Below are 115,343 nucleotides of genomic sequence, written 5' to 3' on the forward strand. Positions count from 1 at the left end.
ATACCGCTGGTGTTTTTGCAGGACGTCACCGGTTTTATGGTCGGGAGCCGTTCGGAGCAGGGCGGTATTATCAAAGACGGTGCCAAGATGGTCAACGCAATGGCGAACTCGGTGGTGCCGAAGTTTACCGTAATTGTGGGCAATTCTTACGGCGCGGGCAACTATGCTATGTGCGGCAAAGCGTACGACCCGCGGCTGATTGTGGCCTGGCCCACGGCGCAGATGGCGGTGATGAGCGGGGCGTCGGCGGCCAAAACGCTGTTGCAGATTCAGGTGGCATCGCTCAAAGCCAAAGGCGAAACCATCACGCCGGAGAAGGAACAGGAATTGCTGCAAAAAATCATGAACCAATACAACGAACAGCTTTCGCCCTATTTCGCGGCTTCGCGGCTCTGGGTCGATGCCGTGATCGATCCGCTCGACACCCGCACCTGGCTTTCGATGGGCATCGAAGCCGCCAATCACGCGCCGATCACGAAGGCGTTTAATGTGGGCGTTATTCAGACGTAGGCCTACTAACCATGGGATTTCGTTGTTCTATTCAATCCTTTTTTCTGCGGCTTCAATGCCCCTAATTAGCCGTTGATGACAAAACCGTCTGGAGAAACGCGCTCCTGAGGCTAGTTTGCAGCGATTTATCAGCCACTCCGCCGGTCAATAAGCGGAGCACGCTGTCATCGTAACGCTCCACCACCAGCCATGATCACTTCCGCCTTGCAGAAAAACCGCCCGTGGTTTTTGCTATTGAGTTTCCTCGTTTTGATGAACCTGAGCGCCTGTTCGCCTGATTCTACGCTTTCGCAGGAACCGGAACCGACCGCCCTTCGACTGCAAAAAATCACGGCGGGCGAAAAGAACTTTCAGCAATATCACTACAACTCTGCCGGTCTTTTAGCCAAATTTCAATCGAACTGGGCGTATACTGACAGCACAGTAGCGATCCTGAATGCAGACCTGGAATACGACGCTGAAAACCGCCTGAGTCGCATCATCAGCAATGGAAGCCTGTCGGTGAAGTTTTATTACGAAGGGAAATTGCTCGACAAAACCGAAGAATACGATCATCGAAACCGGCTGGTGGTCTCGCATTTTTACCTTTTTGGCGCGGAAGGCCGGCTGGTCGAACTGCTCGATCAGATTCACGATACCGACAACGATACTTTTGAAACCGCTACGTTTATCAAATACCGGTATGAATATGACAGCCGGGGAAACGTGACGCAGACCCAATCGTTCATCCGAAAACCGGGCAGTGCGTCTTTTAAAGCCTGGGAAACGGTTTTGTATGAAGGCTATGACGAAAAGAAAAATCCGCATCGTCCGCTTGTTCAGTATCCCTATCTATCGCAGGAGCGGACGATGGTCAACAATCCGGGAAAAATTACCGTTAAACGGGCAGAAGATCAGTCGGTTATCTCGGTGCTGACCCTGACGTATCAGTATAACCAACAAGGCTATCCGACGCATAAAACCCAGCAGATGACGACAACGAAGCCGTTTCCGGTCAGTACGGTTTATTATTACTACGAGTAGAGAGTGCGTCAATTAAGCGACTGCAGGGAATCGGTCTGGACAAAGTGGTGAAGCATTTTGATCACTTTCGGAATGGTGAAATAAAACGTCGTTCCCTGGCCTACGGTGCTGTCAATCCAGATTTGCCCCCCGTAAATGTCGATCACTTTTTTGCAGGTAGCGAGCCCGATGCCGGTACCGGAATACTGATTGCGCCCGTGAAGCCGCTGGAAAATCTGGAACACCCGCTCGAAATACTGGCGTTCGATGCCAATGCCGTTGTCACGAATGGCAAAGCGATACTGGTGGCCCTCATCCGTCACCTGGATGCTGACCCGGGGAGCCACGTCGGGTCGGCGGTATTTGAGGGCGTTGGAAATCAGGTTTTGAAACAACTGTTTCAGGTCGGTGCGATGCCCCATAATTGTGGGCAGCGTGCCCAGATCCACCACGGCCCCCGTGGCCTGAATTTCGGCTTGCTGTTCCTCCAGAATTTCATTGACCAGTTCCTGCAGATCGACCTGCCGTAGCGCAACTTCACTGCCAACGCGCGAGAAATCCAGCAGATCGTTGATCAGGTTGCGCATGCGCTCGGCCGCAGCCGTCGACACCCCAATGAGTCGCCGGGCATCCGGATCAAGCTGATCGCCGTGTTTGTTTTCGAGCAGCGACAGGTAGTTGGCGATCGTTTTTAGGGGCGATTGCAGATCGTGCGACGCGATGTAGGCAAACTGTTGCAGTTCCTGATTGGAGCGCGTCAGTTCCTGCATGGCCAGTTGGCGGTAAGACAGTTCGCGGTCGTATTCTTTCGATGTGCGCAGCCCGACTGCTTCGTTGAAATACCGGATCAGGGCAACGACCGTTGCCACCGACACCACCGCCGTCAGAAAACGGATCAGGGCGTTGATGCGGTAGGCCGGAATCCAGAACATGGCGGCATCAATCAGGTGTGTAAGGCCACAAAACAGAATGAAGGCACCAAAAAGCCAGAAAACACCGGCCAGGGGTACCCCTTTTTTGATAAAAATGAAGCGAACCAGAATGAGCGGAATCGCCATGTAGGCCAGCCAGATGGTCAGGTCGGAAAGAATATACAGCCAGCCATGAAAATCGGTCCAGGTACCGCAATACCAGCGGGGCGGCCAGTCGCTGGTATCGGCGAGCCGTTGGAAAAAATCAAATACTTGCTGCATCGTGCAAAACGGGTCAACAGCGCAGGCTCGGAGTCTGCCAGTCACCTGGTAGAGCGTACTGAATCAAACACACTGCCCGGCTATAGAACCACTACTGAAAATAGGGGATTTTGTTGTTAAACTTACTGGAAAGTGCGCTTAATTTATTACAGAAGACTATTTTTTTTCGCTGATGAATCGCGTTGCGGTTTGGGTAAATGGTTAATTACCAACCAACTGCTCGTTCCCGATTTGCTGACGGATCTCGTCCGGGTGCCGCGTTCCGACCAGTAAGGTGCGTTTTTTCCCTTTCAGTTTGATGTCGATCCCCCAATTGCCGGAAACCGTATGGGCGGTTCCGTTCCAGGAAAAACGAATGCCCCACCCGCCGAATTCGCCGAGAGCCGAATAGCTGCGGACAGTAACTTGTTCTATCTGACTCCATTTGATCACCCGGTAGGTTGACTGAAACGGAAACCATCGGTAGGCAATTCCTTCCGGATCGATCCGGGTTTCCAGCCGCAGGAACCAGAACAACCCCATAATCCCCGCCATGATGCCCACATGAATGGGTTGCCAGCGATAAATGACCAGGGCCAGGCTGCCGAGCAGCAGCAGCCAGAGCCAGGGTTGACGAAAGTGTTGTGTTTCTTTGTACATGACAGACGTTGGTTTCGAGCATTCACACCTGGATTTTACAGCCGTGGGTGCTGTTTTTTAATTGATTTTCCAGCGAGTTTCCGTCGAGTAAGGCCCAATGTTCCCGGATTTTTCCGTCGGTTACTTTAAAACACCGATAGCCCACCACGGAGGCTTCCGCCCCCATGGGTTCGATGCCGCGCCAGACGCCAATCTGCCGCACCTGCATGGTGAATTTGATCATGACGGTATTGCCTTCGGCTACCTGCGCTTCAATGCCGGTTTGGTGTTCAAATGCCGCGCTGGTGGCCAGAATCCATTGTTTCAATCCCTGCTGGTTGGCCGGGAACGACGCCGGCAGCGAGTGATCGATAAATTCCGGATGAAGATAATCATCAAGCGTTTCAAAGCGGTTTTTATTCCAAATGTTTTCGATAAAATGAGCAACAATCGTGCGGGTATTGGCTGGAGTATCCATGTGGTTTTGGTCGTTAAAGCGTGAAACGGCAGCAAAATTCGCCCAATCTTCTTGAATCAACCTGTGACGAAAATCACAAAATGAAACGCCTTACCGGTTTTTGCGGATTCGGCTGACCGTTTCTCTAGCCATGCCCAAATAGGAGGAAAGCTGCGACAGCGAAACCCGTTGCAGCAACTGCGGGAAATGACGAACCACGTAGGCGTACCGTTCGGTGGGAGAGTGGATTCGGAACAGGTTGGCGTGGTCTTCCTGATTGACCAGCATCTGCTCCAGCAAATTCCGTCCGAATGATTCGATCTCGGCCGACTGGCGGTATAAATCCAGCAGGGTTTCTTTCGAAAACTCCCAAACAATGGCTGCTTCGCCAGCCTGAATCCTGTAGGCCGAAGGAACTCCCGAACGCAGGCTCTTCAAATCCGTCACAAATTCGTTTTCGAACGAAAACCGGGTGTTGATTTCTTTGCCGTCTTTGTCGTAGAACGTTCGCAGATACCCTTTTTCAACGTACCAGATCGTTTTGCAAATCTGGCCTTCCGGCAACAGAACCTGACCTTTTTCCAGCGGTTTTTGCCGGGTAGAGTGGATCAACAAATCGGACGCGTCCCGCGAAAGTTCCGCAATCGAGTGAATACCCGCTTCGAGGCTACTGGTCATGGGTTTCTGGTTGAACGGAATCACTCAAACTCCCATTTACTCACCCACAAATCCTTCGTCTGCTGCTGAAACCGTTTAAGCTTTTCCTGCATCCGTTTCAAAGTCGCCCGGTGTTTGGGGTCATTGGCCAGATTACGGACTTCGTCAGGATCGGTTTGGAGATCATACAACTCGAAACGCGGGCGATTCAGATACGCGGTGACGGTCCGTTTGCCATATAGAGTACGACCGGTTTTGCGCACATCCTGCCACGTAAACGAATGATACAGATCGAGCGCCATCGGAAAAGGCAGCGCATGGGCGAGGTTGAAAATCAGCTTGTAGCGTCGTTCACGCAAGACGCGCATCGGATAATACATCGTCACCTCGTGCAGTGAATGTGACGCGTAAACTTCATCCCAGCCCGTCACCTTTTCCTGTTCCACGATCGCTTTGAAACTCCGGCCCTGGCTGTAAACCGTGTCTGACAACGCGCCCGCAAAATCCAGCAGGGTGGGCGTTAGATCGACCCACGAAACCATCGCATCCTGCACAAATCCGGGTTTTTGCGGTTTCGGCAGTTTGACAATGAGCGGCAGTTTCATCCCCGGTTCGTATAAAGTCGTTTTTGATCCGGGGAACGGTGCGCCATTGTCCGATAAGTACACGATCAGCGTGTTGTCATACTGCCCGGTTTCTTTCAACAGCGCCACCAAGCGTTCTACGCCCTGATCCAGTCGGCTGATCGACTCGTAGTATTGCGCCAACTCCATCCGGGACGCCCGCGTATCCGGCAGGTAAGGCGGTACCTGAACCTGAAAAGGCTGGTAAAAAACGTCGTGAACCTGGGGATAACCGCCCGGCCGATTGCCAAACCGATTGGCTTGATCACTTTTAAAAACCGGTGAACCACCTACTGACACGGCGTTGCTCCGGTGCGGATCGTCGGTGGCAAAGTAGAGAAAAAACGGTTTTTCGTTGGATTCGGAGAAGAGCGAATAACACAAATCGGCCATCGACACCGGACTGCGGCCAATCGAAACCGGGTCGTTGACGCCACCGCCCTTCAGCACCTGCTGAAAATGATAGGTTCGCTCGGGAGCCACGTGAAATTTGCCGATTCGGGCCGTTCGATATCCGGCTTTTTCGAGCAGAACCGGCAGCGTTCGGACCGTGTCGAAGGAACTGAAATGGTGTTCCCGGTGCTCCAGACCGTACATGCCGTTGGCGTGGTTGTGAAGCCCCGTCAGCAACACCGACCGGCTCGGGCTGCAACTGGCCGTGGTGCAGAAGGCGTTTGTAAACCGGGTGCCTTCGGCAGCTAGCCGATCGATGTGGGGCGTTTTGATGACCGGATTGCCGTAACAACCCACGGCTTCACGTCCGTGATCGTCGGCCACAATCACAACGATGTTGGGCCGGGAATCTTTCCGGTGGGTAGTGGGCCGAAAAGCGGTGATCGCTACCAGCAAAAGTAGCGTCAGGGCGAACAGGAGTCGTACCATCGTTCACTTTTTACCGTAAAAATAGGGGATTTAAGGGGCAAATTTCAGGAAAGATTCAACCGCTTTTCATAACAGTAAAACCGCAAACCAGGCCGGAACCCCAGCCCGATTTCACCGGCAAATTGATAACCGACCTTCGGAAAAAGCCGCTGCGTGGCTTCATTTTGGGTGTTCGTATCGATTCGGAGTATGTCGATGCCGCGTTGGCGGGCCACTTCGTCAGCCTGCGCCAGCAGCAGAGCGGCAATGCCCCGGCCCCGAACGTCGGGATCGACCGCCAGGCGATGTACGACAATGGCCGTTTCGCTCAAATCCCAGCCGACCTTCGCATATTCCGGCTCCTGATCCGTGGTGATGGCGGCTACACCGACCGGTTTTCCGTCCAGTTCCGCGACCCAAAGCTGGTTCAGCGCAATGTCTTTTTCGAAAACCGCAGCGTTTGGATACTGGTCGTCCCACTGAAAATTACCGGTAGCCTGCATCAGTGGAACTACGCGCCGGACCAGGTGAAGTAAAGCCGGAATGTCGTTTAAAGTCGCCGGGCGTACGGTCATTGGGTATTGATTCTGATCGTTTAAAAACCGGGGTAAAATACGGAAGTTTTTGGCTATTAACCGCCGTTACGGCGATTTTATCCAATTTCGTGCAGGACTTTCTCCGGCCGGGTTCTGGTTTTGACGATTTCCGGCTCTACCGGATTTGGAGGCAGTTTCATCCCGGTCAGGAAAAATAGAGACGTAAAGAAGGAGTAAAACACCACCCCGTGTTGTTGCGACCAGACATTCTCGGTGAAGAAGGTAATGGCGACAATCATCAGCAGAATGGTGTAGAGATGATCGCGCCGTCGGAATGCATTGGCAAACTGAACCCCCAGAATGACCAGCAGCAAGCCAATGCCAATCAAGCCAAACGAAAGCCATTGATTGATGTATTCATTGTGAGTATCATAGGCCACCAGCGGAATGTGCAACAGTTTTGAATACACTTCATATTGAGCCCGCAACGCCTGATCGACGTAGCCAGGACCTAACCCCGCCACCCAATGTTCTTTCAAAACGTCCAGATCGACCGATAAGATTACCTGCCGCATCTGCACCGAATTGGCATTGGGATTGTCGGTTGGCTTGGCGTTGATCAAAGCCGAAAATTCCCCGATCCGCTGGCTGCTGAACGGAATGGAAATGCAGGCAACCGACACCGAGAGAACCAGTACGGCCAGAATGGGAACAAGCCGGTATTTTTGAGTCCGGTTGATCCAGGCGTAATAGAGCAGCATAACGAACAGCGCAATGACGGGGGCTTTGGGCATCAGGGCCATCAAAAACAGGAACAACGGAAAGAGCACCGCGCCCAGTTTCCAGCCTTTCAGTTGCTGCCGGTGCTTTGGCGAAATCAACAAAATGGCGGAGGCAAAACACAGGTTGATGCCCATGTAGGTGGGGTGGAAGCTCGTGATTTTCTCAAAATAAAGCCGGTATTGAATATGGGCTTCCGGGCCGCTGATTTGCCAGCCGTATTCGAGCAGATAAAACAGATTGCCCGCCAAACAGGAAATAAAACAGGCGTATACGAAATAAATCAGTTCACCGGAAAGGATTTTGCGCGTTTGGGGCTGTAAAAAAAGAAGGGCAAACGGCGCGACAAACAGGCTGGCTTTCTGTTCAAGGTCAAAAAGGACGCCGGAGCGGTTGGCGGGGTCGGTAAACGGGACATGGAAAGCGTAGAGCAAGTAGACACTTCCCAGTAAAAAAACTCCGCCGTAGGGTCGGAAAGATCGGCTTTTATTGAAAAAAATGTCTCTGACGACCCAGAATAGAAAAATTCCCATCAGAACAAAAATCTGCAACCGGTTGGGCAGTAAAAACGCAAACATCACAATCCGGGCCAAATGCTTATCGTACGCAGTCAAGCTATTCATTCACGTTGTTTTTATTGGGGACTGCGTCATGCGGACAGTCTGGGCGACGATAACGTCACACGACCAGGCTGCTAATCAATTGTTTAGAGGGAGATTTGTCTTTGAAAAACCGGATATCCACCCCCACATGCGATCCCACTGTTTGCTATAAGACCCTGTAGACCGGGAAGTAGTTGTAATTGTTTCGCTAATCTTATCGTATAGCCCCGAAGGTTCCAGCGAAAACCGGGGTAAAAGCTTGGTCGTCAGGGCTTCTTTTCTGGTAAATTTTTCAGGACTTTTTGCCGACTGTAGCGGTTATCGCTGGCCTTTGGTCAGCGCAGGGGTTTTTCCTACTGGTTGATATCGGCCACGTTATTCTGCGAATTTTCGTCCAGTGCATAGCCATACGGGTCGATTGCGACGGTTTTGGGCTTTTTGCCGACGGTCAGCCGAACGATGGTGCGCGGTTTTGTGAAGCGGTATTGCCGGCTGTAAACCGGCTTTGTAACCGCAGTCCATTCGTCCGAAGGCTGATCAAAAACCGCGATTTCCCACGCGTCGTTAGGTGGCAGGCTTACCGGTTTTCCATCGTTTCGATGCTTAGTTTTCGCACTATTGACTTCCATCGTGAGTGCAAACTGACCGTTAGCAAGTGGTTTACAGGAAAGCACCCGAATGGACAAGGCGTTGGTGACGACGTTCCTCAAAACCTCATCGATTAGTCGGCGCCGTTCTTCCGTCGCTTCCCGTTTCAGGGCCTGCACCAGATCGTCGGGTTTTGGCTTTTTCCGGGGATAGGTGTGGTCGGTGAGGAGTTGGCGCAACGCCCGGTTGAAATGCTCTTCACCCATCTGTTCCTGAATCCGGCACAGCACCAGACCGCCTTTTTGATACCCGGCAAACGGCTGATTCTCCGTGACAACCAACGGCAATTCCGCTTCTGACTGATGGCGGCTGGCAAAATAAAAATTCTTATCACCCTGAAAATAAGGTCGTAAAATCATTTTGCCGTACCGTTTTCGGAGAACGGTCGCTTCCGTGTATTTCGCCAGCGACTCCGTCAGCAACTGATCGCCCGGCCCGGAAACCGGCCGAAGCTGGTGCGCCCACCACTGATGAGCGACTTCGTGTACGACGGTGGCGTAAGCATAATTCACCTTTCGAGGCTCCCGAAAATCCGTCAGGAAATTGAGTTTTTCCCGGCTGAAAACTGTTCCCGGATAGGCCGTTGCCGAACCGCCATACTGCGGGATTTCCGCCAGCGTCAGGTGCCGGAACGGATACGGGCCAAAATGATGAATGCCGTACGCCAGCGCATCCTTCAAGCCCTGCATCATGGCCGGGATATTGGCGGTTTGCCCCGGTTGATACAGAATGCGCAAGGCCACGCCTTGATACACGTCGGTTTTTTCCGCATACCGGGCCGAACTCAGCGCAAACATGAACGGCACCGGGTGGCTTGATTGATAGGAGAAATACCGTCGGTCGCCCTGAGTCCACGCTTTTTGCAGCGTTCCTACCGTGGCAATCTGTTGGTCGGCAGCCGTTGAAATCGTGGTTTCCAGATCGATCAGGTGGTAGTGGTCCGAAGGATTCCGGACGGTTTGCCGGCCCAGGCCCGCTGCCCGGCGAACGGTTTCATCGTCGGATTCCAGCCGGGCGTTGTAGCCCAAAAACGGCACGTATTTCTCCAGTTCGATATAGGAACCGTTTTCGACCACCGAGTTTTCACTGTTGAACGGCATAAAACCGGTCCGCAAAACCGCCATCGAGAAGTGCAGCGAAGTGGTTTCGCCCGGCCGCAACGGTTTGGCCAGTTCGAACTGGTATTGATGAAAAACCGGGTCGTAGGTTTTCTCCCGACCGCCGGGGAGCGTTAGTCGAACGGCCGAAACCTCCGGGTCGACACCCAACCAGATCCGGTTCAGGGGTGTTTTGGATTGATTTTGAAGCTGATAATGTCCCTTTACGCGGTATTGGCGACTTTCCGGGTACACATCCACCTGCATTTTCAGGGCGGTAATCACCGGCCGGGGGAGGTTTGCAAACCGTTTGTAGGTCTGTTCGTAGCGGATTTGCCAGTTCTGCCGGGTGGTTTTGCTTTGGTACTTCCCAATCACGTTAGTCTGGTAATAAATCAATCCGCCCACCAGCAATCCGAGCAGAAACGCTCCGCAAAAAAGGATTCTTCCGGTTTTCCCGACCTGTTTTCCGACGGTTTTCAGGCGGTGCCGCGCCCGGAGGTGCAGCGTAGTGGGCCAGAAGCCGACGGACAGAATCGTGAGCAAAACCGCGCAGCAGCCCCAGTAGGCCATATACCAATCAAAAGCGGGGGCATAATGACCAAAACCGTTCATCGATGAATAATTGAATTCGGGAACGACGGCGTACCGGAGCAGGTAATGTTCGATGCCGAGTCGGCGGCTGAAAACCAGCAGGGCCGCCACTACCAGGCTGAGCAGCAGGCCGAGGTATTTGTTCGGGCTGAGGGTTTGGATAAAAACAACCAGAACCGCAAACCACAGCAGAGGCAAACCGCTGTAATAGTAAAGCGACCCGTAAAGCAGGACAGCAGGTTCGAAATAGCCCGCCATTCCCTGAATTGTCAGCCCGATCCCGATGTTGATGCTGATGATCAGCCCAATGAGTAAGGCTAAAGCCATCAGTTTGGCTCCGACAAAAACCAGCGGGTGCGCCGGGGTGCTGGCGATTAACGCCTGCCGCTGACCCAATCGCTCCCGTCCGACCAGTTCGGCTCCCCAGAAAATGATCAGCAACAGGGCGGGCCGGATCGAGCAGAGGTATTCGACGATTACGCCCGTATCCGGATACGTCACGATGCCGAACCAGCCGTTCCGCAGGTGATCTTTCAGGTCGATTCCGGTCAGGAAAACCCAGAGAATCAGCATCACCCAAACCGGGAAATTTCCAAAAACCGCCCTGGCTTCCGCTTTTAGTTGCGCTCTGAACGCCATTGCCGTGTGCCGCAATGTGCCGGGCGTCAGTCGGTACCGGCGATACGGTATTCGCGGCCCAACGGATGACTCCGGTTTTGTTTTTCGGGAACGAACCGGTTTGGTTTCGCCGAACGAAAACCCGCGATAACTGATCGCCAGCACCAGCAGGGCCAGTCCGCTCCACACCAGCCGGTTGATCCCGAACAAACCGTTGACGGGAAAAAGCTGATGATTTCGCTGCTCGACGGTCCAGAAACGGGTTTCCTGAAAAAATGGCGCCAGTCCGAATGGGTCCATCAGAAACGGCAGCAAACTACTTGAATCCGCGCGGGGTGCCGAACCCGCCATCAGGGGCGAATTGCCCAGAACCGAGCCCAGCAGATACAGCACGTAAATCAACACGCCGGTGGTATAAACCGCCCGTGGGCTCCGGCTCAGCATGGCCGTGCTAAAAATGAGGCTGACCGAAAAGAAGAGATTCGGCACCCCGAACACCAGCATTGGCCAGGCGTAAAAAGCCAGATGAACCGGTCCGCGCCGGGCTGGATCGCTCAGAAAAGAACCGACGAAGAGGCCCAGAACCGCCAGCCCCAGCAGGCTGAAAACCGCCAGAAACAAACCCGAAAACCGGGACGTAAAGTAAGAAAACCGCCGGACGGAACTCGTGGCAACCAGCGCGTCCATCCGATAGGTGGTATCGCGCAACACCACGTTGGCGCACAGCAATGTGCTGACCAGGATCGAAAAAAGCGAAAGCAACGCCACCAGGGTATTGACGACGTAGGGGGCGTTGGTATAGACCGCGTCGCCCCCGAAACCGCCCCGCACGGCGATGAGTCCAAACAGAAAGAACAACCCGGCTGCGGCCCGGAACGAGAGCTGGCGGCTGTGATACCAACCTTCGAAGCGAAGTAAGCGGTTTAGCATACGGTTTCCTGTTTGGTTTCCGGTAGAACCGAAAAATATACTTCTTCCAGACTGGGCAAAACCGGTTCGAAACCAGCCTCAGGGCATTCGTCGGCCAGCACCAGCACCTGGCGTTTTCCCGAAAATCGGCGGGTCGACAAAACCGTGTAGGCCGCCTGATATTGCGGCAGCGTGTCGTTCGGGATGGTTTTGCCCCAGACCCGGCCTTGTAGCGTGCTGGTGAGGTGGGCCGGACTGCCCTGCGCAATGATTTTTCCCGATGCCAGGATCGCCAGTTGCGGACACAGTTCGTAGACGTCTTCCACGATGTGCGTCGACAGAATCACCACCACCTCTTCGCCGATTTCGCTCAGCAGATCGTGAAAATGGTTCCGCTCTTTGGGATCGAGACCCGCCGTTGGTTCGTCCACGATGATGAGTTGCGGGTTTCCCAGCAGTGCCTGCGCAATGCCGAACCGTTGCAGCATCCCGCCCGAAAACGTGCTGACGGCCTGTTTCCGAACGGGATAGAGATTGGTTTGCTGCAAGAGCGCATCGACCTGTTCACGCCGGTCGCGCTGGTTCTGCAGTCCTTTCAAAATGGCCAGGTGATGCAGGAGTTCGCTCGCCGACACGTTGGGATACACGCCGAAATCCTGCGGGAGGTAGCCCAACTGACTCCGCAAGCGCTGCGGATGCTGGTGAATGTCGACGCCATCGAAGAAAACCGTACCGCTGTCGGGTTGCTGGAGGGTTGCGAGCGTTCGCATGAGGGACGATTTGCCCGCGCCGTTCGGGCCCAGCAGGCCAAACAAACCGTTCGGAATGGTGAGCGAAACCGCGTCCAGTGCTTTCACGCCGTTGGCGTATTGTTTGCTGAGTTGGTTGATTTGTAAGCGACTCATACGAAGTTGGTTCGTAACGAAAGAGAGTCGAAAAGTAGCGGAGATCGCCATCAATGACCGGTTTAAATGAGCAACGCAGCCGGTTTCGTGACGAACGATGCATTCGGTCTGATTTTAGCCTTCCGGCGACGTTCGTCATCGGCTTCGGTCCGTTTGTCATTTTGATTTGTGGATTCCATCGTAACCCGCTTTCTTGATCTTCCCATGACCACGAATACCGTAGTTTACCAACCCGAACGACTGCTTCGATACCTGGAGACCGGGCTTTTTCTAGGGATGGCCAGTGCTTTGAGCATCGCCAATACCCTGACCAACCGACCGACCACCTGGCTGACCTATTGCCAATCCGTGTTGACAGTCAGTGTATTACTTCTGCCGGTTCTGGTATTTTCCGGGTACAAACCACACTGGAAACGGCAACTGCCCCGCCGACGGTATCTGCAACGGTGGCTGGCCTGTTTCGCATTTTACCTCCCGCTCAGCACGGCGGTTTTTGTCTATTTCGCCCCGTTTGGCTTGCCCGATTCGTTGTTCATTCTGGCCGCTTTTTACGCGCTTCTGCTCGAGTTGCTGCTGGAAAGTGCGGCCTACCTGCAAAAGCAGCTCCGGCGGGTTCAGTGGCTGCAAAAATTCGGTCTGGAAGAAGCTCTCATCATCAGCGTCACGCTAATTTCCGTCACGCTGGCGGCCATGGCCGTTTCGAGCCTGGGCAACCCGTTGTATGACACGAAGGAGCAATTGCTGATTGCGTTTACGCTGGATTTGGGTAAGCTATTCCACCATTTCGGTACCTTTCTGAGTTATGCGCTACAGTTTTTGCTGATGTATTTGAGCGGTTATCTGTTTTTTTACCTCAACAGCCATTTTCTGGTTTCCCACGTTCTGAAACAGAAGGGACTGGTGTTTTACGGCCTGAGTGTGCTGGCCACCATCGCGTTGCTGTATCCGCTGATCGCCCAGGCTTTGCTGCTGTTGCCCATCAACGAGCGGTTAGGCGGTTTTTTTTCGAGTAACCCGTTTCAATTGGAAAATGCGTTTGCCGCTCTGGCGGTTATGCTGGTAAGCCTGCCCGTGGTGCTGGCGTTGCAGTGGTTCAACCAGAACGCCCGGATCGTGTCGCTGGAGAAGGAAAAAACCGAAGCCGAACTCGATTTACTGAAACAACAGCTTAACCCGCATTTCTTTTTCAATACGCTCAATAACCTCTACGCCCTGAGCCTTCAGAAATCGGAGCGGGCACCGGAAAGCATCCTGAAACTGGCCGAACTGATGCGGTATGTCATCTACAAAGGTCGGGAACGGCAGGTAACCATCCGGCAGGAAATCGACTACATCGAAGGCTACCTGTATTTGCAGCAACTCCGGCTTCAACGGCGGGCCGACGTCCGGTTTGAACAGGAAATCACCGACGATCAGTTGCCCGTAGCCCCCCTGCTGCTCATTGTGCTGGTTGAAAATGCCTTCAAACATGGGATTGAACCGGCACAGGACGCGGCCTTTTTGCACCTGCTGGTTCGATCCGATGCCCGGCAGCTTTATATTCGCTGTGAAAACTCGTTTGAGCCGCCGGAAAAAAGCCAGACCGGGATTGGGTTGCAAAACCTCCAAAGGCGGTTGGCGTTGCTGTATCCGGGAAAGCATACGCTGATCATTACTGCTACGGACCAGCGGTTTACGGCCGAATTAACGCTGCTATGCTCATGAAGATGCGTTGTCTGATTATTGACGATGAACCCCTGGCGCATGACGTCATTCGGACGTATGCGGAGGATGTGCCTTTTCTGGAGATTTGCGGGCAGTGTTACCTGGCCACGGAAGCACTCGACTTTCTGAGCCGGCATCCGGTCGATCTGATTTTTCTGGACATCCGGATGCCCCGGCTCACGGGCCTGGATCTGTTAAAAACCCTGACCCGAAAACCGCTGGTAATCATTACGTCGGCCTACGAAGAATATGCCCTGGAAAGCTTCGATCTGGATGTTTCCGATTACCTGCTGAAACCCTTCCGGTTCGACCGGTTTTTGAAAGCCGTCAACCGGGCGCTGGTTGATTTCTCTCGCCAGGAACCGGTGCTTATTCCATCTTCTCTGGTTTCTCCGGCTCTCGCACAGATCTACATTAAGTCCGATAAAAAACAGGTGTTGGTCAATCTGGACGAGATTTACTACCTGGAAAGCCTGGGCAATTACGTGAAAGTCTGGCGGGAAACCGGTTTTTTACTGACGCCCCGAACCCTGAGCAGTTTTGAAAGCCAGCTTCCGGCGGACGCGTTTATTCGCATTCATAAATCTTACCTGCTCAACAAACCGTATGTGCAGTTTATCGAAGGCAATACGATTGTGCTTAGGAACGGGAAGCGGTTGCCGGTTGGGAAAAATTACAAACAGGCGGTGCAGGATTGGATTGCGCCGGGTTGATTTTTTTGTTACAAGGGAATGATAAATGTAAAATGATGAATATTAAATGTAAAAGGAGTTGTCAATCCGGCACTTTTACATTTAATATTCATCATTTTACATTTATTATTCCTTTTTATAAAAAAACACAAAAAACAGCCCGGCACAAGCAGTACCGGGCTGTCTGAATTATCCCTAAACCCTTAATCTCAAATTCTTACAATTTATTTTTCAAGCAGAACATTGTCCTGCGCATTGGCCTTGAAGGTGTTGACGGTCGAGGCATCTGCGTTGAGTTTTGAGCTGTAACTGACGAAGATTCCGTAGCCGCCACCGTTGGCGATCGTGGTATTTTTGACCGATAAATTACCGCCGTACAAAGCCACATTAGCCTTTTTGCCTGAAACGATGGCCAGACTACCACCGTGGCTGATCTCCGCGTTTTCGATCACATTCCGGGAGTTGTTCGAGTAAATCATCAGGCCTTTCCAGGAAGCGGAGGTGCGGTCGGCACCCGTGAAGGTCACTTTTTCGGTGGCCGTTCCTTTGGCAATCAGATAGCCCTTGCTATTGATCATCATGACCACATCGCGGGCTGCTTCGATCGTCACACCGGGGCTCAGCGTCAAGCCGGATTCGACCGCAAAATCGCCAGCCAGACGATACGGCGTTTTGTCTTTGAAACCGCCCCAGGTAATGTCGCTGCCTTCCCGCAGGTAATACCCCTTGATTTCAACCACATTCCGGCCGTTTTCACCCGTGAAAGCCGAGGCCGCATCCAGTTTGTCGACGTTGGCCGGATCGAGAACAATCCCGGCTTCGCTATTTTTCGTAAAGCTATTGGTGGCAAATTCGCGCAGAATACCGCCTTCCTGCACCAGCAGGCCATAGCCATCGTTTTGCGAGAAAAGGCTGTTTTTCAGGGCGATCTGGGCTTTTCCACCGCCAAACAGGGCCATCCCGGCTTTGGTTGCGCTGATGAGGGCGCGGCTTCCGGCGTGCATCACTTCAATGTTTTCAAACACGTTGGCGTTGCTGCCCGAGTAGATCATAATACCAACCCAGTAGCCTTTGGTTTTCTCGGCACCGATGAAGCGGATTTTCTTCTCGGTAGTTCCTTTCGCGATGATCAAGCCACCGCCGTCGTTGATGTCCATGCGGGTATCCCGTTCAAAGGCGATCACGACACCGGGGTTGATGGTCAGTTCGTGCGAAACGGCGATGCTTTTCGTGACGATATAATCCGGATAATCGGGGTTGGCAATGCGGTCGGTTAGCACGGTTTTAACGGTGATGCTCTTGTCGATGGCAACGGGCTGGGCGACGGAAGCGGCCAGTTTTACTTTATCCTTGCTGGTTCCGTTGGCGTTCGAAACCGTTAGTTCGAGTTCGTAATCACCTACTTCATCGGCGACGAAAGTGGGTTTGGCCGTGGTGGCCGCCGAAATGGCTGCCGTACTTTTGGCGGGTTTGGAAGCAATCGTCCACTGAAAAGTCAACGGGGCTCCTTTGGTGTCGACGGAAGCGCTGCCGTCGAGTTTTACGGTTTCGCCCACCTGCACTTCCTGGTCGGCACCGGCATTGGCTGTCACGGTGTTGGAGGGAGTGGGGGTTGGATCGACGTCGTCTTTTTTACAACCGGTTACGAGGAAGGTGGCTGAAAGAAGGATGGCAAAGGCGCGCTGGGTGAATACGGTGGTGACCCACGCGGAGTTTTTCGCGAATGGCATCGCGGCAGGAATTCGTTTTTTCATGATTTGATGTTGTCTACTGTTTTGTGCGTAGCGTTCAACTACGAGTACAAAGGTGCGGCATTCATCGGATTGAGGCTGTCGCATTTTCCGACAAAAAAGAGACTTTATACGTCACCTCGTGACCATTCACTCAATCGACTGAAAAACGGCTTCGCCTATTCACTATACTTATAGCATATTCTGTTTTATCATACCTTTTGTTATGACCTTTCGCGAATTTGGCGACTACCTTTGCCAGGCGGAAGTCAGGAAAGCTGGTCGATAATTGCCATCCTGATGAGCAAACACAAACAAATACCATGATCACGACAGACATTTGCATCATTGGCGCGGGTCCCGTAGGACTTTTCGCTGTTTTTGAAGCCGGTTTACTGAAGATGCGCTGCCACCTCATCGACGCTCTGCCGCAGGTGGGCGGGCAGTTATCCGAGATTTATCCCCAGAAACCGATTTATGACATTCCCGGCTTCCCCGACGTCAAAGCACAGGAGCTGGTGGATAACCTGATGGAACAGATCAATCCGTTTCATCCGACATTCACGCTGGGCGAACGGGTGGAAAATCTGGAACGCCAGGCCGACGGATCGTTTTTCATTACCACCAACGAGCAAACCGTGGTGCATTGCCAGGTCGTGGTGATTGCGGGCGGTTTGGGTTGTTTCGAACCCCGCAAACCCGAAATCGAGGGGCTGGAAGCGTTTGAAGGGAAAGGCGTTTCGTACATGATCAAGAACCCGGAGCTGTTGCGCGACCGGCGGGTGGTGCTGGCGGGCGGGGGTGATTCGGCCCTCGACTGGACGGTTTTTCTGGCTAATATTGCCAAAGAAGTAACCCTGATTCACCGCAGCGACAGCTTTCGGGGCGCACCCGATTCGGCCGAAAAAGTGTTTGAACTCGCCAGCGAAGGCCGGATCAACCTGATTCTGCAATCCAACATTACCCGCGTTTCCGGGAACGGCCATTTGCAGGAGATCACCATCACGGGCAAGGACAAAACCGTAACGACACGCGCCACCGATCACCTGATTCCGCTCTTCGGCCTGACGCCCAAACTCGGCCCCATCGCCGACTGGGGACTCCAGATCGATAAATCAGCCATTCAGGTCGATACCACGGATTATTCCACCAACGTGGAACGGATTTATGCCATCGGCGACATCAATACGTACCCCGGCAAACTGAAACTGATTCTGTGCGGTTTTCATGAAGCTGCCCTGATGTGTCAGAGTGCGTTCAAATACGTGTACCCCAGTCAGAAATTGAGTTTTAAATACACCACCGTCAACGGAATACCAACCTTTTAAAAAGACAAGAGAGGATAGACAAAAGAGTAAAGACCTGTGACCACGACAGTTTTTGTCTCTATTCTCTTGTCTATCCTCTCACATCTACACCATGATCCACTTCACCATTGAAGACCAAAACAGCGCTCAGCAGCCAATCGAAATACCGGAAGGCATCAGCCTGAGCCTGATGGAAGTGCTGAAAGCCTCCGAATATCCTATTCTGGCTACTTGCGGGGGCATGGCCCTGTGCGCCACCTGCCACGTAGCCGTACTGGAAGGCGCCGACCGCTTGCCGCCGGTGAACGATGCGGAAGGCGACCTGCTCGATACCCTGCCCGACGCGGATTCAGACAGTCGGCTGGCGTGTCAGTTGCGCGTCGACGAGACGATGGACGGGGCGGTTTTCCGGTTGCGAACTGCGTAGCGTACCCGGTGGGGAAATAGGCTCAAATGATGCATTTTAGTATTATTTTTGCTTCATTTGAGAACCGGTACAACAAACCAGCTTTTTCGCCCACCGACCCCTTTCTTTTTCAATGATTACCCTACGACGCCCGGCGTTTCTAGTAACCTTCTGGTTGTTGTTTACGCAGGTCCTGGCCCAGTCACCCACGCTGTCGTTTCAACGCCTATCGCTGCGCCAGGGGTTGGCCACGAATTATGTCAGTGCCATAACTCAGGATGATCTCGGATTTATCTGGATCGGAACAGTCAAGGGCCTGACGCGGTTCGACGGGTTGCGCTGCACCAATTATGGCCCTCAATTCGGTAATCCGCAGTCACTTCCGCACCGTACCGTCCGTTGTGTGTTCAAGGCCCGGGATGGTATTCTCTGGGTAGGAACCCAGAAAGGACTGGCCCGGCTTGACCCCCAGACCCAGTCGTTCCGGCGGTATTCGTTCAAATCATTGGGCGAAGGCTGCAACCTGATTCGGACCGCCGTTCAAACGGCCAACGGCCTGCTGTGGTTTGGCACCAGCGGTGGGGTGGTGTCATTTGACCCGGCAACCGGAAAATCCCGGTTGCTGACTATGCCGTCCGACTCTACTGAACGACCAACCGCAAACTTTATCCGGCAGTTGGTACTCGATGGCCCAACGATTTGGATCGGCACGCAAGCCGGTCTTTATGCCTACAGCCCGGCTACGCAACAATTCCGCCGGTTCCGTCATGACGCATCCGTGCCCACCTCGCTGCCCGATGATCATATTGCTTCAATCACCCGGCACCCCCGTTCGGGCGCCTTGTATGTTGGAACCCGAAAGGGGCAGATTGCCATCCTGAATCCGGCTACGGGCCAGTTTCGATCCCTGCCAATCGCGGTCAACCAGAGCATAGCCTCGTTATTGATTACCCAGGAAGGCAATCTGTGGGCTGCGGTCGCCGGTGAAGGGTTATACCGGTACGATGCCTCCAAAAACCGCTTTCTGGGCTATAAGAATGACGAAAACAACCCCCGAAGCCTGGTTTCTAATTCCCTGCGCGCGTTGTTCGAAGACCGATCCGGGATTATCTGGGTGGGTTCCGATGATGCCGGGCTGAGCTGGTTCAACCCGAAAATTGATAAGTTCCGCTCGCTCTACGACGATGTAGGGTACAGTCCGGCATCGTCCCTGGGCCTGGACGCCACGTCGCTATCGTTCGACCGGAGTGACCGGCTTTGGGTTGCATCGCGCGATGGGCTGGTCATGATCGATCCGCAGAAACAGTCCTACCGGATTTACAAGCATGACCCGAAAAATCCGACCAGCATCGGAAATAACCTGACCTACAATGTGTTGGCCGATCGGGACGGGAAAATCTGGGTGGGTCATCTTACCGGTTTGAGTCGGCTGGATACGGCCACGCACCAGTTCGAGCAAATTCGTTGTTTGCCCACGGCCGACAACCTGGCCAATTACCCGCCTTTCGATCCGAACCGACGCGATTTTGTGGCCGGTAGTCAGGTGTTTTACAGCGCACAGGCTCCGGATGGCCGGATTTTTATCGGGACAAACGAAAAATTAACCATTTACGACCCCCGAACCCGCACGTTCCTCAACCGGTTCAACGACGAACGAATCCGGAAATTACCCGGCAAAAACTACAATACGCTCTATATCGACCGCTTTAACAATCTCTGGGTAGGAGGGTTTGGTCCGGTTTACAAAATCAGCCCGGATCTCCAACTGCTGGATGAATATGTGCATGATCAAAACGATCCGCACAGCTTACCCGACGATGGCGTAACGGACTTTGCCGAGGATGAAACCGGAAAGCTCTGGATGAGTACGGATAATGGCCTGGCTCGGCTCGACGAACAAACCAAACGCTTCGAGGTCTTCACGACCCGGCACGGACTGCCCAACAGCGACATTGCCGCTTTGCGACTGACCGGCGATACGCTCTGGATCAGCACGTCCAACGGGGTTGCCGTCACCGATATTCGCCAGCTTCGTTTTATTCCCTTCGATGAAGCCGACGGCTTGCCGATGACCGAATTTGAGTCGGGGTCGAGCGAGCGCGATTTGAAAGGACGGCTCTATTTCGGGGCCATGCGGGGACTGGTCTACATTCAGCCCGGCCGGGTTCGGATCAATCGCTTTGTTCCTCCCGTGTATCTGACTTCCTTCAAAGTTAACGGGCGGGAGTACTTGCGGAACATCTCGGCCAATCCGCCGGACATCGTTCTCGATTACGACCAGAATCAATTCAGCTTTGAAATTGCTGCGCTGAATTTCGACAATCCCGGTGCCAATCGGTATGCCTACCGGCTCGAAGACTTCGAAGAACGTTGGAACCAGACCGGAAACCGCCCGTTTGCCAGCTACACCAATGTGCCGTCCGGCGACTACGTGCTGCACGTCATTGCGGCCAACAACGACGGCATCTGGAACCGGGAAGGCTACCGGCTGCGGGTGACGATCCGGACGCCCTTCTGGGAAACCTGGTGGTTTCGGCTTTCGGCCATTGGGGCGCTCATTGCCCTTGTGGTTTTCATTGCCCAGTGGCGCAACCGCCGGGTGGCGAAGGAGCAACAGGAGAAAAGCGAGCTGCGGGAACGGATTGCCACCTCGGAAATGAAGGCCCTGCGGTCGCAGATGAATCCCCACTTCCTATACAATTCGCTGAATGCCGTCCGGCTTTTTGTGCTCCAAAACGACAGCGACAATGCGGATAAGTATCTGGTCAAATTCGCCCGGCTGATGCGGCTCATTCTCGGCAATTCGCGGCAGGAATGGGTGACGCTGGCCAGCGAAACCGAACAGCTTCAACTGTATCTGGAACTGGAACAACTGCGGTTTGGCCACAAGTTTGACTTTTCGATTGAAACCGATCCGTCGCTGGACCAGGAGCGGGTTTCCATTCCGCCGATGATTATTCAGCCCTACATCGAAAACGCGATTCTGCACGGTATGGCCCACAAAAAAAGCCGCGGTTCCATCCGGGTTTGCATCAAACCCGTCGGTGAACACCTGGAGTGTATGGTGGATGACGATGGCGTGGGGCGGCAAAAAGCCGCATCCCTCAAAAGTCAGGCTTCGTCGCACCAGAGCGTCGGGCTGAAAGTGACGGAAGAACGACTGCAACTGATTCAGCAACGCAGTGGAAAAGAAGCGGGAGCAAAAATCATCGACAAACGGAATGACGACGGCGAACCCGCCGGGACGCAGGTTGTGATTCGGCTTCCACTGACGCTTCAGGAACCCGTTTGAGCCGTTCGCTATGAATCTGGAAGGGGGAAATCCCTTTTTGTCTACCTTTGAATTTTGCCAACCACCGTACGTCTTTCATGAAACACCTTGTTGCCTTCCTGGTCTGTCTTACGCTATCGTTTTCCCTGATTGCCCAATCCGACAACGCTTACAACCTGCTTCCTTTTCCGGCCCAGTTTGCGGGCAGTGACGGCCACTTTACGGTTTCGGCCGCTACGCGCATCGTCATTGCCACCAAAGACGCCGGGCAGCGGGCGGCTGCCCAAACGCTGGCCGGCCAACTGAAAATCGCCAGCGGTTTTCCGATTGCGGTGGCGTCGGCAACACCCGCGCTGGCGAAAGGGAAACACATCGTTTTTCAGGCGCATAAAGCCGGTCGCTGTGGCCCGGAAGGCTATGTACTGAACGTGAAACCGGAACGGATTGTGGTGGAGGCCGAAACGCCCAAAGGCTATTTCTACGCCGTTCAAACTTTGCTTCAGCTCTTGCCGACGGCGGTTTTCAGCCCCACGAAAGTCGACAACGTGGCCTGGACCATTCCGGCCTGCCAGCTACTCGACCGGCCCCGCTACGGCTACCGGGGGCTGATGCTCGATGTCAGTCGCCATTTCATGCCGGTGTCGTTCGTCAAGCGGTTTATTGACCTGATGGCGATGCACAAACTCAACACCTTCCACTGGCATTTGACCGACGACCAGGGCTGGCGGATCGAGATCAAAAAATATCCCAAACTGACGCAAATTGGTTCCAAACGCAAGGAAACCGTAGTGGGTCACAATGCCGCCAACTACCCGTTTCAGTACGACGGAAAAGAATACGGCGGTTTTTATACGCAGGAACAGATCAAGGACGTGGTTCGGTATGCGGCCGCCCGGCACGTGACGATTGTTCCCGAAATTGAAATGCCGGGCCACGCGCTGGCGGCTCTGGCTTCGTATCCCGAATTTTCGTGCGATGCGGCCAAAAAATACGAGGTGGCGACACGCTGGGGCATATTCAAAGACGTTTATTGCCCCAACGAGCCAACGTTCGCGTTTTTGCAGCATGTGTTGACGGAAGTGATGGCGCTGTTTCCCGGAAAATACATCCACATCGGCGGGGACGAATGCCCGAAAGACGCCTGGAAAGCCAGTGCATTCTGTCAGGATCTGATTAAAAAACTGAAGCTCAAAGACGAACACGAGCTGCAGAGCTATTTCATTCAGCGCATCGAAAAGTTTGTGAACTCGAAAGGCCGGGCCATCATTGGCTGGGACGAAATTCTGGAAGGGGGTCTGGCTCCCAACGCAACGGTGATGAGCTGGCGCGGCACCGAAGGCGGGATTGAAGCCGCCAAACAGAAACACAATGTGGTGATGACACCCGGCGAATTCTGCTATCTGGATCAGTACCAGGGCAATCCGGCGCAGGAACCGTTGGCGGGTGGTGGCTATATGCCCATTGAAAAAGTGTACAGCTACGAGCCGACGCCCGCCGAACTGACGCCCGACCAGCAAAAATACATTCTGGGGGTGCAGGGCAATGTCTGGACCGAATACATTCCGACGACGCAGCACATCGAGTACATGGTTTTTCCGCGGGCGTCGGCGCTGGCCGAAATTGGCTGGATGCCAAAGGGTCCGCGCAATTTCGAGGATTTTGCGATGCGCCTGAAAGAACACCTCAAACGGCTTTCGTACCTGAATGTCAACTATTCCAAACAACTGCTCGATGTGCGGGCCGTGACGCAGTTTACCGACGCCGACCAGTTGCAGGTTCGGCTGGAAAAACTCGATTCCGACAGCAAGATGTATTACACGACCAACGGCAAACAGCCGTCCACGACGTCGACTGAATACACGATGCCGATTGCGCTGAAAAAAACAACGACGATCAAAGCCGTGACAACCGCCGGAGCCAAATTTGAGGAAACGTTTTACATTCACCGGGCGAAAGGAAAACCGTATACCTACGCCAATACCGCTGCCGAAAAAGCCGACCCGACGAAGAAAAAACTGACCGATGGCCAGGTCGCCCAAAGTCCCCGCAACAAGTCGGAATGGGTCAGCGTATCGGGCGAGGATCTGGAGGTGACCATCGATCTCGGCGAGGTGCGACCCGTCACCAAAGTGTCGGCCAACTTCCTGAAGCGCATTTCGTACAATGATTTTCCGCCGTCTGCCGTCGAAATCGGGTTGTCGCAGGACGGCACGACCTACAAGGATGCCATCAGCCAGCCGGTCAAGTATCCGCTCGAAGGATCGTGGGGCATGTTGCCGGTGGTAGCCGATTTCAAAACCGCCCGGGCGCGGTATGTGCGCATCAAAGCCAAAAATGCCGGGGTGGCTCCGGCGGGTTTACCGAGGGAAGGGTTGCCGACAGCGGTTAGCGTGGATGAGGTGGTGGTGGAATGACAAAATTGGTATCTTTACTTGAAAGAAACCGATGACAACATGACCACTCCATCCGAAAGACTGAAAACCCTCGACGCCGTCCTCGACGGTTTGATGAGCCGGTATCGGGAACGCGTTCCCGACGTGTTGAAAATCGTCGATGCGCTCATTGACGAGAACGTGATTCGGGCCGTTGATGAGATTGAAAATGACCACATTGCGTTCCGGACGATGGGCGTGCCGAGCCTCGGAATCCAGTCGTTCGAAAAGATCTTTCTGCACTACGGTTACGAAAAACGCGAACCGTATGACTTTAAGGAAAAGAAACTGAACGCCTATTGGTACAGCCCGCCGAAACCGCATTATCCGCGCATTTTTGTGAGCGAACTGCGGGTGCGGGATTTGTCGGACGAAGCCCAGCATGTCATTTACAAGTACACGGATACCGTCGTTTTCGATCCGGTCGATGCGCTGGATCTGGACGATGCTCAGGCCGTCGATCAGTTTCTGCACCAGCCGCTCTGGCAGATTCCCACCCTCGACGACTACCGGACGTTGCTGAACGAAAGCGAATATGCCGCCTGGGTGATTTATAACCGTTATTACCTCAACCACTTCACGATCAGTGTGCACAACCTGAAACCGGGTTACAACACCATTCAGGACTTTGTCGCTTTTCTGGAACGGCGCGGGATCAAACTCAACACGGCGGGTGGTACGATCAAAACCAGTCCGGACGAAGGGCTGTTGCAGGCGTCAACTGTTGCTCAGATGATTGACGCGGAATTTGCCGACGGCAAGACCCATCGCATTGCCGGTTCCTACGTCGAATTTGCCGAACGCCGGGTGTTGCCGGAATTTCGGCACCTGCCCGCCGACCAGATCCGGCGCGAACACCGGCGCGACGGTTTTGAAGCCGGCAATGCGGACAAGATTTTTGAGAGCACGTTTACGTCGCAAACCGGGAAGTGATCAGCTCCTTTTCTTCTGTTAACAAATGGTAAAGTTGATTCGGAAACGAATCAACTTTTTTACATTTACAGGAATTATCGCCCCAATCTTCCTCCATGAAAAAACTAGTTCTACTTGGCCTGCTGGTCTGGACGGGGTGCCGCACCCCGAAAACCGAAACGGCGGCTTCCGCCACTCAGCAACCCGTCACCCAAATTGCCTTCGGTTCGTGCAGCCATCAGAAACGGCCCCAACCGCTTTGGGATGACATTGTGGCTCAAAAACCGGACGTCTGGATCTGGCTGGGCGACAACATCTATGGGGATTCGGAAAACCTGGATACGCTGAAGGCCAAATACGCCCTGCAGAAATCCAACCCGGTTTACGGGCAGTTGCGGCAATCCACCAAAATCATTGGCATTTGGGACGACCACGATTACGGCGTCAACGACGGGGGCAAGGAATATCCGCGCCGGAAAGAAAGTCAGCAGTTGATGCTGGATTTTCTGGATGTACCCGCCAGCAGCCCTTTGCGCACGCAGGAAGGCGCTTATTCCTCGCACGTGTATGGGCCAAAAGGGCAACGGGTGAAGGTAATTCTGCTCGATGGCCGGTATTTCCGCGATCCGTTGAAAAAAGTCAACAAAGTCAATACGCCTGACCCCTCGGGTGATATTCTGGGCGAAGCGCAATGGCAGTGGCTGGAGCAACAATTGACCAACTCCGACGCCGATGTCCACATCATCGGGTGTGGGATTCAATTTCTGGCCAACGACCACACATCCGAAAAATGGGGCAACTTCCCCACCGCCCGGCAGCGGTTTTTCGATCTGTTAAGCAAAACAAAACCGAAAGGGGCCATGCTAATCAGTGGCGACCGGCATATCGCCGAAATATCCAAAATCAGCCTGCCTGGACTGGGCTACGATCTGTATGACATCACCAGCAGTGGTCTGACGCACACCTCCAAACCCTATGAACAACCGAATGCATACCGCGTTGGCAAAATGGCGTTCGACCTGAATTACGGTTTGTTTTCCATCGACTGGGCTAAAAAAACGGTAACCGTTCGGGTGAACGGCGACAACCAGGCGACGTATCTGACGCAGGAAATACCGTTTTGATCCAGCTTCCTGCATTGCTCAACGTTATGAAAACTGTTTTTTTACTCGGTCTGCTTGGCTGCACACTCTGGACGGGGTGCCGCACCCCGAAAACCGAAACGGCGGCTTCTTCCAGTCAGCAACCCATCACCACGATCGCCTTCGGTTCGTGCAGCGACCAGAAGCGGCCAACGCCCTTGTGGGATGACATTGTGGCTCAAAAACCGGACGTCTGGATCTGGCTGGGCGACAACATCTACGGGGATTCGGAAAACCTGGATACACTGAAGGCCAAATACGCCCTGCAGAAATCCAAACCGGTTTACGGGCAGTTACGGCAATCCACCAAAATCATTGGCGTTTGGGACGACCACGATTACGGCGTCAACGACGGGGGTAAGGAATATCCGCGCCGGAAAGAAAGTCAGCAGTTGATGCTGGATTTTCTGGACGTTCCCGCCAGCAGCCCCCTGCGGAAACAGGAAGGCGCTTATTCCTCGCACATCTACGGGCCAAAAGGACAACGGGTGAAGGTAATTCTGCTCGATGGCCGGTATTTCCGCGATCCGTTGAAGCAGGAGAACAAAGTCAACGTTCCCGACCCGTCCGGGGATATTCTGGGCGAAACGCAATGGCAGTGGCTGGAGCAGCAATTGACGAAATCCGACGCCGATATCCACATCATTGGATGCGGTATTCAGTTTCTGGCCAACGACCATATCTACGAAAAATGGGGCAATTATCCCACCGCCCGGCAGCGGTTTTTCGATCTGTTGAGCAAAACGAAGCCGAAAGGGGCGATGCTGATCAGTGGCGATCGGCATATTGCCGAAGTGTCCAAAATTACTGTTCCCGGACTCGGTTATAATCTGTATGACATCACCAGCAGTGGCCTGACGCATACGGCCAAACCCCGTGACGAACCGAATGCGCTGCGGGTGGGCAAGGTGGTTTTCGACCTGAACTACGGCTTGTTCACCATCGACTGGGTCAGAAAAACGGCGACGGTTCGGATCAACGGCGACAACCAGGCGACGTATCTGACGCAGGAAATACCCTTTTGACGGTTCTTCCCGTCGTAAAGATTACCGCGACTGATACGGGCCGTGAATGGCTTTCACCCGGAACGACTCGTCGGTATCTTCCAGAATGATGACGCGGTAGGTGTCTCCGCCCGGATCGACCCGCACCAGCACATGTCCGGAATCGCTTTTCAGACGGTTTAGCATCTCGCCAATCACCAGCTTGTTGGCTTCCAGCATATCGGTGGCAAATACGTCGCGGTCGCCGGCGTAGACCTGCTGCGAGTAAATCCGCGCCAGCACATCGTGTCCCGGATGGTCGGACGACCAGACCGGAATCACCAGCACGCGGGGGCGCAGGCTGCCGAGCAGAAAACCGTTCTGCGAATCGCGGTTGCCGTGGTGATCGAGCAGTTGCACCTCCACCGGCCCGACTGACCGTGCCACCGGCGTTTCGACATCGTGCCACATCGGCGCGCCGAATTGCAGGACACCGGGAATGTCGCCACCCGAAAAATAATCGAATTTGCCGTAGCTCAGCCGCAGGGCCATGCTGCACATGTTCTCGTTCGGATACTGATTTTGGGGCAGTGATTTCAGTTCCGGGAAATGCTGGCGCGTGACCGATCCAACGCCCGTCCAGATCTCACCGTTGACGGCCAGGTTCCGGATTTCAAACCGATCCTTGTATTTCGCGGGTTGTTTCAGCAACTGAATCTGGTCGTTGCGCCCGGCCTGCAACCGCTCGACTTTCAGGGCCTTGTTCTGCATTTGCCAGTTCAGAAACTTCCGGTAATTCGTCACCAGCGGGTCCTGCTCGAAGGAGCGGGGGTAGTTGTAATCCGGCCACCCCCGATCGATGATGGTTCGGATGGGAATGTGTTCACCCACTTCGGTAACCCCCGTGAGCAGATAACCCCCCGTCGATTTTTTGGAAGCCGAGGAGGGCGCCCCCATGTGGTCGTCGTGAAAATGGGTCATGATGGCGTAGTCGATGGCCGGATCAGGGCGAAAACTTTGGGCTTTGCGGGCATAACGCGCAATCCACTCCCCGGCATGGCGATCGGCGTTGGGGCGGGCGGGGGTGTTGCGCGGGCTCGTCGTTCGCGGGTCGGTCAGGTCCAGCTCCCCGGCGTCGATCAGGGCCGTGGTGCCATCGGGCAGGATCAAAAACGCCGAATTGCCGCGACCGGTATTGATCTGGTGAATGTCCAGATAGCCTTCCTGCCAGACCGGCAGCGGCTGGCCCACCGTCTGGCCGTAGCTGATCAGTACATTTCCGAAAACGAACAGGCAGGCGAGTACGTAAAACCGTTTCATAGGGGTAGAGGAGTTGTCTGCAAAGAGCCGACAAAATTAATCAATTGGATGTGTCCGGCGAACTGTTCGAACGAAAGGTAACGGTAAGGTAATGAAGATGGTTACACAGGGTTTATCAGAGAAAATCAGAGTACACAGAGTTTTTCTCTGGTTAACCCTGGTGTCCTCTGATAAACCCTGTGTAATAACCTCTCATTGTTGATAAACCCGCACATAATCCACTTCAAACCGCGCCGGGAATTTTGTTGCCGAGGGGTCACCACCGTTCTGACCGCCGATGGCGAGGTTCAGAAGCAGATAGTGCGGCTGGTGGAACGGGTTTTTGCCGCTGCCGTCGCCGTTGATCGTGGTTGACAGCGCCACCGAGTTGAGCAACTGATCATCCACGTAAAGTTTGATAAAATCTTTATCCCAGTCCATGCGCCAGGTGTGGAATTTCTCCGACCACTTTGGATCGGTGAAGTCGGTGATGGGTTTCTTCGTTGTCCGCCATTCCGCTTTCCACTTTTCATTCGTTCCCCAGGCGACATTGGCGAGCAGCATGTTCCGGTAATATTCCATGATGTCGATTTCGCCGTTGGCAGGCCATTCGCCCGATACACCCAGCGTCCAGAACGCGGGCCAGAGCCCCGGCCGGATGTCGATCCGTCCCCGCATTTCAAACCGGCCGTATTGCCACTGGTGCAGCCCTTTGGTCAGCAGGCTGGCGGCCGTATACCGGATGGAGTCGCGGCTGGTTTTCCAATTGGTACTGCCGGGCTGATGGGTGGGATTCGGGCGGTTTTCCCGACGGCCTTCGATGATGAGCAAACCGTTTTCGCAGCGAGCGTTGTCGGGCTGGTACCACTGGAGTTCGTTGTTGCGGACAAAACCGGTTTCGAACGCCCATTTCTTCGGATCGGGCGGACCGGGTGTGTTGAATTCATCAGCCCAGACCAGCCGCCATTCGGCGGCTGGTGGAGCGGGTGGTCTGGCAAAAAGCCAGAGGAGCAGACAGAAAGTGGGGGTCATAAACAATCCGGGTTGGAATAGAATGGTAAAAGTAAAAGTTCGCGGCAGATTTGGGAAATACGGTTCAGAAATGGTCGAAAAACCGGCAAAAAAGCCCGGATTCGGTACGGTCATCCCACGAATGCACTGATGTTTACGCAATTGCCATCAAAGTTTTTCCTTATTTTTAGTCCGGTTTTCTAAACCCAAACTAAGTTTTTTGAGTTTTATTTGCTCGGATACGACCTCCCTTTTTACCTTATACGTTTGCTTTCGAAACCTCAGATAAGACAGAATAGAGACCAGAGTGGTCGGTTAACCCTATAAAATGATTGTACCAACAGCCAACATAGCCCCTTCAGAAATCAATTTGACCAACTGTGAAACGGAGCCTATTCACATTCCCGGTTATATTCAGGGCCACGGTTTTTTAGTGGCCCTTTCGGCAAATGATTTTGTTATTCGCTATTGTAGCGAGAACTGCCGTACGTTTATAAACCGGTCGGCGACTGATTTGCTGGGAAAACCGCTCGACGCCCTGCTGACCGAAACCGACCTGCCGGCCGCCGAGCTGGTGTCGATTCTGAAAGTTGGAAAACGGGAGAACGCCTGGTCGCGGATGAACCCGCACCGGTTTCGCATCAACGGGAACGAATGGAATCTGATTGCCCATCAACACGATAAGCTGATCATTCTGGAGTGGGAATCGGCGGTGGCGGCTCATGCCAATTTTGAGCAACAATTGATTGCCGATGCGTTGACCGAAGTGCAATCCAACCGGTCGTTGATCGAGCTGATCCAGAACACCGCCCGGCGGGTAAAGCAGATCATCGGTTACGACCGCGTGATGGTTTACCGGTTTGCTGCCGACTGGCACGGCGAGGTGATTGCTGAAGAAAAAGAATCGCACCTGGAATCGTATCTGGGCCTGCATTATCCGGCTTCGGACATTCCGCGGCAGGCCAGGGAATTGTACAAAACCAATCTGGTACGGATCATTGCCGACGTGAAAAGTGCCCCTTCGCCCATCTATTCATTGCGTGATGGTGAACAGGGAGAAAGCCGGCCGCTGGATCTGACCCACTCGGTGCTGCGGGCAGTGTCGCCGATTCACATCGAGTATCTGAAAAATATGGGCGTACAGGCTTCCATGAGTATTTCGCTGCTGTACCGCGGTGAATTGTGGGGGCTGATTTCCTGCCACCATTCGACGCCCCGGTTTGTCGATTTTCCGGCCCGGCAGGCGGCTAAATTTGTGAGCCAGTTGCTGTCGTCGGCCCTCGAATTCCGGAAGGATGAAGAGGATCAGTCGCTTCTGTTTCAGATTCAGCAGAACGGGCAAACGCTGAACAGCCAGATTCTGAAAGACTGGGATGTTGTGGCGGGTTTGACCCAACATCCGTTGACGGCTTTACACATCACCAGTGCTACGGGGGCGGTGTTGGCGTTCGACAATACCTTTTATTCCATGGGCAAAACCCCTAACGAATCAGCGGTGGCCGGAGTCACAAACTGGTTGAAAACGCAGGAATTCGACACGGTTTTTGAAACCGATCGTCTGCCGGAGCTGTATTCACCGGCCGAAGCCTTTCGGGAGGTGGCTTCCGGGATGCTGGCCATCGCTTTGTCGAAGGAACTGGATGAATATTTGCTCTGGTTTAAACCGGAGCGGATTCGGCAGGTAACCTGGGCGGGCAATCCGGATAAACCCGTGACGGTTTCAGAAAATGGCCAAAAGCATTTGCACCCGCGCAAGAGTTTTGAAGCGTGGTCGCAAACCGTTCGCAATACGTCGGAGCCCTGGCGGGATGCCGAACGATCGGTCGCCATCAAGCTGCGGGAAGATGTGCTGCAGGTGGTGGCCCGCAAAGCCAACGAAGTCCGGCAATTGAACGAACGGCTGCGGGTTGCCTACGAAGAACTGGATGCGTTCAGTTATACGGTTTCGCACGATTTGCGGACGCCCCTGTCGTCGATCCGCTGTTATTCCGAAATCATTCTGGAAGAACAGGGTGCCACGATGGACGACGATACGCGGGTGATGTTCCAGAAAATTCTGGATTCGACGGAGCGGATGCGGTCCCTGATTCGGCATATTTTGTATTATTCCCGGATGGGGCGCACCGAGTTGAATTTTAAACAACTGGACATGCCAAAAATGCTGGACGTGATTCGGGACGAAATTCTGATCACCGAAAAAAATAAAAACCGGAATGTCCGAATCGAATTTGGCGAGATGCCATCGATTTACGGTGACCCCACGATGGTGAATCAGGTGTTTACGAATCTGATTTCCAATGCGACCAAATATACCCAGCGAGTCCCGGAAGCGGTGGTTCGGGTGGAAGGCCGGGAAACTGGCGACGAAGTAACGTATACCGTAAAAGACAATGGAATTGGCTTCGATATGAAGCATGCCGCTAAAATGTTTGACCTTTTCAAGCGTTTGGAAAATGCGGCCAGCTTTGACGGAACCGGGGTCGGACTGGCCATTGTCAAGCGGATCATCAACCGGCACCGGGGAAAAATCTGGTTTCACAGCGAACCCAATCGTGAAACCCGGTTTTCAGTTTCGTTTCCAAAGGAGCAATAGACTCCGTAAACTTGTACGACGATGTTAGATCTATTGTATGTTGAAGATAATCCGGACGATGCCGACGTTTTTGGTCGGGTGATGCGGAAAATGGAGAAAACGATCTCCTACAAAGTGATCAATGTGGGCTCCGAAGCCCTCGATTACCTGAGTGCCGAAGGAAAATACCAGACCGAGATGGCTCCCCTGCCCAAACTGCTGTTGCTTGACCTGGATTTGTCGGAATACAGCGGTTTTGATATTATCGAAAGAGCGCGTTCGCTGTCCCGGACACGGCTGTTACCGATTGTCGTATTCAGTACCTCCGACAATCCGCAGGACATTAGCCAGTCGTTTCAGCTCGGCGCAAATGCCTACGTCGTCAAACCCGGTACGTACCAATCGATCGGGCAGTTGCTGCGTCGGCTGTGCGACTTCTGGCTGATCGATAACAATGTGGTAAACCGATGATGACGATAGCGGAACGACTGCGGCACGAAACCCGTGCCTTACATGAACAAACGGAAGCCTTGCTCTACAATGATCCCTTGCGGACTGGTACGATGAATCCGGAGCAATACCGGCATTTATTGCGGGCTCATTGGACGTTTCACCAGGCGCTGGAAACCGCCATCGATCAAAATTTCGCTTTTTTTCAGTCATACGACCAGAATGATCGCCGGAAAACGCCCTGGCTGGAAGCAGACCTGGCCGAATTAAATATGCCGGTGCCAGACAGTAAGCCTGATCTGTTTAAGCAATGGTTACCCCTTGACCTGCTGGGAGCGGCTTACGTGGGCGAAGGTTCAATGTTGGGGGGGAAAGCCGTGATGCATTATTTGCAGAAAAGCCCGGAATTGCAGCCCCTGCTCACGAACGCCCGGTTTTACCGGGGATACGGCGCCGAAGCCCTGAACAAATGGAAGGCGTTTGGTGCAATTCTGGCCGCTCAGAACGAGGCCGATCACGATCGGATTATTGAAGCGGCTCAGCGGGCTTTCTTAACATACCACGACATTTTCAGACATACGCAACCGCAGCATCAGGCAGTAGCTTAGCCATTTTTGCCATACACCGGCAGAAACACCTTAAAGGTGGCGCCCTTGCCGACCTGGCTGGATACGTCGATGGCTCCGCCGTGAATTTCGGCTACTTTTTTACAGACCGCCAGCCCGATGCCCGTACCGCTGTAGGCCGACCGGCTTTCCAGACGCTGGAAGGGTTGAAAAATCCGCGACTTGTACTTCTCGTCAAAACCAATTCCATTATCCGCCACTTCGACCAGCAGAAAAAGCCGCTGGGACTGGTTCCGCAGTTCTTCCGGCAACTCTTCGGGTTCGGGATAGCGGGCATTGATCTGAATCTCCGGCTTCTGGTCGGCTTTCTGAAATTTGATGGCGTTGGCGACCAGATTCTGGAACAACTGCCGCAAGCGCAGCGGATTTCCGAGCAAATTAGGCAACGCGGATACCTTGACGGTAGCTTTTTTTTCCGAAATCGACATTTCCAGATCACCCAGCACTTCCTTGATCAGCCGCGCCAGCGAGATGTTTTCAAACGGTTCGGTTTGGGTCGACAAACGCGAATACGTCAGCAGGTCGCGCACCAGCACCTGCATGCGTTTGGCCGAATTCTGAATCCGGCGAACGAGGTCCACTTCGCCATCGGCCAGACTATCCGCAAACTGACTTTGCAGCACATCGCCGAAAGCCTGTAGTTTTCGCAGCGGCTCCTGCAAATCGTGGGACGCGATGTAGGCAAACTGCTCCAGATTTTCGTTGGAATTCCGGATCTGGTGGATGGTAGCTTCGAGTTGGTGTTGGATGCGTTTGTTTTCGGTGATATCCAGAAACGTAACCCGAAGGTCGTCGCCAAACCGGTCGGCCACCACCGTCAGCCAGCGGTCCATGCCGTCGCTGTTGTAGTGGTGTTCGAGCTTGATAGGTTCGTTCTGGGTCATAGCCCGGCAATAATGGTCGAAAATGCCGTTGGTTTTGTAGGTCGGAAACCACCGGCTATGGAGCTCGCCGAGAAGGGCGGAGGGCTCCTGATCGACGAAGGTCGCCAGTTTTTTATTGACAATGGTAAACCGGAAATCCGTTATTTCGTCCTGATCATTCCGAACCGGTTGCAGCAGGAATAAAGCCGACTGGGCGCTGTCCATCAACGCACGCAATCGGGAAATTTCGGTCACTAGGGGGTCTTGAGTTGAATCCAGAGGTGGTTTATCCATTTCAAATCAGCCCAATCAGGGGCTGGTATATGCGGTTTAATCAACTAAGATAAACGGTTAATTGTTGATTTTTTTGCCCGAAAAGTGAAAATCTATCGTTAGGGCCTTCCCGAAAACCGGGTCGGCCAGTGCCATATTCTGTGTATTCTTCCAATCAGGGCGGTTAGTATGGCGTATTCTGGTATTTTTGCCGGGAAAGTCTCACGTAAAACCAGTCTCGGATGTCAACGCTCGATCCTCTTTTTATCAACGATGAAAACCGGCCCTGGGAAGCCGTCGGCCCCGGTGTTCGGCGCAAAATCATGGCGTATGATGCCCATCTGATGCTGGTGAAAGTGGCCTTTGACGCGGGTGGCATCGGGGCCATTCACCACCATTACCACACGCAGATGAGCTATGTCGAAAGCGGGCGGTTTGCGATCACGATTGCCGGCGAAACCCGCGAACTGAAAGCCGGGGACGTCTACCACCTGCCACCGAATGTACCCCACGGTGCCGTGGCCCTGGAAGCCGGTGTACTGGTGGATGTATTTACGCCGATGCGGGAGGATTTTATATGATTGTTTGGTTAAATGCCGTGCAGAGGGGTACTTCTATTCATGTGTTGGATTGATTGAATTGATAAAATTCAGCCAATTTAGCTTCGAGCAGGTGCTTGTCGGGTAAAGTCAGCCACCAGCGTGGGCGACAGCGTCCGGCTGAGGGCGTATTCCACCACGGCCTGGTCGCTGCTGGCGCAAAGCAACACGCCAATACTGGGATTCTCGTGGGGCTTGCGTACATCGCGGTCCAGCGCTTCCAGATAGAAATTAAGTTTACCTATATACTCCGGTTCAAACGGTCCGGCTTTCAACTCAAAAGCCACCAGACACTGCAGATCACGGTGATAAAACAGCAGATCCAGCCGGAAATCGCGCATTCCCACCTGAACGGGATATTCTTCGCCCATAAACGTAAAATCACGGCCCAATTCGAGTAAAAAGCGTTTCATGTTCTGGATCAAAGCCCGTTGCAGGTCGCGTTCGGAGTGACGCTCGGGCAAATCAAGAAATTCAAATACGTATTGATCCCGGAAAATGCCCTCGCCAAACGAGTCGCGAGCTTGTTCCTGTAATTGGGTCCTCACTGTGGACACATTGGGTGAAAGCATGACCCGTTCATAGACACCCGCTGCAATCTGGCGTTCGAGTTCGCGCTTGCTGTATCGTTCCTGTACGGCAAGGCGTAAGTAAGATTCTCGCTCCTGCGAGGTTTTGCACTGGGCAAGAATGATGAGATTATTTGTCCAACTTAATTGTCTCACCAGTGGTGAGACAATTTCAGAAGCATCGTGATATGCTTCGTAAAACTGCCGCATTCGGTATAATCCCTGGCGACTAAATCCCTTTAAATCCGGGTGTTTTTCTTGCAAGTAAGTGGCTAACTGCTTAACGGTAGCATCGCCCTATTCGCTGGTCAGAGGGGTGGAAAGACCTATTGGCGGACCAAAAAGACTGCCAAAGTTATAAGTTTACGATCCGAAAAGTCCTAATCAACGGGTTATTAATCGTTTCCGATTTCACGAGTTTTCGAACAACCTTTATATTCACTACAATCCTGTCCAGTAATTCACTATTTTGAGACCGGATTTCACCACGGCTCTTCTCATGAATTACCGTTCCCGGGTACTCTCGTTTTTATTCGCGCTTTCCACCATTACCTACATCGACCGAACCTGCATCTCGCTGGTCGCATCGGACATCAAAAGTGACTTAAAAATTGGGAACGATCAGTGGGGCTGGATCCTGAGTGCCTTCGCGCTTTCCTACGCACTCTTTGAGCTGCCAACCGGTGCCCTCGGCGACCGGCTGGGACCCCGGCGGGTGTTGACGCGGGTGGTGGGCTGGTGGTCGGTTTTCACGGCGCTCACCGGCACCGCCACGAGCTGGCTTTATCTGGTCATCGTGCGGTTTCTGTTCGGTGCGGGCGAAGCCGGGGCTTATCCCAATGCCTCCATTGTGGTTTCCCGCTGGTTTCCGCGGCAGGAAACCGGTCGGGCGCAGGCCTATATCTGGGCCGCTGGTCGCGTGGGCGGAATGCTGGCCCCCTGGATCGTGGTGCCGGTGGCCACGCACTTCGGCTGGCGCGCTTCGTTCTACGCGATGGGCTTGCTGGGCGTGGTCTGGGCGGTTTGCTGGTACATCTGGTTTCGCGATTTCCCGAACGAAAAGCGGAACATCACCACCGACGAACTCACTCACATCGAAGAAAACCGCCGGTTTCGGGTTTCCAGTCATCACATTCCCTGGCGGGCGGTTTTGCGGAGCCAGAACATGTGGGCCATTATGCTCATGTTCCATTTTTACATGTATGGGGCCTATTTTTTCACCGGCTGGCTGCCGACCTACCTCAAGGAAGGGCGGCATTTCGATAAAGAACACATGCAGCTTTTTTCGACCCTGCCCTTTTTCCTGGGTGCCATCGGCTGCTTCACGGGCGGTTATTTGAGCGATTGGTTATCGAAACGCTACGGGTTAAAAGTCGGTCGGCGGGTGGTGGGCATCGTGGGACTGGGGCTTTCGGCGGTGATGATCCTGCTGTCGGCACTGACCAAAGACAATCAAACGGCCGCGATTTTTCTGTCGATGGGCATGGGTTTCAAGGACTTGACATTGCCGGTTTCGTTTGCGGTTTGCAACGATGTGGGCCGGAGTCAGTCGGGCATGGTGTCGGGTGCCATGAACACCGTCGGGCAGTTGGGGGCGGTTTTTCTGGGCGTGTTGTTCGGCTACATCGTCAACCTCACCGGCGATTTCAACCTACCGCTGTTCCTGATTGCGTTTCTGCTGCTGTGCAGTTGCCTGCTCTGGTTGCGGATCGACCCGACGGAGGAGGTGGTGTTAGCGTAACCCTGACAGCGGCTGCAAGCCCTGTCAGCGGTTGAGACTGGAGCAATTGTATAATTGAGAGAACAAAAGTCAAAAATCGCCCAAATCGAACAATTACCGCATAAAGCGATACGGAAAAGGCACTTGGCCGCGTCCGTAAACTCCTTCTCCAGCCGTTCCAGTACCTTCAGGCCAAGGTTGGGTAGCACTCCAGACAGAGTGCTACCCAACCTTGGCTCTTACTTTCCTTTCAAAATCTTTACGGTTTGTTGCTGGGTTGGCGTACTGACCCGCAGCAACAGCATTCCCGGTGCCTGATGGAAAACCGGGAGCCTGTGGTGTTCAACCCGACTTGCTTGTTTTACCTGCTGCTCACTGACCAGATGCCCATTGACGTCCGTCAACTGCACGTGCAGTGGTTTTCCTTCGGCTCCCCGGATTTCTACCTCGACCTGATTCGAAACCGGGTTGCCTAATACCGTCACCTGTAAGTCAGAAGTAGATTCGGCTGACAACCGGGTTGGGGCATTACACTGGTATTCCTTCGGTGACCCTTTCAAAACGAACGTAGAACCCAGCACCCGCGCCAGTACTTTTGTGCCGTTGGTGACGCTGCCCGGTGGCGTGAAATTATACGCATGAGCCCCATTGCCTTTTCCGGCCTCTTTCAGATCGACCCGGTAAATATTAGCCAGCGTACTGCCCAAAGGCGTGATGGTTCCCGGACTGGGTTCGAGGTAAAATTCGACCGTGACCGGGGTATTGGGTTTGTTGCGGTCCCAGACCCAACCGCGAATTCCTCCGCAATCGAGTTTGTCCAGATAGCCTTCGAAACTGCCCGTGACAACGGTTTCGGCCGGATTGACGGTCAGGTTGAAACTCACGCTGTTCATCGCTCCTTTCTCATCGGTCGCCGAGTAGGTCAGCGCAAAGCTTCCCGCGATCTCGGTTTTTCCGCTCATCTGCCGGGTACTGCTGGTAAAGGTAAGGCCAGCAGGCATGCCCGCCAGCGCGTAGCTCAGGGTACTGTTTTCCGGATCGGTGAAAACGGGTAAGGTCGTGGTAAAAGCCACCCCTTGCTGGATGGTCAATGGCGTCATCGTGGGGGCGACGGGCGGTTTGTTCGGTGGGGGCGGTGGGGTGCCGTTCTGGCAGCGGATGGTTTTCGGGCCGTCCTTGAGGGTAAAACCGCTACCGGCCACATTGGCGGAGAGCGTATGTACTTCGCCATCTTTCAGCTCATCCGGGATATTCCACCGAAAGGCATGAATCCCATTGCCCTTGCCGCCATCTTTCAAATCCTGCCGAAACTCGTTGGCCAGAATAGTCCCCTTGCTTTCGGAATCCACCAGAATCTCGACCAAAATGGCGGTATTGGGTTTGTTGCGATCCCAGGCCCAGCCCCGGAAGCTGGTGCAATCTCCTCCGTAGATGAACCCATCGAAAGAACCGGTGACGGTCGGCGCGGTGACCACCAAGGTGGCACTGGCGGGATCACTGACACAACCGTTGACGGTACAGGTCGCCTGGTAGACGAAGGTTCCGGGGTTCGTTGTCAGCACGGCAATATCCCCGGTTCCCGACGAGCCGCCCGGTCCGGTCCAGTTGAGGATTCCGGCACAATTGCTGGCGGCAAGAATGATCGTTGGTGCTCCCTGCGTGACCGTCGTGCTGGTCAGGTTAGGGGGCGCAGGAGCCGCATCGCCGGTTACGGTGACACTGCTGGTGGCGGTGCAGCCCGAGCTGAGATTGGTGACCGACACCGTAAATGCCTTGGGGCCACTGGTGAGGAGGGTAGCACTCACGGGGTTGGTCGTGGTACTGCTCAGGGTGGCTCCGGCCGGGGCAGCCCAGCCATAACTCAGACTACTGCCGCCCGTTACCGTTGCCGACAGACTGACCGCTTGCCCGATGGTAACGCTGGCGGAAGAAGCCAGGGTTGACACGGTGATGCGAGCCGCCGGTTCGTCCTGAAACTCGTAAGCCCCGATATCGACCCGGTTTCCGTAGATACGGGCATTCCCGGCCAGATCCGTCTGGGGCAGGGCGGTGACACTGTAGGGCCCGGCGACCGCCGTGGCACTGGCCGGATCACCGGCATTGATGGCCGCGGAACAGTTGGTGAGTTGGAGGTTATCCGGACTGACAAAGGGCGAGGTAGTGGTGGTGAGGTTGTTGGAGCCGGTGTAATCCGTTGCCTCAGGTTCGAACAGGCAATAACTGGCCGTTATTTTAGGACCAAAGATAGCACGTAGCGAACTTCCGCCATTGTTCCAGAAGATGCAATTGACAAGACTGAAATTACTGGAACTTCTACTCAGAATACCTCCTCCCAAATTGGTGGCGGTATTTAACGTAAAGCTACAATTGGTTAGCAGTGGATTACCCTCCCCGGAAGTATACATTCCCCCTCCCTCCTGTGCTGTATTTGACGTAAAACGACAATTGACCAGGACAGGACTGACCCCAAGATTATACACTCCCCCCCCATTAGCAACGGCAGAATTCGACGTGAAGCTACACTGGGTCAAACTGGGACTGCTGCGGGTAAGATTATACACTCCCCCTCCCCTATTGGCAGAATTTGACGTAAAGCTACAGTTGGTCAGGCTGGGACTGCTGGAGGCAAAATTATGCACTCCTCCTCCCTGATCGGCAGAATTTGACGTAAAGCTACAGTTGGTCAGAATGGGGCTGGAAATATAATTGTACATCCCCCCGCCATTAGTTTCTGTGGTATTTGAATTAAAACTACAGTTGGTCAGGACGGGACTGGCGTCGGTATTATTATACATCCCCCCCCCATAGAGATTAGCGGAATTTGACGTAAAGCTACAGTTAGTCAGGCTGGGACTGGAATTACTATTATACATCCCCCCAGCACTATTTGCGGAATTTGACGTAAAGTTACAGTTGATCAGACTGGGATTGGAATTAAACGCATTATACATTCCCCCCCCAATCCTATTTGCGGAATTTGACGTAAAGCTACAGTTGGTCAGACTGGGACTGGAATTGACATTATACATTCCCCCACCGTTATTCCTAGGATCGCTTGTATCACCATAGTTGGCATTTGCGCCCGTAATGACAAATCCGTCCAGAATGGCCGTACTGGTGAGGGATCCGTTAGCAATGACGTGGTAACTGTTGTCGACCGGGTCGCCCACCGTCCCAATGTCACCACTCAGGGTGGTGCTGGAAGGGGTGGTCAGGTTGAGGGCGGGCCGCTCGCTGCGATTGGCTTCGGTTCCTACAAAACCGCCGTAAATGGCCACGTTGTTCTTCATGCTGAAGCTAATGTCGCGGTCGGTTCCGGTGGTGGGTTTGTAGGTTCCCCCGGCTACCCACACCTCTCCGCCCGAAAATTGGATCGAATTTATCGCCCCCTGCAAATCAGACGTGGCGGTGGCCCAACTGGTGGCCGTCGCCGGATTACCGTTGGTGCCGGTCGTCGATACAAACCGGGTGGTCTGGGCGGAAACGACCAGTGAAAAACCGAGCAGGCATCCCAGCAATAAAAACCGGGTACGCAATGCTGCAACGGCATGGGTCGGGAATAGGGAAGTAAAACGTTTCTTCATCGTACACGAATAGATTAAGGAAGAAAAAATGAATACCGCCGGAGCATCGGCTGATGCATGGTAGCGGTTTTTGCAGGTTGTTAATCAGGCAACTTGTAGCCGAGCGTGCTGCCCACAAAGGCCAGAAACCGCAAGAGTCCGTGGGGTGGATTTGCCGACTTGATTTCTTTTTCGTGGTCGACGAAAAGCATCGAAATCCGAATCAGGGAACCGAAGTTCTTCGGCGGCAGTGTCAGTTTTCCACTGGTAATCATCGTGTGCATCCGTCGGAATAACCGCTCAAAACCGAGGGCGGGCTTGTGGATATTGACGAGCCGAACCTCTTCGGCGTGTGAATTTTTGAGCGTATGCGGCACACCCGCCGGAACGGTGGCGGTTTCGCCCGGTTTGACCAGCCGCCACTGTCCGTCGATCCACACATCCAGCGTGCCTTCCAGCACCTGATAGCTTTCCTCGGCCTGGGGGTGAATGTGCTGCGGAGGTCCCTCAAAACCGGGCACCAGCACATTGATGGTTTCAAAAAAAGCACCGTTGGTATCTTTGGTGTCTTTGGTAATCTGCCACCACATCCCGGCGGCTGCAAAATCCAGAATTCGGTTCGAATCGGTCTTGTTTAACTCATTCATGGTCACAGGTTTTTTACTTGTAAAAGCGCGTCAGGAACCCGTAATCGCCCAAAAACGGACGTCTTCAAGCGACCCGGTTTTTGGGCGCTGGTTATCGATACAAGGATACGGAAGGGAGGTGTGTAGGGAGGTGGACTATTGTCCGAAAAGGTGGACTATTGCTTAATTGGGGGCGGAAAGGCGAAAGTTGGCGGGCGAAATGCCGAATTCGTTGGAGAATACCCGGCTGAAGTACTTGGGGTCTTCAAACCCGACGGCGTAAGCGACTTCCGAAATATTCAGATCCGAAGCCGCCAGCAGTTCTTTGGCTTTGCCCAGCCGAAGCACCCGAATATACCGGGTCGTAGAACCATGCGTAGATTACCCACTGACGGAATCGAGGGACCATGACAAGCCGTTGGCTGGTCGACCGGCTTCATTCGTTTCAGTTAGGTAACGTTGATAAAAGTGTGTTTTCGGTACCGCAGTGTCCATGCCCAGCCAGCCAGCGTTGCGGCATAAAACGGATAAGCAAAGAAGGGCAAGGGTTGAGTCAATGCGGTAATCGCATGTCCGGTAAATATGAGGAAGGCAACGATCACAAATAGCAAGGCGGAGATTATACCGGTGCCTCGTACAAACCAGGGAAATACGCGTTGAGAACTGATCACCGCGATGGATAAAGCCCACAAGCAGGTCCCCGTTCCAAACGCAGGAATACTTTCAGTTAAAGCCCCGGCGCAACTGAAAAAGATAATACTTTCTGCAATGGCAAATATGAGAAACCCTGCAGCAACGATATCATTTCCTTTTCTAAAAAAGTAGAGCGTTAGTAAGGCGGCAGCCAAAATAAGCCCGGAACTATCAATCGCCCACAGCACATTTCGGACTACATCCGATGGCACGAAAGCTCCAATCATTCCTAATATACAACCCGTTAAAAGTCCCGTGGCTGCTATCGTGAGAATAGGTTCATGTTTCATAATTAGATTTGAGTTAGACGGTTGATCACCACCAGTGTTGAGGATCTGGTGAAGGTTTCACTATAAGAGCCAAATTTCTCATGTACTGTGAGAAGAAATAAAAGATTCAAAAAGGTATCAAATTTTGGTCGGGCAAGACCACTCACCGGAATTGCAAAAAAGCAATTTCATAAAACCACATTGCTTAGAAAGATTCGGTTTGGATGGGAAATGAAAACCGGTATCCTCTACCACTTTTTGAGGGGGTTAAAAGTTTCAATCAGGGCCTTTTAACCCCTCAAAAAGAAAATGGCAGTTCGACCAACGAAAGGCTTCGGAATACCTTTCGTACCTGCCTTACTTTCCTTTCAAAATCCGGGCGGTTTTCTGTTGTGTCGGCGTACTGACCCGCAACAGAAGCACGCCCGGTGCCTGATGGAAAACCAGGAGCCGGTGGTGTTCGACGGTAGCCGCCTGCGGTACCCGCTGCTCACTGACCAGATGCCCATTGATGTCTGTCAATTGCACGTGCAGCGGTTTTCCTTCGGCTCCCCGGATTTCTACCTCAACCTGATTCGAAACCGGGTTGCCCAATACCATTACCTCAAGCGCGGTCGTGGATTCGGCTGACAACCGGGTTGGGGCATTACACTGGTATTCCTTCGGTGACCCTTTCAAGATAAACGTAGAACCCAGCACCCGCGCCAGCACCCTGGTGCCGTTGGTGACGCTGCCCGGTGGCGTGAAATTATACGCATGAGCCCCATTGCCTTTTCCGGCCTCTTTCAGATCGACCCGGTAAATATTGGCCAGCGTACTGCCCAAAGGCGTGATGGTTCCCGGACTGGGTTCGAGGTAAAACTCGACGGTGATCGGCGTGTTGGGTTTGTTGCGGTCCCAGACCCAGCCGCGAATGCCTCCGCAATCGAGTTTGTCCAGATAGCCTTCGAAACTGCCCGTGACAACGGTTTCGGCCGGATTGACGGTCAGGTTGAAACTTACACTGTTGGTTGCTCCTTTATCATCGGTCGCCGAGTAAGTCAGCGCGAAGCTTCCTGCGATCTCGGTTTTTCCGCTCATCTGCCGGGTACCACTGGTGAAGGTCAGCCCACCGGGCAGGCCCGCCAGCGCATAGCTCAGGATACCATTTTCTGGATCGGTGAAAACGGGTAAGGTCGTGGTAAAATTCACCCCTTGCTGGATGGTCAATGGCGTCATTGCGGGGGCGACGGGCGGCTTGTTGGGTGGGGGCGGAGGGGTGCCGTTCTGGCAGCGGATGGTTTTCGGTCCGTCTTTGAGGGTGAAACCGCTACCCGCCACAACGGCTGAGAGCGTATGTACTTCACCATCTTTCAGATCATCCGGAATGACCCACCGAAAGGCATGAATCCCATTGCCTTTTCCGCCATCTTTCAAATCCTGCCGAAACTCGTTGGCCAGAATAGTCCCCTTGCTTTCGGAATCCACCAGAATCTCGACCAAAATGGCGGTATTGGATTTATTACGATCCCAGGCCCAGCCCCGGAAACTTGAGCAGTCGGCGCCGTAGATAAACCCGTCAAAAGAACCGGTGACGGTCGGAGCGGTGACCACCACGGTGGCACTGGCGGGATCACTGACACAACCACCGACGGTACAAGTGGCCTGATAGACGAATATGCCGGTGTTTGTGGTCAGCACGGCAATAGCTCCGGTTCCCGACGCACCGCCCGGGCCGTTCCAGGTGAGGGTTCCGGCACAATTGCTGGCGGTCAGGTTGACCGTTGGCGCTCCCTGGGTGACAGTCGTGCTGGTCAGGTTGGGGGGCGCAGGAGTACCGCTATCATTGCCCGAAACCGTTATACCGGCCACAGCCGAACAACTCCCGCCCGCCGTGACGGTGACCGAGTACGGTCCGGCAACACTGACAGTTCGGATGGCGTTGGTGGAGTTGTCGTCCCAGCGATACGAACTTCCCCCGCTGGCGGTTAGACTGACGGTCGGACTGGCACAGGTCAGCGTCGCGCTCGATGGCGTAATCACCGCTGTGGGAGCCACACTGCCGGTTACGGTGACACTGCTGGTGGCGGTGCAGCCCGAGCTGAGGTCGGTGACCGTCACCGTAAAGGCTTTGGGGCCGGTGGTGAGCAGGGTGGCACTCACGGGGTTGGTCGAAGTGCTGCTCAGGCTGGCGCCGGCCGGGGCGGCCCAGCCATAACTCAGATTACTGCCGCCCTCTACCGTTGCCGACAGACTAACCGATTGCCCGACACAAACGCTGGCGGAAGAAGCCAGGGTTGATATGCTCATCCCCCCCGGTTCTTGCTGAAGCTCGTAAGCGCCTATGTCGACCTGGTTTCCGAAGATGCGGGGATTGCCCGCCATATCCGTCTGGGGCAGGGCCGTGACACTGTAAGGCCCGGCGACCGCCGTGGCACTGGCCGGATCACCGGCATTGACGGCCACCGAACAGGTCGTGAGTTGCAGGTTATCCGAACTGACAAAGGGCGAAGTGGTGGTGGTCAGGATGTTGGAGCCGGTGTAATCCGTTACCGAAGGTTCGAACAGGCAATAATGGGCTGTTGTCGTCGCACCATAACTACTAATTAGCGTATTAGTTCCGCCATTGTTCCAGAAGATGCAATTGATGAGACTGGGATTGCCGGAGTTTTCACTATACATTCCCCCTCCCTGATTGGTGGCGGTATTTGATGCAAAAGTACAGTTGGTCAGGCTGGGACTGGAATTATTATTATTAATTCCCCCACCATACGTTGCGCTATTTGAATTAAAACGACAATTGGTCAGGATGGGACTGGAACTGTCATTATTTATCCCTCCCCCTGCCTCATTGGCGGTATTTGACGTAAAGCTACAGTTGGTCAGGATGGGGCTGGAGTCGGTATTATTATACATCCCCCCACCATAGGTAATAGCGATATTTGACGTAAAACTACAGCTGGTCAGGCTGGGGCTGGAAATATAATTATACATCCCCCCGCCATTATTTCCTGCGGTATTTGAATTAAAACTACAGTTGGCCAGGACGGGACTGGCGTCGATATTATTATACATCCCCCCTCCAAAGGAACTAGCGGAATTTGACGTAAAAAGACAGTTAGTCAGGCTGGGACTGGAAGCAACATTATACATCCCTCCGCCATAATCGGTGGCATTCGACGTAAAGCTGCAGTTGGTCAGGCTGGGATTGGAACTATCATTATACATTCCTCCCCCATTACTAATAGCGGTATTTGCTATAAAAAGACAGTTGATCAGGCTGGGACTGGAATTGGCATTCGCCATTCCCCCCCCAGAATTCCTGGGATCGTTCGTGTCGTCAAAGTTGGCATTGCCACCCGTAATCACAAACCCGTCCAGAATGGCCGTACTGGTGATGTCTGTGTTGGATATGACGTGGTAACTGTTGTCGCCCGGGTCGCCCGTTCCAATGTCGCCACTCAGGGTGGTGCTGGACGGGGTGGTCAGGTTGAGGGCGGGCCGCTCGCTGCGATTGGCTTCATTTCCCACAAAACCGCCGTAAATGGCCACGTTGTTCTTCAGGCTAAAGCTACTATTGCGGTCGGTTCCGGTGGTGGGCTTGTAGGTTCCCCCGGCTACCCACACCTCCCCGCCCGCGCTGAGCGAGTTGATGGCCCCCTGCAAATCAGATGTAGCGGTGGCCCAACTGGTGGCCGTCGCCGGATCGGAGTTGGTGCCGGTTGTCGACACAAACCGGGTGGTCGAGGGAACATCATTGCTGGTTACGGTGACGGTAACGCTGCTGGTGGCGGTGCAGCCCGAAGTAAGATTGGTGACCGTCACCATGAAGGCTTTGGGGCCGGTGGTGAGCAGGGTAGCGCTCACGGGGTTGGCCGTGGTGCTGCTCAGGGTGGCTCCGGCCGGGGCGGCCCAGTCATAACTCAGGGTACTGCCGCCAGCTACCGTTGCCGACAGACTGACCGCTTGTCCGATGGTGACGCTGGCGGAAGAAGCCAGGGTTGACACGATGATGCGAGCCGCCGGTTCTTGCTGAAGCTCGTAAGCACCCATATCGACCCGGTTTCCGTAGATGCGGGCATTTCCGGCCAGATCCGTCTGGGGTAGGGCCGTGACACTGTAGGGTCCGGAGACCGCCGTGGCACTGGCCGGATCACCGGCATTGATGGCCGGGGAACAGGTGGTGAGTTGGAAGTTATCCGAACTGACAAAGGGCGAAGTGGTGGTGGTCAGGCTGTTAGAGCTGGTATAGCCCGTTACCGAAGGCTCGAACAGGCAATAACTGGCCGTAACCGTAGCACTTGTACCATTATATAGCGTATTATTTCCGTCATTGTTCCAGAAGATGCAATTGATGAGACTGGAGTTGCCGGAATTATCACTAAACATTCCTGCTCCCTGACTGGAGGTATTTGATGCAAAAGTACAGTTGGTCAGGCTGGGATTGGAATTATTATTATCCATCCCCCCCCCAGTGAAATTAGCGGAATTTAACGTAAAACTACAGTTGGTCAGGCTGGGATTAGATGCACTATTAGCCATTCCCCCCCCAAACCTACCAGCGGTATTTGACGTAAAACTACAGTTGGTCAGACTGGGATTGGAATTATTATTAATCATCGCCCCGCCTACTCCATTAGCGGAATTTGACGTAAAGCTACAGTTGGTCAGAATGGGACTGGAACTGGCATTATACATTCCCCCCCCATCCGTGTTGGCTTTATTCGAGATAAAACGACAGTTGGTCAGAATGGGACTGGAAATGGCATTATACATTCCCCCCCCGATACTCCTGTAATCGTTTGTATTATCATAGTTGGCATTTCCGCCCGTAATGACCACCCCGTCCAGAATGGCCGTACTGGTGATGCCTAGGTTGTATATGACGTGGTAGCTGTTGTCGCCCGGGTCGCCCTCATTACCAATGTCGCCACTCAGGGTGGTGCTGGACGGGGTGGTCAGATTGATTGGGGGCCGGTCGCTGCGATTGGCTTCGTTTCCCACAAAACCGCCGTATATGGCCACGTTGTTCTTCATGTTAAACCAAATCTCGCGGTCGGTACCGGTGGTGGGTTTGTAGGTTCCCCCGGCGACCCACACCTCACCGCCCGCGCTGAGCGAGTTGATGGCCCCCTGCAAATCAGCCGTGGCCGTGGCCCAACTGGTGGCCGTCGCCGGATTGGAGTTGGTGCCGGTCGTCGACACAAACCGAGTGGTCGTCTGGGCGGAGGCTGCCACGGACCAAATGAACAGGCAACCCAGCCAAAAAAACCGGGAATGAAATGCCGCAACGGCATGGGTCGGGAATAGGGAAGTAAAACGTTTCTTCATCGTACACAAATAGATTAAGGACAAAAAAAGAAATCCGCCAGGGCATCGGTGCGCGGATGGGTGGGCGGATTTTGCGGGTTGTCAGTCCGGCAACTTGTAGCCGAGCGTACTGCCCACAAACGCCAGAAACCGCATGAGTCCGTGGGGTGGGGTGGCCGACCCTGTTTGGAAACACAAGGATACGGAAGCGAGGTGTGTAGGGAGGTGGACTATTGTTCGAAAAGGTGGACTATTGTTTAAATTTGGTCAGAATGGCGGTATTGACCGGGCGAAACGCCGAATTCTTCGGCGGCAGCGTTGCGATTGGAATTGGTCCCATCCACCCAATCCGGCTGCCCCGTAGCTGCTTTGTCTGGCTCCTTATCCATCGCCGAAACGGCCATCGAAAAGCCAAGGAAAACGACCAGCAGATAAAACTGGTTGCCAATGTATAGTAGAATGTAAAGTCATATCGAATGGAGAGGGGCCACTAGATCCGTCCGAACGAGGGGATGCTGATGTGGCCATGAATTGAATTGAAACGGCTGGCACGAATTGATGAGCGGTTATATCGAAAACCAACCGCATTTGGCGCGGACCGATCATCCTTGCTGACCAACCCGGTGGATACGCTGGGAACAGCCGGGTTTCGGTAGCCCAAAAAACCGCCTACTACAACCTCAAACCGGTTGGTCAGTTGGCCACGGGCACCAGGCCATGCTCCAGCATAATGGCCTTCAATCGGCCCATATCCGGCGGACCACCGGCCTTTAATACGCCAAGAATGTCTTTGAAGTAATTGGCTGTGAACACGCCGGGATTGGCGTAGGCCAGGATTTCCACCGTTTCGTCGGAGTCGTTCGTGAAGCTGTGAATCCGGCCTCTTTTAATAAAGTAATGATCACCGGGCCGGAGTTGCAGAGCCTGATCATCCACCGTCAAGGTAAGCGATCCTTTCAAGCTGTACAGGGTTTCATCGAAATGGTCATGATAGTGCGCAGCTGGCACTTTCGCATTGGGATGAATCACGACTTTGAAGAGCGTAAACTGGGCGTTGGTGTCGGCCGCATCTAAACAAAAATGGATTTCCAGGCCATTGCCCAGATTGATTACTTCACAAGGTTTCATAGCATTTTCTTTAGCGATAGGACAAAGCAACTTACCGGGAGCCGGTAAAAAATTGATTTGAATCAAGAAAGTTCATAAGTGCCGGTTTCTTTTTCGAATGCGGCTGAGCGTCTCGGGGGTTACGCCCAAATAACTGGCGATGTGGTATTGAGGAATACGGTTGATCCAGTGGGGGGATTCTTTCATGATTCGGCGGTATTTTTCGTCCGGCGTTTCCGTGGCCATGTTGCTGAGCATGTTTTTAAGCTTGGCCACGGTGTGCCCCCGGTTGATAATCTGGTAAAGCGCATAGTCCGGAATCGTTCGGGTGGCATATTCCCAGTTTTCCCGGTTGAGATAAATCAACTGGCAATCTTCCAGCGCCTGCATGCTCATGGTTGAGGGAGTGCGGTTGATAAAGCTATCCATTTCGCCACACCACCATCCTTCTTCGGCAAAAAATATGGTTCGTTCGGTTCCTTCCGGGGTGTTGTGGTATTGTCTGAGGCAGCCTTTCAAGACAAATGCCAGGTGTTTGACCACAGCATCCTGCTGAAAGAGCAATTCATTTTTAGGAACAAATCGCTCCTGAAAAAGCAGAATAAATTTCTGGAACTCTTCTTGGGGAAAATGATGTCTTTCCCGTAACGTTTTAAGCAGTAGGTGAGTGTCCATAGGGAAGGGATGAAACTTCGGCTAACGGGTTGGGATAGATCATTGACCGTTTTGGTAATTGTTACTGCTTTTGATGACAGATCAGGATATGAGTTCAGGTCATACAGACCCGATTCTCCAAGTTTGACTGGCCAGGATTTGAGATAAGATCGCCTTACCAAACTGGGGATTAAAAATCAATTTTGATTGTCCACCAGCGGCTAAGGGGCCGATTAGACCTACCACCGAGAGGATGCGTTTCCTAAATTAAGTGTGGATTTGTTGTGATTAACTGCGGGCAAAAACCGCTATTTACGCCGGCAACCTGACCACCATTTCGGTGCCATCACCCGTCTGCGTTTCCACTTCCAGGCTTCCACCGTGTCCTTTAGTGATGATGTCATAACTCATCGATAAACCAAGCCCGGTTCCCTGCCCGGTGGGCTTAGTAGTAAAGAAGGGTTGAAAGATTTTGGCTTTGACCGATTCCGGAATGCCGGTACCATTATCTTTTACCCGGATTTCCACCTTCCCGTTGCTGCGATGGGTACTCACCGTCACCGTCGGCCGATACCCTTTCGGTGTCGCCTTTTGCCGCTCCGCAACGGCATAAAAGGCATTATTGTACAGGTTTAGCAACACCCGGCCCATGTCCTGGGGAACCAGTTCGATGGGCGATAGATTGCCATCAAAGTTGGTCACCAGTTCGGCATTAAAGTCTTTATCTTTCGCCCGAAGCCCGTGATAGGCCAGTTTCAAGTATTCATTCGTCAACGCGTTAAGATCGGCGACTTGCCGCTCTCCGGTGCTACTGCGACTATGCTCCAGCATGCCTTTGACAATCGAATCCGCCCGTTTGCCATGGTGGTTGATCTTTTGAAGGTTCATGGTTAAATCGTCGGCGATCGCCAGCACATCTTCCAGTCGACCCGCTGAAGCTTCTTCTTTTAGTTCCTGCACCAACTCTCCGCTTACTTCCGAGAAGTTCGTGACAAAGTTCAGGGGGTTCTGAATTTCGTGAGCGATTCCGGCCGTGAGTTCACCCAGAGAGGCCATCTTTTCCTTTTGGATCAGTTGAGCCTGCGTCGTCTGGAGTTCCCCCAGTGCCTGCTCCGCTTTGCCCCGCTGCTGATCGAGTTCGGTTTTTTGACGAGTCAGCAACTGGTTGCTACGTCGTTGACGTTGATTGGTTCGCCAAAGCAACCCGGCCACCAGCATCACCACGGCGATCAGCCCCGATAGCCCATACAGACGGATGCGGTTTTGATAGGATGCCTCCAGAGCGGCCTGTTCCTGTTGACGCTGCTGTTCCTCAAAGCCAAGCGTGAGGAGTTGTTTGATTTTTTCCTGACTGAAGAGGCTGTCCTTAGCCGCTACGGCAACTTTGTAATAGCGCAGCGCCTGCGTATTGTTGCGCCCTTCGTAGAGCTTCGTCAGGAGTTCGCTGGCGGATAGAATGCCATCGAGGTAATTCGTTTGCTGTCCGGCTGCGAGTGCCCGGCTGGCGTTGACGATGCTGGAATCTATAGCGCCGGTTGCCTGGTATAAGGAGGCAATGCTCAAATAAATATCCGCCATAATAACCGTCGAATTACTTTGCCCGGCGGCCACCAGAGCCCGGCGGTAATACGAAAGTGCCGTGGTGGTGTCGTGACGCTTTAGGTGTAAATCGCCCAATACGTAGAGGTTATGGTCCAGAACGATTCGGCCTTGTTCCTGTTCAGTCAACAGTGTGGCCTTTTTCAAGTAATAGTCGGCCGAATCCAACTGATTGATCAGAAGGTAAGCTTCTCCCAGATTGCTATATAGAATAGCATAATTTAGGACGGCTCTTTGTGGATCGTTCCGGTGAACCTGGTCAAAGACTCGTTGCGATTCCTTAAGCAGACGGAGCGAGCGCTTGTGGTCTTTTTGCGCCTGATAGGGAGAAACCATGTTGTTGAGTACGGCGGAAATGGCAGGCAGATCGTGAATGGATCGGCTAATCTGAAGCGATTGCTGAAAAAAGCGAATAGCTTTCGGATAATCTCCCAGACTGGAAAGACTGCTGCCCATCATACTAAGTCCCTTGGCCTGACCGGGTTTATCGTCCAATTGCTGCGCAAGCCGATACGCCTGTTGCGCGAGTCGATAGGTGGTGTCGGGTTTGATGTCGAGATAAAGACGCCCCAGCCGGTTCAGCCGACGCACCCGATTGGTATCAGCGCGTTGCTGGATCAATTGTCGTTTCAAACTGTCTATCTCGGTTGACTGGGCGCAGGCCATCCAATTACTTCCCCAGAACAGGGAAACAAAAGCGAGTAGGGCGGGGTGTAGCGAACGTTTCATACGTAGTTTAATGGACCTGGTTAAGGGAGCAGGTGGTTACCAGCTCGATCAGGGTTCAACGAACCTAAGCTTTTCGTTCCTAATCACCGTGTACCACTAGATGGGTGCTATTGCAAGTGTGCCAACCGATTTGTTGAGATCGGGCTGCATCAGTCGCCTGGCGGTTTCGGTAATGGAATGACCTATGTCTTAATTCGTTGAATGATTGCTGAAAAAAGGTAACAGGCGGTTTGCTGCTGCGTTTAAACCATTAAAGTAGGAATTATAAGCAAACGCATAGGTACAAGCAAATACATTGGGCCTGTCTGAGTTTGATAAAGGTTGTCAGATTTTTATCCCAAATGACAACTGTATGTAGTCAAACCAAAGTGGACAACTTAGCGGGAAAAGAGAAGAGACAATGGGTCAGACTGGGACTGCTGCGGATAGTATTATAGACTCCCCCTCCCGAATCGGCGGAATTTGACGTAAAGCTACAGTTGGTCAGAATGGGATTGGAGCTAGTATTTAACATTCCCGCACCATTATTCCTGAAATCGATCGTATCATCATAGTTGGCATGACCACCCGTAATGACAAATCCATCCAGAATGGCCGTACTGCTGATGTCTGAGTTGGATATGACGTGGTAACTGTTGTTGCCCGGGTCGCCCGTTCCAATATCGCCACTCAGGGTGGTGCTGGTGGTAGGTTTGTAGGTTCCCCCGGTGACCCGCACCTCACCGCCTGCGCTGAGCGAGTTGATGGCGCCCTGCAAATCAGCGGTGGCGGTGGCCCAACTGGTGGCCGTCGCCGGATTACCGTTGGTGCCGGTCGTCGATACAAACCGGGTGGTCTGGGCGGAAACGACCAGTGAAAAACCGAGCAGGCATCCCAGCAATAAAAACCGGGTACGCAATGCTGCAACGGCATGGGTCGGGAATAGGGAAGTAAAATGTTTCTTCATCGTACACGAATAGATTAAGGAAGAAAAATGGAAACCGCCGGAGCATCGGCTGATGCATGGTAGCGGTTTTTGCAGGTTGTTAATCAGGCAACTTGTACCCGAGCGTACTGCCCACGAAGGCCAGAAACCGCATGAGCCCGTGGGGCGGGTTGGCCGACTTGATTTCTTTTTCGTGGTCGACGAAAAGCATCGAAATCCGGATCAGGGAACCGAAGTTCTTTGGCGGCAGCGTCATTTTTCCACTGGTAATCAGGGTGTGCATCCGCCGGAAAAACCGCTCAAAACCGAGGGCGGGTTTGTGGATATTGAGGAGCCGAACCGGTTCGGGATGTGAATTTTTGAGCGTATGCGGTACACCCGCCGGAACGGTTGCGGTTTCGCCCGGTTTGACCAATCGCCATTGGCCGTCGATCCACACATCCAGCGTACCTTCCAGCACCTGATAGCTTTCCTCGGCCTGGGGGTGAATGTGCTGCGGAGGCCCCTCAAAACCGGGCACCAACACATTGATGACTTCAAAAAAAGCACCGTTGGTGTCTTTCGTGTCTTTGGTAATTTGCCACCACATGCCGGCGGCTGGAAAATCCAGAATTCGATCCGAATCCGTCTTGTTTAACTCTTTCATGGTCGCTGTTTTAAATAAGGGCAGGAGCCACCTGCCGGTGGAAAATGCAGTTTCCAGTGACCGGTTTTTGGGCCCTGGTTAGCGACACAAGGATACGCAAGCGAGGTGTGTAGGGAGGTGGACTATTGTCCGAAAAGGTGGACTATTGTTCAATGCTGGCGCGAAAGGCGAAAATTGGCGGGCGAAATGCCGAATTCGTCGGAAAACACCCGGCTGAAATACTTGGGGTCTTCGAAACCGACGGCGTAGGCTACTTCCGAAATATTCAGGTCCGAAGCGGCCAGCAGTTCTTTGGCTTTGCCCAGCCGAAGCGCCCGAATATACCGGGTGGTGGACATGCCGGTGAGGGCAACCAGCTTGAGGTGAAGCGTGGAGCGACTCATGCGCATCCGTTGGCAAATGGCCTCAATCGAAAAATCGGGATTGTCCAGCTGCTCTTCCAGCGTCGTCCGCAGCTTCAGCAGGAAAAGGTTTTCCAGTGGATCGGTTCCTTCGGCAACTGTCGGATCGGGTGCGCCGGTTTTTAGCGCCAGTTGGCTGTAATGCGCCTGCAGGATTCGCCGGGACTGCAGCCGGTTTTCCAGCACCACCCGCAATTCTTCCCGCTGAAAGGGTTTGGTCAGGTAAGCATCCGCGCCCCGCCGGAGCCCGCTGATGCGGTCGCTGGCAGCGGCTTTGGCGGTCAGTAACACGATGGGAATGTGGCTGGTGCGCGGATCGTTCTTCAATTCATCACACACTTGAAAACCGTCTTTCTGCGGCATCATGACGTCACTCAAAAGCAGGTCCGGTATATGTTCAAACGCCAGATCGATACCCAATTGACCATTCTCAGCCCGCAGAATCCGGTACTCGTTCCGGAGGCAGGATTGGATGTACGTGGCGACATCGTCGTTATCTTCCACCAGCAGCAGCACCGGTTTTTCACCGGCTAACGAAACCACCGGTTCGGTTTCGGCACGGTTTTCCGGGCTGATCAGGACAAGGCCGGTGGTCGCAGCGTCGGTTGGCGATACGTCGACCAGCGCAACGTCGGCTAACGGGGCCTTTTGGGTGCGGGGGAAACTGACCACAAACTCGGCACCCTCACCGGGTGAACTCCGCACCGCCAGTCCGCCGTTCATCAGCAACACCAGTTCGCGCACCAGCGACAGCCCGATGCCGGTTCCGCCGGTTTCGGAAACCGGACGGGTTGAAACCTGAAAAAAACGGTCGAAAATGTGGTGCAAACTGTCGGGTTCGATGCCCGGCCCGGTGTCGCGCACCCAGATCGAAAACCAGGGTTCATCGCGGTGTTTGGTGGGAGAAATATCCTCGTAAAACCCCTCGCCCGGCGGATTCCAGTTGATGTGGGTGGACAGATGGAAATACACATCACCCCCAGCAGGAGTAAATTTCAGGGCATTCGTTAACAGGTTCGAAAGAATGTCCTGTAGTTTATCCTGATCGAAATCCGTTTCGCAGGTTTCTACAGCAGTGTAAAAATGGAGTTGAATGGCCTTCCGGTCCGCCATCGACTGAAACGATTCGGCGAGGTACCGGCTGAAGCGAACCAGATCCGACCGACCGAACTGGAGTTGCATTTCGCCCGCTTCGAGTTTCGACAGATCCAGAATCTGGTTGATCAGGCGCAGCAGGTTGCTCCCGTTGCGTTCGATCAGGTCGGATGCCTGTCGAATCCGGTTGGATGGATCATCCCGTTTCAGTTCCGACGACATGCCCAGAATAACCGTCAGCGGGGTGCGGAATTCGTGGGAAATATTGGCAAAAAACCGGGATTTGGTTTCGTTCAGCCGTTGCAGCACCTGCGCCTGTTGGGCAATGATTTCTTTGTCGTCCTGAATTTGGGCGGTGGCTTGTCGGATTTCGGTTTGCAGTTGTTTCTGTTCCTGCTGGTGGTTCCAGATGCGCCACCGCAGCCAGCCCCAGATCCCGCCAATCAGCAGCAAAATCGTCAGGACAATAAACCAGATTTGCAGGTAAAAAGGCCGGAGAACCTCGACCTGAATCGCCAGCGTGTTGGCCGACCACTGCCCGTTGGCGGCCTGTCCCTTGATCAATAATTGATGGGTACCGTAAGGTAGATTACTCAGCCGCAGGGAAGACTCGGTTTGAAACGTCCAGTCCTGATCCAGGCCTTTAAACTGATAGGCATAGACGTTTTTTTGGGCGTCGGTAAAATTCAGCAGTGCAAAATCAAGGGCACTCGTTCGGTCATCCGGTTGTAAAACAATTTCGTTGGTTTTTACTAATTCCCCGGTTTTGTCGATCAGTTTATCGGACGAACGATCAAACTGATGAAAAGAAATAATCCGCATCGGTAGCGGAACGGGTGGTTTTTCGGCTTCAAAATCCCGTGGATCAAAAGCGGTAATACCGTTGAGGCCGCCGAAATAAATTTGCCCGGTTTTATCCTGAAAATGCGAAATCCGGTTGAATTCGTTGTGGGTAATGCCGTCCTGCACAAAATACGTCCGGGTAGTCAGCCGAACCGGATCGAACCGCATAATCCCGTAGTCGCTGCTCATCCACAGATTGCCCCGCCGGTCGGGGTAAACCGCGTAAATATTATCGTTCGATAAGCCTTCCGAACGTCGAAACTGGCGAAAGCGGTTTTTGGGGCGATCCCAGCGGATCAGGCCGGAGTTGGCCGTTGCCAGCCAGTAAATGCCTTTCGCATCCTGGTAGAAATGCTGAAAATTGTCGGCGGGCAGGTAAAAACCGCCTTTGCCACCACTCCAGTAACGGGCCGTGACGCCTTTGGTAGAATCAACAGCATACAAACCCGAATTGGCGCAAATCCATAAGGTACCCTGCCGGTCGGGAGCGATGTGGAGCACATGAGCCTGAGCGAGTTCCGGAAATTGATGATAGGCCGTAAATGGTTTTGACTGCCCGGTTTGGGTATCCACCCACCGAAGGCCGGTTGACGTTCCGACCAGCCAGGACGCCGGGGTCATCGGATGGAGAGCCCAGATGGAGGACGCATCGGGCAACTGTACGGTGGTGTACCTGCCTGACGAGGGGCTATACTGCACCAGTTGATTCCCGTTTCCGGCGTAGATTTTTCCCTGCCCATTCGAGGCTAAGCCGTACGCAAAAACCGTGTTCCCGTACAACTTTTTGGGTAAGCCACCCGCTTTCGGAACCGCAAAGAGACCCCGTTTTTCCAGATTGGCGAAGACCTGATCGCCCAGCACGGTGATGCCCCGGGTTGCTACTTGTTGGGCTTTGTTATTTTCCTGATAAAAGAATCGTTGAAAGGGATTTTTAGTCAACTTTACCTGATAAACCCCAAAACTGGTTCCCAACCAGAATTGCCCATTCTGATCGCGATAAAAGTCCCGATTTTCAATGATTTCGCCAGATGTTTGTCCGGCAATGGTGAGTAAAGTTCGGTTGGTTGAATCCCGTAAACTGATGCCATCCCAGACCACACCGGTTTGATCAAATGGATAGCAAACGGGGCCTTTATACCGTTTCATCGATTCGAGCAAAGCCGGTGACCACTCCCGCCGATGCCCCGATTCGTCGACGCTAAAAAAACGGTGACGCTGTTTTTGGGCCGGATTATACACCGTATAGAAGAATTCAATTCCGGCGTTACGCTTCCCCCAACACCAACTGACGACGTCTTTTCCATGCGAAAACTGATGGACAATACGTCCATCGGCGGTGAGTTCAACGAGCCGGTTTTCATCCGCAATCGCCCAGACGGTGTTGTGGGCAGTGGTACGAAACGTGCCCAGCGACTTAAATTGCGGAAGTGAAACCACCCGCAGGCCCGAGGTCGGATGATAGGAGAGGAGCGCAGCGGGTTGGTAGTTTGTTAAGTAAATGGTTCCGTTATCACTGCTCACCAAGCCCTGAAGATCCGTAAATGAAGTCGGAAGTTGTTGCTTTTCAAACCTTTTCTTTAACGCAATCGACTGGTTTGTCTGCGGATTAAATACCGCAATATTGGTTTGGCTTTTGGGGCCCATCAGCCACAAATTTCCGTCGGCGTCCCGGGCAATCGACTGAATATCATCAAAATCAAGTCCGTTGTGGCCCTTGGTGAATGTGGTGAAGGTTTTGCCATCGAAGCGATTGAGACCGAACTTGGTTCCGAACCACATGAACCCCTGTTTGTCCTGAGAAATGGCATTCACTTCGCGGTGCGACAGGCCATTTTCCGGCCCGTAGTGTTTCACCGAGGCCGCGAACTGCTGGGCGTTTGCCAGCGTAAAAAAACTAAGAATCAGGCCTGTCAGAAGGCTCGCGGTTTTCAAGGTGGGTTTTGTCAAAGCCCGGAAAGAGAAAACAAATTTATAAATGAAAATCAATCGGAGCGGTGTCCTGATCGTTAAATGTACTTTTTAATTAAATGAAGAGACTTTTTGGGGAATAATAAATGTAAAATGATGAATGCTAAATGTAAAAGTGGGCTGACGCGCCTGAAACACTTTTACATTTAGCATTCATCATTTTACATTTATTATTTATTTTAAAAAACTGCTTCTCAATAATACCGCCCAATCAACCGGTTTTCCACAATCTTCCGTTTCATTTCCAGCGGATCGATCGGCCCTTGTTTGCTGTAGACGATTTTGCCGCCCGGTTCCACCAGAATCGTGTAGGGCAGGGCACCCTGCCAGTTGGGATCGATGGCTTCGATCAGCGCGTATTTGTCGTCCGAACTGAACAGGTAATTCTGGTTGGAAGCCTCTTTCTTCTTCAAAAATTCGAGGGCTTTGGCTTTTTTGTCGGGCTTGTCGGCCGAAACCGTCACGAACTCGAAATCCCGCTCGCGGTACATCCGGTCGATGGTGATGAACTCCGGAAATTCCTGCACACACGGTCCGCACCAGGTCGCCCAGACGTTGATCAGCCGCAGTTTGTCGGAATCGTTTTTGATCAGTTTTTTCAGACCGGCCACGTCCACATCGGCCAGGGAAACCGGTCGTTTCGCCCATTCAGCCTGCTGTTTCTTAATGTAATCACTCTTTTCGATCCATTTTACCGAACAGCCGAAGGTCTTGGTCGTCGCCATCGGCACCTTCTGCCCAGCCAATACCGCATCCAGAGCCGCCCGGGCATCTTCGGCGTTGGCCGAGCCCGGTTTTTCCTTCGCATCGAACCGCCCGGCGTATTGCAGCTTGTGGTCTTTGTCGAAAATGAAAACGTGGGGCGTCGCCACCGGGCCGTATTTCTCCGACGTGGTTTGCGTGTCGCCGTCGTAGAGATACGGAAAATTATAGCCCTTCGCTTTGGCGCGCACCTTCATCTCGGCAAAACTGTCGCTCAGATCGGTGTAGCCCAGTTCGGCCAGGCTCACGGTGGCCGGGCTGTTGGGCGAGATAACGACAAAGTTCACCTTCTTGGGTTTGTAATCCTTCACCAACTGAATCAGGCGGTCTTCGTAGGCCTGCGCGGTGGGGCAGTGGTTACAACTGAACACGATGACCAGCGCGGGTGAACCGGCAAAGCTTTTCAGGCTATACTGCTTTCCGTCGACGCCGGGCAGCGAGAAATCCGGGGCCGAAGCACCAATTTCCAGGGTTTTGTGATCCGCTTTCGGCATAAAAGCCAGCGTGCCGATCAGAACGATCAGTCCGGACAGTCGGTACAGCCTTTTGATGAAGAGATTGGTACTCATCGGAATAGTTCATATTGTGTAGGAATACTCTACTTTAACCTGAAAATAATGAAATAAAACCGTATGGGAAAAATCCATACCGAAATCTGACGGTTTGTGGGCTAAAAATGCGGATTCAACCGACTATCTTTTGAAACAAATGGCCGGTAAACTACTTTTAGCGAACGGTTTAACGCCTTCGCATCCGGCCCATACGAAACGAGAACAACCCGATTCCGTGAACAAAGTGACCATGACCCAACCCATCAACCGGGTCGAGCCCATCAACGACAAATGGCTGCAAATCATCGGCACACCGGTGGCGGTTTTGCCGTTCGTGTTCTTTTACATGAATGAATACGGCTACGATTGGCGTCTCTTTGCCCAGGCTTTTCTCTGGGGACTGGTTTCAACCGCCTGTGCCTGGCAATTGCTGCGGTGGTGGGTAATGAAGGTGCGGGTGCGCTATGCCGACCGGACGCAGTTCCGGCAGCGCATTCTGACGACGTTTCTGGGGTATTCGCTGCTGATCATTCCTGTGCAACCCATCGAAACCTGGGTGGTGAGCCATGTGGATTTTACGGGGATGGTTACACCCGCCGAATTTCCGCGTGTTTACCTCATTCACATCGGCATGGCACTTCTGTTTGCCCTGCTGGTGGGGGCGATTTACGAAAGTATGTACTACCTCCAGAAAAACCGGGAAGCGATCACGGAAGCCGAAGCACTCAAAAAGGCGACCTTGCAGAGCCAGTATGACACGCTGAAAAACCAGGTCAACCCGCATTTTCTGTTCAATTCGCTCAATTCGTTGTCGTCGCTGATTACCGAGGACAAAAAGCAGGCCGGGGCGTTTCTGGACGAACTGGCGAGCGTCTACCGGTATTTGTTGCAGGAAGGCGAGCGGGAATTGACTTCGCTCCGCAGCGAGGTGGAGTTTATCCGGTCGTATCTGTTTCTGATTGAGACGCGGTTTGGTTCGGCCATTTCGTACGACATTCGGGTGGAAGACCGGTTTCTGGACGATATGCTGCCCCCGCTGACGCTCCAGACGCTGGTCGAAAACGCCATCCGGTACAACGTCATTTTGCCCGAAAAACCGTTGCGGCTGACGATTGAGACCCTAGGAGACGGTGAGTTGCTGGTCACCAATCCGATTCAGCGCAAACCGCTCCGCGTAACGGCCATTCCCATCGGACTGGGGACGCTCACCGACCGCTTCCGCCGGCTGGGCCTGCCCGCGCTGGAGATCAAAGACGACGGCGAGGAGTTTCGGGTGACGGTTCCGCTGTTGCGGAGGTAGTGATTGAAAAGAATTTAAAATGAAAAATGAGTAACGCCAAATGCAAAAGTTGCCCGCATGCGTCCATAATTTTTACATTTAGTATTCATCATTTTTCATTTTACATTCCTGTTTTTAATAACCAAGTAAACAACCATGAACACGTTAAAAATCAGTTTCTTCGCGGCTCTGTTGAGCAGCACCGTTGGTATGGCCCAATATGCTCCGCTGGGAGCCATCACCTCGTGGACCGACGGCTATGTCGTAACGACCGAAAACGATACCATTCGCGGGAAAGTCCGGGTGGGCGCGATGGTGAATGACGCCCCGGCCAGCGTCGTAGTGCGCACTGCCGACGACAAAAAAGTAACCTTCAAAGGCGAGAAACTCCGACTGGTGGCCCAGAACATTCCAAAATTTGCCTATGCTACCGGGGCCATTCCCCGCGAACGGGAGCAGGTGGTTTTTGAGCGGGTGCCCAATCCGCGCAAAGACGGAAAAACCGCTCTGCTTGAACGGCTGAGCCATCCGGGCAAAATTACGCTGTACTTCGACGCCAGCGGCTGGAAGAAAAGCGCGGAGTATACCTTCGGCAATTTCACGATCGGCACCAATCCGAAAGACCTCAGCTTCGTGGTGGTGAAAGACCAGACCAACGCGCGCATCGTGAAAAAAGGAACCATCGACGAGGAACACGAGGCTTTGTTTGGCGACTGCCCGGCCTTTGTGCGCCAGTTTCCGGCCGCCACGCGCCGGGACTGGAACCGGTTTGGCGAGATCGTGGAAGCGTATAACCGGACATGCGTGATCGGAACGGCGTTGAACTGACGGTTTTTGAAAAAAATGCGATGGGTTGTAGCGTTCGTTCAGCGCGTTACGTCATGGGTTTAGTAAACACTAAACAGACTTATTTCCATGAAAATCCATTCCATTCTATCCAGCTTCCTGATGGTTCGAAAAATGTCCGCTCTGTTGAGCCTGGCCGTCCTGTTGACGCTCGGAGCCTGTAACCAGGATTCGGCCAACGAACCGGCCCCGTCGGACAAAGACCTGACGAGTCTGCAAAAAAGTGCCGAAGAATTCGACCGGGCGATGAACGCCCGTACCAAAGCCGAAGGAACCCAGTTTACCATCGAGAAAGTCACCCGTGACGGCAACATCCTGACGGTGAAAGTGAAAGGCGGTTGTTCGCCCGAATCCTTCAAGGCCGTCTGGAACGGGGTCGAAATCATGATTTATCCGCCGACGATCCACCTGGCGCTGATTCATGAAACCGGCGAAGTTTCCGGCTGTCCGACCGATCTCGTACACACGCTCAAAATTGACGTTACCAAAGTGATTGGCGAGGGCGATCATTCCAATACAACCTTTGTCGTCTATAATGGGTCGAAGGTGCAGGACACCACGCTGAACCCGGACGGCACCGTTTCCAATTCCAACCGGTAAAATACCACTCATATCCGGAACGGTGGGCCTTTGGGCTCACCGTTCTTTGTTATCGCCCGCAGCCGGTGATATGGCACCAGATTGTACTCCTTTTGAACGACAACTCATCGAAGGATGCCGAAAAGGCAGCCCGCAGCACCAGGAAATGTTTTACAAACATTTTTACGGGTTTACAATGGCCATTGCATTGCGATACCACCCGGCCCGGCAGGAAGCAGGCAGCGTGGTCAATGATAGTTTTATGAAAGTCTTCGACCGGATCGACCGGTATTCGTTTGACGAAACGTTCAAAGGCTGGCTGCGCCGGATCGTAGTCAACACCGCCCTCGATCACTACCGGAAACTGGCCAAACACGCCCACACCCTCGATCCGGAACAGGCCGACAGCCAGGCCGTGGCCCTCGAAGATTCGGTCATTAGCCAACTCACGGCGGAGGACATTCTGAACCTGCTCCAACACCTTCCCGATCACTACCGCATGGTTTTTAACTTATACGAAATCGAAGGCTATTCGCACGACGAAATTGCCCGACAACTCAATCTGTCGGTCAGCTCGTCGCGGGTTTACCTGGTTCGGGCGAAAGAAAAACTCGCCCGCTTGGTGAAAAATTATTTCCCGAATCACAATGAAAGATTCTATCCATAAACGGCTGACCGATCAGATCCGAAAGACGATGGGGCGGTATGAACCGGCTTACGAGCCTGGTTCGTGGGAGGAATTTCAGCGGCTCCGGCGCAAACGGCAGCAGCGGCAACCGCTGGTCTGGTTCCGGTATGCGCTGGCGGCCTGTCTGTTGCTCGGCGTTCTGGGCGTGCCGGTTTGGCTGTATGTCGGTCATCAGGATTCGGAATCCCTGGCAGACAATCAACCCAAAACCGTTTTTTCGGGAAAGAAAACTGCTCCGTCGCCGGTGGAGAAGCGTCGGGTAGAAGGAGCGGGGTTAATCTATCAAAAGACACCCGTTGAGCCTGATGGAAAACCGCTGCTTTCGCTTTCCACTCCTGGAGTCGTGCGCGACCCCGGTTTTGCCCCTAAAGTTGTTCTTGACCCCGGCCTTGCCCCTAAATCCCCTAAAGGGGACTTTCTGAATCCAGATTTTGCCGCGTCCAAGTCCCCTTTAGGGGATTTAGGGGCAAGGCCGGTGCCGCGCACGACTTTAGACGCAAGGCCAGAACCAATTGCCGTTCGCATTCGCCCCGACGAATCAATCAGCCAAACCGGCTCGTTTGAATTCATCACGCCACGATCTATACCGATCACCCAACGCCCGCTCCGGCCTTTGGGGCTTCCCTTGAGTCTATGGACTGACCAACCGGCGGTGGCAAAAATAGACCGGTCTAAAACGGGGCAAAAGCCCATTTGGGGGGTTAGTCTGGCCCCGCAGTCGGTATATGCTGCCGGAAGTTCGGCATCGCCAGCCGTGGGGGGCGGACTTTTTTCGGAAATTCCGATCAGCCGTCGGTTTAGCCTGTCGACCGGGTTGTCGATGGCGCAGCAAAAATTCGGAACCGCCGGGCCGGAAGTGTTCGTTGTTTCAACGATTCCCCAGTTGATTTCGACCAGCATTCGGCTTACGGCGGTCGATCTGCCGCTGAACATCCGGTTTCGGCCCAAAAAATCGACCGGTACGGGTTTCTACGTCGAAGCGGGCCTGTCGTCCGTTAGCTTTCTGAACGAACACTACGCTTATACCTACCAACAACAAAAAGAGGTGACGGTGGTGGTGATGGGAACCAACGGGCAGGAGCAAACGACGACGCAATTTGTGACGGCGCAGGAAACGATAAACCAGGCTATACCGGCTTTTCAGAAAATTTACTGGGGGCGAATCCTCAATCTGTCCATCGGCGTGGAGCGCCGGATCGGCACCCGGTTCCGCTTATCCGCCGAGCCGTATCTGAAATATCCAATCGGGCCGTTTACGCGGGAAAATCTGCTGCTTGGTTCGGGGGGCGTCAGTCTGCGGCTGGGTTTTCAGTCTGTCCGGTGATTGCAATTGACAGCGAATCTGGTTCTGGCACCATTTCTGACCGGAACCAGATTTTTTGCGTTTAGTATAAGACTCTTATTTTCAGCAGGTTAAAATCTTATTTAAAAACATTCTTACTAATAATCTTATAACCAGTCTAAATAGTATTTACATTTACGGCAGAATAACCTTTTATCGAATCCATCATGTTCAAATTAAATGTACTTGCCCGATACATTCCCATTGTGTTGGTAACCGCCAGTCTGATCGCCTGTAGCAAAGACGACGATGACAATGGCATCACACCGCCTGAGAACCTGCGTTCTGCTATCGACTATTCCAAATTAACGGACACTACGGCCTACGCCAACTTCTTTGCGGATAACAGCGGTGCCAAAACCGTTGATCTGACACCGGGCAGCACCCAGCTTTTGATGTTCCGCGCCATCAATACCTACAACGGCACGGCAGTAGGAACCGGCGCAACGCTGGATTCGACCGTATTGAAAAATATGTTTTCCAATACCGGCAACCCCTTTACCGATGCGGCTTTGAATACGTCCGGTGTTAACCTGCGGTCGATCTTTGCTTCGTCACTGCCGGCGGCTGATGCCGAAAAAGAGCGTAAAACGCTGGAAGCCGCTTTTGGACCGATTGCCACCGCCAGCAAATCCGTAACGGCCACCGCGTCGGAAGGCAAAGCGGGCAAGCTGGGAACGTATTTAGTCGACGGAAAAGGCATCGAATGGGCTCAGATTATCCAGAAATCAATGATTGGCGGCTTGCAGGTCGATTACATCAGCAACGTGCTGTTGAGCGACAAGAACCTGGCCCTGGACAATTCAAAAGTGGTAACCGGTAAAAAATACACCGAATTGGAGCACAACTGGGATCAAATTTTCGGCTTGCTAACGGCCAATCCGGTTTATGGCAGCAAAGCAACGGCTACGTCGTCCGGCGAAAGTTTCATCGGTTCGTACCTCTGGGAGTATAACAAAGAAGACTTCCCCAAAATCCACACGGCCTTGCTGAAAGGACGGGCGGCCATTGTCAACAACGACCCGACGACCTTGAAAGCGCAGGTCGCTATTCTGCGCCCGGCCCTGGAAAAAGCCCTGGCTGGTGCGGCTCTGGGTTATCTGGGGAAATGGAAAACGAACGCAACCAACGATGCGGCCCGCGCCCACGCCATTGGCGAAGGACTGGGATTCATTTACTCACTGCGTTACGCCAAAGTAAACGGGGCAGATGCGGCTTTCTCGGACACCATCCTGGCTGGATTGATCGGAGCTCCCAACGGTTTTTGGGGGCTGACCAACACCAAAATCGATGCAGCCGCTGCGGCCATCCGGACGAAGTTCAAGATCACGAATTAATGTAGCGTTTACGATTTTCGGTATACGGTTTACGGTGGCTGACGCGCGCTTTATACGCGTCAGCCACCGTAAACCGTATACCGAAAATCGTAAACCATTTTTAAGTATGGCACATCTCAGTTGGAAAACCGTCGGTTTTTTGTTTGCTTTTTTGGGGTTGGTCTGGGCTTGTTCGACCAGCAAGGATACGCCCGATCCGGACCCCGATCCGAATCCTACTACCCCCGTGGGCACCGACCGCAAGGCGATGCTGACGCACCTGGCGGATAACATCATTCTGCCGAGCTACGCCAATTTTAAGACCAAATTCGACCTGATGCGGACGAAGTCGGAGGCCTTTGCGGCCAAACCCGACCAAACCACATTGACGGAATTCCGGCAGGCCTGGGTCGATGCCTATACCGAATGGCAAAAAGTGGAACTGTTCGATGTCGGCCCGGCGGAATCGCAGACACTCCGGTATTTTTTTAACATCTATCCGGCCAACGTGACCGGTATTGAGGAGAATATCGTCTCGGGTTCGGCGGTGATGGACTTGCCAGCCGCGTATCCCAAACAGGGTTTCCCGGCTTTGGATTACCTCATCAATGGTCTTGCTGCCACCGACGATGCCATCCTGCTGCGGTATACGACGGCTGCGGATGCTGCCAAACGGATTGCTTACCTGAAGCGAATCACAACCCAGATGAACACGGTTTTTACCGCCGTTCTGACCGAGTGGACAACCGGTGGCTACCGGGACAAGTTTGTGAATTGTACCGGCATCGACGCGGGTTGCTCGACTTCGAAACTGGTCAATGGGTATGTGCTTCATTATGAGCGGTATATCCGTTCGGGAAAATTCGGAATTCCGACGGGCGTGATGGCCAGCGGTACTCCGGCTCCTGAAAAAGTGGAAGCGTTCTACAAAAAAGACCTGTCGCTGATTCTGGCCAAAACCGCCCACCAGGCTGCCATTGATTTTTTCAACGGGAAAGACGTAAAAACGGGGCAGGAGGGACCCGGTTTTAAAAGTTACCTCAACGCCCTCGGCGCCAAAGACAGCCAGACCGGCAAGTCGCTGGTGGAGGTGATCAGCGCACAGTTTGAATCGACCAACGCGAAACTGAACGCGCTCAAACCGAATCTGCACGACGAAATCAAGACCAACAACGCTGCGGTGGTGGCGGTTTACACCGAAATGCAGAAAGCCGTACGAATGCTGAAAGTGGACATGACGTCGGCCATGAGCATCACCATCACCTACGTGGATACGGACGGCGACTGATGGGCCGGTATTTTCGGACATACACCTCAGCGGCTCCTTTGGCCGTCTTCCGAATCGCCTTTGGTGTGATGATCCTGGGCAGCGTCGTTCGTTTCTGGTCGAAAGGCTGGATTGAAGAGCTTTACATCAAACCGGCTTTTTTCTTTCCGTATTACGGTTTTGAGTTCATCAAACCGCTCGGCGAATACACGTATCTGCTGTTTGCTGTCTGCGGTCTCAGCGCGCTGCTGGTGGCCCTTGGCTGGTTCTATCGGGTGGCTTCCATTCTGCTTTTTCTAAGCTTTACGTACATCGAACTGATGGACAAAAGTACCTACCTGAATCACTATTATTTTGTGAGTCTGGTAGCATTTCTGCTGATTTTCCTGCCCGCCAACGCCTATTTTTCGGTCGATGCCTACCAAAACCGTAGTGGTTCCTACGACCAGATTCCCCGCTGGACGATCGACAGTTTGCGGCTGCTGATGGGGATCGTTTACCTCTACGCCGGGCTGGCCAAACTGAACTCCGACTGGCTGCTGGAAGCGCTTCCGCTCCGGATCTGGTTGCCCGGTCGCAACGATTTACCGATCATCGGTTTTCTGTTCAATTACCGCGAGACGGCGTATGCGTTCAGTTGGCTTGGCGCGCTCTACGACCTGAGCATTCCGTTTTTGCTGCTCAACCGCGTTACGCGTCCGTTTGCCTATGTTGCCGTGGTGGTTTTTCACGTGCTGACCGTCATTCTGTTTCCGATCGGCATGTTTCCGTACATCATGATCGTAGCGGCTCTGATCTTTTTCTCCGCCGGTTTTCACCAACGCATCATTGCGGTTTTATGTCGTCTGCTGCGCCTGCCTGATAACCTTTTAGGGCGTCATAAGATATTGATTTATAGCGGGCTACAGTCCAAGAGGCTGTTATCCGTGCTGGCTCTGTTTTTCATCATCCAACTCCTTTTTCCCTTTCGGTATACGCTCTACCCCAACGAGTTATTCTGGTCGGAAGAAGGCTACCGGTTTTCGTGGCGGGTGATGCTGATGGAGAAAATGGGGCATGTGCAATTTAAAGTTGTGGACGAATCGGGGCGGCAGGCCGTCGTCAACAACCACGAATACCTGACGCCTTTGCAGGAGAAAATGATGGCGACGCAGCCGGATATGCTGGTTCAGTTTGCGCAGTATCTAAGGGACCAGTACACCCGGAGGGGTTTTCAAAACCCGAAAGTTTTTGCCGATACCTACGTCAGTCTGAATGGTCGGCTGGGCAAACCGTACATTGACCCGACGGTCAACCTGGCGCAGGAAACCGACTCGTTCCGGCCCAAAAAGTGGATTTTACCATTTGGAGATGAAATTAAAGGTTTATAGTAGCTGCATTTTTTTCTTTCTACTTTCTTATTCCTGTCTTGCCCAGCACACACTGCGGGGGCTGGTTCGGGAGAAAACGACGCATGTACCCGTCGATGGGGCCAGCGTGTATCTGAAAGGCTCGCGGAACATTTTTATGACCGATAGTCTGGGGCAGTTCATCATTCCCAACCTGAAAACCGGCACCTACCAACTCCAGTTTTTCTCCCTGAATCACAAACCGTTCAAAACCGAACTGACGGTTCGCTCGGATACGACGCTTGACATTTCGCTGGAAAGTTCTGAAAAAACGCTCCGGGAAGTGACCGTTACGGCTCAGCAGGGCAGTTTTGGCATGACCCGGCTGCGCGAAGTGGAAGGCACGGCCATTTTTGCCGCCAAAAAATCGGAAGTGATTTTGCCCGATAATCTGGTCGCCAATCTGGCCACCAACAATGCCCGGCAGGTGTATGCGCGGGTGGCCGGTCTGAACATCTGGGAAAACGACGGGGGCGGTTTGCAACTGAGCATCGGTGGACGGGGCCTTGACCCCAACCGGACGTCGAACTTCAACGTCCGGCAAAACGGCTACGACATCAGCGCCGATGCCCTGGGCTATCCCGAAAGCTATTACACCCCCCCAACGGAAGCCCTGAAACGCATCAAAATTGTGCGCGGGGCGGCTTCGTTGCAATACGGAACGCAGTTTGGCGGTTTGCTCAATTTCGAAATGCGCCAGCCCGTCACCGACCGAACCATTGAAGTGACGTCGCGGCAAACCGTGGGATCGTTCGGTTTTTTCAATTCATTCAACAGCGTGAGCGGCACGGCTAAAAAGCTGAGTTACTACGCCTTTTTTCAGTACAAACGGGCAGACGGCTGGCGACCCAATTCGCATTTCGACAGCAAAACCCTCTATGCCGATCTGCATTATCAGTTGACCGAAGAAGCCAAAATCGGCCTGGAAGTAACGCACATGGACTATCTGGCCCAGCAACCGGGCGGGTTGAGCGACGACATGTTTCGGGCCGATCCACGACAATCGAACCGCGAGCGAAACTGGTTTAAGGTGGACTGGAACCTGTTCAATGTGCATTACGACTGGAAAGTAAACCGCCGGTCGGACATCAACCTGATTGCTTTTGGCGTGGTGGCTTCCCGGTATTCGCTGGGTTTTCGGCCCAACCGGGTGGCAACGGTCGACAACGAAAGCTTTGAGCGGGATTTGATTGCGGGCGATTTCCGAAACTGGGGTTTTGAAGGGCGGTTTCTGAACCGGTATAAACTGGGCCAAAAAGACGGCGTTTTTCTGGTCGGAACCCGGTTCTACCACGGTTTCAACCACAGTCGGCAAGGTGTAGGGCCAACGGGCAAAAATGCGGATTTTACGTTCATCGAACCCGATCAACTCACGTCGTCCGACTACCGGTTTCCGAACCGGAACGTCTCGTTTTTTGCCGAAAATGTGCTTTTTCTCAATTCAAAAGTATCCATAACGCCCGGTCTGCGCTACGAACACATCCGCACCACCGCCGACGGTTTCTATGGCAACGTCGTCCGCGATCTGGCGGGCAACATCATCGATATTACCAAAACACAGGAGAAACGGATCAATCCGCGCGGTTTTCTGATTGCCGGTATTGGCCTGAGTTACAAGCCGTCGGCTCAGCTTGAAGCCTACGGGAACATCTCCCAGAATTACCGATCGATTACGTTCAGTGACATGCGGATCGCAAACCCGTCGGCGGTGATCGATCCCAATTTGCAGGATGAACGCGGTTTTTCGGCGGATGTGGGCGTGCGGGGTGAGAAAAACGAAGTGCTGAATTATGACCTGAGTCTGTTTGCGCTCAACTACGGAAACCGCATTGGCGAAGTGCAGTTTTACGACGAAAACGACCGTGTTCTGCGCAAACGGACCAACATCGGCCGGGCGTTGATCGTGGGGCTGGAGTCGTACGGCGAAGTGGAACTGCTGCGGCTGTTAAAAACCCAGTCCGATCGCTGGGGCTGGTCGGTTTTCGGCAATCTGGCCCTGATCCGTTCGCGGTATGTCAACAGCCAGATTCCGGGGGTAGAAGGCAATGAGGTCGAGTTTGTTCCCGCCGTCAATCTCAAATCGGGTATGCGCTGGGGCTATCGCAACCTCAAAGCGTCGTTCCAGTTTACGTACCTGACCGACCAGTTTTCCGACGCGACGAACGCCATCGATGGCGGTTTTTCGGGGGTTGTCGGACGCATACCGGCCTATCACATCATGGATTTTTCGCTGTCGTGGAATTACCGGTGGCTCAAACTGGAAGGCAGCGTCAACAACCTGACGAATGAATATTATTACACCCGACGGGCGACGGGCTATCCGGGTCCCGGCATTCTGCCATCCGACGGGCGGGCTTTCTTTTTGACTGTTGGCGTAAAATGGTAACCCGTTTTCGACTGCCTGGATATAAAAGCATGGCGACTAACCGAAAACCGGGTTGTTACACAGAGTTGATCAGAGGAAATCAAAGTTGATCAGAGTTTTTCTCTGATGACCTCCGGTTTTCTCTGATCAACTCTGTGTAACAATAGCCCGAGTCGTTACAGCGGTTTGTTCACCAACTGCGGCCGCTCGTTTACCACTTTCAGAATCAACTCACCGAACAGGGTGTTGGACCAGGCAAACCATTTGCGGGTGAACTTCGCCGGATCGTCTTTATCGAACGATTCGTGCATGAAACCGGTATTGGCGTGGGTCTTTTTCAACTGGCGGAGTTGCGCCAGAATTTCCTGATCGTCGGTGGAAGTAAGCGCCCGCATCGTGAGGCTCATGGGCCAGATGTTGTTCACCAGCGTGTGCGGACTGCCGATGCCTTCGGCGGCTTTTCCCCGGAAATAATACGGATTGTCGGCGCTGAGCGAAAACCGGCGGGTGTTTTTATAGATGGGATCGCTGGCCGAAACCGCTCCCAAATACGGTAATGAAATCAGATTGGGCACATTGGCGTCGTCCTGCAACAAATGATTGCCGAATCCGTCGACTTCCAGGGCGTATAGTTTGCCGTATTTCGGATGCGTATACACCGCGTATTGTTTCAACGCTTTTTCCACTTCGTCGGCCAGCGCGCGGCATTCGTTCGCAAAAGCTGCATCGGGCCGGATCTTATCGGTCATCGTGGCCACCTGCCGGAGCGATACCACCGCAAACCAGTTGGACGGCACCAGAAACGGGAAAACCGTGGCGTCGTCGGAGGGGCGGAAAATGCTGTGGATTAACCCAATAGGGCGCGTCGGGTTGCCGTAGCCGTTACCCGGAACGGTATCCGTCGACCACGACGTTTCGCGGCCAAATTTGTAGGGACCCGGTCCGGTTTTACGTTGCTGTTCGCGGCAGGTTTTCACGACCAGTCGCATGGCGTCGGCCCAGTCGGCGTCGAAGGGGCTGGTGTCGTTGGTAGTTTGCCAGTAGTGATACGCCAGCCGGATGGCGTAGCAAAGGGAGTCGAGTTCCCACTTCCGCTCGTGCAAACCCGGTTTCATGGCCGTAATGTCCTTCTTCCATTCACCTTCCTTTTTCGGGTCGGAATAGAACGCGTTGGCGTACGGGTCGAGTTTGATGCACTGCGTTTGCCGCCGGATCACGCCCGCCACCAGCTTCCTCAGGGGTTCATCTTCTTTCGTCAACGGCAAATACGGCCATACCTGGGCGGTGCTGTCGCGCAGCCACATGGCGTCAATGTCGCCCGTGATCACGAACGTATCGGGTTTGCCGCCAGCCTCACTGAACTGGACGGTGGTGTCGAGCGTGTTGGGAAAGCAATTTTCAAAAAGCCAGGCCAGTTCGGGATCTTTGACGGTTTTCTTCACGCGTTCAATCGCCCGTTCGACGGCGGCACTGGTGAAGTTGCGTTTGTCGGCGGCCACCCGAACCACCGGGAAAGCGGGTTCGCGGGTTGCAAAAACCGGCTGAACACCCAGCAGGATACCGGCACTGGCTCCGGCTGATTGTTGAATAAAATGACGACGATTCATACTCGGTTGGCTGGTGATGGGAACGCTGATTGAACGGATCAAAACAGATTCAATCCGTTTAATCTGTCAAATCCGCGTTCCTATTACCAAAAGTAGGAAATAAATGGCTTTCGAACGGGCCTTTTTCCAGCCGCCACCAAACTGTCCAGATGCGTACAGACATTGTCCAAAAACGGACAGAACGATTAGTTTCCGGTTTTAAAAACATATGTCTATTTGCCGGAAATGCATTTTTTTTGGTTTGGCAAAGGATTTGATATACGGAAATAGAAGAAATCAATCAGACTCTTAACCCAACTGGTTTTTGGCTCATGCGACGCAGTGATCTAGGCGAATTTGAAGAAGTGGTTTTACTGGCCGTGGCCGTGCTGGTGCCAAAAGCGTATTCCGTGATGATTGCGGAAGAGCTGGAACGGGAAACCGGCCAGACCGTCAGTACCGGAGCGGTTCACGCGGCTCTCCAACGGCTGGAGCAGAAAGGCTACGTAACCTCGGTGCTGGGCGAAGCAACGGCGGAGCGCGGGGGACGCCGGAAGCGGCTGTTCACCGTTTCGGCGCTGGGCGGCCGGGTACTGACGGAAGTCCGCTCGGTCCGAAACCGCCTTTGGGATCGCATTGTACCGCCAACGTTGCTGGAGTGGAGCTAGTCAATGAATAAATGAATAGGGAATAATGAATATCGAATAATGAATATTGAATAACGGAATAGTCGGCACGGAGCACTTCATTATTCAGTGTTCGCTATTCATTATTCGATATTAAAAACATTAAAATGAAACCCTCCCCAAAACCGCCCTCCTGGCCGGACAGGCTCCTCACCTGGCTCATCGCTCCCCACCTGCGCGAGGAGGTGCTGGGCGATCTGCACGAGCGGTATCAGTTGCGGGTGGAGCGGCTGGGTGAAGCCAAGGCCCAGCGACGGTATTGGCGGGATCTTCTGGCCTATGTGCGGCTTTCGATGATCAAACGACAATCTTCTGACTACCCAACCCCTTTTTTTCTAACGCCCGGTATGCTACGCAATTATGTAAAAATCGCCTTTCGCAATCTGGTCAAGAATCCGGTTTTTTCCGCCATTAACGTGATTGGCCTGGCGCTGGGCATGATCTGCTGCCTGTTTATTTTTCTTTGGGTGCAGGATGAAGAGAGCGTCGATACTTTTCATGCGAACGGCAAAAACCTGTATACGGCCTATCAGACCTTTTCAAGCCCTGGGAAGGTGGATGGAAAATACGGAACGCCCATGCGGGTGGTGAACCAGCGCGCGGTTTTTTTACTGGAGGATGTGAAATCCGCGGTTCCCGAAGTGCAAAACACCGTCTTTTATGCTACGGGGTATGAACTGCCGTGGGGGCATCCCGAAACGTTTCAGACGGGGGAAAAGAAATTCAAACTGGAGGGTTCCCGCGCGAGCCGGGATTTCTTTAAAATGTTCAGCTATCCATTGATTGCGGGTCATGCGGAAACGGCCCTGAACGACATCGGCGGTATGGCTATTTCCCGAAAAATGGCCGAGCTGTTTTTTGGCAGTCCCCAGAATGCGCTGGGTAAAAGTCTCCGGTATGAGAACAAACTGGATTTCAGGGTAACGGCAGTTTTTGAAAATTTGCCGGTACAAAGCTCGCTGAAATTCGATTTTCTGCTTACCTGGGAAGCCCAAAAAAGTAAACTGGAATGGGCTTCCAACGACTTCCGGACGTATGTGCAACTGGCGGAAACGGCGGACCTCAAAACCGTCGAAATGAAAATCAACCGATTTTTGCAACCCCGGCTGGCCAAGAATACCGGCGTTAAAACCCAAATCGGGCTTCAGCCGTTTGGTGAACACTACCTGCACGGCAATTTTGTGAATGGAAAACCCGATGGCGGACGCATCGAATACGTCCGGATTTTTAGTGGTGTCGCCCTATTTATCTTACTCATTGCCTGTATCAATTTCATGAATCTGGCCACGGCCCGCTCCGTCAAACGGGCCAAAGAAGTGGGCGTTCGGAAAGTGTTAGGCTCAACACGCGGCCACCTGATCGGGCAATTTTTTGGCGAAGCGTTGCTGCTCGCGTTTCTGGCCATGCTGGTTACGTTGTTGCTGGTAACGCTTTTCATGCCCATCTTTAATGCGTTCACAGGCAAACAGATTGCCTCACCCCTCACCCAACCTTCCTTCTGGGTTTCGCTGCTCGGCCTGACGGTATTCACCGGTCTGATTGCGGGGAGTTACCCGGCGCTCTTTCTGTCTTCGCTACAACCGGTTCGCATTCTGAAAGGGGTTTTGCGGTTTACGCAAAGCGCCATCTGGTTTCGGCAGGGATTGACGGTTTTTCAGTTCGGACTGGCTATTATTCTCCTGGTGGCCACCATCGTCGTATCCCGGCAGACCAGCTACGTACAGAAGACGCACCTGGGATATGATCGCGAAAACCTGCTGTACGTCCGGATTGAAGGTGAACTGATGACACAGCGCAACTATCTATTATTCAAAGAACAGGTCTCCAGAATGCCGGGGATTGCGCTGGTCGACCGCAGCAGCGAAGCTCCGCACGTCATGGGATTTGTGGTGGATGCCAACGACGGCGCGGCCAACACCAGCAAGGATGCGATCAATTGGGAAGGCAAGGAAAAGAATGTTTCCGTGGGCTTCAAACCCACCTCGGTCGGCTTCGATTTTGTGAAGCTCATGAACCTGAAAGTGGCCGAAGGGCGCGATTTCTCCCGAGCCAACGCGACCGATTCGACCGATGCCTTCTTGGTGAATGAAGAAGCGGTGAAGCAGATGGGTCTGAAAAAGCCCATCGGGAAATGGATCTCCGCCTGGCAAAAAAAGGGGCATATCATTGGTATCCTCAAGGACTATCACACGCACTCGCTGCACGAACCCATCAAACCGTTGGTGATGGATGTGAAGGAATACGAGTATTTCGGGGTGATCCTCGTGCGCACCGAAGCCGGCAAGACCAAGGAAGCACTGGCCAGTTTGGGAAAAGTGTATAAAGAACTGAATCCAAACTACCCCTTTGCGTATCAATTCATCGATCAGGAATACGAAAAACTGTACCGCAGCGAAGAGGTGATGGCGAAGCTTTCCAATGTATTCGCGGTTCTGGCGATTCTGATTTCCTGTCTCGGTTTGTTGGGTCTGGTCATGTTTTCCACCGAGCAGCGCACCAAAGAAATCGGGATTCGGAAAGTGTTGGGCGCTTCGGTAAGCCAGATCATCATGCTCTTTTCCCGTGATTTTCTTCGACTGGTCTGGATTGCCATTCTGATTGCCTCGCCCATCGCCTGGTATGCCATGAATCAGTGGCTACAAAGTTTTGCTTATAAGATTGATATCGCGTGGTGGATTTTTGCCGCATCGGGTTTTGGCGCGCTGGCCGTTACGCTGCTGACGGTGAGTTTTCAAAGCATCAAAGCCGCCTTGATGAATCCGGTGAAAAGTCTGCGGAGTGAGTGAAAATGAGGGGAATAATAAATGCAAAATGCTAAATAATAAATGTAAAAGTATGACCAGGGAAGCACGTTGAAAGCGTGCGGAGCCACTTTAATATTTAACATTCATCATTTATTATTTGAAATTCATTGTATGAAAACCCCAAAACCGCCCTCCTGGCCTGACCGACTGCTTTCGTGGCTGGTGGCTCCCCACCTGCGCGAGGAGGTGCTGGGCGACCTGCACGAACGGTTTCACCGGCGGGTGGAGCGGCTGGGCGAAGCCCAAGCCCGGCGACGCTACTGGCGGGAAGTGCTGGCGTATCTGCGGCTGTCAAACCTGAAACGAAAACCATCGGCGTATTCTTCACCTTTCTTTCTGAGTCCTGTCATGCTACGAAATTATTTCAAAATCGCGCAACGAAACCTGCTGAAACACAAGGGCTATTCGCTCATCAACATCGGCGGGCTGGCCACGGGCATGGCGGTGGCGATGCTCATTGGCTTGTGGATTTACGACGAGTTGTCCTTTAACAAATACCACCAAAAGTACGACCGCATTGCCAAGGTGATGCAAAGTGCGGTCGTGAACGGAGAGTTTGGGGCCGGAGAGTACATGCCCATTCCGTTGGGAAATGAACTTCGTACCGCGTATGCCGATGATTTTACATCCGTTGTGTTGTCTTCCTGGACCCGCGAGCATATCCTGGCCTATGGCGATACGAAATTGACGAAAACGGGGAATTTCATGAGCCCGGAAGCGCCCGATCTGTTGACCCTGAAGATGCTCAAAGGGACGCGGGAAGGACTGCGAGATCCGTCCTCCATTCTCCTGTCTCAATCCGTTTCTGAAGTGCTTTTTGGCGATGCCGACCCGCTGGGCAAAGTCGTGAAGATCGATAATAAGCTGAACGTCAAGGTAACCGGTATTTACGAGGATTTACCGCACAACACCGCGTTTCGGGACATGACATTTATGGCACCCTGGGATTTGTACGTTTCGTCGGAGTCCTGGGTGAAGCAGGCGCAGGACAACGCCGACTGGGGGAACAACTCCTGGCAAATTCTGGCTCAGCTTGCAGCGAAATCTGATTTTGAAGCTGTTACGGCAAAAATTAAAAATCTAAGGCTAAAACATGTTCCAGAAACGGCTTATGCGAAGCCGGAAATTTTTTTGCACCCGATGAGCCGCTGGCATTTGTATACGGGCTGGGACAAATCCGGTAATGTAGAGGGCCGGATTCAGTACGTCTGGATGTTCGGCATCATCGGCGCATTTGTGCTCTTTCTGGCCTGCATCAACTTTATGAACCTCTCGACGGCTCGGTCGGAAAAGCGGGCGAAAGAGGTGGGAATCCGCAAAGCTATTGGCTCCCTCCGAAGCCAGTTGATCAGCCAGTTCTTCAGCGAATCCCTGCTGGTGGTGGCGATTGCGTTTGTGATCTCGTTGCTGCTGGTGCAGCTCATGTTGCCATTCTTCAACGAGGTGGCCGATAAAAACATTGCGATTCTGTGGGCCAATCCCATTTTCTGGCTATCCGGGATCGGTTTCAGCTTTCTGACCGGCATCCTGGCGGGTAGTTATCCGGCGCTTTACCTATCGTCGTTCCGCCCCATAAACGTGCTGAAGGGGACTTTTCGGGTAAGCCGGTTTGCTTCCATTCCCCGGAAGGTGCTGGTTGTCGTCCAGTTCACGGTTTCCGTCACGCTGATCATCGGTACGATCATTGTTTTTCGCCAGATCCAGTACGCGAAAAACCGTCCGATCGGGTATGACCGCAGTGGCCTGATTACGATTACCATGAATACACCGGAACTGTACGGACGTTACAATGCCTTGCGCAGCGAACTCCTGCAAACGGGGGCGGTCATGGAGATGTCGACCGCTTCGACCCCGGTAACGAATTTGAATTCACGGCTGATCGGGTTTGACTGGGAAGGCAAAGATCCCAATTTTAAGGAGCAATTTGGGACGGTTGCCGTGACCCATGATTTTGGGAAAACCGTCGGTTGGCAATTCATCGAAGGGCGCGACTTTTCCCGCGACTTTTCAACGGATTCGTCGGGCATGGTACTGAACGAAACCGCCATCCGGTACATGGGCCTGAAAGATCCGGTGGGGAAAACGGTCAAATGGAATGGAAAACCGCATCAGATTATCGGCGTTGTCAAAGATCTGGTGATGGGCTCTCCTTTCGAACCCGTTTATCAGACGGTTTTCCTGTTGAGTTATGAGTGGGCCAGTGTGATCAATATCCGGTTAAACCCCAACCAGAGCGCCAGTGAATCGCTGGCTAAGATCGAAACCGTCTTTCGCCAGTTCAACCCCGGTAGTCCGTTCGATTATAAGTTCTCGGATCAGCAGTATGCCCTGAAATTTGCCACCGAAGAACGGATCGGCCGACTGGCATCGGTGTTTGCTGTTTTGGCCATTTTCATCAGTTGCTTGGGCTTGTTCGGGCTGGCGTCGTTCGTCGCCGAGCAGCGCACCAAAGAAATCGGTGTCCGCAAAGTGCTGGGTGCTTCGGTCTTCAACCTCTGGCAGTTATTGTCGAAAGACTTTGTCATTCTGGTTGTTATCGCTTTCGGCATTGCCACCCCCATTGCCTGGTATTTCCTGCACAACTGGCTGCAAAAATACGACTACCGCACGGAAATCTCCTGGTGGATTTTTGCGGTTTCGGGCGCGGGAGCGTTGGTCATTACGCTGCTGACGGTGAGTTTTCAAAGCATCAAAGCCGCCTTGATGAATCCGGTGAAGTCACTTCGTTCGGAATGAAAATAAGGGAATAATAAAGGTAAAATGCTAAATGCTAAATGTAAAAGTATGACGAAGGAAGCACTTGAAAGCGCACGCAGCCACTTTATCATTTAATATTTATTATTCATCATTTGATATTAAACCATATGAATCGAAAACCGTGTCCGCCCCGCTGGCTTGATAGGCTTCTGACCTGGTTCATCGCTCCGCACCTGCGCGAGGAGGTGATGGGGGACATGCACGAACGGTTTCATCTTCGCGCGGAACGATTGGGCGAAAGCGAGGCCCGGCAGCAGTATTGGCGGGAGGTGCTGGCGTACCTGCGGCTATCCAACCTGAAACGTAAACCATCTGAGTATCCGAATCCAACCCCAATTGCCATGCTATCCAACCATTTCAAAATTGCTTTCCGCAACCTGATGGGCGGGAAAAGTTTCTCCATCATCAACATCGGCGGATTGGCAGTAGGCATGGCCGGAGCCGCCCTGATTGCTTTGTGGCTCCAGAACGAGATTAGTTTTGACAAATTCCATGAACACAAGGACCGGCTTTATCAGGTCTATGGCCTGACCGGTAACGTGGGTGGAGAACCGGTTGCGATACCGGTTACCTCGCAACCGCTGGCTCCGACCTTGCAACAGAATTATCCGGAAGTGGAAGCCGTTACGCGGGTAAAAGACGTCGACCAGTTTCTGATCCGGGTCGATGACAACCGATTCACCGGTATTCCGGGGGCGTTTGCGGACCCTTCTTTCCTGCAACTGTTCAGCTTTCCGTTGGTGGAAGGGTCTAAAAACGAGCAGCTCACCACGATTTCGTCCATTGTCATTACCGAAAAACTCGCCCGGAAACTGTTCGGTACCACCGACGTCCTGCATAAAACCATCCGGCTCGATTCTGTCGATCATTTCGTGGTCACCGGTGTTTTAAAGGATTTACCACCAAATACGCGTTTTACGTTTGAATACCTGTTGCCGTGGGATTATCTGAAAAAACTGGGAAGCGGCTGGAGCAACGAGAGCTGGCTCAGCAACAACACGCCAACGTATGTCTTGCTGAAACCGAATACAAACCCTGCCGCCTTCACGGCGAAAATCAAAGACCTGACGCAGCGGTATTCGGGGCGCCGGGATGTCTGGACGCATTTTCTTTTTCCGCTGAACCAGTGGCATTTGTATGCTGAATTTGAAAACGGAAAACCGGTGGGGGGGCGCATCGAAACCGTCCGCGTGTTTGGGCTGATTGCCGCCTTTATTTTGCTGATTGCCTGCATCAACTTCATGAACCTGAGCACGGCCCGAAGCGAAAAACGGGCAAAAGAAATTGGCGTTCGGAAAGTGGCCGGGGCCGGGCGCGGGTCGCTGATCGGGCAGTTTATTACCGAAGCCTTTCTCACCGCCTGTCTGGCCGGGGCTGTTGCCCTGTTGCTGGTTATGCTGGCCTTGCCGTCGTTCGATATGCTCATCGGCACGCAGCTTTCGATTCCCTACCAGCAGTATTCGTTCTGGCTCTGGACTTTTGGCTTTGTGGTTATCACCAGTTTGCTGGCGGGCAGTTATCCGGCTTTTTACCTTTCCTCCTTTCAACCGATCGGCATTTTTACGAAGCAATTCAAAAAAAGCCAGTTGGGTCTGTCGCCCCGGAAAGTGCTGGTGGTGCTCCAGTTTACCTTTGCCATTGTGCTTGTTATCGCCACAATGATCGTTCGCGACCAGATCATTTACGGCCAGGAACGGGACAAAGGCTACGCGAATACCGATTTGATTCACGTCAATTTTGTCGGTGACATTGAGAAAAATTACGCGCCGATCAAACAGGAACTGCTTCGTTCGGGGGCTGCGGTTTCTGTCACGAAAACCATGACGGACCTGACGAACGACGGCTGGCGGAGCTGGGGGCTTCGGTGGCCGGGCGAAAATCCGAAAGATACCAACACCGCCATCACGATCTTCAGTTCGGATGCCGATCTGGTCAGAACGGCGGGCATGACGTTGGTCGAGGGGCGGGATATCGATAGTTACCAGTACCCGGCGGATAGCTTCTCCGTGGTGCTGAACGAAACCGCTGTCAAGCTGATGGGCTTTAAAAATCCGATCGGGCAGACGCTTTCAAACCGGGACCAAAAGCGAAGCTGGCGGGTTGTGGGCGTGGTCAGGGATTACATTGTGGGGTCGCCGTATAACCCCATCCCGCCAGTGGTTATTCAGGGGCCGGGGGCCTGGTTCAATACCATGCACATCAAATTTAACCCCGCAAATTCGACGGCGGAAAATCTGGCAAAAGCCGAAGACGCCTTCAAAAAATACAACCCGGCCTATCCCTTCGATTATCAGTTCGTTGATCAGGAATATGCGCAGAAATTCGAAAATGAACAGCGTACCAAGACCTTAGCGGGCCTTTTTGCGGCCCTGGCCATTTTCATTTCCTGTCTCGGTTTATTCGGATTAACCTCTTTCACGGTCGAGCAATCCCGGAAAGAAATCGGCATCCGGAAGGTGTTGGGAGCCACGGTGAGCCAGATCGTTACGTTCTTATCCAGAGACTTTCTGAAACTGGTTTTGATGGCCTTTCTGATTGCCACTCCGATTACTTGGTACGTCATGAGCCAGTGGCTTCAGGATTACGCCTACCGCATCCGCATTTCGGGATGGATTTTTGCCGCAGCCGGTCTGCTGGCGTTGGTCATTGCCTTGCTGACCGTCAGTTTTCATACGGTGAAAGCGGCTTTGATGAATCCGGTGAAGAGTTTACGGAGCGAGTAAACTGAACTCCATCGCCCCGATTTGGGCGGAAGCAGATTTTTTTGATAGGAACGCGGATTGAACGGATTTCAATCCGCGTTCCTGTCAACGTTACATCATTTTAATCCCCGCTTCTTTAAACCGCCGGTACAGATTCAACAAAATTTCACTCCGAAACTGATCTTCTTTGTTGACCGAATTGATCCAGACCCGCACTTTTAACTCGATGGTATCGTTCGTGATCGTGGACAACAGAATTTCGGGTTGCTGGCGTTTAACGGCGTTCGGATGTTTCGTTATCTCTTCTTTAATCAATGCTTTCAGTGTGCTTAACTCGTGTTCCGCATCGGCTTTAATCGTCAGCTCGATTCGTTTGGCTTTGTGATTGATCGTCCAGTTGATGACCTGCCCCGACAGCAGATCGCCGTTGGGAATGATCACTTCCGAACCTTCCGTTGTGAGCAGTCGGCTGGAGCGAATTCCGATGGTTTTCACGCGCCCTTTTTTGTTGGTAATCTCAATAAAATCACCGATCTGAAACGGTTTATCGAAGATCAGAATGATACCGGAAACCAGGTTGTTGACAATGTTCTGAAGCCCTAGCCCAATCCCGACGCCCAGCGCACCGACGATCACCGTAACTTTGTCCAGCCCAATGCCGGAAGCCAGAATGGCGAAAAGAAAACCGCCGATGAGCATAAAAAGCCGGATCATCACCAGCCGCGAATCGGCATTGCTGATGCTTCCACCGATTTCGTCGTCGGTTTCCCCGAAAAAATAACCGATGTACTTCCGCAGCGCACCGGAAAGGTAAAGCACCAGGAAAAACAGCACAATGTTTCCCCACGTAAAGCTCGTGCTGCCGATGCTTCGTTCCGTTCCTAAAAAATGGGCAAGGTGCTGATAAACTGCATTGTAGATGTAAAGGTTATTGGTGAAAATAATCAGCCAGGCGACCACGGCAAGGGCGCTCATCATCCGGTGCAAGCCGATTTCCAGTTTGGCGTAATTAAACCGGGCGGCAATGCCTTCGGTGAGTTTTCCACTCACAACCTGAAGCGCAAAGGCTTCGTTGATAATCTGAATCAGCGTGAAAAGTCCAACGGCCTGCGTCAGTCCGTAAATAGCCGCCGTCGAGAAGATTTTCGCCAGACTCATCCGGCCAAAAATATTGCAGAAGACCGCCAGCACGTTCAGGATAATATACAAAATAGAAACCTGTTTGATAAAACCGGTGAGCGACAGCGTTTTGCGGATTCGGAACAGAAACAGAAACCCAAAAACGACCGATATGGCGTTGAGAATCAGAAGCCAAAGCCGGAAGGTGATGCCCGGATCGATGATCGACGTCCGGGTGATGATGACCAGAATATACAGCGCAACGATGCCCAGCCAGTTGAGGAAAAGCTGCCGGGGCCAGCTTCGGAAAAACAAGCCGGTAAGCGCCAATAAAAGAATAAACTGTGTCAGTTCGACGTAAACCGCCGGGGGACGAAGATCAAAAAAAGGAGCTAAATTAAAGACGACAACCAGTACCGGAAAAATGGGAATGGCGCGGAGGTATTTAATTTTTAACTCCTTCTTAACTTCCTGCTGTTTTCCGTGGCGTTTAATGATGGCAAAACTCCGGAATACCCAGGCAAAAAAGGCCGCGCCGATCAGCAGCATGTAGAGCCCATTGCCCGCACTTCGATCAAAATAATACGCCAGCATATCCCGCTGTCCTTCGTAGGAACGCTTGATCAAATTATCCAGGTGATCGTCGGAACCTTCGCTTTTGGGAATGGCCCAGATAAAATCGGTTTCCTTGCCGGTAATTTTGACGTTAAACTCCCGAATGCGTTCATTAACGATATTGGTTAATTCGGCGGTTTCGAAAAAACCATCGGAAACGGCCGCCTGAAGTTTATTGATGCGGGTCAGGTTTTTATTGGTCGATTCACTCGCGTCGATCCACTGTTGCCGTAATTCTTTCAGCGAGTTAAAATACAAAGCCCGGTACGAACTGTCGGCGGGGAGAACCAGCACCGAATCCCGCGCCAGCGAAATCAACTGCCCGTTCATGCCCGACAACTGTTTTTCATGCCCGGAAAGCGTTTCCCGCCAGACTTTGAGCTGCGTTCGCATATCCTCAAGCAGCACCTGAAACATGAGCATGTTTTTCATATCATGCACCTTTTGGTACAGCGCCAGATTGGTCCGAATCGTTTTGATGTACGACTGAACTTCCGGCAGGTTGTTCTCGATTTGCCAGGTGCTGAATCCTCGCCGGGTGCGGTTGTTGATGTCGTTCAGGGCCGTATGCCCTTTTTCAAGCCGGGCAATGATGCTATCGACCGGAATACCGGGTTGCGGAATAATCGGTAAACTATCCACCGGACTGCCTCCGGCGGTTTTTTGGGCGTACAGGGTGGATGATGCTACTAGAAAAAAGGCTACCAGGATACTGAAAATCAGTCGATTTTTGATGTTTCGTTGGTTTGTTGAATGGAGTTTGTTCCCAATCATTCTGCTACCGGTTTTATTCAAATCAAGCTCCTCATTCGTTTTGTCACTCTAGATGAATACTACCGAAATTCGATAATTGTTATGATTTGGGAGGTGTGTGCCCCCGGCGGACCTCTGAAACAGGGAACCGGGATGCGAATGAAACCGATCAAAACAGGCTAAAATCGGTGTAAATCCGTTTCATCCGTGTTCCTATCCGGCAAAGATCACCATTTTTCCAGCCCCAGCAGTTTTTTGCCCAACTCGCTCAACTCAGCGGTTTGGTATTTCGATTGTTCCCAGCCGCGCGGGTCGCCGGGAAAGGCATAGCCTTCGGGGGCTTTGCGGTCTTTCCACGACGTGATGCGCCACTGCCGCAGGGTTTCATGGTCTTCCTGGGCGGGCATCATGGAGATGTATTGCGCAATCCGGACTTTATCAGTGGTCCGGTTCGGCCGAATGCCGTGTGGTTGTGTGCTGTTAAAAATCAGCAGATCGCCGGCTTCCAGTTTTACTTTTACCAGCCCAAAACCGGTCGTATCGGGTTTAAAATGATCGCGGTCGGCGGGCTGAGTCAGTTTCCAGGTATCGTAGGTGCGGTAGAGTTCGGGAATGCACTGAAAACCGCCCATGTTTTCGTCGGTTTGGTCGGCCAGCGCCAGTACGCCCTGCACGTTTTGCGGTTTGGTTTCCGGGTCGTAATCCCAGTGAATGAAGCCTTTGAATTCATAACCGGGTCGGGCGGGCAGGTTAAGGTTGGCGCGGTCGATGGTGACCCAGAGTTTTTCAGTTCCCCAGATGTCCACAAAGGCGTCATAAATGCGGGGCGACTGCCGGTTATCCCACAGATACTGGTGGTTGTAAAGCTCCACCATGCCGCTGTTGCTTAACTCCTTCATTTTCATTTCGGCGCGGGGTGGTGCATACCAGGTTTCCGGATCGTTGGGGTCTTTTTCTTCAAATTCCCACAGAAACTGCGCTAAACGTTCCGCCTGTTCTTTTGATACGGCATTTTTAATCACGATGTAGCCGTTTTCCATCCAGAACTGCCAATCGGCTTCCGAGAGCACCCGAAGCGGTTTTCCGTTCGAGCGGTCGTTGAGTTTGAGGTGGCTGCTGGTGGCCGTCGACGGGTTTCCGGGCATGTCTTTGTGGGCATTGTCCGGGGTCATTGTTGGTGTCATTGATTCCATAAGTGGGATCAGTTAAGGATTGGATAGGACAAAGGTAGCACCCGACTACCGGCGAACGCTACACGTCCACTGGCCAATACTTGAACAGGATTGATTTATTGGTTATTAATTTGGCGGTATTATGTATAGTTTTGTACAAATAGTACAGCGATGAAAGCGTATTTGGAAGAAATCAAACCCGATCGCGACAGTTCATTCCGGCTGTTGCTGACGCCCCATCTGAATGATTTTTTCATGTGGCATTTCCATCCGGAATTCGAGCTGGTTTTCATCGAAGGCGCTGACGGTCCGCGCCATGTGGGCGATCATCTTTCGCGCTACGAAGGCAGCGACCTGGTGTTTATCGGGTCATACGTGCCGCATCTGAACTTCGATTATGGGGTTCGGACGGACTACCGGAAAGTTGTGGTTCAGATGCGGGAGGATTTTTTGCGGGATAACTTTCAGAAAATGCCGGAGCTGGCCGCCATCGCCCGCTTGTTCGATCAGGCCCGCTGGGGAGTTGCGTTTTACGGCAACACCAAACGGCTGGTGGGAAAGCGGCTTGCGCGATTGCACGGGCGGTCCCACTTCCGTCAACTGATCGAGTTGCTGGAGATTTTTCAACTACTGGCCACCTCGTCGGAGTCGGTTTTGTTGAACAACCGCCCGGTCGGATTTCCGTATAACCAGAAGGAACAGCAGCGATTGCAGCGCGTGTACCGGTTTATCGACGCTAACTACCAGCGGAAAATTGAGATGGCCGAACTGGCCGATGTGACCAACCTGACCGTGGCTGCTTTCTGCCGGTATTTCCGAAAGATGACCCGAATGACGTTCACGGAATTTGTCAACCAATACCGAATTCGGGAAGCCAAGCGGCTGTTGTTGGCCGACCAGTCGGTGACTGAAGTCTGTTTTGCAAGCGGTTTTGAGAGTTTATCGTATTTCAACCGGGTTTTCAAAAAGGTAACCGGAGTGAACCCGATGGGATTTAAGAAGGTGCACGGGTAGCCTCAACGTTGTCCGGAATGATTCACAATCAGGCTTTTCGCGCCTAAACTTTCCCCGGTTTCTGCCGATACCAAAACCCGTAAAACGGAATTCCGGTGGCAATCAATCCGAGCCCCATCAACGCTTCGCGGGGCTGTTCGATGAGGGTGATGACCACCAGCGTCATGCAGAAAAGACAGAAAACGACCGGCAAAACCGGGTAGCCGATAACGCGATAGGGGCGGGGCAAATCGGGCTGGGATCGCCGGAGCAGCAGGACGCCGAACGCCGTTGAACCGTAGAAAATGAACGAAGCAAAAACCAGCATATCCGTCAATTGGTCAAACGTGCCGGACCAGACCAGCGCCACGGCCAAAACCGCCTGCCAGACAATGGAAACCGAGGGCGACTGAAACCGGGGGTGAATCCGGGCTACGGCACTGAAAAACAGACCGTCGCGGGCCATCGCGTAATACAGCCGGGCCGATGTCAGAATGGAACTGTTGGTGGCGTTGAAGGTCGTACACAAAATCAGGACAGATACCAGCGTGGCCCCGGTCGAGCCACTGACCCGCCGGATAACTTCGACGGCGGCAATCCGGCCGGGCGTCTGGTTAAGCGCGATCAACTCCTCGATCGGCAACACATAGACGTACATGACATTCAGGAGCAGGTACAGTCCCACGACGAACAACGTGCCGATGCCAAGCGCTAGCGGCAGATTCCGCTGCGGATTCCGGATCTCTTCCCCCAGAAAAGCAATGTTGTTCCAGCCGTCGTAGCCCCAGAAAGCGCCCAACGAAGCAATGAAGAGGGCTTTGACCAAAACCATCCCTTCAATGGCCCCGCTGTCAAACGCCGGGCTATTCCGGCTCAGGTGGTCGAAACTGCCCAGCGGAGAACTGAACCCCGCGATGGTGATTCCGACAATGGTGAGCAAAATGACGCACATCAGCACCCAACTGATGCCGCCCGCAAACCGGATGCCGCGGTAACTGGCCAGACTGAGGAGGATAATCAGTGCGGAAGCGATTCCTTTCGTCCAGAAACCGGCTCCGTCGTCCAGCACCAGCAAACCGACCAGCGACTGGGCGAAGATGTGCGCCAGCGCGGAAATAGCCGCCGTTTTGACCACCGTGAAATTGCTCCAGCCGTAGATGAAGGCAAAAAAACGGTTGTAGACTTTCTGGTAATAGATGTATTCGCCCCCCGAATTCGGAAACATGCCCGCCATTTCGGCGTTGGTCAGCGCACCGGCCAGACTCACCAGCCCGGCCAGCAGCCAGCAAAGCAGGATCAGGCCGGGCGATTGCAGGGCGTCGGCCATCGGGGCGATTTTTTTGAATACGCCTGATCCCACCATGACGCTGATCACCAGCACAATAGCCGTGGGCAAGCTCAGTACCCGCGCCAATTTAGGGGCTGGTTTCATCGGTTACAGGGTTAAGTCGGTGAGTCCCAAACCGGGCAATCCGGTGGGTCGCATCAGGCCATTTTCAATGATAAAACCGCCTTTGACAACATCTTCGGCGAGGTCCAGACTACCGTCCAGATCGAGGTAGCGGGTATGTGAACAGGCAAACGCTGTGTGCAAAGCGGCCGCAATGCTGACAATACTCTCGTCATTGCAACCCCAAAACAGCTCAATCTGGCTCAGCCGGGCCACCGTCGCAATGTCGAACGCACTCCGGATGCCCCCGCACTTCATGAGTTTGATGTTGAAAATCCCGAACGGTTGTGGCTCCTGCGCCAGTTTCAGCGCGGCCTCACCCCCTTTCAGCGATTCATCGGCGGCCAGGCGCTGACGAAGAGGCAACGGCAGCGAGCGGAGTTCTTCCTCCGTTCCCACCGGCAACGGTTGCTCGATGAGTTCAACGTTGGCGTCGTCGGTCTGTCCGATAAACTGAATCAACTGATCGACGGTATACCCCTGATTGGCATCGACGCGCAGCACGATGTCGGGGCCAAACTGTTCCCGAAGTTTCCGGATTCGTCCGATGTCTTCGGCAACGTCGAGCCCCGTTTTTACTTTCAACACCCGGAATCCCTGCTGAATGTATTCGCGGGCGGCTTCCAGCGTTTCGGCAATCGGCATGATCCCAATCGTGATGGAAGTGGGCAATGCCGTGATTTTTTGCCCGTACAGTTCGACAATCGGAATGCCCAGAAACTGCCCGAGGGCATCGTGGAGGGCAATGTCGAAAGCCGCCAGTGTGCCGGGCAGATTTGGAAACTGCTGCCCGGCTTCGTCGATCAACTGAAACGCATGGCGAATGTCGCGGCCCACAAACCGGGTGATGCCATCACTTTGCAGATTGGCGAACGTCTGATCCGGCGATTCGCCGACCACTTCCGGCGACGGGTTGGCGGCCCCAACGCCGATGATGCCGTTGGCTAATTCGACGGTCAGAAAGATGTTCTCAACGGCCGAAATCGTCTGATAGGCAATGGTATACGGTTTCGTGAGTGCCAGATCCCGGCGGTAGGCCCGGATGGATTTAATCTGCATGATGAACGGTTTTTTCAACAAGTTGACGGATGATCGGAACAACCGGCGCCAGGCCTTCCTGGAGGGGTAGCAACACCGGAATGCCCAGTCGTTCGGTGTATTCCTGCTGAAACTGTTTGGCTTCCTCCAGCGTGCAATCTTCCGTGTTTAGCGCCAGCGCCACCACCTCAGATCCGAACTTTTGGATGATTTCGATTTCCGATTCCACCGACGGAATTTTGCCCCAATGCTCGTCATAATCGAAATACGTGCGTTTGGGCGCGTGCATTAGCACGACGTGTTTTGCATTGCCCGAAACCATAAATTCCAGCCCGCAGGGGCCGCTGGGATTCCGCAACGACGATTGACCTTCAATCACCAGCACATCGGCGCCGGTTTCCTGCCAGCACGACACGAGGGCGTGTTCAATTTCGCCGGAAATGAAATCGTTGAGCGTCGAGTCGAAAATAAAACCGTATTTTCCGCCCTGGAGCCAGCCGGTTTGGCCGGTATAAATCATTTGCGCATGGAGTCCGGCGGCCTGGCAGGCCTGGGTCAGCAGCCGGGTGGTGGTTCGCTTGCCCATGGCGCAGTCCATGCCCAGCACGGCAATGATGGGGGCGGTAATCTTGAAAACATCGCCCGACCAGAAATGCAGTTCGGCGCGGGATTTGGGTTTCCGAATATCGATCAGGTTGGCACGGTGTTCTGCCGCCAGCGCCACCAGTTCAGGTCGGTCGTTCAGCAAATCATGGAGGCCGTTGACAACCGACAACCCGTTTTTTAAGCAGGTTTCGATCAACGTTAGAATTTCTTCCGGCAAAATACCGCCGACAGTAGCGACGCCCACAATGCCACATTGCACGGGCCCAACGGCGGCCAAGGCCTCCTCCAGCGAGGAAAATACCGGAATCTGACGGGGTTTTCCATCCAGTACCTCACCCGCGTCACGGCCAGCGGTCGGAGGGTCAATCACACCGGCGATGGTGTAGCGTTCGCTGTCCCGAATGAGCCCGTGGGCGGTTTTCGCGTCCGGCGACGCCAGCAATCCATTGGTTAAAAGTAAAGCACGATCTTTCATTGTCTCTTTTGGGCGTACAGTTCAGCAAATAAAGCGTATTCTGATTAATCAGTATGAAAATTTCAAAAAGGACGGAGTTTTCATGGAAAAATAGCCATTAAATCCATTTTTATCTCCTATTCGTTCCGTGGCCGGTTCAGAAACCCAGCCGAACAAAACCACCGGTTTTCGAGTCTACTTACCAACCAGCCTGAAAGGCTGCCATTACTAGCCCCGGGCATCACCCGGGGAATGCCGGATGTGCGATCATCATGCGGGAAATGCCGGATGTGCGATCATCATGCGTGGAATGCGGATGTGCGATCATCATGCGGGGAATTCCGGGTGTGCGATCATCATGCGGGGAATTCCGGGTGTTGTAATTATCACGCATATCCCAAAACGCCCGGTCGATATGCGGTCGTTCCCCGGGGTAATAAACGGATCCAACATCCGACATTCCCCGGGTGACAAACGGATCATACATCCGACGTTTTCCGGTTGATGTATTGACCCAATATCCGGCATTCCCCGGGCGATGCCCGGGGCTAATGATTGCAGCCTTTCAGGCTGGTGCGAATTTTACACATAGATTTATGGGTATTTTGTGGATGTATTTGAAACCGCACCGGTGGCTGGTGGCGTTGTCGCTGCTGCTGGCGGGTATCAGTCAGATTCTGATGATGATCGATCCGTTAATTTTTGGAAAAATCATCGATGAATACGCGACCAAACCGGCGGTTCGGCCCGAAAATGAGCTGGTGAAAGGCGTTTTGTTCTGGCTGCTGATTGCCGTCGGCATTGCCACGCTGGCGCGGCTGGCCAAATCGTTTCAGGAATATTTCATGCGGCTGGTCGTGCAACGGTTTGGTACGCAGGTGTTTAACGACGGCCTGAAACAAACGCTGCGGTTGTCCTTTCAGGAATTCGAGGAACAGCGGAGTGGCGAAACCGTGGCGCTGTTGCAGAAAGTGAGAACCGATACCGAGAAGTTTATTAATGCCTTCATCAACATCCTGTTTTCGTCCATCGTCGGGATGGGTTTTCTGATCTGGTATGCCATCACCAAACATTGGGCGCTGATTCCCATTTTTGTTATCGGAATTCTGGTGTTGGGCGGTTTGACCGGACTGCTCAGCAAGAAAATCAAAACCGTTCAGAAGGCCGTCAACCGGCAAACCGTGAAACTGGCCGGGGCCATCACCGAATCCCTGCGCAACATCGAACTGGTGCGGAGTCTGGGGCTGACGTTTCCGGAAATCCGGCGGCTCAAGCAATATACCCAGCGGATTTACGACCTTGAAATGGAAAAAACCAAACAGGTTCGGACCTTGTCATTTTTGCAGGGAACCACCCTGAACGTGCTGAAACAGTCGATCTTGTTTGCGCTGCTGTGGCTTATTTTCCGGGATGTGCTGACTACTGGCGAACTCATTTCGATGCAGTTCATCTCCACGGCCATCTTTGCGCCCTTGCAGGATTTGGGCAACATCATCCTGTCGTACCGCGAAGCCGAATCGTCGCTGGGACTTTTCGACAATCTGATGCACAAATCGGTCGAACGGCGGCCCGACGATTCCATCGACTTTGGCGTTCTGGAACACCTGCGGTTCGACAACGTCGTTTTTCGCCACCAAACCGCAAACCAAAATGCGATGGACGGCATTTCGTTCCAAGTCGGCATGGGCGAAACCGTTGCTTTTGTGGGGCCTTCGGGTTCGGGAAAATCGACGCTGGTGAAGTTGCTGCTGGGTTTGTATAAACCGGTTTCGGGGGAAATTTATTTCAACGACGTGCCGGCGAGTCAGATTCGCTACAACCCGATGCGTCGGCAGATCGGCTTCGTAACGCAGGATACGCAACTGTTTGCCGGTACGATCAAAGAAAATATGCTGTTTGTGAAACCGGATGCGACTGACGACGACATCCGGGAAGCTCTCCACAAAGCCTCCTGCGATCAACTGATAGCCCGCTCCGAAAAAGGCATTCAGACGGTTTTGGGCGAGGGTGGCATGAAACTATCCGGGGGTGAAAAACAGCGGATTTCCATCGCTCGCGCCCTGATCCGGAATCCCCGGCTGTTGATTTTCGATGAAGCAACGTCGGCGCTGGATTCGCTGACGGAAGAGGCCATTTCCGACACCGTCCGCAGCATTTCGGCCCGGCGTGAACAGATCACCATTCTCATTGCCCACCGCCTTTCGACCATTATGCACGCCGATACGATCATTGTGCTGGAAAAAGGCAAAATTGCCGAAACCGGCTCTCATGCCGAATTGCTCGACCAGAAAGGCTTGTACTACGCCATGTGGCGGCAACAAATCGGCGAACGTCGGCCCGAAACACCGGTGGTCGGTGAGGCACAAATCAATTAAAAAAGGAATTTCAAATGTGAAATGATGAATATTAAATGTAAAAGTAGCCCGGCGCTCTTCACTTTTACATTTAGTATTCATCATTTCACATTTGAAATTCCTTTTTTTACCTTCTAGGCGCTCCGCCCTGCGTAGCCGGTGGTTGCGTCTCTTGCCGCTGTTGCTGCATCGGGTTCGGTCCCTGCGCGCCCCCACGGCCGCCGGCCTGCTGCTTATACAACTGGAAACGCGTCGGTTTTTGTGCCTGGCGCGGGAATGAATTGTTGTCCGTATCGATGTCGGCGATTTCCTGGAACGGATCGAGCGTCCACTGCGTCACTTTCTTGCTGGTTGCAATCACCTTGTTGATCTGCGCATCGTTGAACCGCCAGATCTCCGCCGGAAAACGAGCCACCGAATCCGTGCCGTCCTCGAACTGCATCCGAATGATCACCGGCATCGGCAAACCGCCCTTGTTTTTCAGCGTCAGCGTATAAAAGTTGTTCTTCGATTCGAGTGTTTTGCGCTCCTCGTCGTTGAGCGACGCCAGGTAATCCTGGTATCTCTTTTTGTCGGCATCCGTCACCGCAAACGGGTCGTAGCTGTTGTAAAAATCGCGCATCGTCGAGTCTTTGGCTACGACGGTCTGGTCTTTCGTAGCCGCGTCGCGAATCTTGCTCATGGTTTTGGCTTTCGCTTCGGAGCGGGCCAGGGCTTTTTCGATTTCGGGATTCTGGGTGTTGAGCGTAAACCAGTCGACTTCGACCAGGTCCTGATCGACGGGTTCGACGCCGTAGAACCAGCCTTTCCAGAACCAGTCCAGATCGACGCCGGAAGCGTCTTCCATGGTGCGGAAGAAATCGGCCGGGGTGGGGTTTTTGAAAGCCCAGCGGTTGGCATATTCCTTGAAGGCGTAGTCGAACAGTTCGCGGCCCATAACGGTTTCGCGCAGAATGTTCAGGGCCACGGCGGGTTTATCGTAGGCATTCGGGCCAAACTGAATGATGTTGTCCGACGAGGTCATGATGGGCGACAGCGTGGCCGGGTCCGACTTCATATACGGCACAATGCGTTGCGGTTCGCCATACCCGCTCAGGAAATTATAGTCCCATTCTTTTTCCGCCAGATACTGGCAAAAACTGTTCAGTCCTTCGTCCATCCAGGTCCACTGCCGCTCGTCGGAGTTGACGATCATCGGGAAAAAATTGTGGCCCACTTCATGAATAATCACCCCGATCATCCCGGCTTTATTGCTCTCCGAATAGGTGCCATCGGGTTCGGGCCGACCGCCGTTGAAGCTGATCATCGGGTATTCCATACCGCCGTAGCGCGTTGCGTGGCACGAAATGGCCACCGGATACGGGTATTTGAAGGTCCGGTTTCCATACGATTTCAGCGTGTGTTCCACGGCGCGGGTCGAATACTGTTCCCAGAGCGGATTGCCTTCTTTGGGGTAAAACGACATGCTCCAGATTTTTTTTCCATCGCCGTAGACGTCGGTTTGCATGGCATCCCAGATGAATTTTCGCGACGACGCAAAGGCAAAATCCCGGACGTTGTCGGCTTTGTAAATCCAGGTTTTCTTGCCGGTCGGCTTGCCTTTTTCGGCGGCTATGGCTTCGTCCTGCGTCACAATTTTGAGTGGCGTTTTGGAGGTCGATGCTTTCTGCAGCCGCTGGAACTGCGTGGGCGTCAGCACCTGCTTGTAATTCAGACATTCGCCGGTCGCCCCCACGATGTGGTCGTTGGGAACGGTGATGGCCACTTTGTAATTGCCAAAAATCAGCGTGAACTCGCCCTGACCCAGAAACTGCTTGTTCTGCCAGCCGTTGACATCGTCGTAGGCGCACAAACGCGGAAACCAGTGGGCAATGAAGTAATTCCGGTTGCCATCTTGCTCGAAAAATTCGTAGCCGCTCCGGCCGTAATAAGCGGTAATGTTGTAATTCCAGTCGACACCGAATGCGAATTTCTGACCCGGTTTTAGGGGAGCGGAGAGATCGATCCGCATCATGGTTCCGTTGATGGTATACTTCAGCGGTTTGCCGGTCGCGTCCCGAACGGCGGTTATTTTATGGCCATATTCTTTTTGGGGATCAATCTGGGCACCGGGCTCGGCATTGTTGAGGTTGTGCAACCGGGCTAGGCTGCTCCCGCTGGTCGAAACCGCCGACCGGGTGGTTAAGTTCGCCGTTGAATTTTTCTCAAACAGGTTCTGATCCAACTGGAGCCAGATGTATTTCAGGGCGTCGGGCGAATTATTATAGTACGTAACCAACTCGGTACCAATGATTTTCTTGTTGGTATCGTCCAGTTCCACCTTGATGTCATAATCAGCACGGTTCTGGAAAAAATCCCGACCCGGTGCGCCGGTGGCCGTCCGGAAGGTGTTGGGGGTGGGGAGTTGGGGGCCAAGCTGTTCAAAGCGGTCGTTGGCCTTGTATGGCGTCGTCGAAGGAGCCTGCGCCCAGATCCGGACAGTCAGGGTCATACATACCGCAACCAGAGCGGTGATTTTTAGTCTCATAGGTTCGTAAAAGTCTTTCGTGTAAAAAAGTGGATGAAGTGCGCTTTAAAGATAAACCGAAAGCGGAAGTGTCCCAAATTTTCGGCTGCGATTCCGCAGAAGACCCCGATTTTTACAAAAAGCACAACGCGAATCCGGCGTTCTGTGCCCGATTCGCGTTGTGCTTTTTGGTGGATTGAATGCTTCTGTGGCAGAATTAGAAAGCGTGAATAATGACCCGTTCGGCAATCTTTTTAACCACCCAGGGTACCTGTCGGGAAGGCGTGTGGTTCACCTTCCAGGTGCCTTCTTTCGTGCCCGCAACTAGTCTCGGATTGTCGGAATTGACCAGCCCCGGTGTCCAGACCACCTTAAGCGATTGACCCGGTTCGAGAAACGTATAGCCCGCAAAGGGTTTGTACTGGTCTTTTTCCGGCAGCGAAATAACCTTCAAATCATCGTATCGTTTGCCCGGATCCCAAACCGACTCGATAAACGTATCGCCCTGATAAACAAACCGGTATCCGGTAACGGGAATCCACTTGCCCTCCACTTCGTCGGACCAGGCCATGTAATCCGAGTGCAGTAAACCGGCCTCCCAGTGGGTTTCCAGCCCTTTTGCTTGATCGGTAAATTGATAGCCCGGAAGTGGTTTCCAGTCGCCCTCGGTTGGGGTGGTTTCGGCATTGAACTCCGGATGTTTGATGCCCGTCAGCCATTTTACGCCGGTGATTTGCCAAAAAAACCGGGCATCGGCATTTCCGCTGTCGGCCCACCCATACCCAGGGTCAGCCGGTTTCGACAAAAACAGGCCGCAGACCGTAATTTGGTTGGTCATGGCCACAACGAGATGCCACAACACGATCAGAGCGAATACCCCAATGGCAATTTTCTTGTAACTATTCATCCGTCAAAACCGTTTGATCGTCCTGGTGTCCTTAAAATTTGACCGAAAGCCCAACCCGCGACGAAGACAGGCCGGTGTAGCCCAGTTCCAGAAAGGCACCAACTTTCGGGCTGAAGTAGTATTTGCCGCCAATAAAGTAGTTCAGGAATAGCCCGCTGCGGGCATCATACCCGTAGCCATACGCCGAATCATTCCACCGGAAGCTGCGATAGCCCAGCCCCAGCCCGGCGTAGAGGTCGACCTTCTGGGTGTTCAACTTCAGGAGCCGGTTGACGTGAAAAGACCCACGGAGACCCAGATAAGTGGCGGTATACCGCCAGCGGGAGCTGTTGTAGTAGTAATTGCCGTAATTGCCGGAGTTATAATCCAGTTGAGCGCCGACGCTGAAATCCTTGTCGATACCCGCTTCATACGACAGACCAATGGGATTGCCGTAGTAATACGATGATAAGCCGACACCGATATTGAGCAGGTTGTCGCCTTTTTTGTAGCCATAGCTGGGCGAGCGGCTCGATTTCCAGGCATACCCCCGGACGGGCGACGACTGGGTCGTCGTACTTGGTGGAGCCGGTGGCGGAGTGGGTGGCGGGGGTGGGGGCGGAGTGGTTTTCTGGGGAAGTTTCGACGAATTGGCCCGGTCTGCAGCCGGGGTGCCGGGCGTGCGCGGTGCCGGTTTTCTGGCAGGGGCCGCAGCCGGCGTTTTCAGAACCCGGGCTTTGGTCTGGGCGCGAACGGCAACCGACAGACTCAGCGTAAGCAGGATCATCAATAGTGTCAGGGACTTTTTCATTTGTGGGCTTGTTTAGAGAAGTTACATCTTTTTGAAATCGGTGAACTGGCCGTGAACCGTGAGGGTGTAGTTGCCAGGCCCCCGTCTGGTTGCAGAGGGATACGATTGCACCATGATCCGGTAGGTCCCCTGTGTTACTTTTTCAACCGCGAGATAAGTTGACTTGACCGCACAACAGGTGTTGTCGAGCTGCTGACCGACGCTGTTCTGCAAGTTTATCCGAACGTCGATGTCGGCCGAGGAGAGATTAATATCCAGTGGCGAATTATTATTGGTAATCTGGATCGTATAGGTATCGAATGCCCCGCCTGAGGCCCAATTTCCCGATACCGTTGTCGACTGTGAGACCACCCGTTTCAGGTTACCTACTTTGCCGAATACGTTCAGGCGATAACTTCCGATGCTTCCCCGCTCACGGGTACCAGCCATAACCGTGTAAGTGCCTTTTTTCGCGGCAATAATTTTGAATCCATAGCGGTTACCGTATTCCTTTGTAACAAGTTGCCCCAATTCATCATATAAATGCAGCGAAATATCCGTATCAGGCGATTCCAGTTCAACATCGATGCTGGTGTTATCGTCGGTAATGTCAAACGTGTAGAAATGATTCTTAAATGATTTATCGAGACCGCCACCACCCAGCGTTCCCCAGTTCTGGGTCTCCGATTGCAGAAGTTGCGACGATATTCGGACGGGTTCACCGTTCACCCCCAGCATTGTAAGTTCAAATTTGCCCACGGCCCGCCGGTCGGAGGTAACCACCACGCGGTGTTTTCCGGCGTTGAGTTTGTGCAGTTTCGACATACTCCGCGATTGCCCGCTCACATCGATACGCTGCCCCAGCGGGTCGAACAAGGCATAGGCTACATTGATGTCGGACGAGGTAAGTCCGACAATCACATCCTGATTCGCGTTTTTGACCTCAAAATTGAACTGGTAATTTTTGAAGGTATCAAAGTTATTGAAACCGCCCCCCCCACCCTGGGCTGCCACCCACTCGCCGGTAACCTTTTGGGGTGTAATAATCGGGTCAACGGGTGTAGGCACAACGGGTGTAGGCACAACGGGGGTAGGGGCAACGGGATCAGGCTCCCCTTCTTTTTTGCAACCCAGCAGAATGCCGATCAGCAGGGCGAAAAATAGACTATGTTTCATGGTCGTGTTCGTTTTGGATGTGGGTATATAATCAGTTGGTGGCCAGGGTGTAGCGGTTGTAAACGCTTCCCCGGTTTTTGACGCGGATGGTAAACAGACCGGTGTAGCGCGGTGTCCAGGAGGCCACACAGCCGTCGGTGTAATCATCATCGCGGGCAATCAGATTGCCATTGTCGTCGTAGATATACAGGTCGAGATCGGTGTCGCCATCACCCCGCAGGGCTACGATGGCCGACTCATACCCACGAAACCGGATTTGGAACACGTCGACCGAGTTGGCAGAAACGCTGGTCGTGCTGCGCTTGGGGCCACCAACAGCGCCCCGGGTGGGCAGAGCAGGCTTCACCCGGTTTGCCAGGGCCAGCACAGTCGCATCACCTTTGGCCAGCCGTCGGGCGTCGATCAGCAGTTGTTCAGGATTGGCCAGATCGGGCTTGGCGGGTTTGGAATCCGTCGGCGCCGATTCGGAGGGGTTCTGACGGGCGCTGGCGGGCAGGGGGCTGACATTCAGCTTGTACATCATGTCGGCAGCCGTAATCAGACACAACGCGTTTTTCGTGGCATAACCGTAGCGGGCCAGGCTCAGGGCCGAGCTGTAGTCCTGCACCTTCTGGGTCTGGGGTGTTGTCGGTACGGCGGGTTTTTCGGTCTCTTCGGGCTTGGTGACCGGGGTCTTTTGGGCGAACAGAGAACCACACAACAGGGTTAAAATCAGGGTGAAAATAGCGGGCTTTTTCATGGGACTTAGCAAAATGTTTGGTTGTTTAGTAGGTTATTCAGGCGGGAGGTTAAAATGTAACAACCCGTCCGGAAAAATTTTACAACCTTTTTTTGCCTACACGTCACGCCCGCCAGTTACCCCGGGAAAGCCCGGAATTCCTCACGGTTTCACCAGATCCTGCGCCCGGGTCAGCACCGACTGCGCCAGTTCGGGCAGCTTGCTTTTTGTCCCCGTTACCACAAATTCGCCCACCGCAACGGTGGCCCTAAATACTTTACACGACACCGAAATCTCCTCGCCCCGCAGTGTGTAGCGACCGCTCAGGGTGTAAGCTCCCGGATAGTCTTTGGCCTCCATCGTGAGCACCGGTGCATCGGCGCCCCGCGTGGCGATCAGGTCGTTCAGGGCACTTTCGACCTTGTTCTTCAAATCCAGCACGTCGTCAAACTGCGTTTCTTCCTGAAAGCTTCTGACCAGCAGCACCGGTTTGGGTTCGGATATCCGGATTTTGGCTTTTACCTCCTCCGTCACCCGCCCCACATCGAAACTGCGCTGGTTCTGAATTCCCCGGTAGAACGGCTGCTGGATACCACCAATGCCTTTGGCCAGCAGCGGAACCTGCTCTACGGCGTAGCCCAGCCACTTTTCTACGTCCACAAACTCCTCGGAACCTTCCCGGCGCAGGGCCGCACCCCGCAAGCCTTTCAGGAGTGCGTAGGTGAGTAGCCCCTGCCCATACACGCTGGCTTCGTAGCTGACGGCATCAGCCGCCGAACCGGCCAGCACGTAAAAACCGGTTCGCTCCTGGAGTCGATCCAGTGCCCGGATCTGGCTGGCGGGAATGTCACGGGCCGCGACGAGCAGCTTCTCTGCGCCTTTTCCTGCCGCGCACACATCCAGAATCAGGAGCTTCTTCCGGGCCGGGATTAGGTTGAGAAACTGGGTCAGCTCCTGACTCGACAGGGCGTAGGTCTGTCGGATAGCGGGATCGGTGAGGTAACTGGCGTCGGCCGAGGTGGCCCCGGCGGTGAGGTAATACAAATCGCCATCCTGCCCGCCGTAGTTGATGGCATGTCCCGACAGGTGTAGTACAAACAGATCCTCCGGCCGGGTTTTCTGGGCGGCTTCCAACGCTTTTACAATGTCGGCTTTGGTGGACTGGGGTGGTGCGCCCGGCTTGGTAACGAGCCGTTGCACGCTTACATTCGTCGGGCCGAGCAGTTCGGTGGCGGCCAGTTGCAGACCATTCGCAATCTGCTCGGCATCGGTATGGGCAAAGTGCAGCCCGAGGTTGGAGGTGCCGACCACCACGGCCCAAAGCCGCACGGTTTTGCGAACGCCCGGCGATGATGGCTTCTCGGCTATGCCTCCCCTTGTCGTACCACCAGGCCGGTAGCTGATTTCGGCGGGGCGGCTGTTGAGCCAGTTTGCTCCGTTGGCGGCCACCACCCGGATGGTGTTCAGCGTATCGTAGCGATTGGCAAAACGGGTCAGCGGCAGGGTGAGCGTGAGGACATTCTGGTTGACATCACGCTGCGGATTGGCGCGTAAATCGTCAACCACCTCGGCTCCGTTGATGAAGACGGCAATCCGGCCAATACCACCCCTGCGGTTTTTGATCTTGACGGTAAGAATAGCGCTCTCAATAGAAAGCTGGATACTGGGTGGTAGATTAATATTCTCAAATGCGGGCACCTGACGGAGCGGCTCGTTTCTAGATCCCATCAGAATGGGCAGCAGACCCGGCTGGTAATAACGTTGTTTGAGCTGATCCAACTCAATTACTTTCCACGGCTCATCACGGTCGGTGGAATCATTGACCACGTAGTGCATGAGAGTCATCGCTCCCGGCGAAGCATCGAATAAACCGGAGGGGGTGGTTACAACCCAGTCAGCCGAGTCGACGGCGATGAGGGTCGCGATTTCGTTGCCCGTATCCGTTTTCCAGATTTTGGTGGTATGATCGCTGGATCCAGATACAAAAAAAAGCCCCGATGCTATAAACGCAATAGATTCTACATAATTACCGTGCCCTTTGTAGCTCTTAAGGGATTTTCCTGTTTCTAAATCCCATAATTTAATCGTGTTATCATACAACCCAGTTAAAACATAACGTCCATCAGGAGAGTATGCAACAGAAGAAATATCACCACCTACATCAATATTTTTTACCAAGTTTCCACTTTGAACTTCCCGAATAAACATATAATTTTTCGAACTATATAGAAATTGATTACCATCGGGAGAGAAAGCTATTTTATGAGCAATCGATGTAGTTTTAAAACTCTGTATTAATTTACCACTGCGGATTTCCCAAAGCTCTATTATTCTATTCAATCCTGAAGATAAGATGTAATTACCATCAGGAGATACACCAGTATTAAATATCGATCCTGAATGTCCTGTGAAGCTCTTGAGAATTTTTTTATTTTTTATATCCCAAATTTTTAGAGTACTATCTATACCTGCTACAATATAATTGCTACCAGGTATCATAGTAACATGAATTGGATATTGGGATTCCTCAAAATTGCCTAGAAACTTTCTGCTATAAAAGTCCCAAAGTTTGGTATTATATCCTCCAGAAAAAACATAGTTATTATCAGGAGAAATTGCGATAGAAGTTCCAAAAAACGTCCTTGTAGTATCTAATTCAAATGATTTTAACGGATTGTCGTCATTTACTTCCCAAATTCTAGGGGTATTACTACCTCCAATTGACAATATATTTGAAGTATTAGGAACAATAACTATTGATTCGACCTTTTTTGAGTGCCCTTTAAACTGTCTTAGTAACCTACCGCTTTTAACGTTCCAAAGATTTATACCTACATCCTCGTTACCAGCTGAAATAACGTAATTGCCGTCAGAGGAGATATCTATAGTATTTATGTATTGTTTTTTTGTATTAAAAATATGTATTAACTTTCCATTACTGGTATTCCACAATTTAAGAGATCCTTCAATTGATCCAGACAAGATAAAATTTCCATTTGGAGAGAAAACGGCCGAATGAAAAGAGGGATTGTCTACAAAATTTTGAACAATATTTCCGCTAGTTAATTCCCAGATTTTCATTGATTTATCATGAGATGTTGATAGAAAATAATGACCATCAGGAGAAAAAACAACTTTATAAATAGACTTGGAATGTCCAACAAAATTCTTAATTAATGTTCCACTTTTTACCTCCCAAAGTTTTATTGTCTTATCAAGTGATCCAGAAAGAATGAATTGTCCATCTGGTGAAAAAGCCACTGATTTCACAGAACCGGTATGCCCTTTAATCTCTTTAATTAATTTGCCACTGCTAATTTCCCAGTATTTTATAGTGTTATCAGCGGATCCAGATACGAAATATTGTCCATCTGGTGAAAAATCAATAGAAACCACTGAAGACTTATGACCTGAAAATATCTTAACTAATTTACCACTACTAACTTCCCAGATAATTATATTTTTATCCTTGCCAGCTGATAATACATATTTGCCATCTGGGGAGAAAACGGCAGTATAAACGTCTCGCGTATGCCCTATAAAATTGTGCAGAAGTTTGCCACTATTAGTATCCCACAGCTTTACACTTTTATCGCTATATGACGAAGAAAGGATATAGTCATCATTTGGCGAAAAAGCTATCGACTGAATTGCTCCTGTATGCCCAACCGGCACCACTAGCTCCGGTTTTTGGCTGTACGTGATGAGCGAAGCCAGCACAAGGTATAAAAACAGAATGAGCAGAATCAGGCGTTTCATAGCGCTTAGTTGGTAAGATTCAGGTTGGGCGTCCGTTGGGTGGAAATACGCTACAAGATAAAAATGAATTGAATTCTGCCAATCGATCCACCCCCCGGCTTCGTAGAGACCGAAACCGGGGGGTGTTTCAATGAATATGGATAAAATCGGAAAACCGTGGTGTGTCGGGTGTTACATTTGGTTATTCTTGCGGAATAAAGAAATGTAACAGGTTCGCCGAAAAAAAACCGTTGTCACATGGGCCAGCCCTTTTTCATGCACTTTGTACTGGCAGTTAGCCTGCTTTTTCCCGTATCACCCCCGAAAAAACCGGTCGATCAAACGGTTTTGATGCACCGCGTTTATGCCCGGCTGCTCCGGACCATTGGCAATCCGCCCGATGCGCCCGTGCTGAAACTCCTGCCACGGCGACAAACCGGTGTCGAAGGCCGGTTGAGATACCGACCCGACAATCCGACCCGAATCGAACTGGGTGACGATGTGCTGTCGCTCTGCGGGGGCTTTGGTGCCGATGCCGATGCCGCACTGGCCTGTTTGCTGGGACATGAACTGGGTCATTTTCAGTATCGGCATGGCAGTAAAAAAGAATTCTTTTCGCCGTTGGAAGTGCCAAACAGCAACCCCAATTCGTTCGAAAATCAGGAAGCCCTCGCCGATCGTTCGGGGGTATTTATGGCTTATCTGTCGGGTTACGATGCTTTTTCACTGGCCCCGGAAGTCTATACCCGGTTTTACGACGCTTTCGTACCCGGTCAATTGACGGGGTATCTCAGCAAGCAGCAACGCTTAAAAATGGTGGCCGACACCACCGACCGGGTACGGGAACTGGCCCAACTGTTCGAGGTCGGCGAAATCAGTTACCTTTTGCGTGATTATGAATCCGCCAGTAATGCTTTTGTCGGGTTAATCAAACGGTATCCGAGTGCTGCAACGCGCAACAATCTGGGAGCAATCAAACTCAATCAGGCGCTGGCCCTGATGCCTCTAAAAACGGAAAATCCCCGGCTACGGTTTAAATTTCCGGTCGAATTCGATAGCGATAACCGGCTGCTGACCGTGCTGCGACGCGATCGCTCATTGCCGTTTCGGCAACTGTTGACCGAAGCCCGGACCCTTTTCCGAATCGCTTTGTCGGAACAACCCACGCACCAGACGGCCGGGCTCAACCTGTCCATTGCGGAGTATCTGCTCAACAATTCCGGCGAGGCCCGGCAAACGCTGGCCAATTTGCAGAAACCGCTGTCGGCCAATGCCCATCTGATGTTGGGCATCGTTCAGGCCGACCTCGGTCAGACTGACGAAGCCAGGAAGTCGTTCAAGCTGGCGGTAACACAGGGGGCTTTTCGGGCAGCCGAAAATCTGTCGTATTTTGAAAAAGGCCTGCAACCCGGCTGGAAACAGTGGCTGGACGGCTTCGTTCGGGACCGGGATGCAAAATCGGAGAAACAGACGCCCATTCCGGCCTGGCCAGATCCGAAGAATTTGCCCAAACTTCCGCCGATGGAACAACTCCCCGGCGTTTCAAAGGCCGCCCGGATCGCCCGAACCGACTCGCTGACCAGCTACTTGCTGCCGATTGCCGACGAGCCAACCAGGAATTCGTCGCCGACAGTGCGGATGCACCGGGTCTTGAAAAGCAGCCGACTGGCGCTGAAAGGATTCGCCATCGGTAGTCCGGCCAGTCAGCTAAAACGGTATGGGGCACCGGCGACCGTTATCGCCGGTGCCCGGAACACGGTTTTCTACGGATTTCGGAGTGCCAAACGGTGGCTTTTTCTGGAATACCGCGACAGTCGGCTGGCGGGCTGGGTGGCGGCCGAAACTAATTAATCGGTAAAAGCGGTTTTCGTTCGCCAGAGGTTTGTTTATCAAGCTGGTAGGATTTTCCCTGGGGCGTTCTGAGCAAATAGTCGCCCTCACGCCGATCGCTCAGAATCCATTGTTTTGCATCGGCAGGCAGCTCAGGCAGGAAAAGCTGGATACGGCCTTCACCGCTGCTGTATTCGCCCCCCGACGGCCCCCGGCTGTTGAATTCAACCGAAAAAGTCGTTCGGTTAACTGAGCTGTCAGTTGCCATCCCAAAGTCCCGTTGGTCATACGGAATTTCAACCGCCAGCATTTCCGGAGCGCGGTTGTTGTAGGCCAGCCAGCCTAAGCCCACCACCAGAACGAGGACGGCTGCGGCCCGGAACCAGGTTTGTCTCCAAATCGGTATCGGCAGCGGCTTCACGATGCCTCGCTTCGGCCGGTTCGCCATGAACTGAGCTACGATTTCGCGGTCTTCGGCCTGTTTCTGCGCTTCGATTTCGCGGTTAAGCGCCTGTTGAATCAGCACATCGGTTCGAAAAACCGGATCCTCGTCTATCTTCTGCCGAACCAGGGCCTGCGCCGACGCATCGAGTTTTCCGGCCAGGAATGCCTCGATAAAGGTCCATTTATTTTCGTCCGTAATCATTGGGCTGAAGGGGTCATGTTAAGTTTGCTTTTCAGGCAATCATAAATCTTTTGCCGGGTTTCTTTCAGGCGTACACTGGCGGTGTGGGCGTCCTTGTAGCCGGCCATTGCGGCAATTTGTTCCATGGTTAATTTGTCGAAACTACTGTCTATGTCTTCGTCGCTCAGCAGGCCTTTATCGTAGCCTTTCCAGAAGGCGTATTTGAGCCGCAGCAACAATTGCCGTCGCTCCTGTAACTGCTTGAAACAGTCAGCAATGGAGCGCTGGAGTTGTGTATAGTCAATTCGTTTGAGGATGGGTCTTTCCTCATCGGGCCGTCCCGGAGCTGTTTTTTCCAGATGAATCTCTTCTAATCGCAGGTGAAGATCGACACTGTCTGGTTCCTGACTGTCATCGGGTGGGACGGGGTAGTCGAAAGTTCCGATGTCGTCGTCTCCATCCGATTCATAGGTTGTTTCTAGCCATTGCCATGAATCTTTTCGATTGATGCCCAATTGTTTTAGTGCCTTATACCGGGCAATTCCTTTCACCACGGTTGAGATGAGGGCCATCACCGGTTTTTGGTTGGCGATCATCTCAAAAAATACTTTGAAACTGTCGTTCAGAACCTCTTGTTCCTGGTCGGTGGTTCGAAAGGTATACGCACTTAAAAACCGCTGGACGGTGGCTTGATTTTCGGCCATAATCTGGTTCATGGCTTCCGCTTTTTTTCGGGGCGTACCGTGTATGGCCAGCCAGATCTGCGCCTGCTCCCGGGTCAGCCGTTGTGCAAAAGCGGCCTGGTGCAGCCGCTGTTTGGTGGCCACGCGCCGGATGTGGAGCGCCGTCTCAAGCGTCTTGCCCGTAATCAGGTCGATAGCAGTTTCTGGGAGGTAGGAAAAGTCCGTCACCAGCGTTTGGGTAATAACCGGTTCTATCTGTGAATGGTATACGTTGTGGTCGTCGGGAGTACGCGGGGGGGCAGCCATCAGGAACGGGAACGATTAAGCCACAAAGTAAAGAAAAAGCCGCCATATTACACTCCCGTAACGTGGCGGCTGGTTTTTACCGTCCAGGCGGCTGGCCGTTATTTTCCTGGTGGTCTGGTCGGCCGCTCAGGTGCGTCGTCGGCGGAAGTCACGCGGACAGTGGGCTGCGTTTCGGCCGGAGCGGGTTCAACCGCCACCGATTCGCAGGCACTCATCGCCAGCATCACCACCAATCCGCACATGCCCAGCCAGCCCATAGCCGAAGCTGTGGCTTTCTTTTGCATAGTGGTAACCCTTTCACGGGTCGTTTATTGGTTGGTGAAAACCGGCTCCGGGACGTCCGCTAAAAGCTTTCGAAGCAGGGTTTCAAGGGTGTATGCCCGGCTCCGAAAAAAAAATCACAACCCACCTGAAAAAAATGTTACATTCCTCGGCAATTGCGGAATATGGGTATGAAACCTGATCCGCTTCCGCATGACCAGCCAGGACCAAAAGCTCTACGAAGACCTTTGCTCAGACGAATCGCGCCAATTGGCCGGTGCGATCCGCCAGTTGACCCGGCGGGTCAAAGTGATTGCCCGGCGGATTGTGCTGGGCAATAGTGGAACCCATTCGGATATCGATGATGTGGTGCAGGACACGGTGGTGGCCGTTTGGCAGCAGATCCGCTCGGGCAGTTATCAGGTTCGGCACGGTATACCGTTGGATGCGTATTCAGCCAGCATTGTGCGGAATAAATGGTTGAGAACGCTGCAAAAGCGGTCGGTTGTCGTACCGGGCGATCTCAAGGATTTACGAACCGATGACGGATTGACCGAGCACCCTAAGCTCTCCGATCTGGAAGAGGCTCTGGCGCGGCTGGGTCAGGCCTGCCAGCGGTTACTCAAACTTTTTTACTGGGAGGGCTATTCCATGGAGGAAATTGCCCGCCTGCTGGAGATCACGATGGAAGCGGCTAAAGTGCGGAAATACCGCTGTATGCTGCGGCTGGGTGAAATCCTGCGCAAAAAAAACGGTCGGGCTGAGTGATTTGCCCGTACCCAAACCGTTCTGATACCGAACGGATGATTGACTAAAAACACCAGGAGCATGGGCTTCGGCCCGCTCCCTACAAACCACATCTGTTATGCGACCAACCGATCAAGTACAACAATGGGAATGGATCGAAGCCTACTACCAGAACAAATTACCGACTGCCGAGCGGCTGGTTTTTGAACAGGAACTGGCCCGCGATGCCGACTTCCGGGAAACCGCCCTGCGGCTGCAAACTGCCGACCAGGCCCTGCGGATCTTAAGTTTGGAACATACCGTTCGGAAAACCGTCCGGCACGAATTGGCGCATCGTCGGCCACTCCGCCGGTGGCGGCTGGGGCGGGTCGTGGTGAGCGGGATGGTTTTGATCGGGTTGGGACTGGCTTACCTGACTTTCGACCGGGTTGATCTGCAAAGCTACCGCGACGACGTGACGCTGACCCAACGCTACCGGGCGTCGGGCGACGATTTGCAGGAGACCGACCTGACCTCCCGGCAGCGGGCGTTTTACCGCGACTTTTTCGATGCGCAGGCGTTTCTGGCCAACGGACAACCCGAAATGGCCATTCCCTCGCTGGAGACGCTGTCGCGGGCCGACAGCCTGCGGCCGTATTTCCGGCAGGCGGTGCAGTGGCACCTGCTGAACGCGTATCTTCTGAACAACCAGCCCGACAATGCCGATGCGACGTTTCAGTTGCTCGACCAGTCAGGGGAGCCGGTGTATCCCATCAATCGAACCGATCGCTGGAAGGTCTGGTGGCAAATTCGCTGGAAAAAACTGGCACCTTAGCGTAATCGATAGTAACGATACAGTATATACGTAACAAAACCCAGAAAAACCGTAATGCCCATCCCCAGCCAGCCCCAGGGCCACCCGGACGGGCCGGGGTAAACGGGCTGGTGGTTGCCCATCAGGATCAGGTGAGCCCAAAAATGCGGTGGGGTAAATGCGCCGGCCGTCGCCTGCATCGTCAGAAACCGGAGCTTGGCCTGTTGCAAGGCTACATCCGTCGGTTGGCCGCGCCGGAGTTCTTCATAAAACAGTCGTGTCAGGGTCGCCGTGGTACCGTCGTTGGCATTCCAGAGCGAGGTGATCACCTGCGGGCAACCGGCAGAAGCGAAAGCCCGGCTGAGGCTCAGGAGTCCTTCGCCCTCGTGGAATTGGCCGCTTCCGGTGCGGCAGGCACTCAGCACCGCCAACCGGATGTGCCGCAAATCCAGTAAATCCAGTTCGTGGGCATAGAGCCGGTGCGACGAATCGGCGGGGAAAAACGCGATGTTGGAATTACCGGGGTCGGTATCGCTGGCTTCGGCATGGGTGGCCAGGTGCAGCAACTGGTGCTGGGGAAGCAGGGCCAGAAAAGTGCTTTTGCTGGCGTTGTTTGCCGTTGAATGGGTTCCCGACAACACCTCGGCTTCAACATCTGACCCCGCCAGGGGTTCGTAGCCCCATTGCCGAACGGTTGCCAGGGCGGTTTTTGTTACGGCAAATGGCGCCATACTCAACACCGATGGATTCCCTTCCGGGGGAGATCCCTGGCCTTCGGCTACCCGGTTCATCGCGTACGCATAGGTGATGGCAGCATGGCGCAGCAGGTAGTCATCAGGCCGAAGGCCCGTTTCCAGCACCTCGAAGGGAACGTAGTGCAATGGCCCGTCGCGCACGATCATCAATCGGCTGATGCCTTGTAAATCCGTCCAGACGGGACCCAGCAGCCCCTCGAACAAGGCCCGCGCTGTGGCCTGACCGGCATACTGAAACGGGTCGGGATTGCGGTAGGCTTCGCGCCGGAGGAGGCCACTTAGCCGGTTCAGGTCGGCTCCGCTAATGGGCAACATTTGCACCCGAACCGAGTTTGCCTTCACCACCGTCAGCAGCAGCGAGTCGGGCGTGAGGCTGTACTGTAAGATGGCGGTTTGGCGATCCAGGCGGCTTTGTAATTTTGGCAGTTCAAGGGGCTTGGCCAGAGCATGGCGGTTGTAAGGCTGGAGTTTCTGGTAGGCGCGGCTCCAGGCCAGTTCGGCGTTGACCAGATCAGGATCAATGGATTGCGGTATACCCGCCTGATTGCGTTCGACCCAGGCGGTTTTGGCTTCCGATAACCGGCTTTTGGTCTGTTGCAGGGCTTCAATCAGGTGCGAGGGCGCGTTTGCATACGGTTTTTGCAATGTTTGGAACAGTTCGTGCAAAACCGACGCGTTGCCCTGTTCCTGCCGGTGCAACAAGGTTGCGAGTGTGGCGGGGCCGGGCTGCTGTCGGTAACGGGCGTAGGCGACGGCGACGGCTTCGCGGTAGGCTGGGCGGAGTTTTTCCTGCACAAATAATTTAGTCACTTCCGAACTGTAGGACCCCTGCAACAACTCGCTGAGGGCGAAGGCCCGCTCGAAAGTTTGGTCGGCCAGGTGCAGGTGGTTGGGTATTTCTCCCGCCGATCGGAGCAAGCGGGCTTTCTGACAGAGCGATTCGAAGAGGTCAGGTCCATTTAAAAAATCACCGGGGGCGGGATTCTGGCTCAGGTTGGTGCTTTGAAACCGGATGCTGGCCTGCTGGATAGCCCGCTGGGCAAAAGCCAGTGCGCCGGGCAGGTCGTTCTGCTGCCGAGCAATCCGACTCATCGCCATCAGACCACGCCACAGTAACCGGTACGATGCCTCCAGCCGTTGGCTCATTATCAACGACTGGGCAAACAAACCCTTTGCCCTGACTAGCTGGTTTTTTTGTTCCCAGTACTTACCCAGCGACTGATTGAGGTAAACAGCCAGTTCGGCTCCATCGGCTCCCGCCCGTCGTACGCATTGCTTCGCTTCACGCACGAACAGCAAGATCGAATCGGTTCGCTTTTGGTGTAATCGACACTCAATCAGGCCCAGGAGTAGCCATCCGCGCGTGAGATCCGGAGCGGTGTAATGTCGTAGCGAGGCTCTAAAGAGTGAGTCAGCACGAATAGACTGACCGACCTGCCGGTAAAAAAGTGCGAACTGATTTTCAGCAATGGCCAAACGGGCTGGGGTATTTAGGCTACCCAGCAATAATAGTCGTTTCTGAAAGCATCGCTCCGCCTGTTGGTAATCGCCCTGCTCCATATACGTAGCACCCCGGTTTCCCCAGAAAGCCGCCACATGCGTCCGGGTTTCGCGTTCGAGGGCTGGGCGGGTCGTTAGAAGGGCATCGGCGCGTTGCCAGAACCAGGCAAGCGAGTCAGGTCGGTCGCGCCGGTGGTACAACTCGCCTAAGCTGGCCCAGAGTTTAAACCGGGTACTGTCGGCCAGCGGGCTAAGTTGAAGACCGGCCCGGCAAATCGTGGTCGACTGCTGGTAGTTGTCGTACATCACGTTATACACCGTGGCTTCGTCCACGCGGATGTTGGCGGCAAGGTCGGCTTGTTTGTGCCGGAGCGCCAGTTGCCGCGCTTGCCCGAAGAGCCGGAGGGCTTTGGCAGGCTCGGTGCGGTAGATGGCGTTGCCCTCCCGTTGCAGAGCCTCTGCCGACTGCGCCAGGGCAGGGAGCATCCCCAGCGGGGCAAGTAAAAGCAGCAGCCAGGCTCGGAGCGGCAGAAAAGAATGGCGGATCAAAAAAAAACGGGTTTTGATGTTACTATTTCACCGAATTAGCGAATATAGATGAAATTCCTGTTTGTATGCCAACACTTTCTCTGTCAGGTCGATTCGGACTATTTTTTTTGTTGCTACCGCTGCTGGTGCAGGCTCAGATTGACCCGCCCATTCCATCTGCTCCAAATTTGCGTAATGCTGCTGGACAACGTGTAGGTAATTGGGTTATTACTTATACGAAAACCTGGAAAGAAACAGCTCTGCCGGACAGTATCGCTTATTATCGTCTAATTTCTTTTAACAAAGCGGGCAAGCCCATCGGTATAACCCGTGATTTTTACCGTTCTGGTTCAAAGCAGTGGGAAGGGAAAATGGTTCAAATAATCCCAGAGGAAATAATGGAGGGGATTTGTATCTGGTATTATCCGAATGGAAACCGGAGCAGACTTTCAACTATTTACTTGAAGAAAGAACAAGACACTACCTACACCTGGTATCCCAGTGGTGGTCCGAGTTCAGTTATTTCCTATAAAAATGGGTTAATGGAAGGGCTGGCACAAGTTTGGAATAAAGATGGTGTAAATCATAAATTCTGGTTTGAAAAGGGACGACGCGTGGATTTGGATACGCTAACCTCGCAATTAACCACTTTAGTAAACAGGCGTCTCTTCTTGAGCGCAGTACCCGTCGCTGAGAAAATTCTGGATGTCCGTCTTAGAACAGTTGGTAAGATGAATGCTGACTATGCCGCTGATCTAAATAACCTCGCTTTATCGTATGAGCAAACCGGACAGTTTAACAAAGCTTTGCCATTGTATAAAGAGTCTCTGAAAATTCAGGAGCAACTGTCGGGAAAACTTCATCCGAATTACGCGATGATCCTGACAAATATAGCTGCGCTCGCCCGGAGTATGGGTCAATATCAAGAAGCGCTGACGTTCGCGACGGAAGCGTTAGAAATCAGATATAAAAATTTTGGCAAGGAGCATATTGACTATGCCACTACCCTGAATTTAGTAGCTGTAATAAACGTTAACCTGGATAATTATAAGAAAGGGATCGGATTAGCAGAAGAATCTCTGGCTATTGTGAAGCGCGTAGCGGGAAAAGACAGCCTTGTTTTGGCTAGTGCAATGGGTAATCTGGCCGGCATTTATGTCAAGACGTATCAATTTGAAAAAGCAACAGATCTCTACGAAAATGCCCGGATAATTATTAAAAGTAAACTTGGGCAAAATCATATCAACTATGCAGTTTCGCTGTTTAATTTGGCGAAGATGCACGTAGAGATGGGACAATATGAGAAAGTTTTGCCATTTTATCTGGAATCCTTATCTATTGTTGAAACCTCATTAGGGAAATTAAGTAATAGGTATGCTGATGTGCTGTTTAATTTGGCTGATTTTTATCAAATCATCGGTCAGAATGAAAAAGCTATTCCAATTTTAAAGGAATGTTTAACGATTAGGGAAAGAGCGTTAAGTAAATTACATCCTGACTATGCTATGGTGCTAGCAGATTTGGGCTTACTGCAAGGATACATGGGGCAAGATGATGAATCGTTGCATCTTTTTGAGGATTTTCGCACACTCGCAAAAAACATACCCGATCTGTCCAATAGTTTTCAGTACACATTAGCGCTGATAAAATTTGTTATGTTATTTCAAGCCTATGGTTATTACGAAGAAACCGTGCCTGTATTGAAAGAGGCCCTTCCTATTATTGTAAAAGTGGTGGGTAAGGGCCATCCGCTTTACGCTGAGACATTGAGAATTATAGGTACTTCGTATGTTATGTTAGGTGAATTTGAAAAAGCAAGAATAAATTTTGAAGAGTCGAAAAATATTCTTGAAAAAGCAGTAGATAGGGCTCATCCAACTTACATTAGTTCGCTCCTTCGTTTGGCATTGGTATATAAATCAATGGAACAATACGAGCTAGCGATCCCAATGATTTTAGAAGCACAGCAGCGATATAAAGTTCAGCTTCTTCAAAACGTATATATGCTCAATGAGTCAGGATTGGTTCAGTTTCAAGAAAAACTTGATTTTTCAGAAGCGGTTTACTCCCTCGGATTTGAATCACCTAAAAAGAATACGGTTCTACTCGGACAAAATTATAACGACGCCCTACTTAGCAAAGGCATGGGCCTAATGGCTTCTCAATTACTGAATACTCTCCTCACTCAAACCAAAGACAGTGTAACCATCCGTATTGATAGTCAACTCAGAAGTACCAAAATAATTCTAAACCGCCAGCTCACACTAACCTTAACCAAGCAACAGGGCGTAGATTCGCTCCAGCGTAAAGCCGCCGACTTAGAGCAGCAACTCGTTTTGCGTTTGCCCGAATACGGCCAGGCCTTCACTTCCTTGCGCATAGAATGGCCCCAGATTCAGCAAGCTCTCAAACCCGATGAAGCTGCCATCGAGTTCGTTTCCTTTCGATATTACCATAAACGCCCGACCGACAGCACCCTTTATGCCGCTCTGGTGCTGCGACCCGGTTACACCCAACCCAAGTTCGTGTTTCTGGGCGAGCAAAGACAATTTGATCAATTGCTCACTGCCGGAACCGCATCTCCTTCCGACATCAATGGGTTGTACCGGGGCGGTGTGGCCGAAACCGGCAACGGTAGCGCTCAATTAGGAAAAGGACTCGCCCTTTCGCGACTCATCTGGCAACCGCTCGATTCCCTCTTACAGGGCGTCAAAACCGTATTTGTCTCCCCCGCCGGACGACTGCACCAGATTGCGCTGGCAGCCCTGCCCAACCCCGCCGACACCAGCCAGCGCATGGCCGATCGCTTCCAGATTCGGCAGGTGGGCAGCACCCGCGTGGTAGCCCTGCGTACAGCCCAAACCGAGCAGCCGCTGGCTAAAAATACCCTCAAAACCAGTCTCTACGGCGGCATTACCTACGATGCCGACAGTGTGGGGCTGGTTCGGCAGACCCGTCTGAAGGAGGTGCAACAACGACTGGCCCTGCGCGAAGCGACCCGCTCCGGCACCTGGGATTATTTGCCCGGCACCCAGGCCGAAGTGGATAACCTGCGCCGGATACTGCCCGCTACTCAAACTACTTACCTAACCAAAGAAACTGCTACGGAAGGCAGTGTAAAAGCGTTGTCGGGTCACTCGCCGAAAATCCTGCACATTGCCACCCACGGTTTTTTCTTTCCCGATCTGCCCAAACCCAAAGCCGACGGAATAGCGCTCGTTAGTGACGAACGCAACCGGTTTCAGTTTTCGGAGAATCCGTTGTTGCGGTCGGGGCTGGTGATGGCCGGAGCCAACTACGTCTGGAAAGGAGGCACCCCCATCGAGGGCGTCGATGACGGAATTCTGACGGCTTACGAACTGTCGAATCTGAACCTGCGTGGCACCGAACTGGTGGTGCTGAGTGCCTGCGAAACGGGGCTGGGGCAGGTGAAGGGCAGTGAGGGCGTTTATGGCCTGCAACGGGCTGTGAAAATGGCCGGAGCGCGGTATCTGCTGATGAGCCTGTGGCGGGTGTCTGACAAAGAAACCGCGGAATACATGACCCTGTTTTACCAAAATTTACTCGAAAAAGGCTCTGTTCCCGCAGCCTATGACTATGCCCAAGGCCAGATGCGGAGCCGGTATCCAAAGGAACCTTTCAAGTGGGCGGCTTTTGTGCTGGTGGAGTAATGCGTCTGGTTCAGCGTAAAATCAATTTTGTGGTTTTGTTACTTTTTAAGCATCAACGGAATAATCAAAAAAGACCAGCATCTGCGCTATGCTCACCCGACTTCCTCTGCTCCTTCAATCCTTCATTTTTTGGCTCTTGATTACTACCGTCTTCGCCCAACCGCCAGCCACCAACCGGGGCGGCAAGGCCGAGACGACTCAGACAGCATCTGGCGTCGGCACGACGGCCTACGGCGTGGTGGTGGGAATTTCGACCTACCAGTTCCTGCCGTCGCTGCGGTTTGCGGACCGGGATGCGCTCGTTTTTGCCGATTACCTCGTCCGGTCGGCGGGCGTACCCGCGTCGCAGGTCGAGACGCTGACCAACCGGCAGGCTACGTTGATCAACCTGACCGACGCCCTGACAACGGTCAAAAAAAAGGTGAAAACCGGTGATCGGGTGTATGTCTATTTTGCCGGACACGGTGACATCGAAACCCGAACCGACAGTGCCGAAAACGCCATGCTGATGCTCTACGGAGCTTCTCGCCAGGACTATAATGCAACGTTTGACAAGTGTTATCTGCGGGAGATGAAACGCTGGCTCGACGAACTAACCGCAGCCGGGGCCGAGGTGGTGTTTGTGGCCGATGCCTGCCGGTCGGGGGCGTTTGCGCTGATGGGCGGAAGTGTGGGCCAAAGCCGGACGATGCTGGGTCTGGGCAAGGAGTGGGCGGGGCAGGTCAAAATCCTGTCCTGTGAGCCGGGTGAACTGGCCATCGAAGGGGTTGAATTCGGCAATGGCCGGGGGCTGTTTTCCTACTGCCTGGTCGATGGCCTGATGGGCATGGCCGACAGCGACAAGGATCGTATCGTCACCAAATCGGAACTGGAGGTATACCTGAAAACCACCGTGCCCAAAACCGCCCGACCCCACGTCCAGCATCCGGAACTGCTGGGTGGCGAGGGCGATATGTCCATCGGAACCGTCAATTCTGACTCGCTTCGGGTTTATCAACAGCGTAAAACCCGCGACTATTCCCTGCTGACGGCCACGCAAACCAAGGGCTTTGAAGCCGACCTGCTCCGGGGACTCGACTCGACCACACAGCGGGTCTATAAGCAGTTTGAGCAGGCCCTCACTGCCCGGCATCTGCTGCACCCCGCCGGGCAGTCGGCACGGGATTACCTGCGGCAACTGCCCGCCCGCAACAATGCTAAATTGCGGGGTCTGATGACGCGAAACCTGGTGGCGGCACTGCAAGTCCGCACGGAAGGGTTGCTACGACCGCTGTTGCAGAAGATTAAGGAGGAATTTAAAACTTCAATACCAATCGCACAACTTGACTCCGCCATCACTGAAATGGATACATCCATTGTACTGCTGGGGAAGGGGCACAACTTGATTCAGAACCTCACCGCCCGAAGACTGTTTTTGGAAGGAAAACGGCTACTAACGACCAAACGGGAACGTTTCGAATTTAACGATAGTCTGAGCCACATAGCAATGGCTCGATTGCGTGAGTCGATCCGGCTGGAGCCAAATATGCCTTATACTTACTGGGAAATGAGTTCGGCCAATCTGATATTGGGTCAGTTAGATTCAATGATGTTTTACCTCGAAAAATGCCTTGAGTTAGTACCCAATAGTACTACAGTATGGAGGTTACTTGGCCAACAATATCAATTTCGGAATCAACTACAAAAAGCCCAGACTTACTTTGAACACTCCCGTCAAATAGACCCCAATGACTTAGAAATACAAGCCCGTTTGGCCGAAATCTTCCACCTGTTAGGTAACGAAAAACAGGTAGAGATTTATCGAAAAAAAGCTTTGGCCGAATATCAACGACAAAGTAGTGGGAAGGCCAAGCGAGAAATAATGCTGGGCTTGGCAGATCTCCTCCAAAGTACTGGCCAACATGATAAAGCTATCAATTTATTACGAAACTTGCTCAAGACTGATTCGACCGATGCGGAAGTGTATTTTTACCTTTTTACAGTTTTTTTTAATCAGAAAAAACTAAATGAAAGCATAACGGCAATTGAAAAGTTCATTCATTTATACCCAGCTTTTGGGTTGGCTCATTCTTTTCGGGGTTTTGCGTACCACGAACGGTATCGAATAACAAAGCAACCTGCCGATTTGCGTCAGGCGAATGAGAGTGCCGAAGAAAGTCTGCGTTTCAATCCTGGAAATTTCTTTGGACTGGTAGTGCGGTGTGGGGTTGAGGTTGAACGCCAAAACTACCGGGCTGCTTTACCATTTGCTCAGCGAGCAGTTAGGGTTAACCCATCCCTTGTTGAGCCACACTTCCTTTTGGGGGCAATTAGCTTCATGTTGGGAGACACTATACAGGCTTGGATTAGTTTGACTCGTGCTGATTCGATGAAATATAAAAAAGCAAATATTTATCCATATTATGGCATGCTCTATGAAGCCCGCAAAAACTATGCAGAAGCTGAACGATATTACCGTATAGCTGATACGCTGAAACCTAATATTCCAAGAACTTTGGCTGGATTGATGAGGAGTTTAGCGTTTCAACAGAAAAACCTGGACGAAATACTATCGCTCTGCCAACGCCTTCAAAAATTTACGCCTGCCGATGAGGATGCATGGACAGTCGCCGGGTATCTCTATTATCGGCAGAAAAAATATGCAGAAGCACTTCCCGCTTTTTCTGAAGCTTTTCGGCTGAATCCTAAAAATACGAAAACGCTGAAAATGATTGATGAAATCTCCAGGCTTACCAAGCAATATAAACCGGCCGCAGAAGCTTACCAACGGGCTTCCGATT

At 53.0% G+C, this 115,343-nt stretch carries 78 protein-coding genes and 2 pseudogenes (2 of these 80 running past the window's edge); 36 read left to right on the forward strand and 44 right to left on the reverse strand.

Annotated elements, in window-relative coordinates; genetic code table 11:
* Both ACS5NO_RS08015 and ACS5NO_RS08020 read left to right on the forward strand, forming a co-directional pair.
* On the forward strand, positions 1 to 510 hold the end of the coding sequence (locus tag ACS5NO_RS08015) for an acyl-CoA carboxylase subunit beta (RefSeq protein WP_439414652.1). Its footprint begins 1,116 nt before the window's first position; the window shows 510 of its 1,626 coding nt (coding positions 1,117–1,626); the start codon falls outside the window, past its left edge; it ends in the stop codon at positions 508 to 510.
* Positions 511 to 699: 189 nt separating this feature from the next.
* A complete protein-coding gene (locus tag ACS5NO_RS08020; RefSeq protein ID WP_439414653.1) occupies positions 700 to 1,533 on the forward strand; it encodes a hypothetical protein in 834 nt (277 codons plus the stop codon).
* Positions 1,534 to 1,541: 8 nt separating this feature from the next.
* On the opposite strand, the gene ACS5NO_RS08025 is transcribed toward ACS5NO_RS08020, so the two are convergent.
* From ACS5NO_RS08025 to ACS5NO_RS08065, 9 genes are all read right to left on the reverse strand, one after another.
* Complete coding sequence (locus tag ACS5NO_RS08025; protein ID WP_439414654.1) at positions 1,542 to 2,705, reverse strand: sensor histidine kinase; 1,164 nt, start codon at positions 2,703 to 2,705, stop codon at positions 1,542 to 1,544.
* 201 nt (positions 2,706 to 2,906) lie between these two features.
* Complete coding sequence (locus ACS5NO_RS08030; protein WP_439414655.1) at positions 2,907 to 3,344, reverse strand: hypothetical protein; 438 nt, start codon at positions 3,342 to 3,344, stop codon at positions 2,907 to 2,909.
* 22 nt (positions 3,345 to 3,366) lie between these two features.
* Positions 3,367 to 3,801: an ester cyclase gene (locus ACS5NO_RS08035; protein WP_439414656.1), complete on the reverse strand. Its 435-nt coding sequence runs from the start codon at positions 3,799 to 3,801 to the stop codon at positions 3,367 to 3,369.
* Positions 3,802 to 3,891: 90 nt separating this feature from the next.
* Positions 3,892 to 4,458: a Crp/Fnr family transcriptional regulator gene (locus ACS5NO_RS08040; protein ID WP_439414657.1), complete on the reverse strand. Its 567-nt coding sequence runs from the start codon at positions 4,456 to 4,458 to the stop codon at positions 3,892 to 3,894.
* A 20-nt stretch (positions 4,459 to 4,478) separates the two neighbouring features.
* A complete protein-coding gene (locus ACS5NO_RS08045; protein WP_439414658.1) occupies positions 4,479 to 5,942 on the reverse strand; it encodes a sulfatase family protein in 1,464 nt (487 codons plus the stop codon).
* A gap of 44 nt (positions 5,943 to 5,986) precedes the next feature.
* Positions 5,987 to 6,496, reverse strand: a complete 510-nt coding sequence (locus ACS5NO_RS08050; protein ID WP_114408272.1) for a GNAT family N-acetyltransferase — start codon at positions 6,494 to 6,496, stop codon at positions 5,987 to 5,989.
* A 77-nt stretch (positions 6,497 to 6,573) separates the two neighbouring features.
* Positions 6,574 to 7,860 (reverse strand): O-antigen ligase family protein, encoded by a 1,287-nt coding sequence (locus ACS5NO_RS08055; RefSeq protein WP_439414659.1) that lies wholly within the window; start codon positions 7,858 to 7,860, stop codon positions 6,574 to 6,576.
* Positions 7,861 to 8,192: 332 nt separating this feature from the next.
* Complete coding sequence (locus ACS5NO_RS08060; RefSeq protein WP_439414660.1) at positions 8,193 to 11,726, reverse strand: ABC transporter permease/M1 family aminopeptidase; 3,534 nt, start codon at positions 11,724 to 11,726, stop codon at positions 8,193 to 8,195.
* On the reverse strand, positions 11,720 to 12,610 hold the full coding sequence (locus ACS5NO_RS08065) for an ABC transporter ATP-binding protein (protein ID WP_439414661.1): 891 nt from the start codon (positions 12,608 to 12,610) through the stop codon (positions 11,720 to 11,722). Before ACS5NO_RS08065 ends, ACS5NO_RS08060 begins: the two co-directional genes overlap by 7 nt.
* A 204-nt stretch (positions 12,611 to 12,814) precedes the next feature.
* On the opposite strand from ACS5NO_RS08065, the gene ACS5NO_RS08070 reads away from it, so the two are divergent.
* Both ACS5NO_RS08070 and ACS5NO_RS08075 read left to right on the forward strand, forming a co-directional pair.
* Complete coding sequence (locus tag ACS5NO_RS08070) at positions 12,815 to 14,314, forward strand: sensor histidine kinase (protein WP_439414662.1); 1,500 nt, start codon at positions 12,815 to 12,817, stop codon at positions 14,312 to 14,314.
* Positions 14,311 to 15,027: a LytR/AlgR family response regulator transcription factor gene (locus tag ACS5NO_RS08075; protein WP_439414663.1), complete on the forward strand. Its 717-nt coding sequence runs from the start codon at positions 14,311 to 14,313 to the stop codon at positions 15,025 to 15,027. Before ACS5NO_RS08070 ends, ACS5NO_RS08075 begins: the two co-directional genes overlap by 4 nt.
* A gap of 203 nt (positions 15,028 to 15,230) precedes the next feature.
* Here the strand turns inward: ACS5NO_RS08075 and ACS5NO_RS08080 are convergent, their stop codons facing one another.
* Positions 15,231 to 16,760, reverse strand: coding sequence for a right-handed parallel beta-helix repeat-containing protein (locus ACS5NO_RS08080; RefSeq protein WP_439414664.1), 1,530 nt, complete (start codon positions 16,758 to 16,760; stop codon positions 15,231 to 15,233).
* Between the two features lie 299 nt (positions 16,761 to 17,059).
* On the opposite strand from ACS5NO_RS08080, the gene ACS5NO_RS08085 reads away from it, so the two are divergent.
* The 7 genes from ACS5NO_RS08085 (at position 17,060) to ACS5NO_RS08115 (ending at position 27,231) form a co-directional block, all read left to right on the forward strand.
* The gene (locus ACS5NO_RS08085) at positions 17,060 to 18,064 is read left to right on the forward strand and encodes an NAD(P)/FAD-dependent oxidoreductase (RefSeq protein ID WP_439414665.1); all 1,005 of its coding nucleotides are present in this window, start codon (positions 17,060 to 17,062) and stop codon (positions 18,062 to 18,064) included.
* Between the two features lie 91 nt (positions 18,065 to 18,155).
* Entirely contained in the window at positions 18,156 to 18,470 is a 315-nt protein-coding gene (locus ACS5NO_RS08090) for a 2Fe-2S iron-sulfur cluster-binding protein (protein ID WP_439414666.1), read from the forward strand.
* A 112-nt stretch (positions 18,471 to 18,582) separates the two neighbouring features.
* The gene (locus tag ACS5NO_RS08095) at positions 18,583 to 21,741 is read left to right on the forward strand and encodes a sensor histidine kinase (protein WP_439414667.1); all 3,159 of its coding nucleotides are present in this window, start codon (positions 18,583 to 18,585) and stop codon (positions 21,739 to 21,741) included.
* A gap of 77 nt (positions 21,742 to 21,818) precedes the next feature.
* On the forward strand, positions 21,819 to 24,134 hold the full coding sequence (locus tag ACS5NO_RS08100) for a glycoside hydrolase family 20 protein (protein WP_439414668.1): 2,316 nt from the start codon (positions 21,819 to 21,821) through the stop codon (positions 24,132 to 24,134).
* A gap of 39 nt (positions 24,135 to 24,173) precedes the next feature.
* Positions 24,174 to 25,085: a DUF1338 domain-containing protein gene (locus ACS5NO_RS08105; RefSeq protein ID WP_439414669.1), complete on the forward strand. Its 912-nt coding sequence runs from the start codon at positions 24,174 to 24,176 to the stop codon at positions 25,083 to 25,085.
* A 95-nt stretch (positions 25,086 to 25,180) separates the two neighbouring features.
* Positions 25,181 to 26,188, forward strand: a complete 1,008-nt coding sequence (locus tag ACS5NO_RS08110; protein ID WP_439414670.1) for an alkaline phosphatase D family protein — start codon at positions 25,181 to 25,183, stop codon at positions 26,186 to 26,188.
* A gap of 26 nt (positions 26,189 to 26,214) precedes the next feature.
* The gene (locus ACS5NO_RS08115) at positions 26,215 to 27,231 is read left to right on the forward strand and encodes an alkaline phosphatase D family protein (protein WP_439414671.1); all 1,017 of its coding nucleotides are present in this window, start codon (positions 26,215 to 26,217) and stop codon (positions 27,229 to 27,231) included.
* Positions 27,232 to 27,252: 21 nt separating this feature from the next.
* Here ACS5NO_RS08115 and ACS5NO_RS08120 read toward each other — a convergent pair whose 3' ends face one another.
* Both ACS5NO_RS08120 and ACS5NO_RS08125 read right to left on the reverse strand, forming a co-directional pair.
* Positions 27,253 to 28,509, reverse strand: coding sequence for a ComEC/Rec2 family competence protein (locus ACS5NO_RS08120; protein ID WP_439414672.1), 1,257 nt, complete (start codon positions 28,507 to 28,509; stop codon positions 27,253 to 27,255).
* Positions 28,510 to 28,701: 192 nt separating this feature from the next.
* Positions 28,702 to 29,520 (reverse strand): glycoside hydrolase family 16 protein, encoded by an 819-nt coding sequence (locus ACS5NO_RS08125; protein ID WP_439414673.1) that lies wholly within the window; start codon positions 29,518 to 29,520, stop codon positions 28,702 to 28,704.
* Positions 29,521 to 29,827: 307 nt separating this feature from the next.
* On the opposite strand from ACS5NO_RS08125, the gene ACS5NO_RS08130 reads away from it, so the two are divergent.
* The 3 genes from ACS5NO_RS08130 to ACS5NO_RS08140 are packed head-to-tail and all read left to right on the forward strand — an operon-like array spanning position 29,828 to position 33,129.
* Positions 29,828 to 32,092: an ATP-binding protein gene (locus tag ACS5NO_RS08130; RefSeq protein ID WP_439414674.1), complete on the forward strand. Its 2,265-nt coding sequence runs from the start codon at positions 29,828 to 29,830 to the stop codon at positions 32,090 to 32,092.
* Positions 32,093 to 32,113: 21 nt separating this feature from the next.
* Complete coding sequence (locus ACS5NO_RS08135; protein ID WP_439414675.1) at positions 32,114 to 32,542, forward strand: response regulator; 429 nt, start codon at positions 32,114 to 32,116, stop codon at positions 32,540 to 32,542.
* Positions 32,539 to 33,129: a biliverdin-producing heme oxygenase gene (locus tag ACS5NO_RS08140; RefSeq protein WP_439414676.1), complete on the forward strand. Its 591-nt coding sequence runs from the start codon at positions 32,539 to 32,541 to the stop codon at positions 33,127 to 33,129. The genes ACS5NO_RS08135 and ACS5NO_RS08140 overlap by 4 nt, the downstream gene beginning before the upstream one ends.
* On the opposite strand, the gene ACS5NO_RS08145 is transcribed toward ACS5NO_RS08140, so the two are convergent.
* Positions 33,126 to 34,265 (reverse strand): sensor histidine kinase, encoded by a 1,140-nt coding sequence (locus ACS5NO_RS08145; protein WP_439414677.1) that lies wholly within the window; start codon positions 34,263 to 34,265, stop codon positions 33,126 to 33,128. The two genes, ACS5NO_RS08140 and ACS5NO_RS08145, sit on opposite strands and share 4 nt — an antisense overlap.
* A 260-nt stretch (positions 34,266 to 34,525) precedes the next feature.
* On the opposite strand from ACS5NO_RS08145, the gene ACS5NO_RS08150 reads away from it, so the two are divergent.
* Positions 34,526 to 34,864, forward strand: coding sequence for a cupin domain-containing protein (locus ACS5NO_RS08150; RefSeq protein ID WP_439414678.1), 339 nt, complete (start codon positions 34,526 to 34,528; stop codon positions 34,862 to 34,864).
* Positions 34,865 to 34,941: 77 nt separating this feature from the next.
* Here ACS5NO_RS08150 and ACS5NO_RS08155 read toward each other — a convergent pair whose 3' ends face one another.
* On the reverse strand, positions 34,942 to 35,715 hold the full coding sequence (locus ACS5NO_RS08155; protein WP_439414679.1) for a PDDEXK nuclease domain-containing protein: 774 nt from the start codon (positions 35,713 to 35,715) through the stop codon (positions 34,942 to 34,944).
* A gap of 235 nt (positions 35,716 to 35,950) precedes the next feature.
* Here ACS5NO_RS08155 and ACS5NO_RS08160 point away from each other — a divergent pair, with 235 nt between their 5' ends.
* Positions 35,951 to 37,192, forward strand: coding sequence for an MFS transporter (locus ACS5NO_RS08160; RefSeq protein ID WP_439414680.1), 1,242 nt, complete (start codon positions 35,951 to 35,953; stop codon positions 37,190 to 37,192).
* A gap of 218 nt (positions 37,193 to 37,410) precedes the next feature.
* Here ACS5NO_RS08160 and ACS5NO_RS08165 read toward each other — a convergent pair whose 3' ends face one another.
* The 13 genes and pseudogenes from ACS5NO_RS08165 to ACS5NO_RS08225 form a co-directional block, all read right to left on the reverse strand.
* Positions 37,411 to 40,755: a choice-of-anchor Q domain-containing protein gene (locus ACS5NO_RS08165; RefSeq protein WP_439414681.1), complete on the reverse strand. Its 3,345-nt coding sequence runs from the start codon at positions 40,753 to 40,755 to the stop codon at positions 37,411 to 37,413.
* Between the two features lie 80 nt (positions 40,756 to 40,835).
* The gene (locus ACS5NO_RS08170) at positions 40,836 to 41,381 is read right to left on the reverse strand and encodes a cupin domain-containing protein (protein ID WP_439414682.1); all 546 of its coding nucleotides are present in this window, start codon (positions 41,379 to 41,381) and stop codon (positions 40,836 to 40,838) included.
* 162 nt (positions 41,382 to 41,543) lie between these two features.
* Positions 41,544 to 41,717 (reverse strand): annotated as a pseudogene (locus tag ACS5NO_RS08175) (helix-turn-helix transcriptional regulator); the annotation flags it as partial.
* A gap of 92 nt (positions 41,718 to 41,809) precedes the next feature.
* The gene (locus tag ACS5NO_RS08180) at positions 41,810 to 42,343 is read right to left on the reverse strand and encodes a hypothetical protein (protein ID WP_439414683.1); all 534 of its coding nucleotides are present in this window, start codon (positions 42,341 to 42,343) and stop codon (positions 41,810 to 41,812) included.
* Between the two features lie 336 nt (positions 42,344 to 42,679).
* A complete protein-coding gene (locus ACS5NO_RS08185) occupies positions 42,680 to 47,632 on the reverse strand; it encodes a choice-of-anchor Q domain-containing protein (protein WP_439414684.1) in 4,953 nt (1,650 codons plus the stop codon).
* Between the two features lie 236 nt (positions 47,633 to 47,868).
* Positions 47,869 to 48,000, reverse strand: a complete 132-nt coding sequence (locus tag ACS5NO_RS08190; protein WP_439414685.1) for a hypothetical protein — start codon at positions 47,998 to 48,000, stop codon at positions 47,869 to 47,871.
* A 304-nt stretch (positions 48,001 to 48,304) separates the two neighbouring features.
* Positions 48,305 to 48,739, reverse strand: a complete 435-nt coding sequence (locus ACS5NO_RS08195; protein ID WP_439414686.1) for a cupin domain-containing protein — start codon at positions 48,737 to 48,739, stop codon at positions 48,305 to 48,307.
* A gap of 72 nt (positions 48,740 to 48,811) precedes the next feature.
* Positions 48,812 to 49,393, reverse strand: a complete 582-nt coding sequence (locus tag ACS5NO_RS08200; protein ID WP_439414687.1) for a Crp/Fnr family transcriptional regulator — start codon at positions 49,391 to 49,393, stop codon at positions 48,812 to 48,814.
* Between the two features lie 291 nt (positions 49,394 to 49,684).
* On the reverse strand, positions 49,685 to 51,700 hold the full coding sequence (locus tag ACS5NO_RS08205; RefSeq protein ID WP_439414688.1) for a tetratricopeptide repeat-containing sensor histidine kinase: 2,016 nt from the start codon (positions 51,698 to 51,700) through the stop codon (positions 49,685 to 49,687).
* Positions 51,701 to 52,058: 358 nt separating this feature from the next.
* Positions 52,059 to 52,646 (reverse strand): right-handed parallel beta-helix repeat-containing protein, encoded by a 588-nt coding sequence (locus tag ACS5NO_RS08210; protein WP_439414689.1) that lies wholly within the window; start codon positions 52,644 to 52,646, stop codon positions 52,059 to 52,061.
* A gap of 79 nt (positions 52,647 to 52,725) precedes the next feature.
* Positions 52,726 to 53,271: a cupin domain-containing protein gene (locus tag ACS5NO_RS08215; protein ID WP_439414690.1), complete on the reverse strand. Its 546-nt coding sequence runs from the start codon at positions 53,269 to 53,271 to the stop codon at positions 52,726 to 52,728.
* Positions 53,272 to 53,420: 149 nt separating this feature from the next.
* Complete coding sequence (locus tag ACS5NO_RS08220) at positions 53,421 to 57,542, reverse strand: two-component regulator propeller domain-containing protein (protein WP_439414691.1); 4,122 nt, start codon at positions 57,540 to 57,542, stop codon at positions 53,421 to 53,423.
* Positions 57,543 to 57,772: 230 nt separating this feature from the next.
* Positions 57,773 to 58,909, reverse strand: coding sequence for a redoxin family protein (locus ACS5NO_RS08225; protein ID WP_439414692.1), 1,137 nt, complete (start codon positions 58,907 to 58,909; stop codon positions 57,773 to 57,775).
* Between the two features lie 139 nt (positions 58,910 to 59,048).
* On the opposite strand from ACS5NO_RS08225, the gene ACS5NO_RS08230 reads away from it, so the two are divergent.
* The 9 genes from ACS5NO_RS08230 (at position 59,049) to ACS5NO_RS08270 (ending at position 69,982) form a co-directional block, all read left to right on the forward strand.
* Positions 59,049 to 60,191 carry a sensor histidine kinase gene (locus ACS5NO_RS08230; protein WP_439414693.1) on the forward strand — a complete coding sequence of 381 codons (1,143 nt, stop codon included), beginning with the start codon at positions 59,049 to 59,051 and terminating at the stop codon, positions 60,189 to 60,191.
* Between the two features lie 135 nt (positions 60,192 to 60,326).
* Positions 60,327 to 60,998, forward strand: a complete 672-nt coding sequence (locus ACS5NO_RS08235; protein WP_439414694.1) for a hypothetical protein — start codon at positions 60,327 to 60,329, stop codon at positions 60,996 to 60,998.
* An 87-nt stretch (positions 60,999 to 61,085) separates the two neighbouring features.
* Positions 61,086 to 61,616: a hypothetical protein gene (locus ACS5NO_RS08240; protein ID WP_439414695.1), complete on the forward strand. Its 531-nt coding sequence runs from the start codon at positions 61,086 to 61,088 to the stop codon at positions 61,614 to 61,616.
* A 70-nt stretch (positions 61,617 to 61,686) separates the two neighbouring features.
* Positions 61,687 to 62,262 carry an RNA polymerase sigma factor gene (locus ACS5NO_RS08245; RefSeq protein ID WP_439414696.1) on the forward strand — a complete coding sequence of 192 codons (576 nt, stop codon included), beginning with the start codon at positions 61,687 to 61,689 and terminating at the stop codon, positions 62,260 to 62,262.
* Positions 62,243 to 63,607 (forward strand): outer membrane beta-barrel protein, encoded by a 1,365-nt coding sequence (locus ACS5NO_RS08250; protein WP_439414697.1) that lies wholly within the window; start codon positions 62,243 to 62,245, stop codon positions 63,605 to 63,607. Before ACS5NO_RS08245 ends, ACS5NO_RS08250 begins: the two co-directional genes overlap by 20 nt.
* Positions 63,608 to 63,792: 185 nt before the next feature.
* A complete protein-coding gene (locus ACS5NO_RS08255; RefSeq protein ID WP_439414698.1) occupies positions 63,793 to 64,962 on the forward strand; it encodes a DUF4856 domain-containing protein in 1,170 nt (389 codons plus the stop codon).
* A gap of 106 nt (positions 64,963 to 65,068) precedes the next feature.
* Entirely contained in the window at positions 65,069 to 66,229 is a 1,161-nt protein-coding gene (locus ACS5NO_RS08260; RefSeq protein WP_439414699.1) for an imelysin family protein, read from the forward strand.
* Complete coding sequence (locus ACS5NO_RS08265) at positions 66,229 to 67,578, forward strand: HTTM domain-containing protein (RefSeq protein WP_439414700.1); 1,350 nt, start codon at positions 66,229 to 66,231, stop codon at positions 67,576 to 67,578. The genes ACS5NO_RS08260 and ACS5NO_RS08265 overlap by 1 nt, the downstream gene beginning before the upstream one ends.
* A complete protein-coding gene (locus tag ACS5NO_RS08270) occupies positions 67,559 to 69,982 on the forward strand; it encodes a TonB-dependent receptor domain-containing protein (RefSeq protein ID WP_439414701.1) in 2,424 nt (807 codons plus the stop codon). Before ACS5NO_RS08265 ends, ACS5NO_RS08270 begins: the two co-directional genes overlap by 20 nt.
* A 155-nt stretch (positions 69,983 to 70,137) precedes the next feature.
* Here ACS5NO_RS08270 and ACS5NO_RS08275 read toward each other — a convergent pair whose 3' ends face one another.
* A complete protein-coding gene (locus ACS5NO_RS08275) occupies positions 70,138 to 71,568 on the reverse strand; it encodes a glycoside hydrolase family 125 protein (RefSeq protein ID WP_439414702.1) in 1,431 nt (476 codons plus the stop codon).
* A 311-nt stretch (positions 71,569 to 71,879) separates the two neighbouring features.
* On the opposite strand from ACS5NO_RS08275, the gene ACS5NO_RS08280 reads away from it, so the two are divergent.
* From ACS5NO_RS08280 to ACS5NO_RS08295, 4 genes are all read left to right on the forward strand, one after another.
* Positions 71,880 to 72,215 carry a PadR family transcriptional regulator gene (locus tag ACS5NO_RS08280; RefSeq protein WP_138994623.1) on the forward strand — a complete coding sequence of 112 codons (336 nt, stop codon included), beginning with the start codon at positions 71,880 to 71,882 and terminating at the stop codon, positions 72,213 to 72,215.
* A gap of 125 nt (positions 72,216 to 72,340) precedes the next feature.
* Positions 72,341 to 75,019 (forward strand): ABC transporter permease, encoded by a 2,679-nt coding sequence (locus tag ACS5NO_RS08285; RefSeq protein WP_439414703.1) that lies wholly within the window; start codon positions 72,341 to 72,343, stop codon positions 75,017 to 75,019.
* A gap of 129 nt (positions 75,020 to 75,148) precedes the next feature.
* Positions 75,149 to 77,773, forward strand: coding sequence for an ABC transporter permease (locus ACS5NO_RS08290; protein ID WP_439414704.1), 2,625 nt, complete (start codon positions 75,149 to 75,151; stop codon positions 77,771 to 77,773).
* A gap of 128 nt (positions 77,774 to 77,901) precedes the next feature.
* Positions 77,902 to 80,517: an ABC transporter permease gene (locus ACS5NO_RS08295; RefSeq protein ID WP_439414705.1), complete on the forward strand. Its 2,616-nt coding sequence runs from the start codon at positions 77,902 to 77,904 to the stop codon at positions 80,515 to 80,517.
* A gap of 90 nt (positions 80,518 to 80,607) precedes the next feature.
* Here ACS5NO_RS08295 and ACS5NO_RS08300 read toward each other — a convergent pair whose 3' ends face one another.
* Both ACS5NO_RS08300 and ACS5NO_RS08305 read right to left on the reverse strand, forming a co-directional pair.
* Positions 80,608 to 83,004 (reverse strand): mechanosensitive ion channel family protein, encoded by a 2,397-nt coding sequence (locus ACS5NO_RS08300; protein WP_439414706.1) that lies wholly within the window; start codon positions 83,002 to 83,004, stop codon positions 80,608 to 80,610.
* A gap of 206 nt (positions 83,005 to 83,210) precedes the next feature.
* Positions 83,211 to 84,167 (reverse strand): phytanoyl-CoA dioxygenase family protein, encoded by a 957-nt coding sequence (locus ACS5NO_RS08305; protein WP_439415075.1) that lies wholly within the window; start codon positions 84,165 to 84,167, stop codon positions 83,211 to 83,213.
* Between the two features lie 159 nt (positions 84,168 to 84,326).
* On the opposite strand from ACS5NO_RS08305, the gene ACS5NO_RS08310 reads away from it, so the two are divergent.
* Positions 84,327 to 85,169, forward strand: coding sequence for an AraC family transcriptional regulator (locus tag ACS5NO_RS08310; protein ID WP_150880895.1), 843 nt, complete (start codon positions 84,327 to 84,329; stop codon positions 85,167 to 85,169).
* Between the two features lie 43 nt (positions 85,170 to 85,212).
* Here the strand turns inward: ACS5NO_RS08310 and ACS5NO_RS08315 are convergent, their stop codons facing one another.
* Genes ACS5NO_RS08315 through ACS5NO_RS08325 form a run of 3 tightly spaced genes read right to left on the reverse strand, consistent with a single transcriptional unit; the run spans position 85,213 to position 88,717 of the window.
* On the reverse strand, positions 85,213 to 86,580 hold the full coding sequence (locus ACS5NO_RS08315) for an APC family permease (RefSeq protein WP_439414707.1): 1,368 nt from the start codon (positions 86,578 to 86,580) through the stop codon (positions 85,213 to 85,215).
* 3 nt (positions 86,581 to 86,583) lie between these two features.
* Positions 86,584 to 87,657 carry a mandelate racemase/muconate lactonizing enzyme family protein gene (locus tag ACS5NO_RS08320; protein ID WP_439414708.1) on the reverse strand — a complete coding sequence of 358 codons (1,074 nt, stop codon included), beginning with the start codon at positions 87,655 to 87,657 and terminating at the stop codon, positions 86,584 to 86,586.
* Positions 87,647 to 88,717 (reverse strand): N-acetyltransferase DgcN family protein, encoded by a 1,071-nt coding sequence (locus ACS5NO_RS08325; RefSeq protein WP_439414709.1) that lies wholly within the window; start codon positions 88,715 to 88,717, stop codon positions 87,647 to 87,649. Before ACS5NO_RS08325 ends, ACS5NO_RS08320 begins: the two co-directional genes overlap by 11 nt.
* A 575-nt stretch (positions 88,718 to 89,292) precedes the next feature.
* Between ACS5NO_RS08325 and ACS5NO_RS08330 the strand changes: the two genes are divergently transcribed.
* Entirely contained in the window at positions 89,293 to 91,071 is a 1,779-nt protein-coding gene (locus tag ACS5NO_RS08330; RefSeq protein WP_439414710.1) for an ABC transporter ATP-binding protein, read from the forward strand.
* Between the two features lie 106 nt (positions 91,072 to 91,177).
* Here the strand turns inward: ACS5NO_RS08330 and ACS5NO_RS08335 are convergent, their stop codons facing one another.
* The 7 genes and pseudogenes from ACS5NO_RS08335 to ACS5NO_RS08365 all read right to left on the reverse strand — a co-directional run.
* A complete protein-coding gene (locus ACS5NO_RS08335) occupies positions 91,178 to 93,541 on the reverse strand; it encodes a M1 family metallopeptidase (protein WP_439415076.1) in 2,364 nt (787 codons plus the stop codon).
* 232 nt (positions 93,542 to 93,773) lie between these two features.
* Positions 93,774 to 94,463, reverse strand: a complete 690-nt coding sequence (locus ACS5NO_RS08340) for a hypothetical protein (protein ID WP_439414711.1) — start codon at positions 94,461 to 94,463, stop codon at positions 93,774 to 93,776.
* Positions 94,464 to 94,494: 31 nt separating this feature from the next.
* Entirely contained in the window at positions 94,495 to 95,253 is a 759-nt protein-coding gene (locus ACS5NO_RS08345; RefSeq protein WP_439414712.1) for a hypothetical protein, read from the reverse strand.
* 21 nt (positions 95,254 to 95,274) lie between these two features.
* Positions 95,275 to 96,408 carry a hypothetical protein gene (locus ACS5NO_RS08350; protein WP_439414713.1) on the reverse strand — a complete coding sequence of 378 codons (1,134 nt, stop codon included), beginning with the start codon at positions 96,406 to 96,408 and terminating at the stop codon, positions 95,275 to 95,277.
* Between the two features lie 31 nt (positions 96,409 to 96,439).
* Positions 96,440 to 97,147 (reverse strand): hypothetical protein, encoded by a 708-nt coding sequence (locus ACS5NO_RS08355; protein WP_439414714.1) that lies wholly within the window; start codon positions 97,145 to 97,147, stop codon positions 96,440 to 96,442.
* Positions 97,148 to 97,288: 141 nt separating this feature from the next.
* Positions 97,289 to 98,971, reverse strand: coding sequence for a caspase family protein (locus ACS5NO_RS08360; protein ID WP_439415080.1), 1,683 nt, complete (start codon positions 98,969 to 98,971; stop codon positions 97,289 to 97,291).
* 114 nt (positions 98,972 to 99,085) lie between these two features.
* Positions 99,086 to 100,885: pseudogene (locus tag ACS5NO_RS08365) on the reverse strand (WD40 domain-containing protein); the annotation flags it as partial.
* Positions 100,886 to 101,122: 237 nt separating this feature from the next.
* Here ACS5NO_RS08365 and ACS5NO_RS08370 point away from each other — a divergent pair.
* Complete coding sequence (locus ACS5NO_RS08370; protein ID WP_439414715.1) at positions 101,123 to 102,715, forward strand: tetratricopeptide repeat protein; 1,593 nt, start codon at positions 101,123 to 101,125, stop codon at positions 102,713 to 102,715.
* Here ACS5NO_RS08370 and ACS5NO_RS08375 read toward each other — a convergent pair.
* The 3 genes from ACS5NO_RS08375 to ACS5NO_RS08385 form a co-directional block, all read right to left on the reverse strand.
* Positions 102,708 to 103,340 (reverse strand): hypothetical protein, encoded by a 633-nt coding sequence (locus ACS5NO_RS08375; protein WP_439414716.1) that lies wholly within the window; start codon positions 103,338 to 103,340, stop codon positions 102,708 to 102,710. The two genes, ACS5NO_RS08370 and ACS5NO_RS08375, sit on opposite strands and share 8 nt — an antisense overlap.
* Complete coding sequence (locus ACS5NO_RS08380) at positions 103,337 to 104,308, reverse strand: hypothetical protein (RefSeq protein WP_439414717.1); 972 nt, start codon at positions 104,306 to 104,308, stop codon at positions 103,337 to 103,339. Before ACS5NO_RS08380 ends, ACS5NO_RS08375 begins: the two co-directional genes overlap by 4 nt.
* Positions 104,309 to 104,406: 98 nt before the next feature.
* The gene (locus tag ACS5NO_RS08385) at positions 104,407 to 104,592 is read right to left on the reverse strand and encodes a hypothetical protein (protein ID WP_439414718.1); all 186 of its coding nucleotides are present in this window, start codon (positions 104,590 to 104,592) and stop codon (positions 104,407 to 104,409) included.
* A 190-nt stretch (positions 104,593 to 104,782) separates the two neighbouring features.
* Between ACS5NO_RS08385 and ACS5NO_RS08390 the strand changes: the two genes are divergently transcribed.
* Positions 104,783 to 105,337, forward strand: a complete 555-nt coding sequence (locus tag ACS5NO_RS08390; protein ID WP_439414719.1) for an RNA polymerase sigma factor — start codon at positions 104,783 to 104,785, stop codon at positions 105,335 to 105,337.
* Positions 105,338 to 105,434: 97 nt separating this feature from the next.
* Positions 105,435 to 106,130, forward strand: coding sequence for a hypothetical protein (locus ACS5NO_RS08395; protein WP_439414720.1), 696 nt, complete (start codon positions 105,435 to 105,437; stop codon positions 106,128 to 106,130).
* On the opposite strand, the gene ACS5NO_RS08400 is transcribed toward ACS5NO_RS08395, so the two are convergent.
* The gene (locus ACS5NO_RS08400) at positions 106,127 to 108,913 is read right to left on the reverse strand and encodes a CHAT domain-containing protein (RefSeq protein WP_439414721.1); all 2,787 of its coding nucleotides are present in this window, start codon (positions 108,911 to 108,913) and stop codon (positions 106,127 to 106,129) included. The two genes, ACS5NO_RS08395 and ACS5NO_RS08400, sit on opposite strands and share 4 nt — an antisense overlap.
* Before the next feature lie 65 nt (positions 108,914 to 108,978).
* Between ACS5NO_RS08400 and ACS5NO_RS08405 the strand changes: the two genes are divergently transcribed.
* Together ACS5NO_RS08405 and ACS5NO_RS08410 are read left to right on the forward strand one after the other, a co-directional pair.
* Complete coding sequence (locus ACS5NO_RS08405; protein ID WP_439414722.1) at positions 108,979 to 112,563, forward strand: tetratricopeptide repeat protein; 3,585 nt, start codon at positions 108,979 to 108,981, stop codon at positions 112,561 to 112,563.
* Between the two features lie 88 nt (positions 112,564 to 112,651).
* Positions 112,652 to 115,343, forward strand: partial view of a tetratricopeptide repeat protein gene (locus ACS5NO_RS08410; RefSeq protein ID WP_439414723.1) — the 5' portion only. Its footprint extends 794 nt past the window's final position; only the first 2,692 of its 3,486 coding nucleotides appear in the window; the start codon lies at positions 112,652 to 112,654; the stop codon falls past the right edge of the window.

Source organism: Larkinella fluvii, assembly GCF_051857545.1.
Taxonomy (GTDB): domain Bacteria; phylum Bacteroidota; class Bacteroidia; order Cytophagales; family Spirosomataceae; genus Larkinella.

Coding starts and splice junctions, on each gene's coding strand:
- ACS5NO_RS08020 (WP_439414653.1), top strand. CDS start 700: ATGATCACTTCCGCCTTGCAGAAAAACCGCCCGTGGTTTTTGCTATTG.
- ACS5NO_RS08025 (WP_439414654.1), bottom strand. CDS start 2,705: ATGCAGCAAGTATTTGATTTTTTCCAACGGCTCGCCGATACCAGCGAC.
- ACS5NO_RS08030 (WP_439414655.1), bottom strand. CDS start 3,344: ATGTACAAAGAAACACAACACTTTCGTCAACCCTGGCTCTGGCTGCTG.
- ACS5NO_RS08035 (WP_439414656.1), bottom strand. CDS start 3,801: ATGGATACTCCAGCCAATACCCGCACGATTGTTGCTCATTTTATCGAA.
- ACS5NO_RS08040 (WP_439414657.1), bottom strand. CDS start 4,458: ATGACCAGTAGCCTCGAAGCGGGTATTCACTCGATTGCGGAACTTTCG.
- ACS5NO_RS08045 (WP_439414658.1), bottom strand. CDS start 5,942: ATGGTACGACTCCTGTTCGCCCTGACGCTACTTTTGCTGGTAGCGATC.
- ACS5NO_RS08050 (WP_114408272.1), bottom strand. CDS start 6,496: ATGACCGTACGCCCGGCGACTTTAAACGACATTCCGGCTTTACTTCAC.
- ACS5NO_RS08055 (WP_439414659.1), bottom strand. CDS start 7,860: ATGAATAGCTTGACTGCGTACGATAAGCATTTGGCCCGGATTGTGATG.
- ACS5NO_RS08060 (WP_439414660.1), bottom strand. CDS start 11,726: ATGCTAAACCGCTTACTTCGCTTCGAAGGTTGGTATCACAGCCGCCAG.
- ACS5NO_RS08065 (WP_439414661.1), bottom strand. CDS start 12,610: ATGAGTCGCTTACAAATCAACCAACTCAGCAAACAATACGCCAACGGC.
- ACS5NO_RS08070 (WP_439414662.1), top strand. CDS start 12,815: ATGACCACGAATACCGTAGTTTACCAACCCGAACGACTGCTTCGATAC.
- ACS5NO_RS08075 (WP_439414663.1), top strand. CDS start 14,311: ATGAAGATGCGTTGTCTGATTATTGACGATGAACCCCTGGCGCATGAC.
- ACS5NO_RS08080 (WP_439414664.1), bottom strand. CDS start 16,760: ATGAAAAAACGAATTCCTGCCGCGATGCCATTCGCGAAAAACTCCGCG.
- ACS5NO_RS08085 (WP_439414665.1), top strand. CDS start 17,060: ATGATCACGACAGACATTTGCATCATTGGCGCGGGTCCCGTAGGACTT.
- ACS5NO_RS08090 (WP_439414666.1), top strand. CDS start 18,156: ATGATCCACTTCACCATTGAAGACCAAAACAGCGCTCAGCAGCCAATC.
- ACS5NO_RS08095 (WP_439414667.1), top strand. CDS start 18,583: ATGATTACCCTACGACGCCCGGCGTTTCTAGTAACCTTCTGGTTGTTG.
- ACS5NO_RS08100 (WP_439414668.1), top strand. CDS start 21,819: ATGAAACACCTTGTTGCCTTCCTGGTCTGTCTTACGCTATCGTTTTCC.
- ACS5NO_RS08105 (WP_439414669.1), top strand. CDS start 24,174: ATGACCACTCCATCCGAAAGACTGAAAACCCTCGACGCCGTCCTCGAC.
- ACS5NO_RS08110 (WP_439414670.1), top strand. CDS start 25,181: ATGAAAAAACTAGTTCTACTTGGCCTGCTGGTCTGGACGGGGTGCCGC.
- ACS5NO_RS08115 (WP_439414671.1), top strand. CDS start 26,215: ATGAAAACTGTTTTTTTACTCGGTCTGCTTGGCTGCACACTCTGGACG.
- ACS5NO_RS08120 (WP_439414672.1), bottom strand. CDS start 28,509: ATGAAACGGTTTTACGTACTCGCCTGCCTGTTCGTTTTCGGAAATGTA.
- ACS5NO_RS08125 (WP_439414673.1), bottom strand. CDS start 29,520: ATGACCCCCACTTTCTGTCTGCTCCTCTGGCTTTTTGCCAGACCACCC.
- ACS5NO_RS08130 (WP_439414674.1), top strand. CDS start 29,828: ATGATTGTACCAACAGCCAACATAGCCCCTTCAGAAATCAATTTGACC.
- ACS5NO_RS08135 (WP_439414675.1), top strand. CDS start 32,114: ATGTTAGATCTATTGTATGTTGAAGATAATCCGGACGATGCCGACGTT.
- ACS5NO_RS08140 (WP_439414676.1), top strand. CDS start 32,539: ATGATGACGATAGCGGAACGACTGCGGCACGAAACCCGTGCCTTACAT.
- ACS5NO_RS08150 (WP_439414678.1), top strand. CDS start 34,526: ATGTCAACGCTCGATCCTCTTTTTATCAACGATGAAAACCGGCCCTGG.
- ACS5NO_RS08160 (WP_439414680.1), top strand. CDS start 35,951: ATGAATTACCGTTCCCGGGTACTCTCGTTTTTATTCGCGCTTTCCACC.
- ACS5NO_RS08165 (WP_439414681.1), bottom strand. CDS start 40,755: ATGAAGAAACGTTTTACTTCCCTATTCCCGACCCATGCCGTTGCAGCA.
- ACS5NO_RS08170 (WP_439414682.1), bottom strand. CDS start 41,381: ATGAATGAGTTAAACAAGACCGATTCGAACCGAATTCTGGATTTTGCA.
- ACS5NO_RS08180 (WP_439414683.1), bottom strand. CDS start 42,343: ATGAAACATGAACCTATTCTCACGATAGCAGCCACGGGACTTTTAACG.
- ACS5NO_RS08185 (WP_439414684.1), bottom strand. CDS start 47,632: ATGAAGAAACGTTTTACTTCCCTATTCCCGACCCATGCCGTTGCGGCA.
- ACS5NO_RS08190 (WP_439414685.1), bottom strand. CDS start 48,000: ATGGATAAGGAGCCAGACAAAGCAGCTACGGGGCAGCCGGATTGGGTG.
- ACS5NO_RS08195 (WP_439414686.1), bottom strand. CDS start 48,739: ATGAAACCTTGTGAAGTAATCAATCTGGGCAATGGCCTGGAAATCCAT.
- ACS5NO_RS08200 (WP_439414687.1), bottom strand. CDS start 49,393: ATGGACACTCACCTACTGCTTAAAACGTTACGGGAAAGACATCATTTT.
- ACS5NO_RS08205 (WP_439414688.1), bottom strand. CDS start 51,700: ATGAAACGTTCGCTACACCCCGCCCTACTCGCTTTTGTTTCCCTGTTC.
- ACS5NO_RS08210 (WP_439414689.1), bottom strand. CDS start 52,646: ATGAAGAAACATTTTACTTCCCTATTCCCGACCCATGCCGTTGCAGCA.
- ACS5NO_RS08215 (WP_439414690.1), bottom strand. CDS start 53,271: ATGAAAGAGTTAAACAAGACGGATTCGGATCGAATTCTGGATTTTCCA.
- ACS5NO_RS08225 (WP_439414692.1), bottom strand. CDS start 58,909: ATGAGTACCAATCTCTTCATCAAAAGGCTGTACCGACTGTCCGGACTG.
- ACS5NO_RS08230 (WP_439414693.1), top strand. CDS start 59,049: ATGGCCGGTAAACTACTTTTAGCGAACGGTTTAACGCCTTCGCATCCG.
- ACS5NO_RS08235 (WP_439414694.1), top strand. CDS start 60,327: ATGAACACGTTAAAAATCAGTTTCTTCGCGGCTCTGTTGAGCAGCACC.
- ACS5NO_RS08240 (WP_439414695.1), top strand. CDS start 61,086: ATGAAAATCCATTCCATTCTATCCAGCTTCCTGATGGTTCGAAAAATG.
- ACS5NO_RS08245 (WP_439414696.1), top strand. CDS start 61,687: ATGGCACCAGATTGTACTCCTTTTGAACGACAACTCATCGAAGGATGC.
- ACS5NO_RS08250 (WP_439414697.1), top strand. CDS start 62,243: ATGAAAGATTCTATCCATAAACGGCTGACCGATCAGATCCGAAAGACG.
- ACS5NO_RS08255 (WP_439414698.1), top strand. CDS start 63,793: ATGTTCAAATTAAATGTACTTGCCCGATACATTCCCATTGTGTTGGTA.
- ACS5NO_RS08260 (WP_439414699.1), top strand. CDS start 65,069: ATGGCACATCTCAGTTGGAAAACCGTCGGTTTTTTGTTTGCTTTTTTG.
- ACS5NO_RS08265 (WP_439414700.1), top strand. CDS start 66,229: ATGGGCCGGTATTTTCGGACATACACCTCAGCGGCTCCTTTGGCCGTC.
- ACS5NO_RS08270 (WP_439414701.1), top strand. CDS start 67,559: ATGAAATTAAAGGTTTATAGTAGCTGCATTTTTTTCTTTCTACTTTCT.
- ACS5NO_RS08275 (WP_439414702.1), bottom strand. CDS start 71,568: ATGAATCGTCGTCATTTTATTCAACAATCAGCCGGAGCCAGTGCCGGT.
- ACS5NO_RS08280 (WP_138994623.1), top strand. CDS start 71,880: ATGCGACGCAGTGATCTAGGCGAATTTGAAGAAGTGGTTTTACTGGCC.
- ACS5NO_RS08285 (WP_439414703.1), top strand. CDS start 72,341: ATGAAACCCTCCCCAAAACCGCCCTCCTGGCCGGACAGGCTCCTCACC.
- ACS5NO_RS08290 (WP_439414704.1), top strand. CDS start 75,149: ATGAAAACCCCAAAACCGCCCTCCTGGCCTGACCGACTGCTTTCGTGG.
- ACS5NO_RS08295 (WP_439414705.1), top strand. CDS start 77,902: ATGAATCGAAAACCGTGTCCGCCCCGCTGGCTTGATAGGCTTCTGACC.
- ACS5NO_RS08300 (WP_439414706.1), bottom strand. CDS start 83,004: ATGATTGGGAACAAACTCCATTCAACAAACCAACGAAACATCAAAAAT.
- ACS5NO_RS08305 (WP_439415075.1), bottom strand. CDS start 84,167: ATGACACCAACAATGACCCCGGACAATGCCCACAAAGACATGCCCGGA.
- ACS5NO_RS08310 (WP_150880895.1), top strand. CDS start 84,327: ATGAAAGCGTATTTGGAAGAAATCAAACCCGATCGCGACAGTTCATTC.
- ACS5NO_RS08315 (WP_439414707.1), bottom strand. CDS start 86,580: ATGAAACCAGCCCCTAAATTGGCGCGGGTACTGAGCTTGCCCACGGCT.
- ACS5NO_RS08320 (WP_439414708.1), bottom strand. CDS start 87,657: ATGCAGATTAAATCCATCCGGGCCTACCGCCGGGATCTGGCACTCACG.
- ACS5NO_RS08325 (WP_439414709.1), bottom strand. CDS start 88,717: ATGAAAGATCGTGCTTTACTTTTAACCAATGGATTGCTGGCGTCGCCG.
- ACS5NO_RS08330 (WP_439414710.1), top strand. CDS start 89,293: ATGGGTATTTTGTGGATGTATTTGAAACCGCACCGGTGGCTGGTGGCG.
- ACS5NO_RS08335 (WP_439415076.1), bottom strand. CDS start 93,541: ATGACCCTGACTGTCCGGATCTGGGCGCAGGCTCCTTCGACGACGCCA.
- ACS5NO_RS08340 (WP_439414711.1), bottom strand. CDS start 94,463: ATGAATAGTTACAAGAAAATTGCCATTGGGGTATTCGCTCTGATCGTG.
- ACS5NO_RS08345 (WP_439414712.1), bottom strand. CDS start 95,253: ATGAAAAAGTCCCTGACACTATTGATGATCCTGCTTACGCTGAGTCTG.
- ACS5NO_RS08350 (WP_439414713.1), bottom strand. CDS start 96,408: ATGAAACATAGTCTATTTTTCGCCCTGCTGATCGGCATTCTGCTGGGT.
- ACS5NO_RS08355 (WP_439414714.1), bottom strand. CDS start 97,147: ATGAAAAAGCCCGCTATTTTCACCCTGATTTTAACCCTGTTGTGTGGT.
- ACS5NO_RS08360 (WP_439415080.1), bottom strand. CDS start 98,971: ATGACTCTCATGCACTACGTGGTCAATGATTCCACCGACCGTGATGAG.
- ACS5NO_RS08370 (WP_439414715.1), top strand. CDS start 101,123: ATGGGCCAGCCCTTTTTCATGCACTTTGTACTGGCAGTTAGCCTGCTT.
- ACS5NO_RS08375 (WP_439414716.1), bottom strand. CDS start 103,340: ATGATTACGGACGAAAATAAATGGACCTTTATCGAGGCATTCCTGGCC.
- ACS5NO_RS08380 (WP_439414717.1), bottom strand. CDS start 104,308: ATGGCTGCCCCCCCGCGTACTCCCGACGACCACAACGTATACCATTCA.
- ACS5NO_RS08385 (WP_439414718.1), bottom strand. CDS start 104,592: ATGCAAAAGAAAGCCACAGCTTCGGCTATGGGCTGGCTGGGCATGTGC.
- ACS5NO_RS08390 (WP_439414719.1), top strand. CDS start 104,783: ATGACCAGCCAGGACCAAAAGCTCTACGAAGACCTTTGCTCAGACGAA.
- ACS5NO_RS08395 (WP_439414720.1), top strand. CDS start 105,435: ATGCGACCAACCGATCAAGTACAACAATGGGAATGGATCGAAGCCTAC.
- ACS5NO_RS08405 (WP_439414722.1), top strand. CDS start 108,979: ATGCCAACACTTTCTCTGTCAGGTCGATTCGGACTATTTTTTTTGTTG.